The 111146-nt window shown below is 63.1% G+C and carries 112 protein-coding genes, 4 tRNA genes and 3 pseudogenes (1 of these 119 running past the window's edge); 48 read left to right on the top strand and 71 right to left on the bottom strand.

Annotated elements, in window-relative coordinates:
• The 4 genes from FEM01_RS12770 to FEM01_RS12755 form a co-directional block, all read left to right on the top strand.
• A protein-coding gene (locus FEM01_RS12770) for an alginate O-acetyltransferase AlgF (protein ID WP_138219829.1) crosses the window boundary here: on the top strand, positions 1-438 show its 3' portion. It extends 210 nt beyond the left edge of the window; 438 of the gene's 648 nt are visible here — the last part of the coding sequence; its start codon lies beyond the left edge, outside the window; its stop codon occupies positions 436-438.
• Positions 439-473: 35 nt separating this feature from the next.
• A complete protein-coding gene (locus tag FEM01_RS12765; RefSeq protein WP_138220040.1) occupies positions 474-1928 on the top strand; it encodes a mannose-1-phosphate guanylyltransferase/mannose-6-phosphate isomerase in 1455 nt (484 codons plus the stop codon).
• A gap of 149 nt (positions 1929-2077) precedes the next feature.
• Positions 2078-2542, top strand: a complete 465-nt coding sequence (locus FEM01_RS12760; RefSeq protein ID WP_138219828.1) for a multidrug transporter — start codon at positions 2078-2080, stop codon at positions 2540-2542.
• A 118-nt stretch (positions 2543-2660) separates the two neighbouring features.
• Positions 2661-3473: an SDR family oxidoreductase gene (locus tag FEM01_RS12755; protein WP_138219826.1), complete on the top strand. Its 813-nt coding sequence runs from the start codon at positions 2661-2663 to the stop codon at positions 3471-3473.
• A 20-nt stretch (positions 3474-3493) separates the two neighbouring features.
• Here FEM01_RS12755 and FEM01_RS12750 read toward each other — a convergent pair whose 3' ends face one another.
• The 4 genes from FEM01_RS12750 to FEM01_RS12735 form a co-directional block, all read right to left on the bottom strand.
• Positions 3494-4894 (bottom strand): efflux transporter outer membrane subunit, encoded by a 1401-nt coding sequence (locus FEM01_RS12750; RefSeq protein WP_138219824.1) that lies wholly within the window; start codon positions 4892-4894, stop codon positions 3494-3496.
• A 134-nt stretch (positions 4895-5028) separates the two neighbouring features.
• The gene (locus FEM01_RS12745) at positions 5029-6090 is read right to left on the bottom strand and encodes an HlyD family secretion protein (protein WP_138219822.1); all 1062 of its coding nucleotides are present in this window, start codon (positions 6088-6090) and stop codon (positions 5029-5031) included.
• 28 nt (positions 6091-6118) lie between these two features.
• A complete protein-coding gene (locus FEM01_RS12740) occupies positions 6119-7660 on the bottom strand; it encodes an MFS transporter (RefSeq protein ID WP_138219820.1) in 1542 nt (513 codons plus the stop codon).
• A 126-nt stretch (positions 7661-7786) separates the two neighbouring features.
• A complete protein-coding gene (locus FEM01_RS12735) occupies positions 7787-8692 on the bottom strand; it encodes a LysR family transcriptional regulator (RefSeq protein WP_138219818.1) in 906 nt (301 codons plus the stop codon).
• Between the two features lie 231 nt (positions 8693-8923).
• On the opposite strand from FEM01_RS12735, the gene FEM01_RS12730 reads away from it, so the two are divergent.
• Both FEM01_RS12730 and FEM01_RS12725 read left to right on the top strand, forming a co-directional pair.
• Positions 8924-9379 (top strand): universal stress protein, encoded by a 456-nt coding sequence (locus FEM01_RS12730; protein ID WP_138219817.1) that lies wholly within the window; start codon positions 8924-8926, stop codon positions 9377-9379.
• Between the two features lie 104 nt (positions 9380-9483).
• A complete protein-coding gene (locus tag FEM01_RS12725; protein ID WP_138219816.1) occupies positions 9484-10026 on the top strand; it encodes a hypothetical protein in 543 nt (180 codons plus the stop codon).
• On the opposite strand, the gene FEM01_RS24775 is transcribed toward FEM01_RS12725, so the two are convergent.
• From FEM01_RS24775 to FEM01_RS12700, 5 genes are all read right to left on the bottom strand, one after another.
• Positions 9943-10722, bottom strand: a complete 780-nt coding sequence (locus tag FEM01_RS24775) for an RHS repeat-associated core domain-containing protein (RefSeq protein ID WP_416781439.1) — start codon at positions 10720-10722, stop codon at positions 9943-9945. The genes FEM01_RS12725 and FEM01_RS24775 overlap by 84 nt on opposite strands.
• 80 nt (positions 10723-10802) lie before the next feature.
• Positions 10803-11669: an efflux RND transporter periplasmic adaptor subunit gene (locus FEM01_RS12715; protein WP_138219812.1), complete on the bottom strand. Its 867-nt coding sequence runs from the start codon at positions 11667-11669 to the stop codon at positions 10803-10805.
• A gap of 10 nt (positions 11670-11679) precedes the next feature.
• Positions 11680-11880, bottom strand: a complete 201-nt coding sequence (locus tag FEM01_RS12710) for a DUF1656 domain-containing protein (protein WP_008097766.1) — start codon at positions 11878-11880, stop codon at positions 11680-11682.
• Positions 11870-14047: an FUSC family protein gene (locus FEM01_RS12705; protein ID WP_138219810.1), complete on the bottom strand. Its 2178-nt coding sequence runs from the start codon at positions 14045-14047 to the stop codon at positions 11870-11872. The genes FEM01_RS12710 and FEM01_RS12705 overlap by 11 nt, the downstream gene beginning before the upstream one ends.
• Positions 14044-15570, bottom strand: a complete 1527-nt coding sequence (locus FEM01_RS12700; RefSeq protein ID WP_138219808.1) for an efflux transporter outer membrane subunit — start codon at positions 15568-15570, stop codon at positions 14044-14046. The genes FEM01_RS12705 and FEM01_RS12700 overlap by 4 nt, the downstream gene beginning before the upstream one ends.
• Positions 15571-15750: 180 nt before the next feature.
• On the opposite strand from FEM01_RS12700, the gene FEM01_RS12695 reads away from it, so the two are divergent.
• The 5 genes from FEM01_RS12695 to FEM01_RS12675 all read left to right on the top strand — a co-directional run bounded on the left by FEM01_RS12695 (position 15751) and on the right by FEM01_RS12675 (position 21026).
• Positions 15751-16698, top strand: a complete 948-nt coding sequence (locus tag FEM01_RS12695; RefSeq protein WP_138219806.1) for a LysR family transcriptional regulator — start codon at positions 15751-15753, stop codon at positions 16696-16698.
• A 269-nt stretch (positions 16699-16967) separates the two neighbouring features.
• Entirely contained in the window at positions 16968-17951 is a 984-nt protein-coding gene (locus FEM01_RS12690) for a hypothetical protein (protein WP_138219804.1), read from the top strand.
• 179 nt (positions 17952-18130) lie between these two features.
• Positions 18131-18271, top strand: a complete 141-nt coding sequence (locus tag FEM01_RS12685) for a hypothetical protein (RefSeq protein ID WP_431188596.1) — start codon at positions 18131-18133, stop codon at positions 18269-18271.
• A 303-nt stretch (positions 18272-18574) separates the two neighbouring features.
• Complete coding sequence (locus FEM01_RS12680; protein ID WP_138219802.1) at positions 18575-19639, top strand: phospholipase D family protein; 1065 nt, start codon at positions 18575-18577, stop codon at positions 19637-19639.
• A 355-nt stretch (positions 19640-19994) separates the two neighbouring features.
• A complete protein-coding gene (locus FEM01_RS12675; RefSeq protein ID WP_240791750.1) occupies positions 19995-21026 on the top strand; it encodes a GNAT family N-acetyltransferase in 1032 nt (343 codons plus the stop codon).
• A 352-nt stretch (positions 21027-21378) separates the two neighbouring features.
• Here the strand turns inward: FEM01_RS12675 and FEM01_RS12670 are convergent, their stop codons facing one another.
• Positions 21379-22029, bottom strand: coding sequence for a hypothetical protein (locus FEM01_RS12670; RefSeq protein ID WP_138219798.1), 651 nt, complete (start codon positions 22027-22029; stop codon positions 21379-21381).
• Between the two features lie 395 nt (positions 22030-22424).
• Here FEM01_RS12670 and FEM01_RS12665 point away from each other — a divergent pair, with 395 nt between their 5' ends.
• Positions 22425-22754 carry a hypothetical protein gene (locus FEM01_RS12665; RefSeq protein WP_138219796.1) on the top strand — a complete coding sequence of 110 codons (330 nt, stop codon included), beginning with the start codon at positions 22425-22427 and terminating at the stop codon, positions 22752-22754.
• A 228-nt stretch (positions 22755-22982) separates the two neighbouring features.
• Positions 22983-23957 (top strand): 2-hydroxyacid dehydrogenase, encoded by a 975-nt coding sequence (locus FEM01_RS12660; protein WP_138219795.1) that lies wholly within the window; start codon positions 22983-22985, stop codon positions 23955-23957.
• Between the two features lie 21 nt (positions 23958-23978).
• Here FEM01_RS12660 and FEM01_RS12655 read toward each other — a convergent pair whose 3' ends face one another.
• From FEM01_RS12655 to FEM01_RS12640, 4 genes are all read right to left on the bottom strand, one after another.
• Positions 23979-24917 (bottom strand): glycosyltransferase family 2 protein, encoded by a 939-nt coding sequence (locus FEM01_RS12655; protein WP_138219793.1) that lies wholly within the window; start codon positions 24915-24917, stop codon positions 23979-23981.
• Complete coding sequence (locus FEM01_RS12650; protein ID WP_138219791.1) at positions 24914-25285, bottom strand: GtrA family protein; 372 nt, start codon at positions 25283-25285, stop codon at positions 24914-24916. Before FEM01_RS12650 ends, FEM01_RS12655 begins: the two co-directional genes overlap by 4 nt.
• On the bottom strand, positions 25279-26784 hold the full coding sequence (locus tag FEM01_RS12645; protein WP_138219789.1) for a glucosyltransferase domain-containing protein: 1506 nt from the start codon (positions 26782-26784) through the stop codon (positions 25279-25281). Before FEM01_RS12645 ends, FEM01_RS12650 begins: the two co-directional genes overlap by 7 nt.
• A 96-nt stretch (positions 26785-26880) precedes the next feature.
• Positions 26881-27783, bottom strand: coding sequence for a DMT family transporter (locus tag FEM01_RS12640; protein ID WP_138219787.1), 903 nt, complete (start codon positions 27781-27783; stop codon positions 26881-26883).
• Between the two features lie 199 nt (positions 27784-27982).
• On the opposite strand from FEM01_RS12640, the gene FEM01_RS12635 reads away from it, so the two are divergent.
• On the top strand, positions 27983-28861 hold the full coding sequence (locus FEM01_RS12635; protein WP_138219785.1) for a helix-turn-helix domain-containing protein: 879 nt from the start codon (positions 27983-27985) through the stop codon (positions 28859-28861).
• Between the two features lie 133 nt (positions 28862-28994).
• On the opposite strand, the gene FEM01_RS12630 is transcribed toward FEM01_RS12635, so the two are convergent.
• The 6 genes from FEM01_RS12630 to FEM01_RS12605 all read right to left on the bottom strand — a co-directional run bounded on the left by FEM01_RS12630 (position 28995) and on the right by FEM01_RS12605 (position 35258).
• Complete coding sequence (locus FEM01_RS12630) at positions 28995-31397, bottom strand: TonB-dependent siderophore receptor (RefSeq protein ID WP_138219783.1); 2403 nt, start codon at positions 31395-31397, stop codon at positions 28995-28997.
• Between the two features lie 126 nt (positions 31398-31523).
• Positions 31524-32495, bottom strand: coding sequence for a FecR family protein (locus FEM01_RS12625; protein ID WP_138219781.1), 972 nt, complete (start codon positions 32493-32495; stop codon positions 31524-31526).
• Entirely contained in the window at positions 32492-33055 is a 564-nt protein-coding gene (locus FEM01_RS12620) for an RNA polymerase sigma factor (protein WP_416781429.1), read from the bottom strand. Before FEM01_RS12620 ends, FEM01_RS12625 begins: the two co-directional genes overlap by 4 nt.
• A 3-nt stretch (positions 33056-33058) precedes the next feature.
• On the bottom strand, positions 33059-33382 hold the full coding sequence (locus FEM01_RS12615; RefSeq protein ID WP_138219779.1) for a DUF3325 domain-containing protein: 324 nt from the start codon (positions 33380-33382) through the stop codon (positions 33059-33061).
• Complete coding sequence (locus tag FEM01_RS12610; RefSeq protein ID WP_138219777.1) at positions 33382-34956, bottom strand: PepSY-associated TM helix domain-containing protein; 1575 nt, start codon at positions 34954-34956, stop codon at positions 33382-33384. The genes FEM01_RS12615 and FEM01_RS12610 overlap by 1 nt, the downstream gene beginning before the upstream one ends.
• Positions 34953-35258: a DUF3649 domain-containing protein gene (locus tag FEM01_RS12605; RefSeq protein ID WP_138219775.1), complete on the bottom strand. Its 306-nt coding sequence runs from the start codon at positions 35256-35258 to the stop codon at positions 34953-34955. Before FEM01_RS12605 ends, FEM01_RS12610 begins: the two co-directional genes overlap by 4 nt.
• A gap of 234 nt (positions 35259-35492) precedes the next feature.
• Here FEM01_RS12605 and FEM01_RS12600 point away from each other — a divergent pair, with 234 nt between their 5' ends.
• The 5 genes and pseudogenes from FEM01_RS12600 to FEM01_RS12580 all read left to right on the top strand — a co-directional run bounded on the left by FEM01_RS12600 (position 35493) and on the right by FEM01_RS12580 (position 40256).
• Positions 35493-35987 carry a sigma-70 family RNA polymerase sigma factor gene (locus FEM01_RS12600; RefSeq protein ID WP_138219773.1) on the top strand — a complete coding sequence of 165 codons (495 nt, stop codon included), beginning with the start codon at positions 35493-35495 and terminating at the stop codon, positions 35985-35987.
• On the top strand, positions 35984-36913 hold the full coding sequence (locus FEM01_RS12595) for a FecR domain-containing protein (RefSeq protein ID WP_138219771.1): 930 nt from the start codon (positions 35984-35986) through the stop codon (positions 36911-36913). Before FEM01_RS12600 ends, FEM01_RS12595 begins: the two co-directional genes overlap by 4 nt.
• Before the next feature lie 74 nt (positions 36914-36987).
• Positions 36988-39327: pseudogene (gene fecA, locus FEM01_RS12590) on the top strand (TonB-dependent Fe(3+) dicitrate receptor FecA); the annotation flags it as partial.
• Positions 39328-39498: 171 nt separating this feature from the next.
• Positions 39499-39846, top strand: coding sequence for an HPF/RaiA family ribosome-associated protein (locus tag FEM01_RS12585; RefSeq protein ID WP_138219767.1), 348 nt, complete (start codon positions 39499-39501; stop codon positions 39844-39846).
• A gap of 125 nt (positions 39847-39971) precedes the next feature.
• The gene (locus FEM01_RS12580) at positions 39972-40256 is read left to right on the top strand and encodes a DUF3509 domain-containing protein (RefSeq protein ID WP_138219765.1); all 285 of its coding nucleotides are present in this window, start codon (positions 39972-39974) and stop codon (positions 40254-40256) included.
• A gap of 19 nt (positions 40257-40275) precedes the next feature.
• On the opposite strand, the gene FEM01_RS12575 is transcribed toward FEM01_RS12580, so the two are convergent.
• Together FEM01_RS12575 and FEM01_RS12570 are read right to left on the bottom strand one after the other, a co-directional pair.
• Positions 40276-40581, bottom strand: coding sequence for a hypothetical protein (locus FEM01_RS12575; RefSeq protein ID WP_138219763.1), 306 nt, complete (start codon positions 40579-40581; stop codon positions 40276-40278).
• 110 nt (positions 40582-40691) lie between these two features.
• Positions 40692-41162 carry a phosphate-starvation-inducible protein PsiE gene (locus tag FEM01_RS12570; RefSeq protein WP_138219762.1) on the bottom strand — a complete coding sequence of 157 codons (471 nt, stop codon included), beginning with the start codon at positions 41160-41162 and terminating at the stop codon, positions 40692-40694.
• Positions 41163-41403: 241 nt separating this feature from the next.
• On the opposite strand from FEM01_RS12570, the gene FEM01_RS12565 reads away from it, so the two are divergent.
• Positions 41404-41667 carry a YebG family protein gene (locus tag FEM01_RS12565; RefSeq protein WP_138219761.1) on the top strand — a complete coding sequence of 88 codons (264 nt, stop codon included), beginning with the start codon at positions 41404-41406 and terminating at the stop codon, positions 41665-41667.
• Between the two features lie 43 nt (positions 41668-41710).
• Here FEM01_RS12565 and FEM01_RS12560 read toward each other — a convergent pair whose 3' ends face one another.
• A complete protein-coding gene (locus FEM01_RS12560; RefSeq protein WP_138219760.1) occupies positions 41711-42730 on the bottom strand; it encodes a Glu/Leu/Phe/Val dehydrogenase family protein in 1020 nt (339 codons plus the stop codon).
• Positions 42731-42853: 123 nt separating this feature from the next.
• On the opposite strand from FEM01_RS12560, the gene FEM01_RS12555 reads away from it, so the two are divergent.
• Positions 42854-43660 (top strand): SirB1 family protein, encoded by an 807-nt coding sequence (locus FEM01_RS12555; protein ID WP_138219759.1) that lies wholly within the window; start codon positions 42854-42856, stop codon positions 43658-43660.
• Here the strand turns inward: FEM01_RS12555 and maiA are convergent.
• Genes maiA through hmgA form a run of 3 tightly spaced genes read right to left on the bottom strand, consistent with a single transcriptional unit; the run spans position 43654 to position 46897 of the window.
• Complete coding sequence (maiA, locus tag FEM01_RS12550) at positions 43654-44286, bottom strand: maleylacetoacetate isomerase (protein ID WP_138219758.1); 633 nt, start codon at positions 44284-44286, stop codon at positions 43654-43656. The genes FEM01_RS12555 and maiA overlap by 7 nt on opposite strands.
• Positions 44287-44299: 13 nt before the next feature.
• Positions 44300-45592: a fumarylacetoacetase gene (fahA, locus tag FEM01_RS12545; RefSeq protein WP_138219757.1), complete on the bottom strand. Its 1293-nt coding sequence runs from the start codon at positions 45590-45592 to the stop codon at positions 44300-44302.
• 3 nt (positions 45593-45595) lie between these two features.
• Entirely contained in the window at positions 45596-46897 is a 1302-nt protein-coding gene (gene hmgA / locus FEM01_RS12540; RefSeq protein ID WP_138219756.1) for a homogentisate 1,2-dioxygenase, read from the bottom strand.
• A gap of 198 nt (positions 46898-47095) precedes the next feature.
• On the opposite strand from hmgA, the gene FEM01_RS12535 reads away from it, so the two are divergent.
• Complete coding sequence (locus tag FEM01_RS12535; RefSeq protein ID WP_138219755.1) at positions 47096-47878, top strand: IclR family transcriptional regulator; 783 nt, start codon at positions 47096-47098, stop codon at positions 47876-47878.
• A gap of 273 nt (positions 47879-48151) precedes the next feature.
• Here the strand turns inward: FEM01_RS12535 and FEM01_RS12530 are convergent, their stop codons facing one another.
• From FEM01_RS12530 to FEM01_RS12515, 4 genes are all read right to left on the bottom strand, one after another.
• On the bottom strand, positions 48152-49060 hold the full coding sequence (locus FEM01_RS12530) for an SDR family oxidoreductase (RefSeq protein WP_138219754.1): 909 nt from the start codon (positions 49058-49060) through the stop codon (positions 48152-48154).
• A gap of 117 nt (positions 49061-49177) precedes the next feature.
• Entirely contained in the window at positions 49178-50083 is a 906-nt protein-coding gene (locus FEM01_RS12525; protein WP_138219753.1) for an alpha/beta fold hydrolase, read from the bottom strand.
• A 173-nt stretch (positions 50084-50256) separates the two neighbouring features.
• The gene (locus tag FEM01_RS12520) at positions 50257-50943 is read right to left on the bottom strand and encodes an LrgB family protein (RefSeq protein ID WP_138219752.1); all 687 of its coding nucleotides are present in this window, start codon (positions 50941-50943) and stop codon (positions 50257-50259) included.
• Positions 50933-51319: a CidA/LrgA family protein gene (locus FEM01_RS12515; RefSeq protein ID WP_138219751.1), complete on the bottom strand. Its 387-nt coding sequence runs from the start codon at positions 51317-51319 to the stop codon at positions 50933-50935. Before FEM01_RS12515 ends, FEM01_RS12520 begins: the two co-directional genes overlap by 11 nt.
• A 100-nt stretch (positions 51320-51419) precedes the next feature.
• Here FEM01_RS12515 and FEM01_RS12510 point away from each other — a divergent pair, with 100 nt between their 5' ends.
• Positions 51420-52298, top strand: coding sequence for a LysR family transcriptional regulator (locus tag FEM01_RS12510; RefSeq protein ID WP_138219750.1), 879 nt, complete (start codon positions 51420-51422; stop codon positions 52296-52298).
• 49 nt (positions 52299-52347) lie between these two features.
• Here the strand turns inward: FEM01_RS12510 and FEM01_RS12505 are convergent, their stop codons facing one another.
• Positions 52348-52803 carry a flavodoxin gene (locus tag FEM01_RS12505; RefSeq protein WP_138219749.1) on the bottom strand — a complete coding sequence of 152 codons (456 nt, stop codon included), beginning with the start codon at positions 52801-52803 and terminating at the stop codon, positions 52348-52350.
• Positions 52804-53008: 205 nt separating this feature from the next.
• Here FEM01_RS12505 and FEM01_RS12500 point away from each other — a divergent pair, with 205 nt between their 5' ends.
• From FEM01_RS12500 to FEM01_RS12480, 5 genes are all read left to right on the top strand, one after another.
• Positions 53009-53626 carry a hypothetical protein gene (locus FEM01_RS12500; RefSeq protein ID WP_138219748.1) on the top strand — a complete coding sequence of 206 codons (618 nt, stop codon included), beginning with the start codon at positions 53009-53011 and terminating at the stop codon, positions 53624-53626.
• A 150-nt stretch (positions 53627-53776) separates the two neighbouring features.
• Positions 53777-54343, top strand: coding sequence for an antibiotic biosynthesis monooxygenase (locus tag FEM01_RS12495; protein ID WP_138219747.1), 567 nt, complete (start codon positions 53777-53779; stop codon positions 54341-54343).
• Between the two features lie 7 nt (positions 54344-54350).
• Positions 54351-55082: a dihydromonapterin reductase gene (gene folM / locus FEM01_RS12490; RefSeq protein WP_138219746.1), complete on the top strand. Its 732-nt coding sequence runs from the start codon at positions 54351-54353 to the stop codon at positions 55080-55082.
• Between the two features lie 10 nt (positions 55083-55092).
• Entirely contained in the window at positions 55093-55386 is a 294-nt protein-coding gene (locus FEM01_RS12485; RefSeq protein WP_138219745.1) for a DUF1244 domain-containing protein, read from the top strand.
• Entirely contained in the window at positions 55383-55724 is a 342-nt protein-coding gene (locus FEM01_RS12480) for a HopJ type III effector protein (protein ID WP_138219744.1), read from the top strand. Before FEM01_RS12485 ends, FEM01_RS12480 begins: the two co-directional genes overlap by 4 nt.
• A gap of 27 nt (positions 55725-55751) precedes the next feature.
• Here FEM01_RS12480 and FEM01_RS12475 read toward each other — a convergent pair whose 3' ends face one another.
• The 5 genes from FEM01_RS12475 to FEM01_RS12450 all read right to left on the bottom strand — a co-directional run bounded on the left by FEM01_RS12475 (position 55752) and on the right by FEM01_RS12450 (position 60991).
• Positions 55752-56660, bottom strand: a complete 909-nt coding sequence (locus FEM01_RS12475; protein ID WP_138219743.1) for an alpha/beta hydrolase family protein — start codon at positions 56658-56660, stop codon at positions 55752-55754.
• 446 nt (positions 56661-57106) lie between these two features.
• Positions 57107-58318, bottom strand: a complete 1212-nt coding sequence (gene fabV, locus FEM01_RS12465; RefSeq protein WP_205884548.1) for an enoyl-ACP reductase FabV — start codon at positions 58316-58318, stop codon at positions 57107-57109.
• A 177-nt stretch (positions 58319-58495) separates the two neighbouring features.
• Positions 58496-60172, bottom strand: coding sequence for a phosphoethanolamine transferase (locus FEM01_RS12460; protein WP_138219741.1), 1677 nt, complete (start codon positions 60170-60172; stop codon positions 58496-58498).
• A gap of 16 nt (positions 60173-60188) precedes the next feature.
• Complete coding sequence (locus FEM01_RS12455) at positions 60189-60725, bottom strand: cytochrome b/b6 domain-containing protein (RefSeq protein ID WP_138219740.1); 537 nt, start codon at positions 60723-60725, stop codon at positions 60189-60191.
• Positions 60725-60991 (bottom strand): PepSY domain-containing protein, encoded by a 267-nt coding sequence (locus FEM01_RS12450; protein ID WP_138219739.1) that lies wholly within the window; start codon positions 60989-60991, stop codon positions 60725-60727. Before FEM01_RS12450 ends, FEM01_RS12455 begins: the two co-directional genes overlap by 1 nt.
• 149 nt (positions 60992-61140) lie before the next feature.
• Between FEM01_RS12450 and FEM01_RS12445 the strand changes: the two genes are divergently transcribed.
• The 4 genes from FEM01_RS12445 (at position 61141) to FEM01_RS12430 (ending at position 65519) form a co-directional block, all read left to right on the top strand.
• Complete coding sequence (locus FEM01_RS12445) at positions 61141-61806, top strand: response regulator (RefSeq protein WP_138219738.1); 666 nt, start codon at positions 61141-61143, stop codon at positions 61804-61806.
• The gene (locus FEM01_RS12440) at positions 61803-63158 is read left to right on the top strand and encodes a sensor histidine kinase (RefSeq protein WP_138219737.1); all 1356 of its coding nucleotides are present in this window, start codon (positions 61803-61805) and stop codon (positions 63156-63158) included. Before FEM01_RS12445 ends, FEM01_RS12440 begins: the two co-directional genes overlap by 4 nt.
• Positions 63159-63283: 125 nt before the next feature.
• The gene (locus FEM01_RS12435; RefSeq protein ID WP_138219736.1) at positions 63284-64462 is read left to right on the top strand and encodes an acetyl-CoA C-acetyltransferase; all 1179 of its coding nucleotides are present in this window, start codon (positions 63284-63286) and stop codon (positions 64460-64462) included.
• A 100-nt stretch (positions 64463-64562) separates the two neighbouring features.
• Positions 64563-65519 carry an arsenic resistance protein gene (locus tag FEM01_RS12430; protein WP_138219735.1) on the top strand — a complete coding sequence of 319 codons (957 nt, stop codon included), beginning with the start codon at positions 64563-64565 and terminating at the stop codon, positions 65517-65519.
• 291 nt (positions 65520-65810) lie between these two features.
• On the opposite strand, the gene FEM01_RS12420 is transcribed toward FEM01_RS12430, so the two are convergent.
• Complete coding sequence (locus tag FEM01_RS12420; protein WP_138219734.1) at positions 65811-66386, bottom strand: histidine phosphatase family protein; 576 nt, start codon at positions 66384-66386, stop codon at positions 65811-65813.
• 12 nt (positions 66387-66398) lie between these two features.
• On the bottom strand, positions 66399-67283 hold the full coding sequence (locus tag FEM01_RS12415; protein ID WP_171030954.1) for a homocysteine S-methyltransferase family protein: 885 nt from the start codon (positions 67281-67283) through the stop codon (positions 66399-66401).
• Positions 67284-67401: 118 nt separating this feature from the next.
• On the opposite strand from FEM01_RS12415, the gene FEM01_RS12410 reads away from it, so the two are divergent.
• Positions 67402-68223 carry an ABC transporter substrate-binding protein gene (locus tag FEM01_RS12410; RefSeq protein WP_138219732.1) on the top strand — a complete coding sequence of 274 codons (822 nt, stop codon included), beginning with the start codon at positions 67402-67404 and terminating at the stop codon, positions 68221-68223.
• Complete coding sequence (locus tag FEM01_RS12405) at positions 68220-69041, top strand: amino acid ABC transporter permease (RefSeq protein ID WP_138219731.1); 822 nt, start codon at positions 68220-68222, stop codon at positions 69039-69041. The genes FEM01_RS12410 and FEM01_RS12405 overlap by 4 nt, the downstream gene beginning before the upstream one ends.
• A 43-nt stretch (positions 69042-69084) precedes the next feature.
• Here the strand turns inward: FEM01_RS12405 and FEM01_RS12400 are convergent.
• Positions 69085-70128, bottom strand: a pseudogene (locus tag FEM01_RS12400) (5-methyltetrahydropteroyltriglutamate--homocysteine S-methyltransferase); the annotation flags it as partial.
• Positions 70129-70359: 231 nt separating this feature from the next.
• Between FEM01_RS12400 and FEM01_RS12395 the strand changes: the two are divergent.
• Positions 70360-71853 (top strand): methylenetetrahydrofolate reductase C-terminal domain-containing protein, encoded by a 1494-nt coding sequence (locus FEM01_RS12395; RefSeq protein ID WP_138219729.1) that lies wholly within the window; start codon positions 70360-70362, stop codon positions 71851-71853.
• Positions 71854-71900: 47 nt separating this feature from the next.
• Here the strand turns inward: FEM01_RS12395 and FEM01_RS12390 are convergent, their stop codons facing one another.
• Both FEM01_RS12390 and FEM01_RS12385 read right to left on the bottom strand, forming a co-directional pair.
• Positions 71901-72116, bottom strand: coding sequence for a hypothetical protein (locus FEM01_RS12390; protein ID WP_138219728.1), 216 nt, complete (start codon positions 72114-72116; stop codon positions 71901-71903).
• Between the two features lie 786 nt (positions 72117-72902).
• Positions 72903-73118, bottom strand: a complete 216-nt coding sequence (locus FEM01_RS12385) for a hypothetical protein (protein WP_138219727.1) — start codon at positions 73116-73118, stop codon at positions 72903-72905.
• A 692-nt stretch (positions 73119-73810) separates the two neighbouring features.
• Between FEM01_RS12385 and FEM01_RS12380 the strand changes: the two genes are divergently transcribed.
• Both FEM01_RS12380 and FEM01_RS12375 read left to right on the top strand, forming a co-directional pair.
• Positions 73811-74284, top strand: coding sequence for an OsmC family protein (locus FEM01_RS12380; RefSeq protein ID WP_138219726.1), 474 nt, complete (start codon positions 73811-73813; stop codon positions 74282-74284).
• Positions 74285-75026: 742 nt separating this feature from the next.
• The gene (locus tag FEM01_RS12375; protein ID WP_138219725.1) at positions 75027-75335 is read left to right on the top strand and encodes a hypothetical protein; all 309 of its coding nucleotides are present in this window, start codon (positions 75027-75029) and stop codon (positions 75333-75335) included.
• Between the two features lie 258 nt (positions 75336-75593).
• On the opposite strand, the gene FEM01_RS12370 is transcribed toward FEM01_RS12375, so the two are convergent.
• The 8 genes and pseudogenes from FEM01_RS12370 to FEM01_RS12335 all read right to left on the bottom strand — a co-directional run bounded on the left by FEM01_RS12370 (position 75594) and on the right by FEM01_RS12335 (position 82105).
• Positions 75594-76493 carry a TIR domain-containing protein gene (locus FEM01_RS12370; protein WP_138219724.1) on the bottom strand — a complete coding sequence of 300 codons (900 nt, stop codon included), beginning with the start codon at positions 76491-76493 and terminating at the stop codon, positions 75594-75596.
• Positions 76490-76765, bottom strand: coding sequence for a hypothetical protein (locus FEM01_RS12365; protein WP_028614414.1), 276 nt, complete (start codon positions 76763-76765; stop codon positions 76490-76492). Before FEM01_RS12365 ends, FEM01_RS12370 begins: the two co-directional genes overlap by 4 nt.
• A gap of 171 nt (positions 76766-76936) precedes the next feature.
• Positions 76937-77839 (bottom strand): hypothetical protein, encoded by a 903-nt coding sequence (locus FEM01_RS12360; RefSeq protein ID WP_138219723.1) that lies wholly within the window; start codon positions 77837-77839, stop codon positions 76937-76939.
• 115 nt (positions 77840-77954) lie between these two features.
• The gene (locus FEM01_RS12355) at positions 77955-78788 is read right to left on the bottom strand and encodes a hypothetical protein (RefSeq protein ID WP_138219722.1); all 834 of its coding nucleotides are present in this window, start codon (positions 78786-78788) and stop codon (positions 77955-77957) included.
• 294 nt (positions 78789-79082) lie between these two features.
• Positions 79083-79172: pseudogene (locus tag FEM01_RS24385) on the bottom strand (integrase); the annotation flags it as partial.
• Positions 79173-80076: 904 nt separating this feature from the next.
• Positions 80077-81399, bottom strand: coding sequence for a tyrosine-type recombinase/integrase (locus FEM01_RS12345; RefSeq protein ID WP_171030953.1), 1323 nt, complete (start codon positions 81397-81399; stop codon positions 80077-80079).
• Between the two features lie 161 nt (positions 81400-81560).
• A tRNA-Thr gene (locus tag FEM01_RS12340) sits at positions 81561-81636 on the bottom strand.
• Positions 81637-81694: 58 nt separating this feature from the next.
• The gene (locus tag FEM01_RS12335; protein ID WP_138219720.1) at positions 81695-82105 is read right to left on the bottom strand and encodes a pilin; all 411 of its coding nucleotides are present in this window, start codon (positions 82103-82105) and stop codon (positions 81695-81697) included.
• Between the two features lie 216 nt (positions 82106-82321).
• Between FEM01_RS12335 and FEM01_RS12330 the strand changes: the two genes are divergently transcribed.
• The 4 genes from FEM01_RS12330 to yacG are packed head-to-tail and all read left to right on the top strand — an operon-like array spanning position 82322 to position 85266.
• Positions 82322-83530, top strand: a complete 1209-nt coding sequence (locus FEM01_RS12330; RefSeq protein ID WP_138219719.1) for a type II secretion system F family protein — start codon at positions 82322-82324, stop codon at positions 83528-83530.
• Between the two features lie 49 nt (positions 83531-83579).
• Complete coding sequence (locus FEM01_RS12325; protein ID WP_138219718.1) at positions 83580-84446, top strand: prepilin peptidase; 867 nt, start codon at positions 83580-83582, stop codon at positions 84444-84446.
• A complete protein-coding gene (gene coaE / locus FEM01_RS12320) occupies positions 84446-85069 on the top strand; it encodes a dephospho-CoA kinase (protein WP_138219717.1) in 624 nt (207 codons plus the stop codon). The genes FEM01_RS12325 and coaE overlap by 1 nt, the downstream gene beginning before the upstream one ends.
• On the top strand, positions 85066-85266 hold the full coding sequence (gene yacG / locus FEM01_RS12315) for a DNA gyrase inhibitor YacG (RefSeq protein ID WP_138219716.1): 201 nt from the start codon (positions 85066-85068) through the stop codon (positions 85264-85266). Before coaE ends, yacG begins: the two co-directional genes overlap by 4 nt.
• Positions 85267-85314: 48 nt before the next feature.
• Here the strand turns inward: yacG and FEM01_RS12310 are convergent, their stop codons facing one another.
• Entirely contained in the window at positions 85315-85998 is a 684-nt protein-coding gene (locus FEM01_RS12310) for an energy-coupling factor ABC transporter permease (protein ID WP_138219715.1), read from the bottom strand.
• 127 nt (positions 85999-86125) lie between these two features.
• On the opposite strand from FEM01_RS12310, the gene FEM01_RS12305 reads away from it, so the two are divergent.
• The 3 genes from FEM01_RS12305 to FEM01_RS12295 all read left to right on the top strand — a co-directional run bounded on the left by FEM01_RS12305 (position 86126) and on the right by FEM01_RS12295 (position 88440).
• Entirely contained in the window at positions 86126-86755 is a 630-nt protein-coding gene (locus FEM01_RS12305; RefSeq protein WP_138219714.1) for a DUF1780 domain-containing protein, read from the top strand.
• A gap of 131 nt (positions 86756-86886) precedes the next feature.
• Positions 86887-87060: a DUF3094 family protein gene (locus FEM01_RS12300; RefSeq protein ID WP_138219713.1), complete on the top strand. Its 174-nt coding sequence runs from the start codon at positions 86887-86889 to the stop codon at positions 87058-87060.
• A gap of 84 nt (positions 87061-87144) precedes the next feature.
• Positions 87145-88440, top strand: a complete 1296-nt coding sequence (locus FEM01_RS12295) for an NAD(P)/FAD-dependent oxidoreductase (protein ID WP_138219712.1) — start codon at positions 87145-87147, stop codon at positions 88438-88440.
• A 337-nt stretch (positions 88441-88777) separates the two neighbouring features.
• On the opposite strand, the gene FEM01_RS12290 is transcribed toward FEM01_RS12295, so the two are convergent.
• The 7 genes from FEM01_RS12290 to rluD form a co-directional block, all read right to left on the bottom strand.
• A complete protein-coding gene (locus FEM01_RS12290) occupies positions 88778-89041 on the bottom strand; it encodes a hypothetical protein (protein ID WP_240791748.1) in 264 nt (87 codons plus the stop codon).
• Positions 89042-89141: 100 nt separating this feature from the next.
• Positions 89142-89217, bottom strand: a tRNA-Lys gene (locus FEM01_RS12285).
• 6 nt (positions 89218-89223) lie between these two features.
• Positions 89224-89300 (bottom strand) — tRNA-Pro (locus tag FEM01_RS12280).
• Between the two features lie 4 nt (positions 89301-89304).
• A tRNA-Asn gene (locus FEM01_RS12275) sits at positions 89305-89380 on the bottom strand.
• Positions 89381-89787: 407 nt separating this feature from the next.
• The gene (clpB, locus tag FEM01_RS12270; RefSeq protein ID WP_138219711.1) at positions 89788-92352 is read right to left on the bottom strand and encodes an ATP-dependent chaperone ClpB; all 2565 of its coding nucleotides are present in this window, start codon (positions 92350-92352) and stop codon (positions 89788-89790) included.
• A gap of 249 nt (positions 92353-92601) precedes the next feature.
• On the bottom strand, positions 92602-93342 hold the full coding sequence (pgeF, locus tag FEM01_RS12265) for a peptidoglycan editing factor PgeF (protein ID WP_138219710.1): 741 nt from the start codon (positions 93340-93342) through the stop codon (positions 92602-92604).
• Positions 93339-94301: a 23S rRNA pseudouridine(1911/1915/1917) synthase RluD gene (gene rluD, locus FEM01_RS12260; protein ID WP_138219709.1), complete on the bottom strand. Its 963-nt coding sequence runs from the start codon at positions 94299-94301 to the stop codon at positions 93339-93341. The genes pgeF and rluD overlap by 4 nt, the downstream gene beginning before the upstream one ends.
• 149 nt (positions 94302-94450) lie before the next feature.
• On the opposite strand from rluD, the gene FEM01_RS12255 reads away from it, so the two are divergent.
• Complete coding sequence (locus tag FEM01_RS12255) at positions 94451-95470, top strand: outer membrane protein assembly factor BamD (protein ID WP_138219708.1); 1020 nt, start codon at positions 94451-94453, stop codon at positions 95468-95470.
• A 94-nt stretch (positions 95471-95564) separates the two neighbouring features.
• The gene (locus tag FEM01_RS12250) at positions 95565-95795 is read left to right on the top strand and encodes a PP0621 family protein (RefSeq protein WP_138219707.1); all 231 of its coding nucleotides are present in this window, start codon (positions 95565-95567) and stop codon (positions 95793-95795) included.
• Positions 95796-95824: 29 nt separating this feature from the next.
• On the opposite strand, the gene thiO is transcribed toward FEM01_RS12250, so the two are convergent.
• The 5 genes from thiO to FEM01_RS12225 are packed head-to-tail and all read right to left on the bottom strand — an operon-like array spanning position 95825 to position 98945.
• Complete coding sequence (gene thiO / locus FEM01_RS12245) at positions 95825-96922, bottom strand: glycine oxidase ThiO (RefSeq protein ID WP_138219706.1); 1098 nt, start codon at positions 96920-96922, stop codon at positions 95825-95827.
• Between the two features lie 53 nt (positions 96923-96975).
• Positions 96976-97374: a type IV pilin protein gene (locus FEM01_RS12240; RefSeq protein ID WP_138219705.1), complete on the bottom strand. Its 399-nt coding sequence runs from the start codon at positions 97372-97374 to the stop codon at positions 96976-96978.
• Between the two features lies 1 nt (position 97375).
• Positions 97376-97846 (bottom strand): hypothetical protein, encoded by a 471-nt coding sequence (locus FEM01_RS12235; RefSeq protein ID WP_138219704.1) that lies wholly within the window; start codon positions 97844-97846, stop codon positions 97376-97378.
• A complete protein-coding gene (locus tag FEM01_RS12230; protein ID WP_138219703.1) occupies positions 97843-98490 on the bottom strand; it encodes a PilW family protein in 648 nt (215 codons plus the stop codon). Before FEM01_RS12230 ends, FEM01_RS12235 begins: the two co-directional genes overlap by 4 nt.
• Complete coding sequence (locus FEM01_RS12225) at positions 98487-98945, bottom strand: type IV pilus modification PilV family protein (protein WP_138219702.1); 459 nt, start codon at positions 98943-98945, stop codon at positions 98487-98489. The genes FEM01_RS12230 and FEM01_RS12225 overlap by 4 nt, the downstream gene beginning before the upstream one ends.
• A gap of 94 nt (positions 98946-99039) precedes the next feature.
• Here FEM01_RS12225 and FEM01_RS12220 point away from each other — a divergent pair, with 94 nt between their 5' ends.
• Entirely contained in the window at positions 99040-99426 is a 387-nt protein-coding gene (locus FEM01_RS12220) for a GspH/FimT family protein (RefSeq protein ID WP_431188590.1), read from the top strand.
• Here FEM01_RS12220 and ispH read toward each other — a convergent pair whose 3' ends face one another.
• The 6 genes from ispH to murJ form a co-directional block, all read right to left on the bottom strand.
• A complete protein-coding gene (ispH, locus tag FEM01_RS12215; protein WP_138219700.1) occupies positions 99427-100374 on the bottom strand; it encodes a 4-hydroxy-3-methylbut-2-enyl diphosphate reductase in 948 nt (315 codons plus the stop codon). It abuts the gene before it with no gap.
• Between the two features lie 14 nt (positions 100375-100388).
• A complete protein-coding gene (gene fkpB / locus FEM01_RS12210) occupies positions 100389-100826 on the bottom strand; it encodes an FKBP-type peptidyl-prolyl cis-trans isomerase (protein WP_138219699.1) in 438 nt (145 codons plus the stop codon).
• On the bottom strand, positions 100819-101334 hold the full coding sequence (gene lspA, locus FEM01_RS12205) for a signal peptidase II (RefSeq protein ID WP_138219698.1): 516 nt from the start codon (positions 101332-101334) through the stop codon (positions 100819-100821). The genes fkpB and lspA overlap by 8 nt, the downstream gene beginning before the upstream one ends.
• On the bottom strand, positions 101327-104158 hold the full coding sequence (gene ileS / locus FEM01_RS12200) for an isoleucine--tRNA ligase (RefSeq protein ID WP_138219697.1): 2832 nt from the start codon (positions 104156-104158) through the stop codon (positions 101327-101329). The genes lspA and ileS overlap by 8 nt, the downstream gene beginning before the upstream one ends.
• The gene (ribF, locus tag FEM01_RS12195) at positions 104155-105105 is read right to left on the bottom strand and encodes a bifunctional riboflavin kinase/FAD synthetase (protein WP_138219696.1); all 951 of its coding nucleotides are present in this window, start codon (positions 105103-105105) and stop codon (positions 104155-104157) included. The genes ileS and ribF overlap by 4 nt, the downstream gene beginning before the upstream one ends.
• A gap of 118 nt (positions 105106-105223) precedes the next feature.
• A complete protein-coding gene (murJ, locus tag FEM01_RS12190; RefSeq protein WP_138219695.1) occupies positions 105224-106762 on the bottom strand; it encodes a murein biosynthesis integral membrane protein MurJ in 1539 nt (512 codons plus the stop codon).
• Positions 106763-107012: 250 nt separating this feature from the next.
• Here murJ and rpsT point away from each other — a divergent pair, with 250 nt between their 5' ends.
• Positions 107013-107291, top strand: a complete 279-nt coding sequence (rpsT, locus tag FEM01_RS12185; protein WP_003247625.1) for a 30S ribosomal protein S20 — start codon at positions 107013-107015, stop codon at positions 107289-107291.
• Positions 107292-107443: 152 nt separating this feature from the next.
• On the opposite strand, the gene FEM01_RS12180 is transcribed toward rpsT, so the two are convergent.
• Genes FEM01_RS12180 through FEM01_RS12170 form a run of 3 tightly spaced genes read right to left on the bottom strand, consistent with a single transcriptional unit; the run spans position 107444 to position 111006 of the window.
• Entirely contained in the window at positions 107444-109744 is a 2301-nt protein-coding gene (locus tag FEM01_RS12180) for a PqiB family protein (RefSeq protein WP_138219694.1), read from the bottom strand.
• Positions 109737-110360: a paraquat-inducible protein A gene (locus FEM01_RS12175; protein WP_138219693.1), complete on the bottom strand. Its 624-nt coding sequence runs from the start codon at positions 110358-110360 to the stop codon at positions 109737-109739. Before FEM01_RS12175 ends, FEM01_RS12180 begins: the two co-directional genes overlap by 8 nt.
• Positions 110347-111006 (bottom strand): paraquat-inducible protein A, encoded by a 660-nt coding sequence (locus tag FEM01_RS12170; RefSeq protein ID WP_138219692.1) that lies wholly within the window; start codon positions 111004-111006, stop codon positions 110347-110349. Before FEM01_RS12170 ends, FEM01_RS12175 begins: the two co-directional genes overlap by 14 nt.
• Positions 111007-111146 lie beyond the last annotated feature (140 nt).

Genomic DNA, 111146 nt, shown 5'->3' with positions numbered 1-111146 from the left:
AGCAGCGACTTCAGCTTCCTGCCAAGCGGTGACTACACCGCCCAGGTCGGTGGCAAGAGCGTCCCGGTGAAGCTCGCGTCCGACAAGTACTACACCCTGGTCAACAACGCAGGCTCCAATCCGCAACTGATCGAAGAGCCGCCGTTCAAGAACAAGCAGAAAGCCCTGGTGCGCGTACAGAACCTCAGCGACCAGCCGCTGACCCTCAAGACCGCCGACGGCAAGACCGAAGTGGTCAAGGCCGTGGCTGCCAAGGGCCGTGGCGAACGTGAAATCAATCCGGTCAAGGTCAACCTTGCCCTGTATGCAGGCGACAAGAAAGTCGGCGACGTCAAACCCGTCGCCCTGGAGCGCGGCGAAGCGGCCGTGCTGTATGTCACCGGTTCCGGCAACAGCCTGTCGCCGGTGTGGGTAACTCGCCCCGTGGCTAGCAACTGATCCCCCTGCCTCTTAACGACTATTGGAGAAACATGATGATCCCGGTAATTCTTTCTGGTGGTAGCGGTTCGCGTCTGTGGCCTCTGTCGCGCAAGCAGTTCCCTAAGCAGTTCCTGGCCCTGACCGGCGAGCACACTTTGTTCCAGCAGACCATCGAGCGTCTGGTATTCGAAGGCATGGACACCCCTATCGTGGTATGCAACAAGGACCACAAGTTCATCGTCCAGGAACAACTGGCGGCGTTGCAGCTCGACACCCAGTCGATCCTGATGGAGCCGTTCGGCCGCAACACGGCCCCTGCGGTGGCCATGGCCGCCATGAAACTGGTCAACGAAGGCCGTGACGAGCTGATGCTGGTACTGCCAGCCGACCACGTGATCGAGGACCAAAAGGCCCTGCAACGCGCCTTGGCCCTGGCCACTGTGGCTGCCGAGCGCGGCGAGATGGTGCTGTTCGGCGTACCGGCCACCAAGCCTGAGACCGGCTATGGCTATATCCGCTCCAGCCAGGACGCCCTGCTGCCCGAAGGCGTGGCACGGGTAGCGCAGTTCGTCGAGAAGCCCGATGAAAAACGCGCCAACGAGTTCGTGCGCGCCGGCGGTTACTTCTGGAACAGCGGCATGTTCCTGTTCCGTGCCAGCCGCTTCCTCGAAGAGCTGAAAAAGCACGACCCGGACATCTACGACACCTGCCTGCTGGCCCTGGAGCGCAGCACCGAAGAGGCCGACGTGCTGAGCATCGACGAAGCCACCTTCGCCTGCTGCCCGGACAACTCCATCGACTACGCGGTGATGGAAAAGACCCAGCGCGCCTGCGTGGTACCGCTGTCGGCCGGCTGGAGCGACGTAGGCTGCTGGTCGTCGCTGTGGGATGTGCACGAGAAAGACGACAACGGCAACGTCACCAAAGGCGATGTGGTGGTGCAGGACAGCCACAACTGCATGATCCACGGCAACGGCAAGCTGGTGTCGGTGATCGGCCTTGAGAACATCGTGGTGGTCGAGACCAAGGACGCCATGATGATCGCCCACAAGGACAAGGTCCAAGGCGTCAAGCAACTGGTCAACACACTCGATGCGCAAGGTCGCAGCGAGACCCAGAACCACCTTGAGGTGTACCGCCCGTGGGGCTCGTACGACTCGGTGGACATGGGCGGACGTTTCCAGGTCAAGCACATCACCGTCAAGCCAGGCGCGGCACTGTCGTTGCAGATGCACCACCACCGCGCCGAGCACTGGATCGTGGTCAGCGGCACGGCCGAGGTGACCTGCGACGAGAACGTGTTCCTGCTGACCGAAAACCAGTCCACCTACATCCCGATCGCCTCGGTGCACCGCCTGCGCAACCCCGGCAAGATCCCGCTGGAGATCATTGAGGTGCAGTCCGGCAGCTACCTGGGTGAAGACGACATCGAGCGCTTCGAGGATGTCTATGGCCGCACGTCCACGCCAGTCGAGCGCGGGGTATCGGTGAAGACCATCGCGCAGTAAAAGCTGCGAGCTGCAAGCTGCAAGAAAAAGCGGGGCGCCGGGGGATCGAAATGCTCGATTCACCGCCGCTGCGCTTCTTCTTGTGGCTTGAAGCTTGAAGCTTGCAGCTTCAAGATGATGGAACACCCGCCACCAAGGCATGCCCCACCATGATCATCGGCGCCCTGCTCATCCTCACCTGGCTGGTTCTGCTGCTGCGCTATCCGGCCAAGGCCGTGCCGATTTCCCTCGCGGGCGTCTGTGGCCTGGGGCTGGTGGCGTTGTACGTGGTCTGGCAGGACAACCGCGAAGCCTCGCAACTGGCACGTTTGGATATCCGCCTAAGCTATGCCCCCGACCAGTGCCCTGCAGACCGTGCGCTGCATGTACGCATGAAGAATGGCAACCAGGTCCCGCTCACCGAACTGCGCTGGCGCGTGGCGGCCTATGCCCCCGGCGACACGGCCAACCTCGCCGAGAACACCTACAATGCACCGCGCTATCGTGGTCCTGGCGAATTGCAGCCGGGCAGCGAATGGACCGACTGCCTGCCGCTGCCGCCACTGCGCGCGGGGTATCGACCGCAGACCCTGGAGTTTCGGGCTGAGCATCTGCAAGGTACATTCGCCAACTGATGTGTCGGCTGTACCGGCCTCTTCGCGGGTGAACCCGCTCCCACAGGTACTGCACGCGCCTCAACGCCGGTGTAATGGCACAGGCAACCTCAACCACAGCTGACAACAGGACACCCCCATGCCCACCGTCCTCATCACCGGTTGTTCCAGCGGCATTGGCCGCGCCCTGGCCGACGCCTTCCGCGATGCCGGATACAGCGTCTGGGCCACTGCCCGCAAACGACAGGATGTCGAGCAACTGGCGGCGGCTGGCTTCACCGCGCGGCAACTGGACGTCAACGACGCCCCCGCCCTCGCCCTGCTGGCCGATGAACTGGAGCACCTGGATATCCTCATCAACAATGCCGGCTACGGCGCCATGGGCCCGCTGCTCGACGGTGGCGTCGAGGCCATGCGCCAGCAGTTCGAAACCAACGTGTTCGCCTTGGTCGGCGTGACCCGCGCACTGTTCCCGCTGTTGCGGCGCAGTCGTGGGTTGGTGGTGAACATCGGCAGCGTGTCGGGCGTGCTGGTCACCCCGTTCGCCGGCGCCTACTGCGCCTCCAAGGCCGCCGTGCACGGGCTGAGCGACGCCCTGCGCCTGGAACTGGCGCCGTTCGGTATCCGCGTGATGGAAGTGCAACCGGGGGCGATTGCCTCGCAGTTCGCCAGCAATGCCCAGCAGCAAGCCGAGCAGGTGCTGGCTACCGACTCGCCCTGGTGGCCGCTGCGCGAGCAGATTCAAGCCCGCGCACGGGCCTCGCAGGACCGACCTACGCCCGCTGCGGCGTTCGCCCAGCAATTGCTCGCTGCTACCGGCAAGTCGCCCGTGCCGGCCTTGGTGCGTATCGGCAATGGCAGCACGGCGCTGCCGTTGCTGGCGCGCCTGCTGCCCCAGCGTTTGCTCGACTGGGTACTACGCAAGAGGTTCGGCTTGCTTCGGCCGCTCTGACCTGGCGCTCCTACACAGGCTCATCCGACTTTGTCGAACGCCTGCCAGCCGCCACCGAGCGCCTTGTATAGCCCGACCAACGCCTGCGATACCGCCGCCGAGCTGTCGATCCACTGCGCTTCGCTGGCCAGCAGCGCCGACTGCACCGTCAGCACGTTGAGAAAGTCCACCGCGCCTTCCACGTATTGGCGCTGAGCGGCCTCCAAGGCGATGCGATTCTGCCGCACCGCCTCGGCCAGGTGGTCGCGGCGCAGTTGGCTGGCGTTGTACAGGCGCAGCACATCGTCGATCTCGTGCCAGGCGCCGAGTACCACCTTGCGATAATTCAGCGCCGCTTCCTGCTGCTGCGCCTCGCGCAATTGCAGCGTGCCCTTGAGCCGTCCGCCCTCGAAAATCGGCAGCGACAGCTGCGGGCCGAAGGCGAAGCGACGCGAATCCCAAGCGCCAAAATCGGACAGTTGCAGGGCCTGGAAACCGACGCTGCCGGACAGCCGAATGCGCGGATAGAAGTCGGCCTTGGCCACGCCGATACTGGCGGTGGCCGCATGCAGACGGGCTTCGGCCTGGCGGATGTCGGGGCGGCGCTCGGCGAGTTCCGAGGGCACGCCAATGCCGAAGCGTTGCTGCGGCGCGGGCAGTTCGCCTGGCGCGCGCAACGAGTCCTGCAAGGCACGCGGCGGCTCTGCGGCGAGCAGGCTCAAGGCATTGATCAGGTCGTCGCGGCGGGCTTGCAGGGTGGGCAGGCGCGCCTCGATGGAGGCCACCTGCGCGCTGGCCTGGGCCACGTCGAGCTGGGTGGCGACGCCTTCGGCCTGGCGATCCTCGGAGAGCTTGAGGCTGTGCCGGGCCAGCTTGAGGTTGTCCTCGGTCACCTGCAAGGTGTGCTGCACGGCGCGCAGTTGGATGTAGTTGCCAGCAGTCTCCGAAAGCAGTGCCAGCAACACCGCGCGGCGGTCGTTCTCGGCCACCTCGACGCTGGCGTCGGCGGCTTCGACCTGGCGCCGCACACGGCCCCACAGGTCCAGCTCCCAGCCGGCGACCAAATCGCCCTGCCACAGGTTGTAGGCTTTTTTACCGGCGTTACCCGACGGGTCATTCAGGCCTTCGGCGCTGTTGCGTGCGCGGCTGTAGCCGGCGTTCGCATCCACCGACGGTGCTTGATCTGCCGCTAGCGTGCCGCGCAGGGCGCGGCTTTGCAGCAAGCGCGCACTGGCCATCTGCAAGTCGAGGTTACGCTCGGCGACCTGCTTGATCAGCGCACTGAGCTGGGCGTCGTGGAAACTGTCCCACCAGCGCAGCTCCAGCGGTTCGGCCAGCGGCTGGCTGACTGCGGCCTCGCCTTGAAGCGCGGCCCAGTCTTGCGGCGCATCGGTAGCCGGGCGCTGGAAATCCGGGCCGAGGGTGCAACCAGCCAGAAGCATAGCCAGCAACACCGGGGCCGCTGCGCGCCCCTTTCGCGCCCCAAGGCCGCTCGCGATCCCTTGTAGGAGCGGCCTTGTGCCGCGAAAGGGCTGCGCAGTAGCCCCATTGGCCTCGACTTTTTCATCCCGCCCACTCATCGCGCAGTCACCTCTTTGCCGGCCAGCGTATCGCCGTGGGTATCGATGGTCGCCTCCACCGACATGCCCACCCGCAGCCGTGCGAGCAGCGGCTGGCCGTCATCGAAGACGATCTTCACTGGAATGCGCTGCACCACCTTGGTGAAGTTGCCGGTGGCGTTGTCCGGCTTGACCGCCGCGAAGGTCACGCCGGTGGCCGGGGCGATGCTCTGGACATGGCCGTGGAGCGTTTCGCCCGAGAAGGTATCGACGCTGATGCTCACCGGCTGGCCCGGCTGCACATGGGTCAGCTGGGTTTCCTGGAAATTGCCGACGATGTAGGCCCGCGCCAACGGCACCACCGACAGCAGGCGCGCGCCGGGGTTGACGTAGGCGCCCACGCGCAGCGCACGCTCGCCAACCATGCCGTCCACCGGTGCGCTGATGCGCGTGTAGGACAGGTCGAGTTGAGCCTTTTCCAGCCCTGCTTCGGCACGTTTGAGCTGGCCGTCGGCACTGGCCACCTGGGCCGTGAGGATATCCACCTGCTTGCGTGTGGCCACCAGCGCTGCCTGGGTATTGGCCAGCCGCGCGCGGGCCTGATCAACCCGGCTGCGCGCCTGCTGGGCGTTCTGCACGGTGCCGGCGCCCTGCTCGGCCAGGCGGCTGTAGCGTCCCACTTCATGATCGGCGAACGCCGCCTCGGCCTGCGCCGCCTTCACCGCGGCCTCAGCCTGGGCGATCAGCGCCGCCTGGCGCTCCAGGGTGGCGCGGGCGTCCAGGCTCTGGGCCTTGGCCACCAGCAACTGCGCCTGGGCCGCATCAAGGGCTGCCTGATAGTCGCGATCATCGAGAATGGCCAGCAGTTGGCCTGCGCTGACCTGCTGGTTGTCCTCCACCAGCACGTCCTTGATAAAACCGGCCACCTTGGGCGCCACCACGGTGTAGTCGGCCGTGACGTAGGCGTCGTTGGTGCTCTGGCGCTGATCGCTGCCAAACATCCAGGGGCCGACGATGGCGGCCAGTACGGCCACGGCGAGCACCGAGCCGATGAAAAGCGTTTTGCGGTTGGGGGTCATTTGGCGTTTCTCGAATTCATCCACAGGCTCAAGCCACCGCACGCGGCGGATAGACCCGGGTAGGCACGAAGGGAATCAGGCAGATCAGGGCGACAGCGATGCACGCCATCACCAGGTAAAGGTCGGCACTGGTCAGCACCAGCGCCTGGTCGTGAAGACGCTTGGCAAGGCCCGCGGTGTTGTCGTCCACCAGCGGCGCGTTGCCCAGGCTGTCGACCAGGTGGTTGGAATGAAAATGCCGGCGCAGGGTGCCCAGGGCATCAAGCAGGCCCGTGGCAATCACCGCAGCCAGGCCTTTGACGGTGTTGAACCAGCTCGACGCGAACGGGCCCTCCTGCGGGCTCATGCCGTTGGTCGAGAGCATCAGCAACGGCAGCACCGCCATCGGCTGGCCGAATACCTGGAGCAGATAGAACGGGTAGAAGTCGCCGCGAATCCACTGCGAGGTGAGCAAGCTGCTGCCCACGCACGAGGCGGCCAGCATTGCCAGGCCGAGCGCCAGCACCCAGCGACAGTCCACCGCGCGGACGTTGCAAAGCGCGGCGGTGAGCGGCAGTGCGAGCAATTGCGGCATGGCCACCAGCAGCATCAGCGGGCTGATCTGCGCCGGGCGATAGCCCTGAATTTGCGCCAGATACGCCGACGGAATGCTGCCCACGCCCGAGAGCACGACCAGTACGCCGGCTAGGGTCACCAGGGCAAAGCTCAGGTTACGCCGGCCGAGCATGCGCAGTTGGAAAAACGGCAGCGGTTCGGACCACTCGTTGTACATGAACAGCGCCAGCAACAGCGCGCCGCCGCCCAACAGCCAGCAGATCAGCGGCGAGTCGAACCAGCCCCAGCGATCGCCCAGCGACAGGCCCAGCACGATGCAACTGATGGCCGGCAAGCCCAGCACCACGCCGCGCCAGTCGAACTGCTTGAAGCGCTCCAGGCGCAGCGGATCTTGCGGCAGACCCCAACCGACACAGGCGATGGCCACCAGCGACGGCAGGATGATCTGCCAGAACGCCCATTGCCAGCCGACGTATTCCGTCCACAGGCCCGCCAGCGGCGTACCCAGGTTGGGCCCGAAGGTGGCGGTCAGGGCGTAGCAGGCCAGGCCATAGACCTTGATACCCGGCGGCAAAAAGCGCAGCGCCACGCTCATCAGCATCGGCGGCAAGGCGCCCGAGGCGAAGCCTTGCAGCACACGCAGCAGCATCAGGCTGTGCAGGTTGGGGGCGAAGGGTTGCAGCAGGCCGAGCACGGCGAACACGCCGACGGCGGTCATGGTGAAGCGGCGCAGCGAGAAGGTGGTGGCCAGCCACGGCGCGAAGGCCATGGCCGAGACCGAGGCGGCGCTGTACACCGCCAGCAGCCAGGCGCCCTCGTCGGCACCGATGCCCATAGCGCCACGAATGTCATTCAGCGAGATCTTGGTTACCGCTTCGTTGAGCCCGGCGCACAGCACCGCCAGCAACACGCCGAACAACCCTACCACCACCTGCAGGCCGAACGCCGTCTGCGCCGGGGCCGCCGGCGCAGGGGCGGCGGCCAGTGCGGCCACGGGGGCAGTCAGGGAACTCATGGGGTAGACATCTCCAGCAACAATTTTCAGCTGGAGCAAGTCTATGAAGGTCCAATGATGACGGAAAGCGACTTATTGGAAGGTTTATGTTGCGTCAGACGCAATCGGCAAAAACTCATGCGCCGTTCAAGGCTTCGCATCGCAACAGGCTTTCAAGGTCCGGCGCAACCAGCGGTGCGCCGGGTCGTTGTCAAAGCGCGGATGCCACGCCTGCATCACCCGCACCTTTTCCAGCGGCACCGGGATTTCGAACGAGCGCAGGGGCAAACCGAACTTGTTCACGCTGCCGAGGATGTTCGCTGGCATCGGTAAGATCAGGTCCGACTCAGGCAGCGAGAACATCGCCGAATGGAAGCTCGGGGTAATCAGCGCCACGCGCCGCTGGATCCCGTGGCTGCCTAGCTCCACATCGATCGGCCCATTGGCCCGCCCGCGCCGCGACACACTGATCTGCGGATACACGGCAAAGCGCTCCGGGGTGATCACATCGTCGAAGATCGGGTGCTCGGCCCGCGCCAGCCCGACGAACCAGGTGTCGAACAGGCTCTGTACCTTGATCTCCGGCCCCAGTTCGATGCTCGAACTGACCACCAGATCGATCTGCCCGTGGCGCAGCACCAAGTCGTCATCGCCCTGATGCTCGGGCACGAAGCGCAACACCGTATTGGGCGCCTCGGCCATCATCATGTGCAGCAACCGCGCGCCGTACAGGGCAATGAACAGGTCATTGGTGCGGATGTTGAAGGCGCGGTCGAGGTTGGCCAGGTCGACCTCGTCGCCACTGCGAAACACCACCCCGGCCTGCTCCACCAGCCCGCGCACCTGATCTCGCAGCGCCAGCGCCCGAGGCGTGGGCACCAGGCCACGGCCGGCGCGCACCAGGATCGGGTCGCCCATGGCCTCGCGAATGCGCCCCAAGGTGCGGCTCATGGCTGCCGGACTCAGGTTCATGCGCTGGGCGGCGCCGACCACGCTGCCCTCGTCGAGCAGGGCATCGAGGGCGACAAGCAGGTTCATGTCCGGGAGTTGCATGGCCGTTTTCCGTGACAGCTGTAGGAAACGCGATGGTATCAGGTTGGTGGATTGCGTCAGACGCAACGACGTCGTGCGCGGTAGGCCATTTATTCCCTAGCGTAAAAGATTCGAGAATGAGGCCTGGCGCTTCGCGGGCAAGCCCGCTCCCACAGGTTACGCGCATCCCTGCGAGAGCGGGCTTGCCCGTGAGGCGGCCAGCACTGCCCCCATCTTCTCAAAGGATTGCGCATGCCCTCCCCGGTCCTGATCGCCATCGACGCCTCCCCCGCCGCCACCTGCCTGCTCGACCTCGCACGCCGCTACTGCCGCCCCGGCGAGCACAACCTGCACGTGCTGCTGGCCATCGACACGACCTTCGCCGTGCACGACCAACCCAAGGCCTACACCCTTGAGGAGTTGCAGGAGTACCCCGCCGCCTGCGACGAACAGCAACTGGCCGAACGCGCCGTCGCCACCGCCGTGCGCGCCCTGCGCGAAGCCGGCTTCGACAGCCTCGGCTGCATGGTCGGCGGGCAACCGGTGGACGCCATCGTCGCCAAGGCCCACGAGCTTGAGTGCGAACTGATCATCATGGGCCACCGGCACCTGTCACGGCTTGGCAGGCTGCTGGATCCCTCGATCAGCGCGAAAGTGATCGATCGCGTGCAGGTGCCGGTATTGGTAGGGGCAACCGCTGAGGTCTGACCTGGCAACGGTGCGGGACGTGCTTGAACTTAACGAATCTTAATCCCAGCCGTTTGCGCCAACTCACGATAATGCGAGGCGCCTGCAAACCTGGAGAGCCCACGGTGAGATTGCTCGCTACACGCCGATTGATCGCAGCAGTCTCCTGCCTGGCGCTGGCCGCACCAGGGCTCAGCCGCGCCGACTGCGCCAAGGCCTACTCGATCCCGTTCGACGTCGAACTCTATGTGCCTGAGCGCGAATCGACCATCGAACTGAGGGCATTCGAAAAGCGCAGCATCTCCATTGCGGCAGCCGAAGCACTCAACCCGAGTCGGTTTCCCAGCCCTGACGCCCCCCAGTACCGCCAAGGCGACACCCGGGCACTGGTTCGCGTGCGCGGTGAAGATATCTACATCGACCGCTCTGGCTGGATTCGCCAGGGCACCCGCTACGGCAAGGCTGCGCTGGCCGAGATCGAACGACAGCTGTCGACCCCCTGCTCCGAACCCAAAGTGCCCGCTCCCAACACGCTAGACATGGGAGCGGGCTTGCCCTGCGATGGCGCCCATGCTGCTAATTGCCTATGGCTGATCAGCCAGGTAGGACTGCCTCACGATCTTCACATTCGGAGCCAACTGCTCAATATGCATCTTCACCGACCATAACCTGTCGTAGGGTGTCTTGTAATGGCCGCTATAGTTGGTCATCACAATTTTCCCTCTCTTCATCAGGAACTCCCCGGCGGCAACAACGACCGGACTAGTCCCATGCTCCTGGGCTGCAATGGCGGAAAAGCTCGCGTGAGTGGAGTAAACATTGGCATGTTGGAAACTGCCGACAATCAGTTCACCCTTGCCGGTGATCAGCCACTTGTGGGTCATCGGGAAGGATGTGCTAAGGATCCCGTCCAGGGTCCCTGCATCCTTTACGACATAGAGCTTCGCCTGCTGCCGATCCAAGTTCCTTTCGGTGGTCGCGACCTCTTCCTTGACTCGGCCAGCCTTGGTGTTCGTCAGCGCCCCCAAGGATTCGACCCGCTTCGGCCCTCCTGTCAATTTCTGCCAGGTACGCTTAAAAGAAAACTGCCCCGACGGGTCAACCTGATTCACAGGATCGCCCATGCAGTAGGCATAGGCATTCAGGCCTCCACGCCCGAAGGGGCTCAGCCTGTCCGGACCCTGAAAGCGCATCAGCCTGACGTTGTAAACCCTGTAACCATTCCCCAGCGCGTAGTTGCCAGTGAATGCATCAGCATGAATACCATTGAATCCAAGCAGCCCCTGAGTCTCGCCATGGAAGCTGGCATAGCCATAGGGCCCATAGGCCCGCCGGTCGCGTGACCTGATTGCACCTTCGTTCATCTTTGCGCCCTCCATCGACCTTCCCCGATGAAACAACCACTATCCTCGGGGTGAGCCGGCCAGGATAGCTGGCAGAATTGTCAGTTCTCCTGAGCGCCCGGCTTGACCACCACCGTACAGGTCGTCCCCGCCGCCAGCAGGTACCCCTCCGGCACCTCATCGATATGAATCCGCACCGGCACCCGCTGCGCCAGGCGCACCCAATTGAAGGTCGGGTTCACATCGGCGACCAGTTCGCGGCTCTGCGGGTTGTCGCGGTCGTAGATGCCGCGCGCGATGCTCTCCACATGCCCGCTCAGGCGCTCGCCGCTCATCATTTGCAGCTCGGCAACATCGCCCACCTTCACATGCGGCAGCTTGGTTTCCTCGAAGAAGCCATACACCCAGAACGAATGCTCATCGACCACCGCCATCACCGCTTCGCCGGTGCGCGCGTAGTCGCCCTTGTGGATGTTCAGGTTGGTCACGTAGCCATCGACCGTGGCGACGATCTCGGTACGTTTGAGGTTCAGCTCAGCGGCAGCCAGTTCGGCCTGGGCCTGTTGATAATCGGCCAGCGCGGAACTTGCGATGTTGCTGGCGTCGTCACGGTTCTCCTTGGAGATGACCAGGTTGTCCAGGTCGGCACGGCGCTTGGCGTTGACCTTGCGCATCTCCCAAGTGGCCTTGCGCGAGGCCACCAGCGCCTTGGCCTGCTCCACCGCCAGTTGGTAATGCTCGGGGTCGATGCGGATCAGCACATCGCCCTTCTTCACCGGCTGGTTATCCTTGACCGGCACGTCCACCACATAACCCGGCACGTCGGCAGCGACGTTGATGATATCGGCGCGTACCCGGCCATCACGGGTCCAGGGCGTGGTCATGTAGTGCAGCCACAACTGGCGGCCGATCACCACGGCAGCGGTCAGCACCAACAGGGTGGCGATCAGGCTGAAAAACTTTTTCATCGAGGGGTTCTCACCAGTAGAGCGACAGCGCCAAAGCGCCGAACAGGCAAACGAACAGGCTCAGGCGCAGCAGCGCCGGGTGCCAGAAAAAACGGTAGCCATCGTGGCTGGCGATGAACCGGTCCAGCCCCCAGGCCAGGCCTAGGGCGAACAGGAACATCAACGTCATGGTGGGCATGTACACGCCATGGAAGGCGATTTCACGGGGCATCGTGCAGTCCTTTTGCCGGTGTCAGCGGCGACTGTGGATCGAGCAGGGAGGTACGGATGAAATGCAGGTAACTCTGCGCGCGGCGCAGCACCGAGGTGTCGAAATGCCGGGCGAACGGTTCGTCGGTTGCCTGCACGCGACTGATGGCATGGTCCACCGCCACCAGCGCGCGCTCGTGGTTGCTGGCGCTCGGTTGCAGGAACAAGCGCGCCAGCGCGCGGCCCATCACACGGATGGCCTGGCGCCAGGGCTGGCTCTCGGCGTAGGCTGGGTGCACCGGGGCGCGGGCCTGCTCCTTGCGCAGCTCGATGACCGCGTGGCCAATCTCCAGCACCGTGAACATCCAGCCCATCAGTTCGCTCTGCACCTTCGGCTGGCCGGCCGCCAGGCCATAGGCCTGGTGCAGCAGGTCGCGGGTGCGGCTCTCGAAAGCCGAGCCCAGCCCGCGCAGGCGCCCGCTGATGGCGAACAGCACCTGCTCACGCAGTTCCTGCTCCAGGCGACTCCACAACCAGCGGCTGTTGGGCGGCAGGATGATCGCCCCGGCAGCGGCGCAGACGAACATGCCGATGACCATGCCGATGTAGTCATTAATGAAGGTATAAGGGTCGTACAGCGTCAGGTTGTTCGGCACCGAGCCGATGGCGAAGAACACCAGCAGCCCCAGCCCGTAGCCGGCGTAGGCCGGGCGTGAGGCCAGGAAGGCACCGAGCACGAACACCGGCGCCAGGACCATGCACAGCAGCGCGAAGCCGTCGATCCACGGGAACACGAAAAAGGTCTCGAAAAACCCGATGAATGCGCCGACGGCAGTGCCGACGGCCATCTGGAACGACATGCGCTTGGGGTTGGGCGAGGCGGCCGACAGGCCCACGGTGACGCTGGCGATCAGGGTCATCATGGCGCCGCTGGGCCAGTCGCTCATCAGCCAATAGCTGCCCAGCAGCAACAGCACCGCCGAGGCGCGTACCCCCGCGGCCAACGACACCAGCCAGCTGGTCTGCGCCACATAGGGTTCGTCCCACTGTTCGCGCTCGTGCTTGTGCACCGCCAGCGAGGCATGGGTTTCGGCGTAGCTGTACATCTCGTCGACGAAGCGATACAGCAGCTCGAAGGCCGTGTGGAAGTCGAGCAGGTCGGCTTCGCTGGGCGCAGTTGCCAGGTAATCGGCACGCAGGCTACGCACCTGGGCCTGCAAGCCTTCCTTGTACGTCCCCAACTCCAGCGCCAGACGCAGCGCATCGGCGTCGGTCAGGGCGCGGCCCACGTAGGGTTCGAGCAACTCGGCAAGGGTCGCAAGGCCCGGTTCGATGGCGCCGACGATCTGCAACGGGCCGCGCGCGCGCAACCGTTCGAGCAGCCGGTGCAGGGCGTTGAAGCGGGTGGTGATGGCCATGAACTCGCTGTTCATGCGCACCAGCCGGCCAGAGCGCCGACGCATGTGTGGGTCTTCGAAGGCGGTGACACTGCGCAGGCTCTCCAAGCCCACCGCTTCGGCGACGAAGCGCACGTTGCTGCTCTCGTAGCGATCACGCTGGCTGTCGCCGCGCAGGGCTTCGACCACCACGCCGGCGAAGGTGCCGAAGCGCAGGTACAGGGCATTACGCATGGCCGCACTGGCCGACTGCGGCAAAATCGCTGCACTGACGAAGGTCGAGACCAGAATCCCCAGGCCGATCTCCAGCACCCGCCACACTGCCGCCATGAACGCCTGCTCAGGGTGTTGCAGTACCGGCAAGCCGATCATCGCCGCGGTGTAGCCGGCCAGCACGAAGCCATAGGCGCGGAAGGTCCGGTAGCGCATGGCACCGGCCGAGCACAGGCCCACCCACACCGCCAGGCTGGGCAGGAACAGCTCGGTGTTCTGCGGGAACAGCGCGATCAGCGCCACCATCATCGCCGAGCCGGCCAGGGTGCCGAGCACCCGGTAGAAGCTCTTGGCGAACACATGGCCGCTTTGCGGCTGCATGACGATGAACACGGTGATCATCGCCGTGCGCGGCTGTGGCAGCTCAAGGCGCATGGCCAACCAAAGGGTGATGAACGCGGCGGCCAGTACCTTGAAGATGTACACCCAGGTCACGCCATCGGTACGTGCCCAGGCAAAGAACCCCCGGCGCCACTCAAGACCCTGCAGCCAGCGCAGGGGCAAGCTCGATGCACTCATTTGGCGTGGCCCGGTGTGTCGAAGATGGCCAGGGCCGGCGGGGTTTTCGGCGCGGCCTGGCGCTGCGCGTCGGGCACGTCCTGGCCAGCGTCCAGGCCGCCGCCGAGGGCGGTGACCAGCTCGGCATGGGCCATCAGGCGGGCGGCCTGGACCTGCTGCTGGACCTGCTGCTGACGCAGTAGCAGGGTCTGGGCGTTGAGCACGTTGAGGTAATCGGTCAGGCCGCGCTGGAAGGCCACGCTGGCGATGTCGTAGGTCTTTTGCGCAGCCTGCACCGACTCGGCCGCCAAGTGCGCCTGCTGCTTCATCGACGCGCGGCGGATCAGTTGGTCGCCGATGTGCTTCAAGGCATCGATCACTGTCTGGTTGTAGCGCGCCACGGCCATGTCATAGCCGGCCGAGGCCGCGCCCAGTTGAGAGCGCAGGCGGCCGCCGTCGAAGATCGGCAAGCTGATCGCAGGGCCGACGTTGTAGTTGAACTTGCGCCCGGTCAGGAACTCGAGCGGGCCGCCACCGGTCGCCATGAAGCCGAGGCTGCCCACCAGGTCGACGTTGGGGAAGAAACCGGCGTGGGCGACATCGATGCCGCGCGCCTGGGCCGCCACCTGCCAGCGGCTGGCGACCACGTCCGGGCGCTGGCCGACCAGCTCGGCCGGCAGGTTCGACGGCAAGGCCAGGGGCGCGCCCAGACGCAGGCTTGGGCGTTGCAGTTTCGCGCCCTCCCCCGGCCCTTTGCCGGCGAGTGCGGCCAACTGGTTACGCGTCAAGGCGATGGCCTCGTTGAGGCTGTCGATCTGGCGATGGGTCTCGGGCAACGGCGCTTCGGCCTGGCTCACTTCCAGATGCGTGCCGATGCCGCCGTCCAAGCGACGCTTGGCGAGGGCGAGGATCTGCTCCTGTTGGGCAAGCTCGGCCTGGACGATATCGCGCTGGGCATAGTGCAGGCTCAGCTGGATGTAACTGCGCACCACGTTGTTCTCAAGCTCCAGTTGCGCCTGGCGCGCCTCGGCGACGCGCATGTGCGCCTGATCCAGGGCCTGCTCGCTGGCATTGCGCTCGCGGCCCCACAAATCGAGCGCATAACTGAAGCCGATGGCCGCGTTGTTGTCCCAGGTATTGGCACCGGAAAGCGCGCCGGGGCCATAGAACTGATCCTCGGGCCAATTGTGGCGTTTGAGGGAGGCGCTGGCGTTGGCCTGGAGTTGCTCCGCCGACTGCACCACCCCGGCCAGGGCCTTGGCTTGGCGTACGCGCGCCGCCGCCATGGCCAGGCTCGGGCTGCCCGCCAGGGCCTGGGCCATCCAGGCATCCAATTGCGGATCGGCATAGGCACGCCACCACTGCTGGGCAGGCCAATGGGCATCCCGCGCGGCCTCGTCGATGGCATCGCCTGTGGCCAATTGGTTGGCCTCAAGGGTCTTGGTTTGCGGGGCAATGCCCCAGGTTCCGATACAGCCGCTCAAGGTAAAGCTAAGGGCACAGGCACTGAGCGCTCGAAGCGCTCCGATGTTGCGACGCGGCACAGCTGCGATTTCCCGAGGAAGAGGTGGAGGGGCGCGGCCATTCTAGGGTCGGGTTCGATTGGCGATAAGCGTGGATTCCTGCGAATCTTTGTTACCAAAACAGCGATAATCCGGCTTTAGTCGGACGTGATTTTTCGTCACTTCATGTCACAATTTTGTCCTCTAAACCGAGAGTGACCCATGGACACCCTGCAAAACATGCGTGCTTTCAGTTGCGTCGCCCAGCTCGGCAGCTTCACCGCTGCCGCCGCGCAACTGGACACGACCACCGCGAACGTGTCGCGGGCGGTCTCCAACCTGGAAGCCCATCTGCAAACCCGCCTGCTCAACCGCACCACCCGGCGCATTGCGCTGACCGAGGCAGGCAAGCGCTACCTGATGCGCTGCGAACAGATCCTGACCTTCGTCGAAGAAGCCGAAGCCGAGGCCAGCGATGCCCACGCCCGCCCTGCCGGGCAGTTGAAGGTGCATTCGATGACCGGGGTGGGCCAGCATTTCGTGGTCGATGCGATCACCCGCTACCGTGAATCGCACCCGGACGTGACGTTCGACCTGACCATGGCCAACCGCGTGCCCGACCTGCTCGAAGAGGGTTACGACGTGTCCATCGTGCTGGCCACCGAGCTGCCGGACTCGGGCTTCGTTTCGCAGCGCCTGGGCATCACCTACAGCATCGTGTGCGCCTCGCCTGCTTATGTGGCGCGCCAGGGCTTCGCGTACAAGCCGGCGGATTTGCTCAAGCACGCCTGCCTGCGCATGGTCAGCCCGGTGATTCCATTGGAGAAGTGGCTGTTCGACGGGCCGGAGGGCCAGGAGATGGTCAACATCACCAGCTCGCCCTTCCAGGTGAACTCGGCCGATGCGATGAAGACGGCGATTCGCGCCGGCATGGGCGTGGGTGTGCTGCCGATCTACTCGGCCATCGACGGGCTGCGCGATGGCAGCCTAGTGCGGATCCTGCCGGAGTATCGCTTGCAGGAGCTGAACCTGTACGCGATCTACCCCTCCCGCCAGTACCTGGACGCCAAGATCAAGACCTGGGTCGAGTACCTGCGCAACTCGCTGCCGGAGATTCTTGCCGCGCACGAGGCGGACCTCAAGACCCACGAGTTGCACATCGCCAACTGACGGCAAGCGGCAAGAATGGGAAATTGCACCTGACTTGACCAAGCGTTTGTATCCCAGTTGACCAGCCATTTGCATAGGATGTGACCGGCGCACGGATACGTTTTGACCGACAGGAATCGACCCAAAGCGGCCCTTCGGGGAGGTCGGCTAACGGCCAATAGCGGTCATTCGAATTCAGCTAGCCGATTAGGGAGGGGGCTAGCCCAGTGCTTTCGTTGTGTCATCATTGCCAAACTAGGGGACACTACTAATTTACTTGGAGGAAGTTTGTGTCGAGAAACTACTGGGGTTACCGTATCGATAAACGCAATATCGAGTTTTTCCGGAAAAAACTTGATCAAGGTCGCTTGCATCAGGGGTGGGGGAAAATACCAGAACAGGATCTGACTAATCCGGACCTGAGCGGTGGAGCTAAACGCAATCTGCCAATCTATAATAAGGTGAAAAAAGGCGACATCCTACTGGTTCCAAGACTACCCAACCACCATGAGGTGGCCATCGTGGAGGCAGCGGAAGACTTCAACCTTGGCTATACCTATTTACCCGATCCGGTGCTCAAGGACTATGGGCATAGTTTCCCGGTCAGGCGGCTCAAGCAGTTTACTCGCAAAAATACTAATGTATCTGGCAAGATTCGTGCAGCACTGGGCTCTAGGTCAAGGTTCTGGAACTTGAATTCATGCGCCGATGAAATTGAAGCACTGATCGCAATAGATGACGAAGCAATGCGTTCCAGTCAGAGCTTCATCGACCGCTTTTCAGAAGCGGTCCAAGACAGTTTTGCAGATTCTTTTGATGAGCATAAATTCACCACTTTGTTATACCAAAAAGTAGTGCGCGGGTTCTCTAGCGCAGAGTGGGAGTTCGCATTGATTGAAGGGCTCAAGCGCCTGTTTCCTTCTCCTTGCAAGGTAGCGCGTCGCGGAGGTCGTGAAGAGATCCATCACGGCACTGATATTTCCATAACTATTCCGGGCTTGGCTGATTACAGTTACTTGATCGCTATCCAAGTAAAGGACTACATCGGAGAAGTATCAGAGGCCCCGCTAATTCAAATCAATAAGGCAGGCACTTACTGGGGCAACGATCCAAAGATTCGCTTGATTGATAAGGTCTTGATAGTGACCAAAGCTCATGCAGAGCAGAATCGTCACCTGATCGATAACCAAGACGGCATCACGGTCTTATTTGGTCACGATGTTCAGAACCTGCTGCTAAAAATAGGAAAGGCTTATAAAGGCTTGCAAAGCTAGGCTTCAGTTTTTCGGCTAGCGATAGTCGCTGGTGGCCCGGTCTACGTATAACAGTTTTGTCTGTCGAGGACATATCGTCTGATGATCAATTTCGGCGCTTCCCCCAATGACCTCTCGAGCCGATCAGCAACCATTCCAATTTCTGATCCACTCTTGTCCTCCCTCATGTGGAGGACTAAGTGTCCCTGATCTATCGCAGGACTAAGAACCTTGGGGCAGTCCAACTCCTTCGCGGCCACACGAAGCTTGAAAGCACCATTCGATACTTGGAAATTGAGGTCGATGACGCGCTGGAAATGGCGGAGCAGACCGAGGTCTGACCATGCATAGCGACGGTTGAGACCAGACCATCGCTTTTCGGCCAGAAGTGGCAATTAATAGTCAGCGAAACCATTCAGCTCGACACCACCCCGCGCACTAAGGCTGAGGAGTTATGGGATGTGATGCAGGCCGGCATTACCATCCGTATGATTCATTTGCAGTCAGCCTAGGCTGAGGTGGACATCAGCGCTACCGGGATGTTAAAGATCTTTCGTCCGGAGCAGCACGGCAACGACTGCTAGGTGCTAGGCTTTCCCCTCGCAGCCTTAAGAATGCTGGCGGGGTGAGTTTCCATTTTCGCCGTGCAGAATATTGCGGCGCAGGTCACGTTATTAGGGAAGGATATGGAGCGGCTTCATACCGAAAATGATCTTGAGAAATTCCTACTCAACCAACGCGGACGAAGCATTACAATCGTATCCGCCTTTGCCTCCGGTACCGCCAAACTCCTGAAATCTATAGCCACTCAGAATGACGTCGAAGTAATTGTGGGTACGATCAACGCGTTTACCTCTCCGACATTTATCGACGATGCACGAGAGCTGCTTCACCGTAGACTTTGGGTGGATTTCCGGGGTAACACTAGCACCCACTGGAAGCTCTATCTTGTCTCGCCAGATATTGTGGTTATCGGAAGTTCAAATTTCACTAACCAAGGCATTGGGATGGGCCGCGACACTTGTGTGGTGATTCAGGACTGTCATCTTTACGAGGAATATCAGCAACAATTGACACTCCTTAAAAGTGAGGGCGAGGTATTGGATGGGGGGGCTCGCGGCTTTGATGACGCCCTTGAGCGTCATCGAGAGCAACACAATCGCAACCAGGCGGCTCTACAAATAGCTCAGCAAGGAGCTCAGTCTGCTTCGCGAAGCCGTACTCGCAAAGTGCCCCCCTTCGATGAATGGGTAAAACAGGGTTTCCTTACGATCCCATTGTTTGTATGGGATGAGAACCATACCGAGGAGATAAAGGCGGAGGCAGTTCGAATCGTGAATGACCAGGAAAATGTGGCGGAGCACGCCGCGGGAAATGCAACCAAAACTGTCGATTTCCAGCGGAAACCGTATCGGGACTTCCTTACTGAGGCGAGCGACGCCTCAAAACCTTCATTTGAGCCGAATACGGTGGTACTCGCCACAAAGGCGAATGGTGCGTACATGCGCTTTATGCAGCTTGACCTTGTCGTCAGGAAGGCTGACCGCGGACTTGACTTCATGATAGAGCGCAGGAAAAGTCGATACCCTCAGCCTTTCGAGATTACTCCGGAAATAAAGGTTTCCATCGTGCGACTCATCGAAAAAGGAATGTGTAACCACTACGCTATTCCAGTCGATGCGCTTCAGGAAGAGTTGCTCATGTCTTGAGCAACGCACATGAGCGTCAGCTTTCGGTTGACTTCCGCCCGCGCTCTCTGAGCGTGAGATCAACTCTGAAAGTTGACGAGATCCGCTTTGAGTCAACTTTAGCTGGCAGCTATTGGCCGATAGCTGTCCTCCAACGAAGGGCAGCTATGGGTCGATTGCGTTTGTTCGCGAGCGGTCGCTTTCGACCCATAGCCGCCGGTGACCAATAGCACCAACTGGCTACCCCCCCTGCCAGTAATCACTCAATTACTCTTTATTGGACTGTTCCGCCTAATAGCTTCCTGACTGTCCTTTTACTCCCGCGCCCTTTGCTGCGACCATTTTTGCACTGACCCAGCCCTGCGGATTTTTTATGATGGACCTTGCTATCGGGTTTCCCGAGTTCTTCCTGCCCAGTTGCACGCTGCGGCGGATTAATCGCAATGACGCCGAGGCGATTTTTGCCGGGCTTTCTAACCCGCAGGTTGTTGCCCACTACGGCGTGTCTTACGACAGCCTCGAAGCGACGGACGAGCAGATGCGCTGGTATGACGCTCTGCTGGAAGAGCACCGGGGCATTTGGTGGGGCATTACCTTCCCGGGACGGGACGAACTGATAGGCGCTTGTGGTTTCAACGATTGGTCACACTCCGATCGTAGCTTGGATATCGGCTATTGGCTGATGCCGGAACACTGGGGCCGAGGGCTGATGCAAGACTGCCTGCCCACCATCCTCCGCTTCGCCCTGGGCACCCTCGGCGTACATCGCATTCACGCAGATGTTGAGCCGGAGAACCCCGCCAGCATTCGTTTGCTGGAGCGGGTCGGCTTCGTGTTTGAGGGAACCCTGCGGGATGTGGAATACAAGAACGGGCGCTTCCTCAGCCTGCACCAGTACAGCCTGCTGGCCTCTGACCCGGCGGGGCGAGCTCTGCTGGAGGACGACACACCGATCCTTCGCCCATCCCGCGGTTCTGATGCGCAGGCACTCAGTGCTTTGGCTCAGCGCAGCAAGGCCCATTGGGGATACCCCGAGACTTGGATGAAGGCATGGCAGGCAGCGCTGACTTTCCGCCCCGAGCAAATGACCTTCCACTACGCAGTGCTGGTCGCAGCGGGTGGCCAACTACTGGGCTTTTATGGGCTTGAGAGCGGCGAGGATGGCTGGCAGTTGGAGCATTGCTGGGTCGACCCACAGTCGATGGGAAGCGGTTACGGACGGCGCCTGGTGGGGCATGCTCTGGCTGTGGCGCGTGGACTGGGCGTGAATACGCTAGCGGTGGAATCGGACCCATCGGCACGGGGCTTCTACGAGCTGCTCGGTGCACAGCATGTGCGCGATGTACCGCGTCCAGTATGTGGCGAGCTCCGGCATCTCCCAATACTTAAGTGGGAGTTCAGTGACTAGACCTGATTGGAGAGTAACGTGCAGATCGATTGGCTGCTGGCAGTCTACTCGCCGTTTGCTGCACCTTTACAAGTCAGCCATGTATCGTTAACCGGCCTGCGCCAAGGACTGCTATGGGTCGAAAGCTGCCAGTCGTAGATGGCTGCTTTCGACCCAAAGCGGACGTAGTCAACCGTGATAAATTGCCGTTCGGCGAGCGACGCCTTCACTTATGGAGGAGCAAGCTCTTTTACCCTAACGCGGCAGCGAATGCTTCTGGCGTGGGGCTCTCCTCCCATTAACGAGCGCAAAGTGTGTTCGTGATTCGCTTACCGTGGTCTGCCCCCCTGATTTACTGAGGGGGCAGGCCCTTTCAAACATCTCTTACCTGTTTGAGCCAGTTCCAGAAAGGGTCACTGGATTCATGCGCGTTCATGCTTGCTGTGCTTGAGATGAGATCTGATGCGCGTGCTGGGACGCTGAGTCCAAGAGTACGTTCCACGTAGCCACGCAATGCCTTGGGTGGTGCTGGGTAATCATCAACAATGTATTGCTGCTCCCGCAGCTCGGTCGGTGTTCTCGTAAACTCCTCCGGCCAGCAGTGCTCGTTGTAACCGATGGCCAGTAAGCGAATCAGGTCTTCCGTATCATTGGTCAACACGCAGAGCATGTCTGATCCCGAGCCCGAGCCAAGATGGACGATTCTCTGCTGATCGTAGTCGTCCAGCCACAACCCTGCCCACGATCCATCGCCACCAGTTCTGAGGAATATTGATAGCCGCTCGTTTACTCTGGGATCTTCGCAGGCCGTCCATCGTGCAGTATCGGCGGAGTCCGGAACGTGAAAGGCGGTGATCGCGCTGTTGGTGTATTCAGGTTCGGGATGCAAGCTCATGTAGCGCCCCCCGCTCCTATAGTGACGGACGCAGCCTAGTGCTTCCAGAAACTCCATGGTCTGTCGTAATACCGGAGGTACTGGATTCCTTGCTGGGAAGGCGGCTACATATTCATCGATGAAGCTCATGTCTTTCCTGTTCATTGTCCTTGGCGAGCCCCCTAAATGACGCTGGATTGCTAAGCCCGGAATATATCGCCGTGTGCGAACAAGCGTCTACTTTTGGCCGTCTGCCGCCCGTCCTGAACGACCACCATGGGTCATTCGCTGCCATTTGCGAGGGACCGTTTTCGACCCAAACTGCCGCTCGCGAGCATCACGAAAACCTGCATTCGCTTGATGAGATGACGCATGGCAACTGTAGAAATATCAGAACTCGCTGACTGGAAGCTGCTCAGGAGCTTGAACGCGGGCTGGGCGGTTAATGAAATGAAAAATCGACAAACTTGACCAGCGCTACTGGGATTTGATGGTGGGTGAGCAGGCGCTTATCCTACACTTTGCGACTATCAGGGTATTTCAAGATGAGCGAAAATTTCACCTATGTGTGGTTGCTGCCGCTGCTGGAAAAACCGTTAGAAGAAGCTGCGCAACAGTTGCCCCATGCGGTAAAAGCCCTTTCAGAAAAATGCACACTGCCGGCCAACATAGCGTTGCAGCCATTAGTCGTTACAGCGCTGACGTCACATTCCGACTACTGGGCGGGGTTAGCGCTCAAATGGTTGGAGGATGGATTCCCTATGGATCCCGAGTTGATCACGCTTTTGACTCATGGCGCCGAGGATCGGACGCTGTCTCAATCCAGACGCCACAGGGCACGTAAGCTTGCCTGTCGACAGAGATCAAGAGACTGAGGCCCTGGCATCTCCGTGCTACTTGCAAGGCCGCTATGGGTCGACTCCTGCCGGTCAAGACGTAACCGTGCGCTGGTCACATCCGATGCAAATAGCTGGTCAAGTCGAATGCAAACAGGTGGTCAAATCAGTGCAATTAACCAGCAAGAGGGAGCAAACCGGCGCACGCCCTGCTTTTTCTTGTGGCTTGTAGCTTGTAGCTTGTAGCTTCTTCCAAGGAGTAGCCCGATGAAAAAGACCGTCCTGGCCTTCAGCCGCATCACTCCGGCCATGGCCGAACGCCTGCAGCACGACTTCAACGTGATCCTGCCCAACCCCAAACTCGGCGACATCAACGCCCAGTTCAACGAAGCTTTGCCCGAGGCCCATGGCCTGATCGGCGTGGGCCGCAAGCTTGGCCGTGCGCAACTCGAAGGCGCAGGCAAGCTCGAGGTGGTGTCCAGCGTCTCGGTCGGCTACGACAACTACGACCTGGACTACTTCAACGAGCGCGGCATCGCCCTGACCAACACTCCCGACGTGCTCACCGAAAGCACCGCCGACCTGGGCTTCTCGCTGATCATGGGCTGTGCCCGACGCACCGCCGAGCTGGACGCCTGGACCAAGGCCGGCCAGTGGCAAGCCACCGTGGGCCCGGCGCACTTCGGCAGCGACGTGCACGGCAAGACCCTGGGCATCGTCGGCCTGGGCAACATCGGCGCGGCCGTGGCCCGCCGTGGGCGCCTGGGTTTCAACATGAACATCCTGTATGCCGGCAACAGCCGCAAGGCCGCGCTCGAGCAGGAACTGGGGGCGCAGTACCGCAGCCTTGAGCAGTTGCTGGCCGAGTCCGATTTCGTCTGCATCGTGGTCCCACTGTCGGACGCCACGCGCAAGCTGATCGGCGCCCGCGAACTGAAGCTGATGAAACCCAGCGCATTCCTGATCAACATCGCCCGTGGCCCGGTGGTGGACGAGGCCGCGCTGGTCGAAGCACTGCAAGCCGGCACCATTCGCGGCGCAGGCCTGGATGTGTACGAGAAAGAGCCGCTGAGCGACTCGCCACTGTTCAAGCTGCCCAACGCCCTGACCCTGCCGCACATCGGCTCGGCCACTGCCGAAACCCGCGAGGCCATGGCCAAGCGGGCCCTGGAAAACCTACGCGCGGCGCTGCTCGGCGAGCGCCCGCGTGACTTGGTCAACCCACAGGTGTGGAAACACTGAAGGCCGCCACTGGCCAGCGCACTACCTGGGCTGGCGTCGCCGGCCCAGCACCTTGCGCACCACATAGCGAGGTCGGTGCTTGGTCTCCTGGTAGATGCGCCCGACGTACTCGCCCAGGATGCCAATGCCGATCAGCTGCACGCCGCCCAGGAACAGGATCGCGGCCATCAGCGACGGATACCCTGGCAAGTCGTTGCCGAACGCCAGCTTGTCGATCACCAAAAACGCCGCATACAGCAGCGCTAGCAACGACACGCCTGTGCCGATATAGGTCCATAAGCGCAGCGGCACGGTACTGAACGAAGTGATGCCGTCCAGTGCCAGGTTCCACAACCGCCAGAAGCCGAACTTGCTGTTGCCAGCCGTGCGTGGCGGGCGGTCGTACTCGATGATCTCGGTACGAAAACCCACCCACGACAGTACCCCCTTCATGAACAGCTGCTGCTCAGGCAACTGGCGGATCGCCGCGACCACCTTGCGGTCGAGCAAACGGAAGTCACCGACGTTCTCCTCAATATGGGTGGAGGCGATGCGGTTGTGCAGGCGGTAGTACAAGCGCGCAGTGAAGCGCTTGAACGGGGTGTCGGTGGCGCGGCTGCGGCGCTTGGCCAGCACTACGTCGGCACCGTCCTGCCAGCGCTCGACCATCTGCGCTATGAGTTCGATGGGGTCTTGCAGGTCCACATCGATGGGCACCACGGCATCGCCGTCGGCGTATTCGAGCCCGGCGAACAGCGCCGACTCCTTGCCAAAATTGCGCGAAAAGTTGATCACCGTGACCCACTCGTCACGCTGCGCCAGTGAAGCGCAAATGGCCTCGCTGTCATCATCGCTGCCATCGTTGACGAACAGGATCTCCACGGTCATGCCTTGTAAGCTGGGCTCCTCGCGCACCGCGCGATAGAACGCCTCGACGGTGGCCTGTTCGTTGAACAGCGGCACGATCAGGGTAATGTTCATGGCAGCCTCCGTTTGAACACGACAGTGTGTGAGTAGGCGTAGCCCAACACCAGGCTCAACCCCGAGAAGCTCAGCAAGGTCAGCCAGGGCGACAGCCCGGTACGGTCGGCCACTGCGCCGACGCCCAGGCTCAAGGCCCCCATGCCGAGCACGAACGCCAGGTAACGCCAGCGGTTGGGGGGCACGAGGAAGGTGTAGCGCGCATTCAGGTAGTAAGACAGGCTGGCCGCCAGCATGAACGCCAGCAAGTTGCTCGGCGCCTGGTTCAGGCCCAGCTCCAGGTGCGCCGCCAGGAACGCCAGCCAGTGGACCAGGGTGTTGGCGATACCGACCGTCGCGAACCGGGTAAACCGCTTGAAACTCACCATCCGACATCAACCCCAGCCTGCGGCACCTTCATCAGCACGTAGGCCTTGCCATGCGCCTGGTAGATCGAGAAGAACCGGCTCGAAACCACCGGTTCATCCTTCACTCCCAGCGCCTGCCACTGCTCGAACGCGAAGTCATGCGCGTGCACCACGCCAAACCGGGCGAGCAATTCAGGCTGCATCAGGTAATTGATGTTGAGCACATAACGCAACGCCGGCATGGCACGAAACGCGCCCTCGGCGGCCGGCAGCCACTGGTCGCGCGAGCGGGCTTTGCTCCCGACCACATAAATGGCCTGCGCGCTGGCCAATGCCGGCACGCGCATGAACTGTTCAGCGACAGAAGCCGCAAGCGACTGGTGCAGTTCTTTCTGCAAGACCAGTACCCGCCCATAAGCGAAGGCAAACGACAGCAGGAACAGGCAAGGCAGCGCCAACAGCCAGGTTGGGCGCGCGGGCAGCTGCACCAGCGCCCGGTGCGCCAGCACGCCGATCATGACCGCGAAGGGCCCGAACCCCATCAACATACGGGCGCCGTCATCGAACAAGGCGAACAGGAACATCAAGCCGTACACCAGCAGCCCGCACCCCACCACCGCCAGCAACAGCACGCTGATCAGCCCAACCCTGTGCCACCCTGGCAGCGCTCTGCAGGCAAGCCAATGCACGTCCCTGCCAAGGGCCAGCGCCGCCAGGCCCAACAGCGGCAGGAAAACCCAAAGGGTGCCGGGAGTCGCCAGCAGTTGCACATGGCCGGCGATCACCTCCAGCCGATGCAGCATCTCTGGCAGCCAGTGGCGATCGAACGCCAGCAAGTCCGTGCGCGGCAGACTGATCAACGGATAGGCCGTGAGGCGGTAGAGCAGCGCCCCCGCGAGCAACTGCGCCAGCCGCCAGCCCAGTAGCCGCAAGCTCTGCCCAAGGCTCGCCCCGCCCTGGATCGCACGGATCACCTCGACGCAGCACAACCCTGCGAAGACGTTGATGCTCAGTTGGTAGAAGCCCGCGGCGACTGCCACCCACACCGCGCCAACCAGCAATTGCCGCACGCTTCCGACCCGCTGGGTGACGGCCCAGATGCTGCAAGCCAGCGCAAGCGCCATGGCGGCGCCATCATATTGGTAGGACAGGTTCTGCAAGAAGAAAGGGTTGAGCCACAGCGGCAAGACCACCAGAACGCCCGCCAGTGTGGGGCGCTCGAAATAATGCTTGGCAAGGTCTGCCAGGGCGCGCGCCGCCAGCAGCGTGGCCAACAGCAAGGGCAATGGGAACAGATTGACGGCGCCAGCGCTGAAGCCAAGCCCCGAATACAGCCAGTCCGTCAGCACCCGGCCTTGCGCCGACCAGGCACTACCGGCCTGCTCGGCGCGCCACAGGTCATCCATGTACGGATAATCGGCCAGGATCAACGGCAGGACGTAAAGCCCCATCACCAGCAGGCAGACACACCAAGTCTGGCGTGGCGCAAGGGGTTTGTTGCAACGATACCAACGCAGCATGAGATCAACCTGGCAGGCCCAACACCTGGCCAAGTCTAGTCAGCCGCGCGGCATCGTCACCTCTCACTTTTACCAGTGCCAGGTGACGCAACGCCGTCAGCGGGTGAGCGCAGGCCGGCCCAAGACAGCCGCCTTGGGTTTGCGAAACACCAGCACATTGCCCGCCATCACGGCCACCAGACCGAGCAGGGCCGGTGCCGTCCACTGATAGCCTTCGGCAAACGCCGAGACGTTCAGCGCAACCAGCGGGAACAGTACCGTGCAATAGGCAGCCCGCTCCGGGCCCATGCGCCCGACCAGGGTCAGGTACGCGGTGAAGCCGATCACCGAGCCTGGGATCACCAGGTACAGCAGCGAGCCGATGTAGCGGGTGTTCCACTCCATGGCGAACGGAATCCCGCTGAGCAGGCAGTACAACGCCAGCATCGCGGCGCCGTAGGCCATGCCCCAGGCGTTGGTGGTCATCGGCTTGAGCCCGGCCTTTTGCTGCACGCTGGAGAGCATGTTACCGGCCGAGAAACACAACGTCCCGAGCAGCGCCAGCCCCAGGCCGTAGAGGGTTTCGCGGCTGGCGGCGTGGTGGCTGAGTTCGGGCCAGAACAGCAGCCCCAGCCCAAGCAGGCCCATGGCGCCGCCGCCGAGTACGTTGGCAGCAATCTTCTGGCCGAAGAAAATCCGTGCGTTCAGCGCGTTCCACAGGGTTGCGGTGGAGAACACCACGGCGATCAGGCCGGTGGCGACCCACTGGCTGGCAGTCAGAAAACACATGAAATTCACGCAGAACAGGCACAACCCCTGGGCCAGGCATACCAGATGGCCACGCCGGTTCATCGGCTGCAAGCGCCGGGTGAGCAGCAGGATGGCGAACAGGATCAGCGCCGCCAGGGCAAAGCGGTAGGCGATCGACACAGGGATGGCGACCACGCCCAGTTGCAGCTTGAGGGCGATCCAGGTGGTGCCCCAGATAAGTACGGTGAGCAGGTAGAGCGACAGGTTCATGGGGGGGCTCCTCGGGACGTTCAGAATCGGTGCCCGGCGCTTCGCGGGTAAACCCGCTCCCACAGGGGGCAGCACTCGCCAGGGCCTGCATTGTTCTTACTGGCGACGGTCACGCGCTTGCACAAACTTGCGCTTTTGCGCACCCGGCAGCTGTCACCCGGGCAACGGCGCAGTAGGATAGGCACCAGAGGACCTGCCCATGCCCGCACTCGACCACCTGCACGTTTTCAATGCCATGCACGCCTCACCCAACGCCCGGCTGGAGCTGAGCGCGCACCTGGGCGACGGGCTGGCGGCGGCGTTGTGGAACAATCGCGACGATGCGCGCGACTACCAGGCGCCCAGCCACCACACCTTGTCGTGTTATATCGCCGATGGCACCGGCACCTTCCGCCGCCAGAAACCTGCGGACAAGGGCGCCCCGGACAAGTTGTGCATCATGCCCGCGGGCCATGAATCGAATTGGGTGATCAACGGGTCGATCCGCCTCGCCCACCTGTACGTGGGCGAGGCGCAGTTCGCCTTGGGTTGCACGCGCCTGCTGGATCGCGAACCACGCGAGATGCAGTTGCACGAGGCGACCTTCATCGACGACCCGCGCCAGGCCGTGCGCTTTCGCCAGTTGATCGCCCTGGATTGGGCCGAGCCCGGCGAACGCCTGCTGGCCAGCAGCCTGGCCCACGCGATCATCGATCATGCCGTGCTGCACCAGGCCGGACTGCGTCAGGGGCTCAAGCTCAAGGGCGGGCTGGCGCCACACCAGCGCCGGCAACTGGTGGATTACCTCGAAGCCAACCTCGACCAACCGCTGACCCTCGGCGAGCTGGCGCTGCGCTGCAACCTGTCCGAGTACCACTTTGCGCGGATGTTCCGCACCAGCTTCGGCCTGCCGCCGCACCAATACCTGCTGGCGCGTCGTCTGCATAGGGCCTGCCAGCTGTTGCGCCTGGGCCAGCTACCGCTGGGGCAGGTGGCACTGCTGTGCGGGTTCGCCAGTGCCAGCCATTTCAGCAACCGTTTCCGCCAGGCGATGGGAGCGACGCCTGGGGAATACCGCGCCGCCTTCGTCGACAGCTGAACACGCGCCACCTGGAGCAGCCTCGTGCCGCGAAAGCGCCGCGCAGCGGCCCCAGGATTTCAGCCACGGCACATACCGTTGGGGCTGCCGTGCAGCCCTTTCGCGGCACAAGGCCGCGCCTACACAGGTAGCGTTAGAACTCGACGGTGCTCGACAGGCTCACCTGCCGCGCATCGCCCACCGCCACGAAGTAGCGGTTCACCGCCGAGGTGTAATACACCTTGTCGAACAGGTTCTTTACGTTCAACTGAAAGCGTACCTTGTGCGCGTCGAACTTGGTTTCATAGCTAGCGAACGCATCGGCCACGGTGTACCCCGGCAGGTCGAAATCGTTCGTGGCGTTGCCCGCGCGCGTGCCTGCATAGCGGGCTCCGGCGCCCAGGCGCAGGTTGTCGCCACCGAACAGGCTGCCGTAGTCGTAGACCGCCGACAGCGAGGCGCTGTGCTTGGCCACGTTCTGCAGACGATTGCCTTGGTAGGTGGGGTCTTCGGTCACGTGGGCGTCGGTGTAGGCATAGGCGCCGATCAGGCTCCAGCGTTCGCTGAGCTGGCCGCTCAGGTCCAGCTCCAGCCCCCGCGAACGCACCTTGCCGGCAGCACTGTAGATGATGGTGCCCGCCGAGTTGTCGCCGTCGGCCACCAGCACATTGCGCTTCTCGATATCGAACAATGCCAAGGTGCCGGTGATCGCGCCTGGCATGTCGAGCTTGGCGCCCACCTCCCAGGCCTTGCCTTGTTCCGGGGCGATGGCCGAGTCGAGGGTGAGGGTCTGGTTCATGCCGATGCTGATCGGCGCGATGGTCGAGTTGGGCTTGAACGACTCGCTGTAGCTGCCATAGAACGACAACTGCTCGTCCACCTTGTACACCAGGCCCGCATGCGGAACCCAGGCCTGATCGCTGGTATCGGTGTTGGCCTTGAACGGCCGGTCGCGCCCGGCGTACTGGTCGTACTTCTGCAAGCGCGCACCGGCGACCAGGATCCAGTGGTCATCCAGGTGCCAGGCGTCTTGCAGGAACAACGAGTCGGTCCGTAGCTTGTCGGTCTGGTCGCTGTCACTGGCACGCACATTGGTGCCTTCGACTTCCTGGCCGTACACCGGGTTCTCGTAGCTGAAGATCGAGCGTGCAGTCTGGCGGATCAGGTCGCCCCGAAACACCTTGCGGTCCTCGTGATCGACACCCATCAATAGCTCATGGCGCATGCCGGCCAGTTCCACGTTGCCGGCCAGGCTGAAGGTGGCGAACTGGTCGCGGCTCATGGCATTGTGGGTGCCGTCCATGCTCCGGCTGAGGGTGCCGGCCACCTCGTTCACGCCTGTGATCCGCACCTGGCTGGCGTCATAGGTTTCGCGGTTGAAGCTGTAGCCGAAGTGCGCTTTCCAGTCGTCGCTCAGTGTGTGGTCGACTTCCAGGCGGTACAGGTCCGAGCGCCCTTCCATGTTATTGAACGGCTCATCCAAGCGCCGGGTGGCCGGGATATGCAGTGGATGGCCGGTGGCACCAAAAGCGGTACCCCGGTCGAACGGAGAGAGGAACTCTCGGTGCTCGTAGGCCAGCACCACCTGGGTGTCCTCGCCGAGCCAGGCCAGCGACGGCGCCAGCAGCGATTCACGCTGGGTGCCGAAGTTACGCCAGTAGTCTTCGTCTTCGTGATCGACAATCAGGCGATAAGCCAAGTTGCTGTCACCCAGCGCGCCGGTACTGTCCAGGCCACCGCCGCTGCCGTTCTTGCCGCTGCCGTAGGTCGAGCCGCGCACGGTCAGGGCGTTGTATTGCTCCAGTTGCGGGCGCTTGCTGACCACGTTGATCACCCCGCCCGGGTCCTGGATGCCATACAGCAGCGAAGCCGGGCCCTTGAGCACCTCCACGCGCTCGGTACTGGCGTTCAGCGCGCGCCCCTGCACGATAGGCATACCATCGCGCATGATCGAGCCGTCACGGTTATCGCCAAAGCCGCGCTTCATCACGGTATCGGCGGTGCCGCCGAAGTTGTTGCCCTGGGTGATGCCACTGACGTTGTACAGCGCATCGTCCAGGTGACGCGGGGCTTGGTCGCGGATGACCTGGGCCGGCACCACGTTGATCGCATGGGGAATTTCCAGGGTCGGGCCTTGGCCGCGCATGATCGAGGCACTGGCCGGGGGCTGGTAGCTGTAGTCATCGAGCTGCGAGGTGACGGTAATGGCTTGCAGGCTCAGGGCGCCTTGGCTGTCGGCCTGCTCCAGGGTCAGGGTGCGGGCGTCGAGGCGGCGCCAGAGCAAACCGGAACCGCCCAGCAGCTGTTGCAGTGCCTGCTCGGCGCTGAAGGTGCCATTGAGCGCCGGGGCTTGCAGGTCTGGCAGCGCCAGGGTGTAGACCACACTTTGCCCGGTGCTGCGGCTGAAGGCGTTGAGCGCCTGGGCCAGCGGCTGGCTCGGCTGGGCGAACGCATAGGCCTGGCTCTGCTGCGCGGCGACCGCCTGGGGGGCCATGGGCAAGACAGACAGGGTGCTGAGGCCGAACCAGAGCGGGACGCAACGCGGGGTGAAGTTCATGGACGCTGACCTGTGAGAGAGACCGATATTTGCGAATGAATCGCACTTCCACTCACTACACGGATGCCGCGCGAAAGTACCTCACTGTTTTTTGAAATTTTTTTTGCAGCCCTGCCGATCCATACGTCAGCGCAATACCGTCAGCCGCCCCAGCAGCGTCTGGCGCTCGAAGCCCAGCACCTGGCCCAGCGAGTCCAGCGCCGCCAGGGGCTCGTCCACCGGGAAGCTGCCGCTGACCGTGCGCTGCGCCAGGGCGGCGTCGAGCAGCACGATGCGTCCTGGGTAGTAACGACGCAGATCCTCGACCACCTGAGCCAACGGCACCTGGTAGTAGTTCAACCACCCCTGACGCCAAGCCAGACGGCTTTCGCTGTCGACCTTGCCGATGCCACTCGCCACGCCATCGGCGTACAGCACCTGCTGGTCGGCGGTGAGTTCGCACGGCGCCGCGCCTTTCACCGGCGTGACCGCCACACGCCCGCTGCGCACGGTAACCTGGGTGCTGGGGCCTTGTTCGCGCACCTCGAACTGGGTGCCAAGCACGCGTACCTCGCCATCGTTGGCCTGGACCACGAACGGCTCGCCGGTATGCGTCACCTCGAAAAACACCGCGCCGCGCAACAGGCGCACGCGGCGCTGGCCATGCTCGAAATCCACGGCAATCGCCGTACCCGCATCCAGGGTCAACTGCGATTGATCGGCCAGGGTCACCCGGCGCGGCTGCTCACTGCTGGTGTAGTCGGCGCGCAAGTCCTGCAACCAGAACTGCGGCTGCCAACCTGCCGCCGTGCCCAAGGCCAGCACTAGGCAGGCGGCCACTGCGAAGCGCCGCCAGTGCGCCGGGCGGGCCGGACGCTGGAGCGCATCGAGGTAGCGCTGCAGGCTGGCCTGTTCTTCGACGGCCAGGCGCGCGGCGGGGGCTTCGCTCAACTGCCACAGGGCTTGAGCCTCGGCATACGCGCGTCGATGCGCCGGGTCCTGCAACAGCCAGCGCTTGAAGGCCGCCGGCTCGGCCTGGCCGACCTGTTGCTGGTTCAGGCTTAGCCAGCGCAGGGCGGCCCGGGACTGTTCGGCAGTGATCGCAGGCTCATGGCTCATCGGCGGGTACTCCCTGACTGGCGCGATGCAGAGGCGGGCTCGGCGACGCTCGCCTTGCACGCTTCGAGGGCGCGCATCATATGCTTTTCCACGGCACTCTGGGACACCTGCATGGCCTTGGCGATCTCGGCGTAGGTGCAGCCGTGGATGCGGCTGAGCAGGAAGATCTGCCGGGTGCGTTCGGGCAGGGCACGCAGCGCGGCTTCGATGCGTAGCAGGTCGTGGTCCACCTCCAGGGCCTGTTCGGGTGCCTGTCCCGTAGGCGCCTCATCGGTGTTGTGGAGGCCTTCGGCAACCCGATCGCGGCTGCCTTCGCTGCGCAAGTAATCGATGGCCAGGTTGCTGGCACTGCGCAGCAGGTAGGTGTCGAGGGCTTCGACCTTGACCTCGGGCCTGCGCCAAAAACGCAGGAACAGGTCCTGCACCAGGTCCGAGGCCGTGGCGCGACAGCCGATGCGCCGGCTGACCAGCGCTTCCATGCGCGCCCGCTGGGCCAGGAACACCTGCACGAAACGCGCCCGCCCGGCGTCGCTGTCGCTCACATCCCCCGGCTCGCTCACCGCCTACCCCCACACCGCCAGCAACGGCCCGAGCAGCAAGCTGACAGCCGCCAGCCTGAGCAACAGGCGCGGCTGATAAGGCAGGCCGAACACCCACAGGATGACGCCAGCCATCAGCACGGCGGTCCATTCCACCAATCCCGATGCCCAGCCACGCACCTGCACCGCCAGCACCAGCGACAACACCAGCAACGCCCAACCGGCCAGGCGCAGCCCATGCCGTTGAACAGCCGTGGGCTTGCGTGCGAGCAACGCGCTGAAGTGCTTTTCCATGGCCAGGCACAGGCCGACGAAACCGGCATACCCCATCAGGGCGACCCCCAGCATCAGTGCACCTCCACGCAATCAGCGCCAGCCTTGGTCGCCCGAGGTGCGCATTTGGCCACAACCTTCGCGGCGCGCAGCATCTTGCTGGCCGCCCAGGCCAGCAATAGACCGACGCCCAATGCAGTCAGGTCGAAACCGGCCATCACCCAGTCGCCCACGGCGATGGCGTGATTCAGGCCATGTGCGGTGGTGACCGCGTTGAGCAACGGCAACCCGCCGAACGCCAGCGCGCCCAGCGCCAACTGCTCGCCCCAGGCCCGCCGCCCCGGGCGCAACATCGCGTGCAGCAATGCCAGCGCCCAAACGCAGAAGAAGCTGTTGATTTCCCAGTCGGCGCGCCCCTCCAGCGTCACCGGCAACAGTCGGTTGGCCCAGAAGAACGCCGCCACGCCCAGCAGCAGGCCGCTCATGCTGGCGATGTTGAGCACCTCGACCAGGCGCAGTTCGCCGGGCATGTGCCCGCTCTTGGCGTGCTTGAGCTGGCGCTTGCCCAGCCACATCACCAGGCCCGTGCCGATCAGCGCAGTACCGGCAATGCCAAAGGCGAAGTACAGCCAGCGCAGCCAGGGGCCGGCGAAGTTGCCCATGTGCAAGCCGGCAAAGGTGAACGAGGTCATCATCGCCGCGCTCTCTGGCGCGCCCTGCTGCAACAGCGCCCCCGTGCGGCCGTCGAAGGTCCAGTTGGCGCTGCGCCGGTAGGCGACATCGTCGGCGCTGGCGCGCACCAGCGTGACCCGGGCGTTGCTGTCGCCGGGATTGTGCACCTGGATCGAGCCAATCCGCGCCCCCGGCGCCATGGCCTGCACCTTGGCGTAAAGCTCAGGCAGTGGCACCAGCGGCGCCGCCACACCGGCCATCGCGGGGGCTTGGTCACGCCCGAACAGATCGCTGAAGTAACGCTCATTGTCGCCGTAGCTGGCCAGGATGCCGGCCGGCATCACCAGGTACATGAACAGCACCAGGCTGCTGTAGCTGATCATCAGGTGAAACGGCAGCACCAGAACGCCGATGGCGTTGTGGCCGTCGAGCCAGGAGCGCTGGCCCTTGCCTGGGCGGAAAGTGAAGAACTCCTTGAAGATCTTCTTGTGGGTGATGATCCCGGTAACCAAGCCCAGCAGCATGACGAAGGCGCACAGGGTCGCCAGCCAGCGGCCCCAGGGATAGGGCATTTGCAGTTCGAAGTGAAAGCGATAGAAGAACTCGCCGCCACGGCTGTCGCGGGCCACCACTTCCTGGCCGCTGGCGGCATCCAGCTGCTTGTTGACGAACCCGCGCCGGCCACCGGCATTCGGGTCGCGCCAGCCGACACGCAGGGCCGCCTCGCGTTCGTTGGGCAGGCGGATGAACCAGTTGCGCGAATGCCCGGCGTTGTCTTGCAGGTAGCGCTGGGCCAGGCCCAGGCTGGCCACGGGATCGAGCGGGTGGGCCTGGATTTCCGGCTGGCTCCAATGGCTGATCTCTTCCTTGAAGTAGGTCAGCGTCCCGGTCAGGAAGATGGCGAACAGCAGCCAGCCGAAGAGCAGGCCGGTCCAGGTGTGCAGCCAGGCCATGGCCTGGCGGAAGCCTTCTTTCATCCGTTGTTCATCCAGTAGGCCACGGCGTTGATCGCCCCCAGCACCACACTCGGCAGCAGCACTCCCAGCCAAGCCCGCCAGGCGCTGCGGCAGGCGAAGCACCAGAGGAAGGCCAACACCCAGAACACGAACGACAGCAGCATGCCGGTCAGCGCGGCATCGACCTGGGCCATGGGTAACAGCAGCGCGCCGGCCACGCTGACCAGCGCAGCCAACAGGTAGCCGCCCAGCGAGGCAGCCAGGCAGCGCGAAGCCACCGCCAGGCGATAGCTCAGGGAAAGTCCGGCGGCGTTGCGGGTCATGGCGCAGGTCCGGGGAAAGGGGTTGCAATAGTAATGATTTGGATTCTCATAAGCAAAGTTTGGCGGATGTGCGGGAGCGGTATCGAAGCGTGGAGCGCCTCCGGCACTTGACGACCAGGGGCTGCACCCGTGGGGCCCGGCATGCGAAAGGTCGATTGCCGGAGGTCGAGCGCCTGAATATAATGCGAACAATTCTTAATTCCAGTTGCGCCAGGCGGCGCTGGAGTGGCATCGGTGTCAAGCGCCCTTTCTTCCACTGTCGAAGGCCTCTATCTGGCCCATCACACCTGGCTCACCGGCTGGCTGCGGCGGCGTCTGGACTGCCCGCAGAGCGCCGCCGATCTGGCCCAGGACACTTACGTGCGCCTGCTCCAGGCCCGCGAGGCACCGCAACTGGTCGAACCCCGCGCGTTCCTCACCACGGTGGCCAAGCGGGTGCTGTGCAATCACTTTCGCCGCCAGGCGCTCGAACGCGCCTACCTCGAGGCCCTGGCCCAAGTCCCGGAGCACCTGGCCCCGAGCGAAGAAGACAAGGCCCTGATTCTCGAAACCCTGTTCGAACTGGATCGCCTGCTCGATGGCCTGGCGCCACGGGTCAAGCGCGCCTTCCTGCTGGCCCAGATCGACGGTCTGGGCCATACCGAGATCGCGCGGGAACTGGGCATCTCGCTGGCCACGGTCAAGCGCTATCTGCACAAAGCGGCTCTACGCTGCTACTTCGCCCTATGAACACCACCTTTTCCCCTCAGATCGCCCAACAAGCCGTGCACTGGCTGATCGAATCGCAAGGCGATGACTTCGACCAGCAGCAACGCCAAGCTCTGGAGCATTGGCTACAAGCCGACAGCGAACATCAACGCGCCTGGGCCCACATCCAGCACGTCAACCAACGCCTGCACAGCGTCGCCGCGCCAGTGCTGCATGCCGCCTTGCAGGCCCCGCCCTCCCCGGCTCGACGCCAGGCGCTCAAAGCGCTGCTATTGGTGGGCATCGCCAGCGCCACCGGGCTTGGCCTGCAACCGCACAACCCGCTGCCGGGGCTGATGGCCGACTACCGCAGCCCGGTCGGCCAGCGCCGTCGCCTGAGCCTGGAAGACGGCAGCCAGTTGTATCTGAATACCCGTAGCGCTGCTGACGTGCGCTTCGATGCTAGCCAGCGCCTAGTGCGGCTGGAGGAAGGCGAACTGCTGTTGGATGCGCTCAACGATACGCGTCAACTGCACCTGCGCACGGCCGAAGGCGAACTGCGTCTGGGCAGCGGGCGGGTCAACGTGCGCCAGTTCGACGGTTTCAGCCTGGTCTCGGTGTTCAGTGGCAGTGTCAGCGTGGCCGGGCAATCGCTGTTGGCCGGCCACCAGGCGCGCTTCGCCCGCGGCAGTTGGCAGGCTATCGCCCCCCTGGACCCGAACCGCGCGGCGTGGGTGGATGGCATGCTGGTGGTCTCGCAGATGCGCCTGGGCGACTTCATCGCCGAGCTGTCGCGCTATCGCCTGGGCCAATTGGGATGCAGCGAGCGCGTTGCCGACCTGCGGATTTCCGGCTCCTACCCCCTGGACGACAGCGAACGCATCCTGGCGATGCTCGAAGTGGCGCTGCCGGTCAAAGTGCGCCGCTTCACGCGTTACTGGGTATCGGTCGACTCGGCTACCGGGTGACCTTGGGCCAGGGCCGGAATTATTTTTTCAAAAGCCTGAGCCATTTTCCAAACCTCGCGTGACAGAGAAGGCAGAACCCCTTCTCACAGGACCTTCGTCACATGCTTCTGCGCCCCAGCAGCCTCGCCTGCGCCCTGCTGTTCGTCGCCCCCTTCGCCCTGGCGGGCGAAGCCCGCGACTACCACATCGCCCCTGGCAACCTGGAACAGGCCCTCAACCAGTTCGGCCGCGAGAGTGGCGCATTGATTTCCTTCGGCTCGGCCGTGACCCAGGGCCTGAACAGCCCAGGCATCGAAGGCCAGTACGACACTGCCCAAGGCCTTGAGGCACTGCTGCGCGGCAGCGGCCTGCAAGCTCGCCAGGAAGCCGATAACGCCTACAGCCTGCAACCGATGCAGGCGTCGACGCCAGGTGCTGCCGTAGAGCTGGGCGCATCCAGCGTGGTCGGCGACTGGCTGGCCGAAGCACGCCAGGACAACGTTTTCGAGCACCCCGGCGCACGCGATGTGGTACGCCGGGAGGAGTTCGAGCGCAGCGGCGCAAGCTCGGCGCGCGAGGTGCTCAACCGCATCCCTGGGGTAAACGCCCCGGAAAACAATGGCACCGGCAGCCACGACTTGGCGCTGAACTTTGGCATCCGCGGTCTCAACCCACGCCTGGCCTCGCGCTCCACGGTGCTGATGGACGGCATCCCGGTGCCCTTCGCCCCGTATGGTCAGCCGCAGCTATCGCTAGCGCCGATCAGCCTGGGCAACATGGATGCGGTGGATGTGGTGCGTGGCGGCGGCGCGGTACGCTACGGCCCGCAGAACGTCGGCGGTATCGTCAACTTCGTGACTCGCGCCATCCCCGAGGAGGCGACGCTCAGGGCGGCGATGCAGAACCAGATCAGCCCCTCGTCCAGCCACGACGGCTTCAAGAACAGCGCCAACCTGCTGGTGGGCGGCACCAACGACAACGGCCTGGGCGGCGCGCTGCTGTACTCCGGCACCCGTGGCGGTGACTGGCGCGAACACAGCGACACGCAGATCGACGACTTGATTCTCAAGGGCAAGCTGCAACTCGACGAGGCCAACAGCCTGCACGCCATGGCCCAGTACTACGAGGGCGAGGCCGAAATGCCTGGTGGCCTGAGCCGCGCCGACTTCGACGCCGACCCGTACCAGTCGACCCGCCTCAAGGACAAGTTCTGGGGCCGCCGCACGCTGTTCAACTTCGGCTACGACTACAAACAGGATGACCGCCAGTTCAGCGTCAACAGCTTCTTCACCAAAACCCTGCGCAGCGGCTACCTCGACCAAGGCAGTTTCGTCTCGCTGTCGCCGCGCGAATACTGGGTACGCGGTATCGAAACCCGCTTCTCGCAAGGCCTGGCCCTGGGCGAGAGCTGGCACGAGTTTGGGGTGGGCTACCGCTACGTCAACGAGGCCGGCCACGAACTGCGCTACCGCGAACCCACTACCGCCAACCAACTGCCCACCACCGACAGTCGCAACGACCGCGACACCCGCGGCAGCACCGAGGCCCATGCGATCTACCTGGACGACCGCATCGATATCGGCCGCTGGACGATCACCCCAGGTATTCGCTACGAGATGATCGACACCGCGCAGAACAACGCCCTCAACGGCCAGCGCTACCAAGGCAGCTACAACACCGCGCTGCCGGCACTGAACGTGATGTACCACCTGACCGACACCTGGAACCTGTATGCCAACACCGAAGGCTCGTTCGGCAGCGTGCAGTACAGCCAGATGCCCAATCGGGTCAGCAGTGGCGAGGTGAAACCAGAAAAAGCGCGCACCTGGGAAATCGGCACGCGCTATGACAATGGCGACTTGCAGGCGGAGATCGGCGCGTTTCTCATTAATTTCGATAACCAGTACGAAAGCAACCAAACCAATGATTCGGTGATCGCGCGCGGCGAAACCCGTCATCAGGGTATCGAGACCAGCGTGCGCTACGCACTCGACGGTTTGAGCCCGGCGCTGACAGGTTTCGATGTGCACGCCAGCTACGCCTTCGTCGACGCCAGCATCCGCGAGGACGGGCCGAACAAAGGCAATCAGGTGCCATTCTCATCGCGCCACAAGGGCACACTGGGGGTCGGCTACACCGAGGGCCCGTGGCAGTTGAACCTGGACACCAGCTTCCAGAGCAGCCAGTACGCCGACAACGCCAACACCGCAGCCGAAAGCGCCGACGGCAGCACCGGGCGCATCCCTGGCTACCTGCTGGTCAGCACCCGCGCCGGCTACGACTTCGGCCCAGAGCTTTCCAACCTGAAGGTTGCGGTGGGGGTGAAAAACCTGTTCAACCGCGAGTACTACACCCGCTCGTTCGACGACAACAACAAGGGCAAGTACGTGGGTGAGCCACGTACGCTCTACGTGCAGACCTCGGTGGCGTTCTGACCGATCGTGGGGCTGCCTGGCAGCCCCACTGCCCATTACATATTTATTTTCAAATTGGACTTGAAATCCGTCTCCAGTTGCCTGACCTTAGAGTCAAGAGGCGCAGAAAGACCAACGCCCTCAGTGGCTTGGAAGCGTCTCCTGCGAGCAAGCTGAATAAGGATTGAAGTCATGCAAATCCAGGTCAACAGCAGCAACCAGATCCAGGGCAACGTCCGCTTGAACGAGTGGGTCAGCAGCATCCTGCACAGCAACCTCGAACGCTACGAGGACGACCTTACCCGCATCGAAGTCCACTTGCGCGACGACAACGGCGCCAAACCCGGCCCGCACGACAAACGCTGCCAGATGGAGGCTCGCCCCAAAGGCCACCAGCCGATTTCCGTGACCCACACCGCCACGTCGCTGGATCAGGCAGTGGACGGTGCCGCCAGCAAGCTCAACCATGCGCTAGAACATTTCTACGGCAAACTGCGCAGCAAGCGCGGTGCACTGGAGCTTAGCGACCCCGAGGCCTGAGCTTCGCCAACCCGCCCAACGCCCGGCCTTGTGCCGGGCGTTTTCGTTTTCACCGATCAACGGGGCTGAACCAACCCGGCCTGCCCCCGGTCAATCGCTGCAGTCATTCATTGCAGAGCTTGCGTATGAACAACCCTTTCGACCGCATCAGCGAAGCCTTCGCGCCCGAATACCGGGTCAACCTGAGCATCGAGCGCCTGGATGGCAGCATCATGCTGACCCTATCCGATGACAGTGGCGTGGTGGCCAAGCGTCTGATCAGTCAGGCCCAGCGCAACGATCCGGTGCGCCTGCAACGGGTCATCGACAGTATCCGCCTGGGCCTGGCCATCGAGCTAGGCCAGAACCCGCTGCAAGTGCTTGCCGCGCTGACACGCGACCCGCAGCACAGCCCACGCTTGGCGGTCTAACGGCAAACCGGCGCAGCGCTCAGCGGCGCGCCCGCAACATCTGCCCCACAAAACGCTCGACATCGGGCAAGCGTAGACCGCCTACCCGCAAGGCCGGGTCGAACGTTCCGGGTTCGTGGAACACGCCGTACAGGCCTTGATCATAGGTAGGCTCCACACCCTGATCGAGGTGATGCAGCGCCTCATCGAGCAGCGAGCGAGACATCACCACCGCTTCGTCGATCACATTGTCGATTTGATTGATGTATACCGCCTCGGGGTCGATACCCAGCGGCTGGAAGGTTTCGTTCAGATGCGCGAGGACCATTTCGGGATGGGGATACATAGTGTCTCCTGGCCGCAGCAGGGCTCACGACACCTGTCGCGATGAAACCCCGCTGCCAGCGGCCATTGAACAGCCACCCTCGCCTGCAAGTGCACTACCTATTCACCACCTCACTTGCTCTCATCGACTTGCTTGCCGTTGGCGTCCAGCACCTTGGTCGAGGGGTAGCGGTACGAGGCATAGCGCACCACCAAGATGGCGAACGCCAGCAACAGAATACCGCCACACACGTACAGAAGGCCCACGTCAGGGGCCTTGTGGTGCGAGACATCGCCGATCAGCAGGCGGGTCAGCGCGGTGATGGCCACATACAGCAGAAAGCGGATCGGCATATGGTTGGTCTTGAAGTAGATCCCCACCATCGCCCCAAGCTCCAGGTAGATGAACAGCAGCAGGATGTCATCGACACTGATCCCGCCCTTGCTCAGCATGTCGATGAAGGTCGCCACGGCCGCATAGGCAGTGATCGCGCCAATCCCGAACAACGCCAGGTAGTGGAAGGCCTCCACGCACAGATTACCCAGCGAGTCGGCCGAGCCGTGCAGGCCCTTGCGCAGTTTGTCTGCCCATTTTGTGTTCACGATGTTCGATTCCCCGATACGACAGAAGGATGATGAATGGCGTACATGACGCTTGTGCCATGCAGTTAAAGGGCCAAGCCCCCTGCCTTGGAAGATGGCCGATTGCCGCAGGACACCTGTGTGCCAGGCTGTTTTTCTGCACAGATGGCCATCATGGTGGTTGCACTGCGATGGCTTGCCCATGTACTGTATAAAAACACAGTCAAAGACCCCAACCAGCAAAAAGGCACAGAGGTGATGAATGGCCGTCGAAGTGGTGTACCGCAGCAGCCGCGACCCGGAGCGCTTGTTCATGGATAAGGCCGAAGCAGACCGTCACGACAAGATGCTCGAACTGGCCGAACGCCTGGCCGAAGTGCTGCATAAGGCCGTGCCGTCGTTGAGCGAGCAACAGGTCGAGGAAGCGGGGATCTACATGGCCAAGAACCGCGATGTGTTCGCGCGGGCGTTCAAGAGCCAGCCGGATGCACTGGCAGAACTGCTCGAAGGTGACGCGGCGCAGTGATTACCCTGGGCAGGCCAGGCCTGCCATCAAGGCAGCAGGCCGCTCACCCGTACAGCAAGCGCTCGGCTAGCATTTGCGCCACCCGTGCCGGTGAACGCTTTTCAGCCTGCGCATGCGCGAACACTTCGGTCAAACGGCTGGGGATACGCGCGAGGTGGGCGGTTATGGTGCCAAGGTCCGCGCCACGGTGGGTCAGCGCCACATAAATCAACCCACCGGCATTGATCACATAGTCCGGCGCATACAAGATGCCGCGCTTCTCCAACTGATCAGCCACCTGCAACTGAGTCAATTGATGATTCGCCGCACCGGCTACCGCCGCACAACGTAGCTGCATCACGCTCTGGCCATTGAGTACCGGTCCCACGCCGCAAGGCGCGAAAATATCGCATGGGGTACTGGTCAGCGCCTCATTGGCCACCGGTTGAGCGCCAAATTGCTCCACGGCAAGGCGCACCTTGCCAGCGTCCAGATCACTCACCAGCAGCTCGGCCCCCGCCGCATGCAGCTGTTCGGCCAGGGCATATCCCACATTGCCCAAGCCCTGGACCGCGACCCGCAAACCTTCGAGATTGTCGCTGCCCAGGCGGGCCATCGAGGTTGCGCGTATGCCGGCGAACACGCCCATTGCCGCATGCGGTGAAGGATCGCCCGAGGCCGTGGTGCTGGTGACATGCGGAGTCGATTGGGCGATGCAGTCCATGTCCTGCGTCGAGGTGCCGCTGTCCACTGCCGTGATGAAACGCCCTTGCAAGCTGTCGACGAAACGCCCGAAGGCTTCGAACAACGCGGCGCGGTTCTCGACATGCGCATTGCGCATGATCACCGCCTTGCCACCGCCCAGCGCCAACCCGGCCAACGCGGCCTTGTAGCTCATGCCCTGGGCGAGATGGATGGCATCGTTTACCGCGCTTTCATCATCGGCATACGGCAGGTAGCGGCAACCACCCAGCGCAGGTCCCAGCTGGTCACTGTGGATCGCCACTACGGCCTTCAACCCGGTCGGCGGGTCGATGAACAGGTGCAGCGACTGGGTGCGGGTACTTTGCATGAGCGCGAACATCGACGTGCTCCCCGGAAGGTGCTGCATCCAGTATAGGCACGCGCCGGTCGAGCGCGGCCTGGGCAGACCACTGGACGAAAACCTGCACTGGGGCTAAAAGTACAAGCGTGACGGAGAGTCCCCATGAACCCACGCCAAGCCTGCCTGGCCTGCCTGGATCGCGAGCCGGTCGCCCTGCTGGAAGCGGCGCTGTGCATCGCCACCGAGCATGACCGCAGCGTCGACCTCAGCGCCTGCCTCAACCAAGTGCACGCCTTGCAACGCGAGATCAGTACCCGCCTGCCCATGCTGCCGCTGAGCGAGCTGGCCCAACCATTGCTGCGCCAGCTCAATGCCTTGGGCTTCCAGCAGGACGAGTACCTGCCACTGCGCCCGCAAGCGGCATTGATGGACAAAGTGCTGCAACGCCGCCGTGGCCAACCGCTGGTGCTGGCCATCCTGGCGATGGAGTTGGCGCAACGCCTATCGATTCCACTGGAAGGGGTCAACTTCCCAGGACACTTCCTGCTGCGCGTGCCCGGCGCCGATCACTTGCTCGATCCCTGTGGCGGGCGCCGCCTATACCCTGCCGACTGCCGTGAACTGCTGGCCCGCCAGTACGGCGCAAAGATGCAGCTGAGCGCCGAGCACATGCGCAGCGCCAGCGCGCGGCAGATGCTCCAACGCCTGTCACGTAACCTGCGCCAGTTGCACAGCAGTAACGACAACGCCCTGGCCGCGCTGGTGGACGCCGAGCGGGTCATGCAGTTGGGGCCGGTGCAGGTCAGCGACTACCTGGCCCGCGCCACCCTGTACCAGCAGCTCGAATGCCCCCAGGCCGAACGTTTCGACCTGGAGCATGCGTTACTGCTCACTGACGACCCAGCGCAGCGGGTGAAACTGAGCGAGCGCCTCGGACAACTGCCGTCGGACAAGCGCTCGCTTCACTGAACCGGTGCATCCGCCTGGCGTGCAGGATGCGCTTGGGCGAAGGCCGGATGCACCTCGGCCAGGGCCACGACCCGGCGAATACGCGGGTAGTCGCTCATGTCGACGTTGAAGCGCTGAGCCGCATACACCTGCGGAATCAGATAGACATCCGCCAGCCCCGGCGCGTCGCCAAAGCAGAAGCCCTGGTCACCGATCAACTGCTCCACCGCCGCCAGTCCCAGGCCAATCCAGTGGCTGATCCACTGGTTGACCTGCCCCTCAGCATGCCCCCACTGACGCAGTTGGTTGAGCACGCTGACGTTGTGCAGTGGGTGCACGTCGCAACCGATGATCGCCGCCACACCGCGTACCTTGGCCCGTGCCTCGCTGCGGCTTGGCAGCAGCGCAGGCTGGGGATACACCTCTTCGAGGTACTCGATGATCGCCGGCGATTGCAGCAGCCGCTCACCGCTGTCCAGACGCAACGCCGGCACGCGCCCCTGGGGGTTGAACGCCACGTAGTCGGCCGCGTGCTGCTCGCCTTTGAGCAGGTTCACCGGCACTGCCTGGTAATCCAGGCCTTTGAGCGCCAGGGCGATGCGCACCCGGTACGATGAGGTGGAACGGTAATAGCCGAACAGCTCCATCGCCCTGCCCTCCTCAGTTCGCCGCGACGACCGTGCCGCGACACTCGCCAAAGCCGATGCTGGCCACCCCTTCACGCACGCAACGGGCGCGCAGGATGATCTCGTCGCCGTCTTCGAGGAACCTGCGTACCTCGCCACTGGCCAGCTCGACCGGATGCTTGCCGCCTTCGGTGATCTCCAGCAGGCTGCCGAACGAATCGGCGCTGGCACCGGACAAGGTGCCGGAACCGAACAAGTCGCCCGGCTGCAACGCGCAGCCATTGACACTGTGGTGGGCGATCAACTGCGCCACGGTCCAGTACATGTTCAAGGTATTGCTCAATCCCAGGCGGTGCGCGGGCAGTTGCTGCTCGCGCATGCGCGCGGTCAGCAGCAGCACCTCCAACTCGATGTCGAAGGCGCCGTTGGCCTGATCACGGGCATCGAGCAGGTAGGGCAACGGCTGCGGGTCCCCGTCGGGACGCGGTGGCTGGGCGCAACGGAACGGCGCCAGCGCCTCGGCAGTCACCACCCAGGGGGACAGGCTAGTGATGAAGCTCTTAGACAGAAACGGGCCGAGCGGCTGGTATTCCCACGCCTGGATATCCCGCGCCGACCAATCGTTGAGCAGGCACAGGCCAGCCAGGTGCGTGTCAGCCTCGCCAATCGGGATGGCCTGACCCATCTCATTGCCCTGGCCAATCCAGATCCCCAGTTCCAGTTCATAGTCCAGCCGCGCGCACGGGCCGAAGCTTGGCTCGCTCTGCCCGGCAGGCAAGGTCTGGCCCTTGGGACGGCGTACGTCGGTGCCTGACGGACGCAAGGTGGAAGCGCGGCCATGGTAGCCGATGGGCACGTACTTGTAGTTGGGCAACAAGGGGTTGTCCGGGCGGAACAGCTTGCCGACGTTGGTCGCGTGCTGGATGCCCACGTAGAAATCGGTGTAGTCGCCGACCTTGGCCGGCAGGTGCATGTGGCATTCGCTGGCCGGGTACAACAGCGGCGCCAGCACCTGCTGGTGCTCGCTGTCCTCGCCAAGCAACGCCAGCAGACGTTCGCGCAACGCGACGCGGGCCGGACGGCCGAGCGCGAAGAAGGCATTCAGCGCACCGCCTCGGGTGGCTTCGGCGGCGGCCTTGGCGGCACCGTCGAACAGGCCAGCGGCCAGCACGGCCTCGATATCCAGGGTGGCCTCACCAATGGCCACGCCACAACGCGGTGCCTGCCCCGGACGGCTGAAGATGCCGAGCGGCAGGTTCTGCAGCGGAAAGTCGCGGTGCCCGTTGGCGTGCGTAACCCAGCTAAGGGCAAGGGGTGTGGGGGTCATCGGTCATCTCCAGTTCGGGTTGAAGGTGCTCGGCAGGCTCGCCCAGCAACTGTCGTAATCGGCTTGCAACTGTGGGCTGTCCAAAGCCTGCTGACTCGCACGCAACACCTGGCTGGTCTCGAACATGAAGGCCATGGTGTTGTCGATCTTGTGCGGTGCGAGGTCGGCGGCGATGGCCTTGTCGCACGTTTCGGCGTCCGGGCCGTGGGCACTCATCACGCCATGCAACGAGGCGCCGCCCGGCAGGAAACCTTCGGCCTTGGCATCGTAGGCGCCCTGGATCAGGCCCATGAACTCGTTCATCAGGTTGCGGTGGAACCACGGTGGCCGGAACGTGTTCTCGGCCACCATCCAGCGCGGCGGGAAGATCACGAAATCCATGTTGGCCAGGCCATGCACACTGCTGGGTGAGGTCAACACGGTGAAAATCGACGGATCGGGATGGTCGAAGCTGACCGTGCCAAGGGTGTTGAAACGGCGCAGGTCGTACTTGTACGGCACGTTGCTGCCATGCCAGGCGACCACGTCCAAGGGCGAGTGCGACAACTCGCAAGCCCAGTGCTCGCCCAAAAACTTCTGCACCAGTTGCACAGGGCCGCTGGCCTCTTCGTAGTGGGCGACAGGGGTGAGGAAATCGCGCGGGTTGGCCAGGCCGTTGCTGCCGATCGGGCCCAGGTCTGGCAGGCGCAGCGGCGCGCCGTGGTTCTCGGCGAGGTAGCCACGCGCCTGGCTGTCGAGCAACTCCACGCGAAACTTCATGCCCCGAGGGATTACCGCAATCTCCAGCGGCTCGACCTGCAGCACCCCCAGTTCGGTCGCGATGCGCAGGCGACCGTGCTCCGGCACCAGCAGCAACTCGCCATCGGCGTTGAAGAACACCCGCTGCATCGAACGATTGGCCCGGTAGATGTACACGCTTACGCCGGCCGGCTTGTCCGCCGGGGCGTTGGCCACCATCGGCACCCAGCCTTCGATGAAGTCGGTGGGCTCGGCCGGCATGGGTTGCGGATTCCAGCGCAGGCGATTGGGGTTGGCAGGCCCCAGGGCGCCGCTCAGGGGCTGATGGGCCAGGCGCTCGAAACGCGGGTGCAGCGCCGAGGGGCGAATGCGGTACAGCCAGGTGCGTCGCAATTCGCTGCGGGCCATGGTGAATGCGGTGCCCGAGAGCAGTTCGGCGTACAGGCCGTAGGGCGCCTTTTGTGGCGAGTTCTGCCCCACCGGCAGGGCGCCGGGCAGGGCTTCGCTGGCAAATTCGTTGCCAAAGCCGCTCAGGTAGGCGAGTTCACAAGGGGTACTGCGGGTCATCGGTGCCTCCGGGCTGCGGGGAGCCTCTGCGGGCAGCTGGCTGCAAAGCCCAACCCTGTACAACCCCGAATGGGCCCAGGCTGGCAGCGCGTCTGCATTGTTTTTATCGTAATCAGATTACGAATAACGTAATTTGCTCCCACGTGGGCGTCAAGCTATAAAGGCGCCAACCCGAAATATCCCACACAGAAGTTCACCATGAGCAAAGCCAGCAGCAGCGCCGACAACGGCAAACAGAAGGTCCGCTCGGCGGAAGTCGGCACCGACATCCTCAAGGCCCTGGCCGAACTCTCGCCGTCCACTTCGCTGTCGCGTCTGGCCGAGCACGTCGACATGCCGGCCAGCAAGGTGCACCGCTACCTGCAAGCGTTGATCGCCAGCGGCTTCGCTGAACAGGATCCGGCCACCAACCATTACGGCCTGGGCCGAGAGGCGCTGCGCGTGGGCATGGCGGCGCTGGGCAGCATCGATGTGCTGAAAGTCGCCGCGCTGCCGCTGTCGGCGTTGCGCGACGCCCTCAACGAAAGCTGCTTCATCGCCGTGTGGGGTAACCAGGGCGCAACCGTGGTGAGCATCGAGCCTGCGGTGCGCGCGGTGACGGTGGTGACGCAGATTGGCTCGGTACTGCCACTGCTGAGTTCGTCCACCGGCCTGGTGTTCGCAGCGCACCTGCCGGAGCGCGAAACCGCCGAGCTGAAAGCGCGCGAGTTGGCGGCCATGGCTCAGCGTGCCGAGCACTATGCACCGCTGCTGGCCGAGATCCGCGCACGCGGCCTGCACCATGTACATGGCTTGCTGATGCCAGGGGTCGATGCCCTGTCGGCGCCGGTATTCAATGCCATGGGGCAGATTGCCGCGGTGATGACCGTGGTCGGGCCAACCTCGATCTTCCATGCCGACGCACACGGCCCGGCAGCCGAGCGCCTGCTGGCCGCAGCCCAGGCGGTCAGTTGGCGGATGGGATTTAGCGGCAACCCTTAGAAACCCTTACAAAGCATTACGCCTGTTGCGCAGCTGGAATGGCTATAGTCGCCGCCGCACTTTTACCCGAAACGTAAAGGTGAATGTCATGAGTAGGTATTTTTCCTACAGGATCAAGCGCTTATTCTGATCTCACTGGCCGGCACGAAGGGCATCTCCCCCTCGCCCTTCACGCCCGCCCAGGTTCACCGACGTTGATTTTGAAGCTCCTTGATCTAACGTCTCGATTGGCCGCTGCGTTTGCAGCGGCCTTTTTTATGCCTGTCGGCACACCTACGCATGGCGCTGTAGGTTCTCCATCATCTGCTGCAATGCCTGCACGCTGTCATCGGGGTGCACGGCGCCGTCGAAATCACCGATACGCGCCCAGTTCTGCGCCACCTGCTCCGGCGTGAAGCCTTCACGCGGATCGAACCCGACCCCCAGGCTGCGCTCCCAGCGCACCTTGCCCACCCAGCCGCCGCCGACCTCGAACAACGCGCCGCTGTCCTGGCACTGCTCGCTGCCCAGGTAGACCACCAGCGGGCTGACCAATTCGGGCTTAAGCCGCTCGAACACCTGTGCAGGAATCAAGCCCTCGGTCATGCGCGTACCGCCAGTCGGGGCAATGGCGTTGACCAAAATGCCGTTCCGGCGACCTTCGATGGCCAAGGTGCGGGTCAGCCCATAGAGGCCGAGCTTGGCCATGCTGTAGTTGGCCTGGCCGAAGTTGCCGTAGATACCCGAGGTCGAGGCGGTGAAAATCACCCGCCCCCAGTTCTGCGCACGCAGGTGTGGCCAAGCGGCATGGGTGACTTTGTAGGCGCCTTCGACATGCACCTGGTAGACCTGCTCCCAGTCGCTGTCGTCCATCTTGTGGAAGGTCTTGTCGCGCAGGATGCCAGCGTTGTTCACCAGCACATCGACACGCCCAAAGCTGTCCAGCGCCTGCTCGACGATACGCGCGCCATCGGTGACCGAGTCGTGGTTGGCCACGGCGGTGCCACCGGCCGCGCGGATCTCTTGTACCACCCGGTCGGCGGCCGATACGCTGGCGCCCTCGCCAAAGGTCGAGCCACCCAGGTCGTTGACTACCACCTGCGCGCCGTGCGCGGCGAACAGCAGCGCATGGGCCCGCCCCAGGCCACCACCGGCACCGGTGACCACCACCACTCGATCTTCAAGACGTACCGGTTCGCTCATCGACTGTGCTCCAGGCAAGGAAAGGATGCCTGGCAGTGTCCGCCAGCGACCACAAGCGGACAATCAAGCGCCACCCTGGCGAATGCCGGGTGATAACGCAGCGCGATGATCGCCGGGTCAGGACCAGGCGATTTTCTGCGGGATGTAGGCCAACGGCTGCTCGCGAAATGCCAGGTAGTGGCGCAGCACCTGCACCGGCGCCTCGGTGTGCGGGTAGTGGCCGATACCCTGCAACGCCACCGTATCCGCGCCCGGCACCGCCTGTTGGTAATGTTCGAGCATGTGCGCCCCTGACAGCGGATCGACCACGCCATTGATCAGGCGCAGCGGCACGCCATCGCGTTGCAGTGCACCGACCCAGCGCTCGCGCAGGGCAAAGCGCTCGTGCATGAAGTTGATCAGCTTGTGCATGATGCGAGAGCCGCGGTTGGCGGTGATCAGGCTCCACATGTCGTCCAGCGCACTCTCGCTGGGGTGGGTACAGGGCCCATACACCTGGCTGACATTGCGCACCAGATCGTCACGGCTGAACGAGCGCCCGACCAGCCAGCCTACGCGGCTGAGCAGCAGTTTCTGGATCAGCAACACCCGGCACAGTTCGGGAAACAGCCCACTGTTGAGGAACACGCAGCTGGCGATCTCCAGGCGCTGCTCGTGGTGCCGCGCGAGCAGTTCCTGGGCGACACTGGCGCCATAATCATGGGCCAGTAGGTGCACCGGCGCCTCGATGTTCAGGTGCGCCAGCAACGCCTGCTGCAGGTCGGCCTGCTCCAGCAGGCTGTAGTCGTGGTCTGCCGGCTTGGCCGAATCGCCAAAGCCGAGCATGTCGCAGGCCACCACGCGAAAGCGTTGGGTGAGCGGCCCCCACAGGTAGTGCCAATCCCAGCTGGCGGTGGGGAAACCGTGAAGCAATAGCAGTGGCTCTCCTTGCCCTGCTGTCCAGTATCGAATGCTCTGGCCCCGGAAGGTGAAACCCTGGCTCCGGGTGCGCCAGACGCACAGTGGAATTTCAGCCAGTGGCATCAGCGGTGTCCCGGTGTGTAAGTGTCGGAATAGGGCAAGGCTGCGTTCATTGCACGTTACCTCGGCACATGCGTGTGCTCTCTATGTCGAGGATCAGTCTAGAAGGCAATACAAAGGTATTAAGTTGCCTTGGCAGCCAGCCTAGTGACCGTGCGAGCCGGTGGCACGAACGGTCACAGCAGCTTCACCAACAGGGGCGCGGCGAACAGATTGAGCAGGCCGGTCAGGACCATGACCAGGCCGGCCACCGAGCCTTCTTCACCCCCGACTTCCCGAGCGCGGCTCACCCCGGCACCGTGGGCGCCCACGCCAAACAGCGCGCCACGGGCCAACGGGGTACGCAACGGTAGCCAGCGCAGCAGGATGCCGCCGAACAGCGCGCCGAGCACGCCTGTGACCATCACGAAGACCGCCGTCAATTCTGGCACCCCGCCCAGGTCCTGGGCTACCGGCATGGCGAACGGGGTGGTGATCGAACGCGGCAGCAGCGACACACTCACCGCCTCATCCAGTGCCAACCCATGGGCCAGCGCCCAGGAGCTGCCGATCGAAGCCACGCTGCCGGCCAGCATGCCCAGCAGCAGCGCAGGCCAGTGCCGGGCGAGCAATGCACGCTGTTGCCAGATCGGCACGGCAAAGGCCACGGTCACAGGCCCCAGCACCCCCATCAGCCAATGGGTGTTGCGCGCGTACTCGGCATACGCGGTATGCAGCGGTACGGCCACGGCCAGCAACAGCGCAGGCACCAGGATCAACGGCGACAGCAGGTAACGCCCGGTACGCCGGTACAACCAACGGCTCCCCAGGTAGGCAAGCAGGGTGAAGACAAGCCAGAACAGCGACATCGGTTCAAGGTTCATGACGCAGCCTCCAACGGCACACCGCCTCGACCGTGAGCGCGGTGACCAGCATCACCAGCAGGGTGCTCAGGGCGATCACCAGCAGGATGCGCCCGCCCTCGTTGCGCAGTAGCGTGCCGTAGTCCAGCAGGCTCATCAGCGCGGGAATGAAAAACAGCAGCATCTCGGCCATCAGCCAAGCGGCGCCCAATTGCAGGGCCGCAGGCTTGAGCACGCCGCTGGCGAACAGCATCAGCAACAGCGCCAGGCCCATCACGCCACCAGGGATTGGCCAGCCGAGCCAAGCGGCGAGCTGGCCGCCGATCAGAAACAGCGCGAGCAGCACCGCCAGCTCCAGCAGCAGGCGCAGGGTCTTGTTCAGTAATGTACGGTTCATGGGCGGGGCTTCCTCGGCAACGTCGCCATTGTAAAAGTCGCCCACCCACGCCAGAAGCGAATTGTTAGACTTGAAGCCATTCCACAATGGAATCGAAGCCATGGATTTCAAGCAACTGCGCAGCTTTATCGAAGTGGTCCATCGAGGCGGCTTCACCCAAGCGGCCAGCACCCTGCACATCAGCCAATCGGCAGTGAGCAAGCAGGTTGCCCAGCTCGAACACAGCATCGGCCAGCCGCTGCTGGAGCGCCACGGCTCGCAACTGCACCTGACCGCTGCCGGGCGCATCGTGCTGGAACGCGGTGAGCTGATGCTGCGCCAGCGCCAAGAGTTGCTGAACGAGCTTGACGACCTGGGCCAGATGGCCCGTGGCGAGCTGCGCCTGGGCCTGCCGCTGCTGGGCAGCGATGCGCTGTTCGCCGGGCTGTTCGCCGAGTACCGTCGGCGCTACCCCAACATCGCCATCCAGTTGCTCGAAGGCGGCAGTCGCATGGTCGAGCAGGCGGTGAACAGTGGCGAGTTGGAACTGGGCGGCAGCCTGACGCCCAGCGACCCGACCTTTGACTACCAACCGTTCTGCAACGAGCCGCTCGATGCCCTGTTGCCGGTCGATCACCCGCTGGCCGGCCTGCCCGAGGTGGCACTGGCACAGTTGGCCGACACGCCGTTCCTGCTTTATCAGCGCAGCTTCGTGCTCAATGACCGCTTGCTCAGCGCCTGTCAGCGCGAGGGCTTCACGCCCAAGGAAGGCGGCCGCAGCGGCCAGGCGGACTTTCTCGTCGCGCTGGTGGCAGCCGGCCAAGGGGTGGTGCTGTTGCCGGCTATCGTCGCGCGGGCACTGGAGCGCCCGGGGGTCGTGCGCTTGCCGTTGCGCGCGCCAGATGACCTGCGTTGGGACATCGCCTTCATCTGGCGCCGAGGGGCGTATCTGTCACGGGCGGCGCAGGCCTGGTTGGCCCTGTTGCAAGAAGCACGCTGAGGCGATGGCGCAGGGCAAGTCGGCGCGGCGCCTTGCCCTGCCACCGGCATCAGCCCTTGAGGGCTGCGGCGAACTCGGCCAACCAGGGTTCGGCATCGGTTTCCGGGGTGACGGTCTCGCTGGCGTCCAGGCGCAGCATCGGCAGCACTTCCCGCACGCCCAGTTCAGCGAACAGCTCACGCAGTTGCTCGCCGCCCGCGCAGTAGGTGTCGCCGTAGCTCGCATCGCCCAGGGCGATCACCGCCCCCGGCAAGCCGCGCCAGGCGGCAGGCAGGGTGTCGCGTAGCGTGCTGTACAGCGGCATCAGGCTGTCGGGTAGCTCGCCCATGCCAGTGGTCGAGGTTACCGCCAGCAGCGCTTGCGGGGCGAAACCTTCCAGGTCCTGCTGGGTAGCACGGGCCGCGTGCCAGGCGTGCAAGCCGGCGGCGTTGAGCAGCGATTCGGCATGGCGGGCGACTTCTTCGGCGGTGCCGTACACCGAACCGGAAATAATGGCGACTTTCATCGGGAGAGCATTCCGAAACTGAGTGAAAACGTAGGATACTAGCACTCAGCAGTGGCAAAAGGCCGCATTCCTCGAGCGCACCCGCGCCGAAAGCCTGCCGTCAGCGGCGCGCGCCGCACCCGACCAATGACGGGAACCAATCGCGTTCGCCGCGGTCAATCGCCGTGCCTCCATCGCCCTTTTCGATTGCCCATCGAGTTCGACCATGCAAGCAGACGCCCTTCTCTCTCAGGACGAGCTGGACTTCATCCAGGATATGCAGCACACCCCGCAGTTGAACCTGGCCGACCCAATGTCGAGCCTGTTGGTCAACGGCGACCGCCGCCTGAAAGATCTGCTCACCCGCCTGGTGGCCAACGAACACGTGACGTTGCAGGCCAACTTCAACAACCAACAAATCAGCTTCCCACTGCAATTGGTGGAAGATGAATTCCATGCCGTGCACCTGCAACTGGGCGCGCCCGATATCTACGAAGACGGCCCGATGCTGCGGCCCTGGCGCCTGTCGCTGGCGCAACCGTCGGCGCTGCTCGACGCGCATGGCCAGCCTAGCGCGCTGTGGGTGCGCGACATTTCGTTCAAAGGCGTGCGCCTGGAGCTGCGCGGTTTGTCCCAGGCGCCTTCGCGCTTCGACCTGCGCTTCGCCCCAGAAGGCATCCCGCCGATTGGCTTGAGTGGCACCCTGCGCCGACGTATCAGCAAAGACCTGGCCGCCTACGACCTGACCCCCAGCCCGGCCGAAGAGATCGAGCGCCTGCGCGACTATATCCTCCAGGCCCATCGCCAGGCCCACCCCGAGCTGCACGCGCAAGCCAACGTCTGACCCCCCACGCCGACGAACAGCTACTGCAGCGCCGCCGAATCAGCGATAATCCTTGCCCGATTCTTGCAAGCAAGCTTGCGCCGCCCACCACCCCGGGCCGCACGCCAAAGGGGCCGGCTACCCGCCAGCCCCGTCGCCAGGAGATACACGATGTCTACCCATCCCGTCACCTTGATGGTGTCGCGCCGCGCTGCCCATGGCCGCTACCAGGACCTGCTGGCCTGGCTGCACGAAGGCGAGCAGCTGGCCACCGACTTCCCCGGCTACCTCGGCTCGGGCATCCTCGCCCCTCCCGCAGGCAGCGACGAATTCCAGATCATCTTCCGCTTTACCAGCGACCAGAGCATGCACACGTGGGAGCACTCAGCCTCGCGCCGGGCTTGGCTCAAGCGCGGTGACGGCTTGTTCGAAGGCCCCAAGACGCAGCGCGTCAGCGGTATCGACGACTGGTTCGGCACCGCTACGGTGCAAAAACCGCCACGCTGGAAGCAAGCCACGGCCATCTGGCTGGCGTTCTTCCCGGTCTCGCTGTTGTTCAACCTGCTGTTCGGCCATTGGCTGGGTGCCCTCGAACTAGTGCCACGGGTGCTGCTGAGTACGCTGGCGCTGACGCCGCTCATGGTGTACCTGTTCATCCCGCTGTCGACGTGGCTGCTGGCCGGCTGGCTGAATGCCGCACCCAAGCCACGCACGGCGCAGGCCCGCAAGGCTATCTAGTTCGGGTATGCTGGGGCATCCGCAAAAACGACAGACCGCCCCGAACATGAATAGCCCAATCCTCATCACCGGAGCCAGCCAGCGTGTCGGGCTGGCTCTGGCGCTGGAACTGGCAAACGCCGGCCATACGGTGGTCAGCGCCAGCCGTCACGTTCACGCCGACGCGGCGCACCCGAACATCCGGCAATTCCGGACCGACCTGACCGTCGCCGCAGACCGCCAGGCCCTGATCGATCACCTGCACAGCCAGTACGACGGCCTGCGCGCGGTGATCCACAACGCCTCGCTGTGGCTCGACGATGGCTTGGACAACCTGCAAACCATGTTCAGCCTGCACGTCGAAGCGCCCTACCACCTCAACCTCGCCCTGGGCGAATTGTTGAACCGCGTGGACAAGGCCGACATCATCCACATCTGCGACGAGACCTCTTCGCGCGGCAGCAAGAGCCACATCGGCTACGCCGCCACCAAGGCGGCGCTACAGAACATGGTGCTGTCGTTCGCCGAAAAGTACGCGCCGAAGGTCCGGGTCAACGGTATCCTGCCTGGCCTGCTGATCCTCAAGGAAGGCGGTGACGAGCACTACCGCCGCCAGACCTTGCAAAAAGCCCTGCTGGAATTCGAACCCGGCGCCCGCCCCCTGATCGACGCCGTGCTGTTCCTGCTCGACAGTCAGTACAGCACCGGCAGCCAGGTGGTCATCAACGGTGGCCGCCACCTGAAGAACCGCATGACCTGAGAGACGCCCCATGACTCCACAACAACAGCTCGAACTCGAAGCCGCCGCGTTCCGGCGCCTGGTCGACCACCTGCAAAAGCGCACCGACGTGCAGAACATCGACCTGATGAACCTCTCCGGCTTTTGCCGCAACTGCCTGTCCAAGTGGTACAAGGCTGCCGCCGACGAGCGCCAGCTCGAGCTGAGCCTGGATGACGCCCGTGAAGCGGTGTACGGCATGCCTTACGCCGAGTGGAAAGCCCAATACCAGAAAGAAGCCAGCGCCGAGCAACAGGCGGCGTTCGAAAAAGGAAAACCTCAGTGACCGATCTGAACACCCTGCGCCGCAGCCTCGCCAGTGGCGAACACGTCTTCGCCGACACCCTGGCGTTCGTGGCCGCGCACTACAGCTACCAACCCCAGGCCTTCGACAACGGCGAAGTACACAACGCCGCCGGCCAGAACGAAGGGTCGTGCAAGACCCTGGGCCTGGCCCTGCTGGAAGGCCTGAGCGACCAGGAAGCCCTGCTGGCGTTCGGCGAGCACTACCGCAGCGTGCTGGCCACGCCCGAGGGTAGCGACCACGGCAACATTCGTGCGCTGATCAAGCATGGGCTGGCGGGCGTGAAGTTCGCCGCGCAGCCATTGACGCGTCTGGCATAAGACGGCTGGGGCCGCTTTGCGGCCCTTTCAGCTAATCACCGTACCCGGCACATCTGCCGCCAACCTCCCCTCCCGCAACCAGCCCAGCGCAATCGGCCACAAACGGTCGCGAAAGCGATCGTGGAAAAACGCGAAGTGCCCGATCTCGCTGACCGAGATATCCACAGGCGCCACGCGCAAATGCCTGCGCTGAGCCCCGTGCACATAGGCCAGCAGACGCTCGGTCGCCGCCACCGTACCGAAGGGATCGTCAGTCAGGCTAAGCGCCAGGGTTGCCGCGCGCACCTGTGAAAACGGCAAGTGCTCAAGCTGCCGCCCGCTGGGCCGGTGTTCGTAGCGCGGCGTGGGCGTGCTCCAGTCGCGCACAACGCCCGCAGGCGTGTCCTCCAGCCAGCCCAGGCGCTTGCCGGGGAAATACCCGAACACGCGGGTCAGCAACGGCATCAGCACGTGCCATTTGCCAACCAGGCGCCAACGCTGGTTCGCCGCGTAGTCGCGCCAGTAAGCGAACTGCGCCCCCACCAGCACCGCATGCTCGACCCGCGCCGCCGACGGCGCCAGCCCCAGCGCCCAGCCACCGAAGCTGTGCCCCACCACATGCACGGGCTGGCCTGGGTATTGGGCAGCGGCCAGTTGCAGCATGGCTTCGAAATCCAGCCGGCCCCAGTCGCTCCAGGACGCCTGGAAACCGCGCAACGACGCCGGACGCGACTCGCCGATGCCACGGTAGTCGTAGGTCAGCACATCGAAGCCTTGGGCGAACAGGTAGTCGGCGAAACGCGCGTAGTAACGGCAGCGCACCGAGGTGGCGGCGTTGATGATCACCAGCGGGCGCTGGGGCGCGGGGGCAGTATGGCGCCAACGGAAACCGGCGAGGCTGTAGCCGTCGGCGGCGGTGTGGCGAAAGGGGGTGGCAGGCTGGGTATGGCTGCTCATGGCGCGCTCCCTGCGGGTATGCGCCTACGCTAGCAAAATTACTCTTGGCTGTACCGGCCAGACCGGCCAATGCTGTACCTGTAGGAGATCACCCAGCCCTTTGGGCTGCGCTGTCGCGCAGAGAACTGATTTCGCAAGCGCGCCGCGTACCCTGTGGGAGCGGCGGTTCGGCGCCCCGACTTGCCCGCGAAGAAGGTGACTCGGTGTATGGCACCGGCTTCGCCGGTGTTCGCGGGCAAGCCCGCTCCCACGCCCCCTGCTAAATCAAAAAGTTATGTGTAGTTCTATGAGAGCGGCCTTGTGCCGCGAAAGGGCTGCGAAGCGGCCCCGAGATCCCTGCCATGGCGTAGATCCTGGGCCTGCTGCGCAGCCCTTTCGCGGCACAAGGCCGCTCCTACATGGCCCGCGTTGCCTGGGAGGCAGCGGGCCGGTACAGGCCTCGGGGCTTACAGCTCGATGCAGTCGAACTTCACGTCGGTGGCCACGTCTTCGTCGTAGTTGACGTCAGCGCGCTCGAAGCCGAACAGGTTGAGGAACTGCTTCTTGTAACCGGCGTAGTCGGTCAGCTCGAACAGGTTCTCGGTGGTCACCTGTGGCCACATGGCCTTGCAGGCGTCCTGTACGTCGTCACGCAGTTCCCAGTCGTCCAGGCGCAGGCGCGCCTTCTCGTCGACTTCGGCCGGGGCGCCGTCGGCGCGGTACATGCGGTCGCGGAACATGCGGTCGAGCTGGTCCTGGGTGCCTTCGTGGACGCCCTTCTCCTGCATGATCTTGAACACCATCGACAGGTACAGCGGCATCACCGGAATGGCCGAGCTGGCCTGGGTGACCACCGACTTGAGCACCGCTACGTTGGCGCCACCTTTGATTTCGCCGGCCAGTTTCCGGTCCAGGCGCAGGGCGGTTTCGTCCAGGTCCTGCTTGGCCTGACCCAGGGCGCCGTGCCAGTAGATCGGCCAGGTGATTTCAGTGCCGATGTAGCTGAAGGCCACGGTGCGGGCGCCTTCGGCCAGCACGTCGGCGCCGGCCAGGGCATCGATCCACAGCTGCCAGTCCTGACCACCCATGACGGTGACGGTGTCGGCGATTTCCTGCTCGGTGGCCGGCTCGATGCTGGCCTCGATGATGGTGTCCTTGTTGGTGTCGATGGCGGTCGACTTGTACGGCTGACCGATCGGCTTGAGCGAGGAACGGATCAGTTCACCGGTCTGCGGCAGCTTGCGCACCGGCGAGGCCAGCGAGTAGATGACCAGGTCGACCTTGCCGCCCATTTCGTTCTTGATCAGCTCGATGACCTTGGCGCGGGCTTCGTCGGAGAACGCGTCGCCGTTGATCGACTTGCTGTACAGGCCTTCAGCCTTGGCGAACTTGTCGAAAGCTGCGGCGTTGTACCAGCCGGCGGTACCGGCTTTGGTCTCGGTGCCCGGCTTTTCGAAGAACACGCCCAGGGTGTCGGCCTTGAAGCCGAACGCGGCGGTGATACGTGCAGCCAGGCCGTAGCCGCTGGAAGCACCGATCACCAGGACTTTCTTCGGACCATCTTCGCGCACGCCCAGCTTGCGGGTGGCTTCGATCTGGTCACGGACGTTGAGCTCGCAGCCCTTCGGGTGAGTCGTGGTGCAGATGAAACCGCGAACCTTGGGATGAATGATGGCCAATGTCTGTACCTCGTCAGGTTTAGGCTGAGCAAGCGCCCGCATAAGGGGCGTTTGCGTTTGATCTGGAGGGTGAGACTACCCCCGGACGTTATCCGACACATATTACGGGGTGAGGCCTGCGATGCAAAACCGCCCTGCGCTATGCGCCTGCTGGGCGGCGTACCCCAGGCGCCCGACTCAACCGCCACAGCCGGCAGGTCTCTCCCCGCCCAGCCACGCGCTCAACTGCACCGGCGCCAGGTGCACCAAGCCCGTGGCGGTCTCGCACACCGGCTGAATGAAGTTGTCACTGAACAACAGCTTGCCCTGGACGAAGTGCTCATCCTTGCGCAGGTTGGGGTTGTCGATGCGCGTGCCCAGGCGCGCCGCCAGCCACTTGCCAATTTCGTAATGGCTGACCCAGCGCTCGGCGCTCAGCGCCGCCATTGCCTGGCCCGGAGCGTCACGGCTGAGGACGATCACCGGCACGTCGCTGACCTCAGGCACCAGGTCGTTGTGGCCCCACTTGCCGTCCTCGCCCAGGCGCTGACCGTGGTCACCGGTGATCACCAGGTAGCGCTCGCCTTCGAGCCGGTCGAAACGCGCGATCACCTCCTCCAGCAGGCCGTCCAGGTAGTGGATCGAATTGTCGTAGGCATTGGCCTGCCCTTCAGGGCCTTGGTCAGGCCAAGGCGCCTGGCCCGGCTGGTGGGTGTAGTTCTGCGCGTAGGGCAAGTGCGCGGTACGCAGGTTGAGCACCACGAAATTGCGCGCGGCAAATCGCTGCTGGTCGAGGATATCCAGCAAGGCGTGGTCCTGGCGCTTGAGAAAGCGCAGCGGATGATCCTCGCGGGTAATCGACACATCCAGGTAGCGGCTGCCCAGGTGCGCCAGCAGGCGCGATTCCTGGGACGAAATCCAGTAAGTGCGCAGGCCGGCCTGACGGGCGAAGCGGAACAGGTTGACGTGACCGTCGCGCAACAGATGGTCCTGACCCGGCTCACGGATCGGGTTCAGCAGGTACGGCAGGCTCACGTCAGTCGCCACCCCGGCCGCCACGCCAGGGCGCACCAAGGCGCTGGGGTGACGGCTCAGGTACTGCGACAGGCGTGGCGTGGTCTGCCGGGCATAGCCATACACCCCCATGCGCTCGCTGCGCAGCGAATCGGCCACCACCAGCCAGACATGCCGCGCACTGCTGGGGATGGCGTTGAGCCGGTAGGCGGCGAACGGCGCTGCGGGCAACGCTGGCGGCGCACGCCAGGCCAGGCGCACGGCCCAGGCCGAGAAGGCGTTGAGGCTGTTGTGCAGCCCGCTACGGCTGGGGCCGGGGGTGAAGGAATCCAGATTGCGATACGTGGCGCGGTAGGGCTTGGCCAACAGCACCACGGCGATCAGCACCAACGCCCAGCGGCTGGCCGGCAGCACCACCCGCCCAGGCAAGTGCCAGTGCAGCCCGATCAGCAGGGTGTAGGGCAGCAACACGCTCAGGGCTGCGTGCCAGTGCATGCCCAGGCTGTGTCGGGCGGTCTGCATCACCTCGCCCGGCTCGCGCAGCAGGCTGTGGATATCGAGGGCGCTGAGCGGCTCACCGAAGAAGCTGATATTGCCCAACTGCAACAACTGCATGCCGGCGAACCCCAGCAGCACAGCCACGACCACGCCGCGCAGGTTGCACAGCCACAGGGCCAGGCAAAATGCCCACAGCCCGGCGACCCAACCGGCCTCCAACTCGGCGCGGTTGTTGCCGCCGAACAGTTGCTGGATGAAGTCGTCGGCCAGCAGCAACACGCAGCTCAGGCTGGCCAGCGCGCACAGGCGCAACCAGGCCGCGCCGCGCGCAGGGGCCGGGCGCGAGATGAGGGACAGCAACATGGGGATTTCTCGCAGGTCAGGGGTCGTCGCGGTGGCGGCGCCGGCCAGTCATCATCGACAGCGGTAGGTTCTCGCGCAGGCGCAGGCTCTCTACCACGGCTGCCAGCAGGTGCACGCCGGCCAGCGCCAGCAAGCTATTGGCCAGCAGGCTGTGCAGGTCCATCGGCCAGTCGGCGCCCCACAGGGCATCGACTTCTTCAGCCAAAAAGCCGGTCAGTCCCAGGCCTGCGATGCAGACGAGCATCAGCACCATCACCAGGGCGCCCAGGGGCGAATGGCCTAGCCGATGATAAGGCTGGTTATGCAGCAACGCCTTGCAGTGAGCCGCCAGCCGCGCAGGGGTGGGCCAGAAGTCGGACCAGCGCGCACTGCGCGGCCCGACGAAACCCCAGACCACCCGCACCAGCAGGCAGCCCACGGCGTAGTAACCCAGCCACTGGTGCCAGTCCTCGCCTTCTTCATTGATGAAGTAGTTGGCGATGAACACACCGGCGAACGACCAGTGGCACACCCGCACCAGCGGGTCCCACAGGCGTACCGTGGCGGGCTGCATCAGTCTTCGATCTCAGTCTTCACGGCCTTGCCGCTGACCGGGTCGTGGTAGATCTCGACCTTGCGGCCATCCTTGTCCAAGCCGTAGATCTCGTAGCAGTTGCCCTTCGTGACCTTGAACTTTTTGATCTCGTAGCCTTGCTCCTTGAGCTTGGCCTGGAAGGCCTGCGAGTCTTGCCAGGTGCTTTTGTCAGCCGTGGTGCACTGGGTCGCGGCGAAGGCGCCCGTGCTGCCCAGCAGCAGGGCCAAAGCGAGGAATGTACGCATAGCGATGAACTCCGATTCAAACAGGTGGACCTGCACGATGCGTGGCCAGGCTTAATGGCAGCTTAGTAGGTCATGCCTGGTTACATTTCCCTTGGCGACAGGCTGCAAACTGGCCCCATCATGGCGCCTTCGACTGGAGGCCCCGAGGCATGCGCGTACTGTTGGTGGAAGATGACAAGGCCCTGGCGCAGGGTATCCGCACGGCCCTGCGCGGCGAGGGCTACACCCTGGACTGGCTGGTCGACGGCCTGGACGCACAGCGCGCCCTGAACGACGAGAACTTCGACCTGGTACTGCTTGACCTCGGCCTGCCCCGGCGCGACGGCCTCGACCTGTTGCGAACCCTGCGCGCCAGCCCCAGGCCCGATGTGCCAGTGCTGGTCCTGACAGCCCGCGACGCCACCCAGGACCGTATCCAGGGGCTGGATGCCGGCGCCGACGATTACCTGGTGAAACCCTTCGATGTGGACGAGTTGAAGGCGCGCATCCGCGCCCTTCTGCGGCGCAGCCAGGGCCGCGCGCAACCGCTGCTGGAGCATGCCGGGGTGAGCCTGGATCCGGCGCGTTTCGAAGTGCGCCACCATGGCCAGCCGGTGGCCCTGACGCCCATGGAATTCCAATTGCTGCACCAACTGCTGGCACGCCCCGGCACGGTGCTGACCCGCGAACGGCTGGGCGAGATGCTCTACGGCTGGCACGAGAGCGGCCCCGGCAACACCCTCGAGGTGCTGGTACACAACCTGCGGCGCAAGCTGCACAGCGGGCTGATTCGCACCGTACGAGGCGTCGGCTATCTGGTCGAGGACACCCCATGAGCGCCATCCGCACGCGCATCCTGCTGCCGACCCTGCTGCTGGTGCTGGTGGGGAGCCTGGGTTTGGTGCTGAGCGTGCTGCGCGACAGCCACCGCGACATCGAGAACGTCTACGACGCCCAATTGGTGCAAGCGGCACGTGTGCTACAGGGGCTGTTCCGGGAGCTGCCCGCCACGCAGGACTGGCAGACCGTGCGCCAGGCGCTGGAGCAGGCCCTGGATCTGTCCAGCGGCGAGCTGCTCAGCCACCCCTACGAGATCAACCTGGCATTCCAGGTGTGGCGCAGCGACGGCCAGTTGCTGATGCGCTCAGCCGACGCACCACCACTGGAGACGCCGCCTGCCGCCGGTGTGCACGACTTGATGTACCAGGGCCAGGACTGGTGCGGCGTGCTGCTCGAAGACCGCCAGCGCGGCCTGCTGATTTGGGTGGGCGAGCGCGACGATCTGCGCCAGGACCTGATCCAGCGCATCGCCGAGCAGGCCTTGACCCCAGCGCTGGTGGGCATCCCGCTGCTGGCGCTGGCCATCTGGCTGCTGCTGGGATGGGGCCTGCGGCCCCTGCGGCGCCTGGCCCGGCACCTGCGCGCACGGCCGGTGGACAGCCTGGAGCCGCTGGCCTGCAGCGACCTGCCAGCGGAACTGGCGCCCATGGCCCAGGCCCTGAACCATCAATTGCTGCAATTGACCCGCCTGCTGGAGCGCGAGCGGCGTTTCATCGCCGATGCCGCGCATGAGCTGCGCACACCGCTGGCGGTACTGGCGATCCACGCCGGCAATGCGCGCCACGCCGCCAGCGATGCCGAGCGCGACGAAGCGCTGGGGTTTCTCGAACAGGGCGTGGCGCGCGCCACCCGTCTGGCCAGCCAGTTGCTGACCATGGCCCGCTTGGAGCCCCAGGCCCTGACCCGCCAACGCGTATGCCTGGATGCCCTGGCCCGCGAGGAACTGGCGCAACTGACGCCGCTGGCGCTGCGCCGCGAGGTCGAGCTGGTGTTGGACGCGCCCGGCCCCTGCCCGCTGGATGCCGACCCCACAGCCGTGACCGTGATGCTGCAAAACCTGGTGGGCAATGCCTTGCAGTTCAGCCCGGCCGGCAGCGAGGTGAGCGTGGTGCTGCGCCGCCACGCGCAGTGGTTACACGTGCAGGTGCTGGACCAAGGTCCCGGGGTCGAAGCCGAACGCCTGGCGCGCCTGAGCGATCGTTTCTACAGCGCCAACAACCCACAGGGCGCCGGGCTGGGGCTGGCGATCGTGGCGCTGGTGGTGGAGCAACTGGGCGGTGGGCTGGAATGCTTCAACCGCCGTGAAGGGGGCTTTGGCGTGCAGGTTCGCCTGCCGACCCGTGGCTGAGCGCGGCCCGTCCACAGGCCGGGATTGATTTGCAAATCCGATCAATCGCAAAGAAAAACAAACTTCTCAAATGAGCGCGGCACAGCGATGCTGTGCCGATCACGCTCGTATCCCGGAGAACAACCATGCACGAAGTCGTCATCGTCGCCGCCACCCGCACCGCCATCGGCAGCTTCCAAGGGGCCCTGGCCAACGTGTCGGCGGTAGACCTGGGCGCTGCGGTCATACGCCAACTGCTGGCCCAGACCCAACTGGACCCCGCCCAGGTTGACGAGGTGATCCTCGGCCAGGTGCTGACCGCCGGTGCCGGCCAGAACCCCGCGCGCCAGGCCGCCGTGAAGGCTGGCCTGCCGTTCGCAGTACCCGCACTGACCCTGAACAAGGTTTGCGGTTCGGGCCTCAAGGCCCTGCACCTGGCGGCCCAGGCGATTCGCTGCGGTGACGCCGAGGTGGTGATTGCTGGCGGCCAGGAGAACATGAGCCTGGCCCCCTACGTGATGCCCTCGGCGCGCAGCGGCCAGCGCATGGGCCACGGCCAGTTGGTCGACAGCATGATCAGCGATGGCCTGTGGGACGCGTTCAACGACTACCACATGGGCATCACCGCCGAAAACCTGGTAGACCAGTACCAGCTCACCCGCGAGCAGCAGGACGCCTTCGCCGCCGAGTCGCAACGCAAGGCGCTGGCGGCCATCGAGGGCGGGCGATTCAAAGCCGAGATCACCCCGATTCACATTGCGCAGAAAAAAGGCCAGACGCTGGTGTTCGACACCGACGAACAGCCACGCCCCGGCACCACCACAGAGTCCCTCGGCAAGCTGCGCGCCGCCTTCAAGCAAGACGGCAGCGTCACCGCTGGCAACGCTTCCAGCCTCAACGATGGCGCCGCCGCCGTGCTGCTGATGAGCGCCAGCAAGGCCAAGGCCCTGGGCCTGCCGGTACTGGCGAAGATCGCCGCCTACGCCAGCGCCGGGGTGGACCCGGCGATCATGGGCATCGGCCCGGTCTCGGCGACCCAGCGTTGCCTGGCCAAGGCGGGCTGGCAACTCGACGAGCTGGACCTGATCGAAGCCAACGAAGCCTTCGCCGCCCAGGCCCTGGCCGTGGGCAAGGCACTGCAATGGGATCCGAGCAAGGTCAACGTCAACGGCGGCGCGATTGCCCTGGGGCATCCGATTGGCGCGTCGGGCTGCCGGGTACTGGTGACCTTGCTGCACGAGATGATTCAGCGTGACGCGAAAAAAGGCCTGGCGACGCTGTGCATCGGTGGCGGTCAAGGGGTGGCGTTGGCAATCGAGCGCTGACCACTGCGGCCCTGTCGTGCGCCAACGACAGGGCCGATGCAGTGAAACGTCCAAGGTAGTACCCTGCCCGGCCTTGCCAGCTGCACTATCAGGCCTTGCCGTGGACAGAACGCAACTCGAACACCAGCAGATCCCCGTGTACTTCGCCGCCGTGGCCCTGGCCGCCGCCGTCGGCCTGCTAGCCCCAGCGGTGGCACAACCACTGGAGCGGCTGGTGACACCGGCAATCGCGGTACTGATGTACGCGATGTTCTTGCAGATCCCCTTCCTCGACCTGCGCGCAGGGCTGGGCAATCGGCGCTTCATGGGCGCGTTGCTGCTGGCCAACTTCGTGCTGGTGCCCGTGCTGGTCTGGGCAGGCACCCGCGTGCTGGTGGAGCACCCGGCGATCCTGCTGGGCGCGCTGCTGGTGCTGCTGACGCCGTGCATCGACTACGTGGTGGTGTTCACCCATATCGGCAAAGGCGCATCGCACCTGACCCTGGCGGCGACCCCGGTGTTGCTGCTTATGCAGCTGGCCCTGCTGCCGCTGTACCTGGCATGGATGCTCGGTGACGCTGGCCAGGTCGAGCTCTCGGTGGCGCCGTTCGTGGAAGCCTTCGTGCTGCTGATCGTGCTGCCGCTGCTGTTGGCCGTCGCCAGCAGCGCCGGGGCACGGCGCTCGACATGGGTAGCGCGGTGGAACGATGCCTGGGCCTGGCTGCCGGTGCCGGCCATGGCGCTGGTGCTGATGCTGGTGATCGGTTCACAGATCGGCGTGGTCGCCAGCCGCCTGGACGCGTTGCTGCCGGTGTTGCCGGTGTATGTGGGCTTCGCGTTGCTGGCACCATGGCTCGGGCTACTGGCGGCGCGGCTATTCGGGTTATCCACAGGCGAGGCGCGGGCCGTGACCTTCAGCGCTGCCACGCGTAATTCGCTGGTGGTGCTGCCATTGGCCTTGGCGCTACCGGAGTCGGTTCGCGCGCTGGCGGCGGCGGCGGTCATTACCCAGACGCTGGTGGAGTTGGTGAGCGAGCTGGTCTACATCCGCGCGGTGCCGAGGTTGATTCGGCGCTAGGCGCTGCGCTCTCTGGGGTGGGCGTGGTGCATAAGCAGGCGACGCGGTGTTTGCGGGACAAGCCCGCTCTCATAGAACTACACATAACTTGTTGATTTAGAAGGAATCTGTGGGAGCGGGCTTGCCGGAGTGCCGGACCACCGCGAACACCGGCAAAGCCGGTGCCATACACCGAGTCGCCTGCTTCGCGGGCAAGTCGGGGCGCCGAACCGCCGCTCCCACAGGGTACGCGGAGCGCTTGCGAAATCAGTTCTCTGCGCGACAGCGCAGCCCAAAGGGCTGGGTGATCTCCTACAGGGGTGGTGTTGGATTTGGGCTTTGCTCGGCGGGTTCAGTGGCGCAGAGTTGCACGCGCCACTGGCCGTAATGGCTGAAACGCACCTGCGCCAGCGGCCTGACATCAATGCGATGAAAGCTCTCCAGCGCTGCGCCGAGGGCATGCAGCATGGCCGCGCGCATGACCATCGGGTGGGTCACCGCAATCCACTCACCCGGCACCAACGCGCTATCCATCCAATGCGCAACCCGCACGCATAACGCAGCCACGGACTCTCCACCATGGGGCGCAGCATGCGGGTCGCTCATCCAAGCCTGCAACGCCGCCTGCGGCAACTGCTTGAGCGCCAGCCCTCGCCAACGCCCCAGGTCACAATCACGCAGCCGCTCATCGACACTCGCCTGGAGCTGCAAGCCCTGGGCCGTGGCCTGGGTGCGCAGCTCCGGGGCACACAGCCCCTGCGCCCTGGTGGATAACCCAGGCAACGGCATGACCGCTTCGTGCAACGGCTCAGCGTCAAGGGCAAAACGCCCAAGCCGCTGCGCCTCGGTCATGCCATGGCAGACGAGCGTCAGCTGGATCGCTTTCACGGTCGCGGCGGCTTAGCCCAGATGCCGCTTGAGTTCGGCGATGTGCTCCGGGCCAATGCCGCAGCAACCGCCAACCAAACTCGCACCACGCTGCTGCCAGTCACGCGCCCACGACAGGTAGCCCGGTGGGTCGAGGTCTTCGCGCAGGGCATCCAAGCCATCGTTGGCGGTGGCTTCCTTGGGCTGCGGCGGGAAAGCGTTGGCGTAGGCGCCAATGGCGATATCGGCCGAGTGCTGTTCGATCACCGCGCGGGCAACCTCCACCGCGCCGCCGATCACCTCCGGTTGGCTACAGTTGAACAGCACGGCATCAACACCCAGCTCGACCACCGCGGCGATGGCCTCGGCCACCGGCTCACCGGAGCGCAGGCGCGGCGTGGCATCGACTTCTTCGTCTTGCAGGGTGAACGAGACCCAGAACGGCTTACCGTCCGCCGGCAGATGGGCGTGAATCGCACGCACCTCGGCAATCGAACTTTGCGTCTCGGCCAGCCACAGGTCGACGCTTGGCGCCAAGCCCTGCACCAGCGGCGTCACAACCTCGGTGACCCGCTCCGGCTCGAATAGATCGGGGCGATATGAGCCGAACAGCGGCGGCAACGACCCGGCAACCCGTACCGGCTGCGCGGCAGCATCGGCGGCTTTACGCGCCAGCTTGCCAGCCACATCCGCCAGTTGCCGCCCGTCGCGGGCAAAGCGCTCTTCGCCAATGTGAAACGGCACCACTGCGTAACTGTTGCTGGTAATGACCTCGGCACCGGCTGCGATAAACGCCGAATGCACGCCCACCACCGCCTCAGGCGCCTCGCTCAGGGCAAGCGCCGACCACTCGGGCTGGCGGAAAGGCGCACCGCTGCGTTGCAGCTCGCGCCCCATGCCGCCGTCTAGAATTACCATCGCTTGCTTTTCCATATAACCACTCTGAAGGGACTTATAACTAATATTTACTATCTGCAAAACAGTTATAACTATTAAATACTCTTATTCTACGTTGGCCAACTTTTCAGGTATTTAAATGCGTTTACCCTCCTTGCTGGGCGCGGGTCTGGTTGTTCTCGCCACTGCCACTCAGGCGTTTGCCGGTGCCACCCTGGAGCGCGTCGAATCGCGCAAGGAGCTGGTCAACGTGCTGATGGAAAGCTATCCGCCGTTCTCGTTCCTCAACGCGCAGAACCAGCTCGACGGCTTCGACGTCGACGTGGCCAAGGCCGTCGCGGAAAAACTCGGCGTCAAGCTACGCCTGGAAACCCCCTCGTGGGATGTGATCGCCGCCGGCCGCTGGAGCGGGCGCTACGACATCTGCATCTGCTCGATGACCCCGAGCAAGGCCCGCGCCGAGGTGTTCGACTTCCCGGTGGAATATTACGCCTCGCCTGCGGTGATCGTGGTCAACGCCGCCGACGACCGCATCCATTCGGCCAAGGACCTGGACGGGCGCAAAGTCGGCCTGACAGCCGCCTCCAGCTACGAAAGCTACCTGAACAAGAACCTGGTGATCGAAGGTGCCGAAGACACGCGCATCGACTACCCGTTCGACTTCGTGCAAATCGCCCCGTACGACACCGACAACGTCGCCTTCCAGGACCTGGGGCTAGGCGCTGGCAAGCGCCTGGACGCCATCCTCACCAACCTGGTGACCGCCCAGCCACGCCTGGACCAGGACAAACGCTTCAAGCTGGTAGGCGCGCCGCTGTACGAAGAGCCTAACTCGGTGGCCATCGAAAAAGGCGACCCCGAATGGGATGCCAAGGTGCGCCAGGTGTTCGCCGAACTCAAGGCTGACGGCACGCTGGCGAAGCTGTCGCAAAAATGGATCGGCGCCGACATCAGCAAATGAGTGCTTTCCCTCCTTCGCACAAACCCGCCGCCGCAACGGCGGGCGCGCGGCTGTTCGGCTTTCGTACCCGGCTGTACCTGACCTGGTTGGTGATGTTCACGCTGTTCGTGGCGTTCTTCCTGAGCTTTGACCTGAAGTTCGCCATCATCCTGGAGAAGTTCCCCAACCTGGCCGGCTTCAAGCTAGGCCCGAATGGCTTCTTGCAAGGCGCGGCGCTGACCTTGTTCCTGTGCCTGTGCTCGATGGTGGTGTCGGTGGCGTTCGGCTTTGCCGCCGCCCTGGCGCGGCTGTCGGGCAGCGCGGTGCTGGTGGGCATCGCCAGCTTCTATACGTCGTTCTTTCGCGGCACACCGCTGCTGATCCAGATCCTGCTGATTTACCTGGGCCTGCCGCAACTGGGGCTGGTGCCGGGGGCGATCAGCGCCGGGATCATCGCGCTGTCGCTGAACTACGGTGCGTACCTGAGCGAGATTTTCCGCGCCGGCATTCTGGGCGTCGCCCGGGGTCAGCGCGAGGCCGCCCTGGCGCTGGGCATGCGGCCTGCGCAGATCTTCTGGAGCATCACCCTGCCCCAGGCGATGCGCGTGATCATCCCGCCGACCGCCAACCAGTTCATCTCGATGCTCAAGGACTCGTCGCTGATCTCGGTGATGGGGGTGTGGGAAGTGATGTTCCTGGCCCAGTCCTATGGGCGCTCCAGCTATCGCTACCTGGAGATGCTGACCACGGCGGCGGTGATCTACTGGGTACTGTCGATTCTGCTGGAATTGGTACAGGCACGGCTTGAGCGGCATTTTGGTAAGGCTTATCAGCGGTGATCTAGGGCCGCACAGCGGCCCCAAACTCTCACACCGCCATGCGCAATTCCTGCACGATTTCAGCCTGCTTCAGTGCCTCGGCCAGCAACACCACTTCCTGGCAAGTCTGCTCCGTAAAGGCCTCATCGACCGGGCTCGCAGGCGCCACCCACAGGCGCTCGCCCAGGCGCTCATGGGCGTGGCGCAGGATGTTCAGGTTTGCTTCCAGGTCGCCGCGCTGCACAGCACTGGCGTTGACCACACCCAGCGACAGCACCTTGTAGGCCGGCAGGCGGTCAAGGATGGTCGGGTACTGCGCCGGGGCGCGGACCAGGTCGATGTGCAGGCCATCGACCGGCAGGTTGGCGGCCAGGCCCAGGTTGGCGTCGAGGCCGCCGAAGTAGGTGGCCACCAGCTTTTTCAGCGGCGCACGCTGGAGGATGTTGTAGGCCCGCTCGTAAGCATTCTTCCAGGCCTGCGGCAGCTCCAGGGCAAGAATCGGCTCGTCGATCTGCACCCACTCCACGCCCTGGCTGGCCAGGCGATTGAGGATCTGGTCGTAGAGCGGCAACAGGCGCTCGAGCAGGTCGAGCTTGTCGAACCCATCGGCCTTGGCTTTGCCCAGCCACAGGTAGGTCAGCGGGCCGATCAGCACCGGCTTGACCGCGTGGCCCAGGGCCTGGGCTTCGTCGACCTCTTCGAACAACTGCTCCCAGCTCAAGCTGAACGACTGGTCGGCGCTGAACTCAGGCACCCGGTAGCGGTGAGGGGTATCGAACCACGGCGCCGTTTCCTCGCTCAGGCTGTCGGCCAGGGCGAACAGCGTGTGCAGGGTTGGCTTGGCGCCGTCGAGGCTGCGCAGGTGCTCAGGGATCACGCCGAGGGTCAGCGAGTGGCTCAGCAACGGGTCGCTCCAGGCGAAGTCGCCGACCGCCAGCAGCTCGATACCGGCAGCCTGCTGCGTCTGCCAGTGCGCGGCGCGCAAGGCACGGCCAACGGCACGCAGCCCGGCTTCGTCCAACTCGCCGTTGCAGAACGCCTGCTGGGCTTGCTTGAGCTGATGCTCATGGCCGATAAGCGACGCGCCCAGGTTGTGTGCCAGTGCCATGGGGTGATTCCTCAATCCTGAAAATGAATGAGGGCATTTTGTGGGGTAGCCTGGCGTGAGACAAACTCATTAAATTTGAGATGAACTCAAGGTTTGTTCATGATGGTGCCCAGCCAATGCCTGGCGTGATGCCCCATGTCTTATCCAGCACAATCCCCCGCGCAATCAGACATGCGCCACACCCCCGACGCGCGCCACACTGCCACCCTGCCCCAACCCGGTAGCCCGACCATGAGTCTGCTGAAACAGGCCCTCGACGAGGGGACCTTCGCCTGCATCCTGGAGTTCGTCCCCAAGCCCTCCGCCGCGCGCTTCGCCACGCTCGAAACGCTCATGGATCGCACCCGGCTGGGCGACTGGCCGCTGACCGTGGCCATTGGCGACCGGGTCGGCAGTGCCCTGGACCTGTCGCCGCTGGACGCCTACACCAGCCTGTCCACGCCGCGGCCGGCGCTGCTGCACTTTTCTGGCAAGGACCGCGAGCGCCGCGACCTGCTGGCCCAGTTGCAACGCATGGACGCCGCCGGGCTGGACCAGTTGCTGCTGCTCACCGGCGACCGCCTGCCCGGCCACACCCCCGGTGAGCGCCCGGTGCGCTACCTCGAATCGGTGGCCGCGTTGCAGATCGTGCGCCAGGCCCGCCCGCACTGGTTGCTGGCCGCCGCGCTGAACCCGTTCAAGTACCAGGAAGCCGAAGGCGGCGCGCAGTACCTCAAGGCCGAAAAGAAACTCAGCGCCGGCGCCGACCTGCTGATCCTGCAACTGGGTTTCGACATGCACAAGCATCAGGAAGCGCTGGACTGGATGCGCCGCCAGGCCCAGCCGAAACCGCTGATCGCCTGCATCATGGCGCTGACCGAAGGCCGCGCGGCGATGCTCGACCACGTCGCCGGGGTCACCGTCACGCCCTCGATGCACGCACTGCTCAAGGCCGAAAGCAGCGTGTCGAAGGCCTACGCCAAACAACGCGCCAACCAGCGCCTGGCGCTGCAAGTGATCGGCCTGCGCCTGATGGGTTACGCCGGGGTGCACCTGTCGGGCATCCATGAGATCGAGCAGTTCGAGGCGCTGGAGCAGGCCATCAGCGAGCTGCAACCAAACTTGCGCCAACTCGACCAGTGGGCAGCAGCGTGGCAAGCCGCCTGGCAGGCGCCCAACCTCGCCCCCGTGACCTTCCACCCAACGGGCCATGCGTGGCGACTGGGGCAGCGGCAGATCGACGCCTCGCGCCGAGAAAAAGCCCGCTACCACCTGCTCTCGGCCCTGCACCATCAACTGTTCAGCCGCACCACGACGCTGAGCAAAGCGTTTGGCTGGGCCGTGACTCGCCCCCTGTGGCGCGGCCCCGCCGCAGCCAGTTGGCTGCACACGCTCGAGCGCCGGATCAAACGCCCGCTGGTTGGCTGCGACACCTGCGGCAGTTGCCGCCTGGAAGACACGCTCTACATCTGCCCGGAAACCTGCCCCAAGGGCCTGGCCAACGGCCCGTGCGGCGGCACGCGGCTGGACCGCTGCGAGTTCGGCGACCGCGAATGCGTGCACAGTGCCAAGTACCGGCTGGCAGTCGGTGTGGGCCGCACCGAGGTGCTGGCCGAGCGCTTGATCCCATGCGTGCAGGTGGAGAACCGCCAGCGCAGTTCGTGGCCGGTATGGTTTACCCCACCGCCCGCCCACGAGCACCCGGCGCACAAGGCGTGCAGCGCGCCGCCTGAAGTGTCCGGCTGAGCCGCACAGCGAGGGGCCGCCGCAAAGCGGCCCTCGCGGCATCGCGCTCAGTTGCCCTCCATCCCCTCCAACTTGCCTACCTGTTCACTGGCCAAACGGCTGATGATGCGGATCGCCTGATGGATGCCAGCGGTGTTGCGAAAGCTCAGTTGCGGGTTGTGTTCGCACTCCAGGAACTCGTCGTGCTGGACCAAGGCTTCGCCTAGTAGCTCGAGGGTGCGGACTTGGTTTTGGATGAGGGACAGGCGTTCGAGGTCAGTCATGGTTGGCCTCCTGGCTTGCGTGGACGGCAAGGGATGGCAGGAGGGGAGCGGATGCGGGGATCCTGTACAGACGTTCGGTGGTCATGCATGAGTTCCTTTCGTTGTGGAACTGCCACCGCTCGCGGCCAAGCAAGTTGGGGTGGCAGCAGTACGCGGGTTGGCCGACCGGGACGAAAGGGGCCCGGCACACCCGAAGGTGTCCCGCGCACCACCGCCATAACGCGACATCGCGGGCACAAAAAAGCGCCTGCGATGAAGACTGGGCGCTGATGCGCCTTTCGATTCCGACCGGCCAAGGTCGCGTCGCCGATGCTTCGACGACTCAGGAAATTTATCCATTCGCGCTAACGAGCGCAACCTTGGGCTGTGGGGAAAGGTTCGACGCGTTGTGTAGGAAACAGGATCAGCGATGCTTTGGTCTCGTGTCAGGCTGAGCCGACAGAGCGATGGGGGGCAGCTGCACGCAGGTTGGCGAACCGGGAACTTGGAACCCGGCAGACCCGAAGGTCTCCCGCGCACAGCCGCCATTGGGACAGCGGACGCAAAAAAGCGCCTGCAATCGTGGTCGGGGCGCCGAGGCGCCTTTTACGTTCGGGTCGCCAAACCCGGTCGCGGAATTGGCCGCGACGAGGGAAATCTATCCAGTCATGCCAGTGAGCGTAACCTTGGGCTGTGGGGGAAGGTTCGACGGGTGGTGTAGGAAAACGGGATTAGCGATGCTTTTGCCTAGTCTCAGACTGAGTCGGAAGAGCGATGGGCCGCAACGCGGCCCTCGCGGCATCGCGCTCAGTTGCCCTGCATCCCCTCCAGCTTGCCTACCTGTTCACTGGCCAAACGGCTGATGATGCGGATCGCCTGATGGATGCCAGCGGTGTTGCGAAAGCTCAGTTGCGGGTTGTGTTCGCACTCCAGGAACTCGTCGTGCTGGACCAGGGCTTCGCCTAGCAGCTCGAGGGTGCGGACCTGGTTTTGTATGAGGGACAGGCGTTCGAGGTCAGTCATGGGGGGCCTCCTGGCTTGCTTGGGCGGCCAGGGATGGCAGGAGGGGAGCGGATGCGGGGATCCTGTACAGATTTACGATAAGCATGCATGAGGTCCTTTTCGATTGAAGCACCACACCCATCGTCGCCAAACGAATAGGGTGGCAGCTGTGCGCAGGTTGGCGAACCGAGGAAAAGGAACCCGGCAGACCCGAAGGTCTCCCACACACAGCCGCCATTACACGAAACTGCGGGCACAAAAAAAGCGCCTGCAATCGTGGTCGGGGCGCCGATGCGCCTTTTACGTTCGGGTCGCCAAACCCGGTCGCGGAATTGGCCGCGACGAGGGGAAATCTATCCAGTCATGGCAGTGAGCGCAACCTTGGGATGTGGGGGAAGATTCGACGAGGGGTGTAGGAAAACGGGATTAGCGATGTTTTTTGCGTATCAGGGGGCGCAGTACGGTATGCACGATGGCCAGCAAAGCCACTCTCGACGCGACCAGCCGGACGGGCGAGATCATCGCCTGTTGGCGAGGGACGGGCAGAGCCATGGCATCAAACTCGCTGGCTGGCTCATTGCTTGCGCACAACTCGCGAATGCACCGATGCAGACAACAGACACTGTTGGGAGCCACACCGAACGTGCAAGATCACAGTGCTAACGCGTGAAGAGCGGACCATCTTCCGAGCATCTTTAAACACAGGAGTGGCGATGAAAGAACACAATTACGCTGTCACCATCAATTGGACAGGCAACACAGGTCAGGGTACTGCCGGTTATACGGCTTACCAGAGAGACTTCACCGTCGAGGCGCCAGGGAAAGCGCCTATCCTTGGTTCAGCCGACCCGGCTTTTCGCGGTAAACCCGAATGCTGGAACCCTGAAGACATGTTGCTGGCCTCGATCTCCGCCTGCCACAAGCTCTGGTATCTCCACCTGTGCGCCGTCAATAACGTGTGCGTGCTGGAATACGTCGATTATCCGGTGGGCCGAATGGTCGAAGGCGATGGCGAACGCAAAGGCCATTTCAAGGAAGCAGAGCTGAGGCCTCAAATCATCATCAGTAGCCAATCGGATAGGGATCTTGCAATGCGCTTGCATGACGATGCTCACCATGAGTGTTTCATTGCCAACTCGGTTAACTTTCCTGTTACATGTCGGGCTGTTGTCAGCTATCGGAATTAATACTTCCGAGGCTCTGGGGTTGGCATTCGCCTGGGTATCTAAATGGCTGCATATTGCCCTCAATTGCGCAGCCCCCAGGGTCCAGGGTCCAATGTATGGGACAAGACCTTGAACTGGAAGAAAACATGCGGTGGCGTGTGGCTCTCCAGTTTTAGCTTGCGGTCATGAGGAGCTGAGCTTTGTGACGTTTGCCGTGTGGGCTGCATAATGCGCTGCCATTCCAGCCAGGGGATTGGCAGCTAGGTTTTATGGTGTGGCGGGGTTTTGATTTTGGTGCGGAGACAGGAATCGTATCAACACGGAAGAGGCTGAATTCAATGGGTATTGTTCTTCAGGGTATGACTCACTATCTCTAAAATTATCCTCAGCCTATTTCCTAACTCCCTACCACTTCGAAAAAACCATGACAGGATGATGGAAGGCGCTGGAACGTTCTGCTAACCATTCGCCAAAGCCAGGCTCAGACTCTTTTGATCGATGGGAGCTATCGACCCCTACCCGTCGTTCGAGACGGGCAACAAACGGCCACAAGCGGTCGTTCCACCCGTCCACCAGGCTAGAGGCGATTCACCGCTCTAACATTATCAATTCACACAGCCCGCCGGTCAGAGACGTTTCTCGGTCAAAGCAGTCCATGACGACGCGCATAGTCAGCCAGCCTGCGGTACTCTGCACTGTGTCGCGCTGCGCTCATGGCGCCGGGCGGTATACTCAGAGCACAACCTAGGCAAGGAAGCAATTGATGGAAGATCAGCCAGTCGAGCGCCATGTCAGCGATATTCAGGTAAGTGCCTACGTCTCTGATCGAAAGCGCCTTACGAGGTTGCATCACGTATTGGGATACGCCGCGGCAATGATGGATGTTAATGGTATCGGCCGCTTAGCGAGCCGCGTTGCTGGAGTGCATGATCACAAAGGTATCCTTCAGGTGCACTGGTTTAGCGTACCTGCTGATGTTGAGAGGCACGTATTCAGGCAGGCCTGGGGTAGCCAGGTCGGAGACGGCACCGACCAGGTAGAGCACTTTAGGGATGATGTTCAACTGCCGTAAATCTAGCGGGCGTGGGGGAAGCTCAAGGCACCGGTCGAAGCAGCCTACGACCTGCTTGATATTAAAGAGGCTGTCCTGAAAGCATCCCAGGGTGAACGTACCGGTAAGATTTTACTCACCCCAAAGTACTCCTAAAACTTTCTCTTTGTGAAAATCGTCTTCTGACCTGCACGGCCGGCGGGGCAGGTAGCGCCTAGCAAGCACCGCCCACTGGCTTCATGCATGCTCTCCAGAGCTTGCTCAACCTCCCCCAGAGGTTTACGCGCGCATGACCTTGTTCCAATCGACTGGATGTCCTGCCGCCTGTAGTTCGCGCCCTAAAGCCTGCTTCCAGCCGCCAGCTTCATCCATTCGCTCCCACACTACACCGGCAAAATCACTAGGTATGTCCAGCTGGCCCCGTTTAAGAGCGCATACCCTGCTGCGCCCAAGTCGCCCGATAAAGTAGCCCAACTCTAGCAACACATTCTGCCGCGCCCGAGGCTCTAAATCGCCTCCTTTAACACGACCTTCGTCGTCAGGCGTCAACAGCACAACTGCGAAGCCGACATCCCCGTGGGCCTCAACCTTTTCGATCACCGTACGACCTTGATTGGCCTGCTCATGAAGGATGATAGCTTCGAACCCTATCTTTTCGAGAAAGCGAGCAACCGACTCGCGCGCGCCGTCGTCATGACCGTGGACAATGAATACTTTATTCGACATAGGTGACCTCAATACTGGTTCTGATCTTCCTTTTGTCTCGACGTACAACTTGTAATCCCTGATGAAGGGGATTATCAATTGCCTCGTTAGCTCTCGAATGCCAGCAATGATTTTGCTGCCCGAGTAAAAGAAGTGATGCCCAAAATCTATTGCAAAATGTGGGTCGGCTGCAAGTTTATCAACCAATAGTAGCGTTAGACCCAGCGTCTGCTGTTGATCATCGGGCCATAGGAGCGTTGCACTCCCAACCATGCTTCCCGCAGTATCTTCGCTGGTCTTTATAAAGTCATCTAAGTCCAGTCCGCTTTTTAGAGCGCTATTGATTTCTTCAAGGGCAGGGCTATTGAGGAGTGCTGAGATTCTTTTCAGGGGGCGTTCAAACGTCTGCGGAGTCGCTCCTTGCAGGTCTAATAAAGCGTTATTGAGCTGCGAGAAAAGGTCAACATACGTCATTCATCGGTCTCCAGCCTCGCGGCCGCAGCGCGGTCCAAAATTTCTGAGCGATAGCGCTCTTTCATTTCAGCTGCTAGCGGCTGGATGATCGGATTTGATCCGTGTCGACCAACAGCCTCATCAATGACGGCCTCTACCTGCTGGACTGCCTGCTCAATACTCGCAGGATCATGAGGATCGAAATTTACGGTACACAAATCACCATCGAGCCGCTGTAGCACTTCCTGCGCATCCTTGAGCTGACGTTGTAGCTTGTCGAGTCCTTTTAGCATGGTCCTGACCTCTTCCTATAGTTGCAGAACGATATCACTAATTTTGTGCATGTGGAGAGACGCCCGTGGCAGTGCCGGATCTTGATGGCAAGGCCCATGAGCTCACGCTAGAGAGCAGCATGGAGAGCCTGGCTTGGAAGACCGAAGTTAATGTCGGCTTCGGGCTGTGCCTCACTTCTGCTTGCGGTGCCACCACCTCGGTTTCTTAATGGCTTCACTGAAATCCGGCTCCCAGCCGGCCATCCACTCGGCATAGTCTGCGTCAGTGGGGATCAAGCCCTCGTTGCCTTTGGCGGTGTTGGCCTTGCGGACCAAATACTTTTCGCCGGACAGTTTTTCGTACCGGTCACGGACCTTCACGCCTTGGTTTGTCAGGCAGTCAACCAGCTTATCAGCGAAAAACAGCACATCATCGGTGTAGCGCGCTATACCTCGAACCGATGTGCCGTATTGAGTGTTGACCACACCACCTACTGGAATTTCTAGGTAGTAATCTTCGGGAGTGAACCCCGGTGGCAAGCCCCCGTGGAGGAACTTTTCTACGAGAGAGTTATAGCCTCCAATGATCCAGTTGAGATTCCCGACAGCGTCGACCAAAGCAACTAGGGATTTCACACCGTTGGGGGACAGGCGGATACTTTTTAGGACCAGCTCCTGTAGCTCCGATACAGGCGGCGCGAAGGTCTGGAGATTCATCTGGTCAATCCGCAGCGAGAATGGGGCTTTTGGGAAAGGGCCGGCCTTGTACGCTTCATACCTCCTACGGTCTGATTCGTACTTTTGCAGGAAACCCGACACGTATTGCTTTTTCATGCCGCCAGCCACGTCCGATACTGAGATGCACAGCGTGATGGCTACGTCGATGCTTCGGAACTCGGCCAACAGCTCGTCCCTTAGCTTGGCATTGCGAGCGATGCGTCCGGCCATCCAGGCACCGACACCAGCACCAATCCCGGCACTGATCAGCGCGCTCCCCCAGACACCAGCGTCAAAGCTGGGAAAGCTAGCGACCCAGGGAAACAGGGGTGCTGTAGCCGTATACACGCCGTTGATTGGTGTCCACGCATCCGCCATTGCATTCCCTCGCGGTCATCGCCCCGACCATTCGTGGCACAGGTGCGGCATGATACCGGGTTTGGCACCAAGCCGAATAAGCGCAAGTGACGGGATGAAGGGCACGGATGCCCCCTTAATCGGTGAACTCGGTGCGGCTGTTTACGACCCTGTACTTGAAACTCTCGACCCTCGGACTCTCGTCAACGTCGTCATAACGTAAAATAAGTTTGCCCTCTACGGGGCCTTGGGTTATGGGCAGATACACATTCTGGGACGCTTCGCCATCCGCGCCAATCTCTCCGAGCACAATTGAATGTGGGTCCAGGAAAGGCTCGCCAAAGCTGACTTCAACGTTCAACGCTTTGTTGCCCTTGTTACGGATTCTGATCTCGTTCATGGCCTCGCCTGCACGCCTGCCATTTCCACTACTCCCGGTGCTAACCAAAAATTTCGCGGAAATTTCCCGTTCCCTACGCTTACGCGCTTCCTCCATGGCCACGCGTTGTGCTTCTGCCTGCTCCATAGCTATCTTGGCCATGATTTCTTCCCGGATTTCGGCTTTCTTGGTATCCAGGGCCTGCATTCTCAGTTCCTCGCCCTGTTGCACGAAACCGAGGACCACCCAGAAGAACGCTACCGGCCCAAATGCACCGGCCAAGAAATCACCCACTTCGTTCAGGGGCATAGTACCTAGTGTGCCAATACGCCCCCAGATCAATGGAAAGATTACCGCAAAGTAAGCCAAGGTCAGAATGAACCCGATCAAGCCCAGATGCTTGCGCAGATCCAGGCCCTCAGGGCGTATCATTGTCGAAATATGCCTGATTGTAAGTGGGATGATCACGGCCAACAGCAAGCCACAATAGATAGCTGTCGACACAGGTAGCGGCGTCGCCACCTCCGGCGTAACGACTGGTGCAGGCGGTGTGCTCCAGAACACCCCCGATACAGGTTCCCACATCTTCACCTTCTCAATCCCTCGCGTTCGCCGCCCGATTATTCGTGGCACGGGGCAGCATATTACCGAGCAAGCGGCGTCGATGTGAATTCACCAGCCAGACGCTGTATTGATCGACTCATTTGCTGCCAACCTATTCAGCTTGCTGAAGTAGAATGTCGGCGAGTTCCGAGGTGATGACGAAAGCTACAACACCGTTCGCCGACTAGGTGAGGCAGTCGACTTAGATCGTCGAGAGGAAGCTGTGGAGTCTGCTCAGTCCTTGCATGACAAGATGGCATCCGCTGGGCCACGATTGGTGAGAAACATGCTTATCAGCACTTGCGGCCCTGCGTAGCTCAATTGCCTGCCGTAGCCGAAATTACGGCCATCGCGTCTACCCACCAATGCCATGTCGGTCACCTCATCTTCCAATCTCCGATCCTCGTCCCACGTCATCCCGCCAAGAATGTTGAGTGTTATCAGGGATCAAGGCCCCTGCGACCTGTGGGAGTTTCCTCTAACGCGGGACTGGCGGCTCCTTACGACCGGGAGCAAGGGCATCTCATGATCTGGCCCCCTGAGCACCGTTGCCGGTGGGCGGGTGGAGGCTGCATTGGCTGACGAGACCAGTGCCTGAAGATCCTGAGCCAGGTGAACACAGCGATGCGATGACCGGGGCATGCCTGACTGTCAGTCAGGTGCAGTCCATTCCTTGGTCTGCGGCACCATCATCTACAGCGCTGTTGCTGGTGACATCGGCGGTTGTCACGCCGATTGTCACGAGTGAAGTTGCCGCAAAGCCAAATGCGATGAGGGCTGCAGCAGTGTCAGGAGCGCCCGTCTCTTTCCTGGAGAAAGAGACGGGCCTAGGTTGGCGCAAGATTCGGCCAAGCGGAAAGGTTGCTGCAGGGCAGCGAAGTAGAAAGTGTTGTCTGGCGCACGAGGGCCATGATCTGAAGTAGGCATCCATCACCGGGGAGGTGACCGGGCGAGCTGCCGGACGCGAATCGCCATTTGGGGGGAGAACCACCGCAGGAGCGGCGTGACCTTGAAGGTTCGGGTCACCTGGGGGTGCTGTCAACGACAGCCTTTGCACTGTCTTTTCTACGCCCGCAATCCGAGAGGGTCAAGCGACTTGCCCGCTGGATTTTCCGATTAAAAATGGCATTGGGCGCGTACGGAACACTGTGGTTTCCAGTGGCCGATTTGGTGCTTCTGATTTTTAGGTGAGGTCCATCCAAACAGGGCGGCTTTGCAGCCCTGTTTGGATGGACCCGCATGGAAAACAGATCACCGAAATTTCAAAGCCGTGCGCTCACTCGACTGCGCCACGCCTTGCTCTTAGGCGAGAAACGTTTGCCCCGGTCTGATTCGCGAACTCATGCGGCGAAATATGCTCCTGCCGGTTCGCGTCGAGGTAGCGGCTCCACCAACTCATGATCATTCGCCGTTCCTCCAGAAACTCCGCCTTGTGGATATACGCCGCCCGAACATTGTTGCGCTCCCTGTGGCTCATCTGCCGCTCGATAGCCGTCTCTGACCACAGCCCGGATTCGACCAAGGCACTGCACGCCATGGACCGAAAGCCATGCCCGCAAATTTCAGTCTTGGTGTCGTAGCCCATGTTCCGCAAAGCGCTGTTGACCGTGTTCTCAGACATTGGCTTCCACGAGCGAGCGTCACTGGTGAACACCAAATCGAAGTACCCCGTGATCGCATGAATCTGTTCGAGCAGCGCCACCGCTTGCGGTGACAGAGGGACAAGATGGATGTCGCCCGCCATCTTCGTTCCTCTGGTCGAATACGGAACACCATCCAACGCGGGCCGCGTGTCAGGTATCTCCCATATTCCGCGCTTCAGATCGAACTCACTCCAACGTGCGAAGCGCAACTCGCTGGACCGGACAAACACATGCAGCGACAGCATGACTGTCAGCCGAGTAAGCGTGCGTCCCTTGTAGTTCTCGATGCGGTCCATCAGCTCAGGCAGACGAGACAGCGGGAGTGCAGGCCGATGCGTAACCCGTGGCGCGCTGATGAAGCCCTCAAGATCATATGCAGGGTTCACTGTGATCAGCCGCAGCCGCTTCGCCTCACGCATGATGCTTTGCAGGTAGTTTTGTACCCTCAACGCCACATCAATAGTGCCGCGTTTCTTGATCTCTTCCAGCGGCTGCATGAGGTCGAAGGTATCCAGATCAACGATGGCGCGTGCGCCGAGCAGCGGGAGTACGTGAGTCTTTAAACGACTGAGCACAGTCCGCGAATGGCCAGGCGCCCACTTCACGGACATTTCCTTATGCCAGTCCAAGGCAACGCGTTCGAATGTGTGGCCTCTGACAACCGCCTCGGCTTTGGCCTGCTGCTTGGACGCAATCGGATCAATACCTTCAGCCAGCATCCGCTTAGTTTCCAGACGTTTCTGCCGAGCATCTGCGAGACCGATGACTGGATAGTTGCCAAACGAGGTCAGCCCCTCGCGCCCATCCGGTTTCACATACCGGAGGCGCCAGCCTTTGCGGCCATTGGGGTAAACAAGGAGGTAAAGACCGTCACCGTCGAAAAGCTTGTATGGGCGGTCAGTTGGTTTGGCCGAGCGGCATGCGGTGTCGGTCAGGGGAGCAGTAGTACGAGCCATAAGGGTAAACCCCTTTATCGAATCGACTTTATCCCAAACGTTACCCCTAAATCGGCTGGTAGCTGTCGGAATCCGACGGAACGCCATAACGAAAAAACCCGCCAGAAGGCGGGTTTTACGGGGGTTCCAGAGATTTTGGTAGCCTTCGCTGGAACCTGAACTGGTGCCGGAGACAGGAATCGAACCTGCGACCTTCGCGTTACGAGTGCGCTGCTCTACCGACTGAGCTACACCGGCGTGTTGCGCAACGTACCACTGCCGTGTCCGTTACGCAAACCTCTGTTTCAATTCACTTTCACTGCGCTGTGCAGCCGCTCGGCGCGAGGTCTGGGTCCACCGTGGTCACGCATCGCCAGCCGGCCTGGGTGCGGGTCAGGGTGAGGGTCTTGCCGAGCACATTGGCCGGGGCGTCGGCCAGGGTGCAGGCGATGCTCGCCGCGCCGCTGGAAGCGGTGCCGCTGGCGGTGATGGCGCAATGGCTGGTGCTGGCTTGACCGCCCAGGCTGGCGACATCGGCGACGTCCTTGCCGTCGTTCAGGCGCAGCTCCATCGGGGTCTTGAGCGCGGTGACTTCCAACAGCGCGGCGCCGGCTTTGGCACGGGCCTGGTGGTCGGTGTACATCGGGACGGCGATGGTCGCCAGAATGCCAATGATCGCTACGACGATCATCAGTTCGATCAGGGTGATACCACGTTGCCCTTTCATGAGCGGTGTTCCTTTGCAATGCGTGAACGCCAGTCGGCGAAATGCGACGCGCCGCCGGCAGCGGCGCAGTAGGCCTGAACCGACACCTTTTGTCACCCCTGGGCGGCGGTGCGTCATCGTCGCTGGACTACTCTAGTGAGCGTCAGTAAAACGCGCCCGGGAATGGGCCCGGCAAGCTGTTACCAGGCTTGTCGCTTTAGCGAAAAGGACTCTCGCATGCCAGCTTCTACTCGTCTCTACGCCTGGGAGGGCGTCACTGCCACGGGGGTTTCTCAACACGGCCAACAGGCTGGGCGCAGCCCGGCGTTCGTGCAGGCGTGGTTGCGCCAGCAGGGGATCCGCGTCACCTCGGTGCGGCCCGCGGGCAGACCGCGCTGGCGGTGGCCACAGCGCGAGGGCAAGGTGGATGCGGCGGGGTTCAGCCGGCAATTGGCAACCTTGCTCACCGCTGGGGTGCCGCTGTTGCAAGCGTTCGAGGTGATGGCGCGCAGCAACGCGGATGCGCCAATGCGTACGCTGGTAGAGCGCTTGAGCCGGGATGTGGCGCAGGGGTTGGCGCTGGCGCAAGCCTTGCGGCGCTATGCGCACGTGTTCGATACGCTTTACTGCGACCTGGTGCGGGTGGGTGAGCAGTCCGGCACGCTCGACCGGCAACTGGAGCAGTTGGCGTCGATGCTCGAAACACGCCAGGCGCTGCGGCGTAAGGTGCGCAAGGCAATGCTCTACCCTGCCCTGCTGCTGCTGACCGGCTTGGGGGTGGCTGCGCTGCTGTTGCTGGAAGTGGTGCCACGCTTCGAAGGAATGTTCGCCAGTGCCGAGCAGGCGCTGCCGGCGTTTACCCAGTGGGTGATCGACATGTCCACAGGGCTGGGCCTGCACGCGTGGTGGCTGGCGCTGCTGGGGGTGGTGGCGGGTGTGACGGGGCGTGAGGTGTATCGGCGCTATCTGCCGGGGCGGCTGTGGATGTTGCGCCAGATACTGCGGCTACCGGTGCTGGGGCGTCTGCTCGGGCAGGCAGCCATGGCGCGCTTTGCGCGTAGCCTGGGCACGGCCTATGGCGCGGGGGTGGCGCTGCTGGATGCGCTGGAAACGGTGGCGCCGGTAAGTGGCGATGCGTTGCACGAGCAGGCGATTATCGGGCTACGCCAGCGGGTCGCGCATGGCCTAGGGCTGGAGCGGGCGATGGCGGCTGACGGGCTGTTTCCGCCGTTGCTGCGCCAGTTGGTGGCTGTTGGGGAATCCAGCGGCACCCTCGATCAGATGCTGTGCAAGGCCGCGCAGCACTACGAAGAGCAGGTCGGCGAAGCGCTGGGGCAGTTGACCACGCTGCTCGAGCCCGCCATCGTGCTGATCCTCGGGCTGCTGGTAGGTGGCCTGGTGGTGGCGATGTACTTGCCGATCTTCCAGTTGGGTAGCCTGATGTGATGGCTGGCTCGCGGCAGATCCCCACACCTTGTATGCGATGGACCTGAACATGAGTGCCTGGAGCGTTATCCTCGACCACCCGCCTTTCTTTTATTGCCTGGCCGCGTTGCTGGGGCTGCTGGTCGGCAGTTTTCTGAATGTGTTGGCGCACCGCTTGCCGGTGATGCTCGAACGCCAATGGCAGCGCGAGGCGCAGGCGATGCTGGGCTTGCCGGAAACGCCGCAGCCGCGCTACGACCTGTGCCAGCCGGCCTCGCACTGCCCGCATTGCCAGCACCGAATCCGCGCCTGGGAAAACATCCCGCTGCTCAGCTACCTGGCCTTGGGTGGGCGTTGCGCAGGGTGCAAGGGGCGGATCAGCCCACGCTATCCGCTGGTGGAGCTGGCTTGCGCGCTGCTGTCGCTGCTGGTGGCCTGGCATTTCGGGCCGGGGGTGCCGGCGCTGGCGGTACTGTTGCTGAGCTGGGGGCTGCTGGGCTTGAGCCTGATCGATGCCGACCATCAACTGTTGCCCGATGTGTTGGTGCTGCCGTTGCTGTGGCTGGGGATGGTGGTCAATGCCTTTGGCCTGCTCGTGCCGCTGGCCGATGCGCTGTGGGGCGCGGTGCTCGGGTATCTGAGCCTGTGGTCGGTGTACTGGCTGTTCCGCTTGCTCACCGGCAAAGAGGGCATGGGCTATGGCGACTTCAAGCTGCTGGCGATGCTCGGTGCCTGGGGCGGCTGGCAGATCTTGCCGCTGACGGTACTCGGCGCGTCGCTGGCCGGGGCGCTGATCGGCGTGGTGTTGCTGCGTTTGCGGCGTGCGCAGCGCGGTGCGCCGATCCCCTTTGGGCCGTATCTGGCGATTGCGGGGTGGATCGCGCTGCTCTGGGGTGATGAAATAGTCGCCTCTTACCTGCAACTGCTTGGAACCTGATGAGCACAGCGCCTTTCACCCCCTGGATTCTCGGCCTGACCGGCGGCATCGGCAGCGGCAAGAGCGCCGCCGCCGAGCGTTTCGTCGAACTCGGCGTGCACCTGGTCGATGCCGACCAGGCTGCACGCTGGGTGGTCGAACCCGGCCGCCCGGCCCTGGCGAGCATTGTCGAGCGCTTTGGCCCCACTGTGCTGCATGCCGACGGCCAGCTCGACCGCGCCGCGTTGCGCCAGCTGATCTTCGCCGATCCGGCCCAGCGCCAATGGCTGGAGCAGTTGCTGCATCCACTGATCGGTCAGGAGATTTTCAACTACCTGGCCAAGGCCGAATCGCCGTATGCGGTGTATGTGTCGCCGTTGTTGATCGAGTCGGGCCAGCACCAGAAGACCCAACGCATCCTGGTGATCGACGCCCCTACCGCGTTGCAGGTGCAGCGCACCTTGCAGCGCGACAACACCAGCCCTGAACAGGTGCAGGCGATCCTCGGGGCCCAGTTGGCCCGCGAAGAGCGGCTGCGCCATGCCGATGACGTGGTGGTCAATGACAGCGACCTGCTCGCGCTGCATGCGCAGATTGACCGCCTGCACCACTTTTACCTGACTTTGCGAGGAGGCCAGCCATGAGCCAGCCAATGACCGTTGATTGCCCAACCTGCGGGGCGCCTGTGGAATGGGGCGACAAGAGCCCGTTCCGGCCGTTTTGCTCGGACCGCTGCAAGCTGATCGACCTGGGCGCGTGGGCGGCCGAAGAGCACAAGATCGCAGGGGCGCATGAATCGGAGGATGAGCTGTATTCGGGGGACCTGGAGCCGCGCCACTGAGTCGGCCCAGGTAGCGCGATCACGGGGCGGACTTGCCCCGTGGTGTTTTCAGCGTTCCTCATCCTTCCAAGGCGCTTGCAGGTAGCGGGTGCGGTTGAACGTCTCCAGCCACTCCGGGCAGAACACCACCAGGGCGCTGATCAGCGTGCCGTTGATGAATGCCTCGGGGAACATCATCAGCCACAGGTAACCGACGAAGTCGCTCAGCCACTCCGGCAGGGCGAAGCGCTCGTCCAGCCACAGCAGCCCAAGCGCGGCGCCCAGGCACAGCAATACCGTGAGTGCGGCGGGGAAGAATCCGCAACAGAAGATGTACACGAACAGGTTACGTGGCTGCGCGCGCTCGACCAGAATCGCGCAGGCCTCGGTGACCAACACTGGCAGGCCCACGATCAACAGGCCATTGACACCAATGGCCGCGAGGTCCTGGCGGCCCAGCAGCAACAGGCCCAATTGCGCCAGAAAGCCGCCGAGCACCGCCAGCGGCCAGTCCAGCAACAGGGTGACGGCGGTCATGCCGATGAAGTGGTACGACACCCCGGTGTCGAAGTCGCGGCGCACCAGCCACAGCGCGAACAGCCCGAACACCGTGCCGAACAGCAGGTGCTGGCGGCGGCTGTCGGTGCACAGTTCTATCCAGCGCGTACGGCTGATGGCCCAGAGCAACAAGGGTACATAGCCGAGCCAGCCCAGGGTGAGGCTGGTGGCGGACAACACCTGTGCACTGATCACCGCGCATACCCCTTCGTATCTTGTGGATAAGCCTGAGTCTACACCGATTCCAGGTTTTACCTGTCTCGCCGATTCCCACGCACAAACAGCATCTTACCGTCATGATTTAGCGACTAAGCTTGAGGGCATGGATGACTCAGACTATCTGCGCCTGCTTACCATCCAGGCCGAACAAGCCAATGCGTTCCTGTCCAATGCCCGCAAATGGGAGCGCGAGCGTTGGGTCTGCCAGCGCCTGCTGCAAGGGCTGAACATTGCCTACCGCAGCGAGGACTTCACCCCCGCCGGGCAAGAGCCACCGGATGTGCTGTTTCGCGATGCCGCGTTCGAGGTGTTCTTCGTGCTCGACGAAGGGCGGCGCCTCAACGATGAGTGGCGCGAGGAGCTGCAACGTCGGCGCAGCGCGTTTTCATTGAGCCAACTGGTGCGCCGCGAGGTACGCCCCCGGCGCATCAGCGCGCACGAACTGCTCGCGCGCCTGGGCCCGACCCTGCGTAAAAAGGCGCACAACTACCGCGAACGTGGGCTCGACCTTGGGGAGCTGGACATCATCGCCTTCGCCAGCCTCAAGCGCGAAGTGCTTGACCTCAACAGCCACTTCCCGCCGCCAACCGAGTACCTGCGCCAGGGTTGGCGTTCACTGTCGCTGGTCGGGCCAACCTTCGCCCGGGTGATCTTCGCCCACCCGGACGCGCCGGACTTTCTGCGTGCCAACCTGGGGCGCAGCATCGTGTTCGATGTGGGCATCAGTCTTTGATCCACTGCCGAGTGGGTGTGCGATGGCGTACACTCGGCGCCAGCGATAGAACGCATTATCATTGGCTTCAAGCGCTTGCGTGAACGCTGTGGCGTATACGCAGTCACAAACGTCTATCTGACGAGGCCCACATGACCAGCCGTCTGAATCCAGAAGATCAGCGTCGCGTCGATGAGTATCTGAGCGCCCCCCAGCACCGTGTAGAGCGCAGGCCATTCCGGCCTTGGCTGCTCCTGCTGCTGGTGGTGGCCGTGACCATCGGTCTGGGCCTCTTGAGCCGCCTGCTGAGTGGACTGGTGCTATGAGCTGCCTTGCGCTCGCCCGCCCCTCGTGCCGGACACGGCCGGGCCTTGTGCCCACGCATTCCGTAAAACTTGTGAGATATCCCCATGACTCATCGCATCGTGATTGTCGGCGGCGGCGCCGGCGGCCTGGAACTGGCGACCCGCCTGGGTAAGACCCTGGGCAAGCGCAAGCGCGCCGAAATCACCCTGGTTGATGCCAACCTGACCCACATCTGGAAGCCGCTGCTGCATGAAGTGGCTGCCGGCTCGCTCAACTCTTCGGAAGACGAACTGAACTACGTGGCCCAGGCCAAGTGGAACCACTTCAACTTCCAGCTCGGCCGCATGAGTGGCCTGGACCGTGAGAGCAAGCAGATCCAGCTGGCGGCGACCCTCGACGAAGAAGGCCGCGAGTTGCTACCTGCGCGAACCTTGGGCTACGACAGCCTGGTGATCGCCGTGGGCAGCAACACCAACGACTTCGGTACCCTGGGCGCGGCCCAGCACTGCATTTTCCTGGACAGCCGCAAGCAGGCCGAGCGCTTCCACCAGCAGTTGCTCAACCACTACCTGCGTGCTCACGCCGGTGCGCCGCAAAGCGAGAAGATCAGCGTGGCCATCGTCGGTGCTGGCGCCACCGGCGTGGAACTGGCGGCTGAACTGCACAACGCTGCGCATGAATTGGCGGCCTACGGCCTGGACCGCATCCAGCCCAAGGACATGCACATCACCCTGATCGAGGCTGGGCCGCGCGTGCTGCCCGCGCTGCCAGAACGCATCAGCGTGCCAGTGCACAAGACCTTGGAAAAACTCGGCGTCACCGTGATGACCAATGCGGCGGTCAGCGAGGTGACTGAGGGCGGCTTGAAGACGGCCGACGGTGAAGTGATCCAGGCCAGCCTGAAAGTCTGGGCGGCGGGCATTCGTGCACCGAGCTTCCTGAAAGACATCGACGGGCTGGAAACCAACCGCATCAACCAGCTCGTGGTGCGCCCGACCCTGCAGACTACCCTGGACGACGATATCTTCGCCTTCGGCGATTGCGCCGCCTGCCCGCAGCCGGGCAGCGACCGCAACGTGCCGCCACGGGCCCAGGCCGCACACCAACAGGCTTCGACCCTGGCCAAGAGTCTCGTCGCGCGCCTTGAAGGCAAGCCACTGCTGACCTATGCGTACAAAGACTACGGCTCGCTGGTGTCGCTGTCGCGCTTCTCGGCGGTGGGCAACCTGATGGGTAACTTGATGGGCAGCGTGAAGCTGGAAGGCTGGCTGGCGCGGATGTTCTACGTGTCGCTGTACCGCATGCACCAGATGGCGCTGTACGGGTTCTTCCGCACGGCGATGCTGATGCTGGGCAGCAAGATTGGTCGCGGCACCGAGCCACGCCTGAAGTTGCACTAAGCCACGAAGAAGGTGGTGCAGCGCTGGATTCAGGCGTTGCACCATCCTGTGGTAGCGGGTTTACCGGACTCCCGCGAAGCAGACCACGCGGAGGATGGCACCGGCTGCGCCGGTGTTCGCGGCTCAAGCCGCTCCTACGGGATGGTGCAAAGCGCTGAATACAGCACTGCACCTGTGGGAGATTACCCAGCCCTTTGGGCTACGCTGTCGCGCAGAGAACTGATTTCGCAAGCGCGCCGCATACCCTGTGGGAGCGGCTTCAGCCGCGAACACCGGCTGCGCCGGTGCCACCATCGCTCAGCGCTCGACACGATACGTGCTCTGCACGAACCCACTCTCATAACTGGTCGTACGCAGGTGCCGCAACGGCACGTCCTTGGCCTGCCCGCCGAACAACGCAACCCCCTGCCCCCTCGAACGCCATGACTTTTTCGAGCGTTGCGCACCCCATCACCAGCGTATCGATACCGGCCATGAAGCCTGCATAACCGTGTTCGTCGGTGGAGGTGGTGACGCTCAGCAACCAAGCTAGGCCGCCGTCTTCGCGAGCGATGAAGCCATCCGGGCTGGTGGCGATGAATACACAGGCGGTCACTGCCATGAAGCGCTGCTCCTGCGCGGCACGCCACAGGCTAGTAGAGCAGCGGGAAAAAACGCAGACAAAAGAAAAAGGGCATCTCATTCGAGATGCCCTTTTTACATGGTGGGTCGTGTAGGATTCGAACCTACGACCAATTGGTTAAAAGCCAACTGCTCTACCAACTGAGCTAACGACCCTAAAAATGGTCGGGGTGAGGGGATTCGAACTCCTGACATCCTGCTCCCAAAGCAGGCGCGCTACCGGACTGCGCTACACCCCGAGATTGGCTCCGCGACCTGGACTCGAACCAGGGACCCAATGATTAACAGTCATTTGCTCTACCGACTGAGCTATCGCGGAACTGAACTTCGGTACAACTCTTACCACTTCGAAGCCTGTGTTAGCTTCGAACTCTTTAGCGTTGTCGCTGCTGAGGCCGGCTATTCTACATTCTTCGTTTTGCTTGTCAACCACTTTTTTTCATTCAACTTACTGATTTGTAAGTTGTTTTGCGGTCACCGATGTTGCTGGTGATTCGCTTAGTGCCTGACAGCGGGGCGAATATTAGGGGTACTCTGAATTTTGTGCAAGCATTTTTTTCAAAATTTTCAGCAGGTTATGCCAGAGGCCCGAAATACCGGAGGAGCGGCGGGGTCTGGGGCCGCTGCGCGGCCCTTTCGCGGCATAAGGCCGCTCCTACAGTGACAGCGAAAACCATTCTCGAAAGGCTGCAAAGCAGCCCCAGCAAGGTTGATTAGCGGCGGGGATCAGGCGAAGACGATCTCGTCCCCCTCCACCTTCGCGGTGATCGCAGCCCCGGGCACGAACTGGCCACCGAGGATCAACTGCGCCAGCGGGTTTTCGATCCAGCGCTGGATTGCACGCTTGAGCGGCCGCGCGCCATACACCGGGTCGTATCCGACGGCGATCAGCTTGTCCAACGCCTCCGGGCTCAAGCTCAACGACAACTCGCGCTCTGCCAGACGGCTGCGCAGGCGGCCGAGCTGGATCTCGGTGATGCCGGCGATCTGCTCGCGGCCCAGTGGCTCGAACACCACCACCTCGTCGATGCGGTTGATGAACTCTGGACGGAAGTGAGAGCCCACGGCGTCCATCACTGCCGCACGCTGCGCCTCGCGATCACCCGCCAGCTCCTGGATCTGCGCCGAGCCCAGGTTGGAGGTCATCACGATCACCGTGTTGCGAAAATCCACGGTACGCCCATGGCTGTCGGTCAGGCGGCCGTCTTCGAGCACTTGCAGCAACACGTTGAACACATCCGGGTGGGCTTTCTCCACCTCGTCCAGCAGCACCACGGAGTACGGTTTGCGCCGCACGGCTTCGGTCAGGTAACCGCCCTCTTCATAACCGACATAACCTGGCGGCGCCCCGATCAGACGCGCAACCGAGTGTTTCTCCATGAATTCGGACATGTCGATGCGCACCATGGCCTCTTCGGTGTCGAAGAGGAACTCTGCCAGCGCCTTGCACAGCTCGGTCTTACCCACACCGGTCGGGCCGAGGAAGAGGAACGAACCGCTGGGGCGATTGGGGTCGGACAGCCCGGCGCGCGAACGGCGTACGGCGTTGGCCACGGCGGTCACCGCCTCGTCCTGGCCGATCACGCGCTGGTGCAGCAGGCCTTCCATCTTCAGCAGTTTTTCGCGCTCGCCTTCGAGCATTTTCGAGACCGGGATACCGGTCCACTTGGAGACCACTTCGGCGATTTCTTCCTCGGTCACTTTGTTGCGCAGCAACTGGTTCTCGGTCTTGCCGTGCTGGTCGACCATCTGCAGGCTGCGTTCCAGGTCCGGGATGACCCCATACTGCAACTCGGCCATGCGGCTCAGGTCGCCTTTACGGCGCGCAGCTTCCAGTTCCTGGCGGGCTTGCTCGATCTTCTGCTGGATCTGTGCAGAACCTTGCACCTCGGCCTTTTCCGAGGCCCAGATTTCTTCGAGGTCGGAGTATTCCCGTTCCAGGCGCTCGATTTCTTCGGTGAGTTTCTCCAAGCGCTTCTTGGCCGCTTCGTCTTGTTCTTTCTTCAGCGCCTGGGATTCCACCTTCAGCTGAATCAGGCGACGGTCGAGACGGTCTAGCACTTCGGGCTTGGAGTCGATTTCCATGCGGATGCGGCTGGCGGCTTCGTCGATCAGGTCGATGGCCTTGTCCGGCAGTTGGCGGTCGGTGATGTAGCGATGGCTGAGCTTGGCGGCGGCAATGATCGCGCCGTCAGTGATGGCTACCTTGTGGTGCACTTCATAACGTTCTTTGAGGCCGCGCAGGATGGCGATGGTGTCTTCCTCGCTCGGCTCTTCGACCAGCACTTTCTGGAAGCGGCGCTCGAGCGCGGCGTCCTTCTCGATGAACTGGCGGTATTCGTTGAGCGTGGTGGCGCCGACGCAGTGCAGCTCACCACGCGCCAGGGCGGGCTTGAGCATGTTGCCCGCGTCCATGGCGCCCTCGCCTTTGCCGGCACCGACCATGGTGTGCAACTCGTCGATGAACAGGATGATCTGGCCTTCCTGCTTGGACAGCTCGTTGAGCAGGCCTTTGAGGCGCTCTTCGAACTCACCGCGATATTTGGCACCGGCAATCAGCGCACCCATGTCCAGCGCCAGCAGACGCTTGCCTTTGAGGCCGTCGGGCACTTCGCCGTTGATGATGCGCTGGGCCAAGCCCTCGGCGATGGCGGTCTTGCCCACGCCGGGCTCGCCAATCAGCACCGGGTTGTTCTTGGTGCGGCGTTGCAGCACCTGCACGGTACGGCGGATTTCGTCGTCACGGCCAATCACCGGGTCGAGCTTGCCTTCTTCGGCACGCTTGGTCAGGTCGACGGTGTACTTATCCAGGGCCTGGCGGGACTCTTCGGCATTGGCGTCGTTGACCGCCGCACCGCCGCGCAGGTTGTTGATGGCGTTTTCCAGGGCCTTCTTGCTCACGCCCTGGCCCAGCAGCAACTTGCCGACCTTGCTGTTCTCGTCCATGGCGGCGAGTAGCACCAGTTCGCTGGAGATGAACTGGTCGCCCTTCTGCTGGGCCAGACGGTCGGCCTGGTTGAGCAGGCGCGCCAGATCCTGGGACATGTTCACGTCGCCAGTGGGGTTCTGGATTTTCGGCAGTTGATCGAGTTCTTTGGTCAACGCCTTGCGCAGGCTGTTGATGTCGAAGCCAACCTGCATCAGCAGCGGCTTGATCGAGCCGCCCTGCTGGTCGATCAGCGCCTGCAACAGGTGCAGGGGCTCGATGGCTGGGTGGTCCATGCCCACAGCCAGGGATTGGGAGTCGGATAACGCCAGTTGCAGCTTGCTGGTCAATCGATCTATTCGCATGGGGATACCTTCCTTTAAAGGGCAGGCGGAGCGATGGACAGCACCTTGATGATGAACCTGCCTGAGATGACCAATAGATAAGGGTGATTCTGGAAGATTCAAGCGTAGCGGGGTTGACAGAGATCAGCCTGGAGGATGGGCGCTGGGGCATTCGGGGGTAAACCCGCTCCCACGGGGTATCCACTGCACGTAATAGCGGTGCAGTCCCTGTGGGAGCGGTTTACCCGCGAAGATAGAAGCGCACGCTAGCTAGCGCGTATTCAGCCAGACCAACGAGGCGAAGCGCCCACCCTGCGGGGTGCGGCGATAGGAGAAGAAGCGCGGGTCGCTGACCGTGCAAAAGCCGCCGCCATACACCGCGGTAACGCCACGCGCGGCCAGGCGGATACGCGCCAGTGCATAGATGTCGGCCATCAGCTTGCCAGGGCGCTCGCCCGGCACGAAGGCGTCGAAGGCTTCGGGGTGTTGCGCGGTGAACGCATCGCGCACTTCCATGCCGACCTCGAACGCCTGCGGACCAATCGCCGGGCCCAGCCACACCAGCACGTCATCGGCAGGTAAGGCGAGACGTTCGAGGGTCGCCTCCAGCACCCCACCGGCCAGCCCGCGCCAGCCGGCATGGGCGGCCGCCACGCGCGTGCCGGCGCGGTCGCAGAACAGCGCAGGCAGGCAATCGGCAGTCATCACGGTGCAGGCGATACCGGGCTGGTCGGTCCAGCTGGCATCGGCCTCGGCGACCAGCGCGGGGTCGGCGTCAGCGACGACCACACCATGCACCTGCTTGAGCCAGGCGGGCTTGATGGCGAACTCATCGCGCAGGCGGCGGCGATTCTCGGCGACCGCCTGCGGGTCGTCGCCCACATGATCACCGAGGTTGAAGGTTTCATAGGGCGGCAGGCTAACCCCGCCCTGGCGAGTGGTGACGCAGGCGCGGACCGTGGCCGGAGCCGGCCAATCAGGCAAGATCAGCGACGGCGCCAGGCCACTCATCCGATAAAGCTCTCGCGGTCCTGGCTGAGCAGCGACAGCAACCAGGTGAAGTCGTCCGGCAGCGGCGAAGCCCACTCCATGCGCTCACCAGTGGTTGGGTGGTCGAGTGCCAGGAAGCGCGCGTGCAGAGCCTGACGCGGGAAGTGCTTGACCGCCTCGACCATCGCCACGCTGGCGGCCGGTGGAATGCGGAAGCGTACGCCGTAGGTCTGGTCGCCTACCAGCGGGTAGCCGACATGCGCCATGTGCACACGGATCTGGTGGGTACGGCCGGTTTCCAGCTTGACCCGCACATGGGTGTGCGAACGGAAACGCTTGAGCACGCGGTAGTGGCTGACCGCAGGCTTGCCGCCTTCGGTCACCGCCATGCGCTGGCGCTCGCCACCGTGACGGCCGATCGGGGCATCGATCTTGCCTCCGGCAATCACCACGCCGACCACGATGCACTCGTAGATACGACTGACCGAGCGTTTTTGCAGCTGGTCGACCAGGTTGGTCTGCGCCTGCAGGGTCTTGGCCACCACCATCAGGCCGGTGGTGTCCTTGTCCAGACGATGCACAATGCCGGCACGCGGCACGTTGACGATGTCGGGAACATGATGCAGCAAGGCGTTGAGCAGGGTTCCGTCTGGATGGCCAGCCGCAGGGTGGACCACCAGCCCGGCGGGCTTGTTGATCACCAGGATCTGGTCGTCTTCATAGACGATGTCCAGCTCGATGTCCTGAGCCACCCATTCGCCCTGGGCTTCCTGCTCGGCCTCAAGGGCCAGGATGGAACCGCCATGGACGGTGTCGCGCGGTCGCAGCACCGCGCCATCGACGGTCAGACGGCCATCTTTGATCCACGAAGACAGGCGCGAGCGCGAGTACTCGGAGAAGAGTTGGGCGGCGACTTGGTCGAGGCGTTGGCCGCCCAGTTCGGACGGGACCTCTGCGCTAAGTTGAATGATCTCGGACATGCTCGAATCGACGGGCGTTCAGCCTTTGGTTTCGGCTGCGCGCTTGTGGTTAAATACGGCTTCTTTTGCCCCGGGGTTTGGCCGGGGGCGCTCATCATAACAGGACGGCACCGCCCAAGACAGCGGCCGTCAAAGGGACGCAAGCCGCCATGCAAGTGAAACACCTGCTGCTGATCGCCATCCTCGGGCTCACCGCTGCCTGTTCCTCGAACAAGGAAGTCATTGACGAGAACCTCAGCGAGGCCGAGCTGTACCAGCAGGCGCAGGCCGACCTGGACAGCCACAGCTACACCAGCGCCGTGAACAAGCTCAAGGCCCTGGAGTCGCGCTACCCGTTCGGTCGCTACGCCGACCAGGCCCAGCTCGAGCTGATCTACGCCAACTACAAGAACTCCGAGCCCGAGGCTGCCAAGTCGGCTGCCGAGCGCTTCATCCGCCTGCACCCGCAGCACCCGAACGTCGACTACGCCTACTACCTCAAGGGCCTGACCTCGTTCGACCAGGACCGTGGCCTGGTGGCGCGCTTCCTGCCGCTGGACATGACCAAGCGTGACCCGGGTGCAGCGCGCGACTCGTACAACGAGTTCGCCCAGCTGACCAGCCGCTTCCCGAACAGCCGCTACTCGCCGGACGCCAAGCAGCGCATGATCTACCTGCGCAACCTGCTGGCCTCCTACGAGATCCATGTGGCCAACTACTACCTGAGCCGCGAAGCCTATGTGGCCGCTGCCAACCGTGGCCGCTACGTGGTCGAGAACTTCCAGGAAACCCCATCGGTCGGCGACGGCCTGGCGGTGATGGTCGAAGCCTACCAGCGCATGCACCTGGACGAACTGGCCGCCACCAGCCTGGAAACCCTCAAGCTCAACTACCCAGAGCACCCGAGCCTGGTCGATGGCCAGTTCGTTGCCAAGGAAGACGAAAACGGCAACCGCTCCTGGCTGTCCAAGGCCACCCTGGGCCTGATCGAGACCGAAACCCCGCTGCCGCCGGGTGAAACTCGCGCCAACCAGGACGTGGTCCGTCAGTTCCAGGACGCCCGTGCCGAGATGCCACAGGACCTGCTGCCAAAAGACGAGAACGGCGACCCGATCCTGCCGGAAGGCCCGAAAGAAGCCGAGAAAGACCGCTCGTGGTTCAGCTACATGACCTTTGGTCTGTTCGACTGACACAGCCGTCAACGCGAAAGGGAGGCCTTGGGCCTCCCTTTTTTTATGCCTGCGTCCTAGACTGTCGGCTTCTGACATCGACAAGCTGGACACCATGGTTCGCCTACTCTTCTGGATCGCCCTGATCGCCGCCGTCTACTGGCTGTGGCGCAAGTTCAAGATCAGCCAGCAATCGCCCGCCGAGCCGCGCCTCGACGACCCGCTGAAGATGGTGCGTTGCGCCCATTGCGGCGTGCACCTGCCCAATGATCGTGCATTGCAGCAGGGCAAGCAGTGGTATTGCAGCCAGCAGCATCTGCAACAAGGGCCGGGGCGCCAGGGCTAAGCCGAGCGCCGCGCACCCTGCGTGGCGTGCTAGCCCAGACGCCCTGCCGGCGCATAGGGCGCCGGATCGATGATCGGCTGGCGTTCCAGCAGCAGGTCGGTAAGCAACTGGCACGAAGCCGGCGCCAGCACCAGACCATTGCGATAATGCCCGCAGTTCAGCCACAGCCCCGCATGGCCGGGCAACTCGCCAATGTAGGGAATGCCCTCCGGGGAGCCGGGTCGCAAGCCCGCCCAATGCCCGACCACTTCGGCCTCGGCCAGTGCAGGCAGCAGGTCGATGGCCGAGGCTTTCAAGCTTTCGAGCGCCTCACGGGTTGGGGTCTTGTCGTACCCGGCATGTTCCAGGGTGCTGCCGACCAAGATATGCCCATCGCGGCGCGGGATCGCGTAGCGCCCCTTGGCCAGCACCATGCTCGGCAAGAAGTCCTCGGCGCACTTGAACAAGATCATCTGACCTTTCACCGGCTCCACCGGCAGAACCAGCCCGAGCGCGTGTAACAACTCGCCGCTCCAGGCGCCAGCGCTAAGCACCACCTCGTCGGCCTTGAGTACACCGTCCTGGGTCTGCACACCGATCACGCGCTCGCCTTCCCGCTCGAAGCCGGCGATCTGGCAATGTTCGCGCAAGGTCACGTTTGGCAAGGCTTGCAAGGCCGCCTTGAGCGACTTCACTAGGCGCGGGTTGCGCACGTTGGCCACACCGGCCATGTACACCGCATGCTTGAAGCCCGGACCGAGCACCGGCACTGCGTCGTAGGCGGCCGAGATGTCCACTGCGCTAAGCGGACGCTGCTGGCGGGCAGCCCAGGCCAGGGCCTCGGCCTCGTCTTCCAAGTCCAGCCAATACAACCCGGTGGTATGCACTTCGGGGTCGATGCCGGTATCGGCATGCAGGCGCTCGCCCAACTGCGGGTAGAAATCCTGCGACCAATGCGCCAGCGCCGTGACCGCCGCGCTGTAGCGCCAGGGGTAGAGCGGCGAGACGATGCCGCCGCCAGCCCAGGACGACTCGCGACCGACCTCGCCCTGGTCACACACCACCACCTGGCCAACCTCTGCGGCCAGGTTGAACGCTGTCAGCAGGCCGATGACTCCACCGCCGACAATCACTACTTGCTTGCTCATCGCTCGATCCAACACCTGAAGTAATTCCACAGTGCACGGGCACCTTCCGACCTTCAGCTTCCCCAGCACGCGACAAAACCCTCGCTGCCGCCCGGATTGTCGCGTACACCAGCCTGGTCGAGCTGGAAATCGCCACAGGGGTCGTGCGCCATCAACGTGCCCGACAGGCGCGTAGCGAGCAGCGTGAAGCTGTCTTCGTCACGCAGGGCCTGCAAGCGGTAGTAGCGGCTGCCCACGGGTAGAGGGGTCGACAACTGCTGGCTGTCGGCATAACCGCCAACGCGGGCATGATGACGCTCCAGGCGCAGAGCCGCGTCATGCAGCACACCGACCACTTCGCTGCGCGCGGCACGGCGCAGCGCATCGTTGTAACTGGGGTAGGCAATGGCTGCCAGCATGCCGATCAGCGCCACGACAATCAATGATTCGATCAGACCAAACCCTTGCTGCACGTCAACCCTCCCGCAGGCGTTGGCGCCAGCTGACGCGAAAAGGGACTGTATCGCTGCCCAGCGCGTACACCGCTTCGAGCACCTGGCGATTGCGCGAGGCCCGACTGATGGCGGTCACACGTACCAGGGTCACTGATGTCGCCGGGGGCAGGCCAGCCGCCAGCTCGGTGTTGCCCAACGTTTGCAGCAGCACGAAACCGCTGGCGGTCGGGCGCCACGGTGCAACCGGCGCTCCGCGCGGGATCGGCGGCGGCAAACACCCACCGCACGGCGACGCAAGCGCTGCCGGCAACAACGCCAAGCCTTCGCGCAGCCCCGCCTCAGCCTGCTCGAACGCTCGCACCCCGGCCACCTGTTCGCTGACCAACCGTTGTTGGGCCTGCGCCTCGTACAGCACCTGCGCCGCCAGTAGCCCAAGCAACAGGCTCAAGCCGAGTGCCAACAGCAACGCCACCCCGCGCTGGCGCCTCATGTCTGACCTGCTGTGTTACGCAAGGCAACGCTGATCCGATGGCGCTGGGTCAACAGATAGCGTGGGTCATGCAGGGTGAGTTCAATGTCCAGGCGCTCGCCCTGCTCGACCTCGACGTGGGTCACCTGTAGCCCGCGGACCTGGTCGATCAAGGTGGCCCGCTGGCTGGCGCTGGTGAACATCAGGCCACCATTGCGCACCTCGTACAGTATCTGACGCACGGGCAAGGCGAGTACGCCCGCAGCGCCCATCTGCTGGCCAAGCTCCACCTTGGCCCAGGTCAGGCAGTCGGTAAGGACGGTCCAGTCCGCAGGACCCGGCAACCCAGACAGATCGGCTGTGACCAGCGTCAGGCTGTCGCCGGTGATCGTGATAGGCCGGGCGAACGCCTCGGCACTGCCCGCGTTGGGGAACTGCGCGGGCTCCAGGCGTAGGCAGCCGAACATGCCCGCCATGCGCACCTCCTCGGCAATGCGCTGCAACGCCAGACGCGCGTCATCGTGCATGCGAGCAGCCACGCCTTGCACCGCCCACGCCTGGTGCGCCGACAGCAGCAAACGGCTCGCCCCGGTCAGCAGCAGCACAGCCAAGGCCAGTGCCAGCAGGGTTTCGAGCAATCCCAGGCCAGTCTGTCGACACCTCATGGCAGCACCCTGCCCTGCACGTTGAGTGACGCATCGCTGCCAGACCACTGCACCTCGACTTTCATCGCATCACCGACGACGCTGACGTGCCCCTGCGCAGAGGCGCCAAACGCAGCAATGACCTGCGCGCGCCACGCGGCCTCATCGGAGTCGGTCAGCCGCCCTGCCCCTCTGACACGCTCCAGCAGGCCCTGGGCCAGGTGCAACGCCTGGCCCTCTCGCTGGGCCCTGTCGAACGCCTGCGTCCCGCGTACTTGCAACGCCGCAGCCGCCATCAGACCGAGTGCCAGTACCGTCATCGCCACCAGCACTTCCAGCAGTGCCATGCCCCCCATCTTCATCACCATCGCCACCCCTCCTGGGAACTTTCCGCGTTTGTCCGTCGAGCCAGCCCACTGGCCTTCGCCGTAGCCGGCCGCGAAGCTATAGCCAAGCACTTCCAGGGAGGAATGCACGATGAGGCAACAAGGGGTAACACTGATACAAATGATGTTCGCGCTTGGCGTTGCGGGCCTTCTCACACAACTGAGCGTAACGGCCTACAAAGCGATGAGCGATGACCTGCACCAGGCTAACGTGGCGCGCAGTTTGGCGCTGGCCCTGCGCGAGGCACGCAACCAGGCAACGCTGCGCCATCAGGCGACGCTTGTACGCCCGCTGCGCGGAGATTGGGGTCAGGGATGGCGCATTTCACTGGAGGACGGCGAGCAGTTGCTTCGGGAATACCGACCGGCACGGCCGGTGCGGATCATTGCCAGTAGCCGCCGGGTGGTGAGATTCAGTGCACGTGGGGCACCGTTGGGGGCAGGTTTTGGTGCTGTCACGTTGTTCATCTGCGAGCGCAACCCACCCTTGAGCCAGCATCGCGTGGTGCTCAGCTCAAGCGGGCGGGTAAGCCTGCGCAGCACTCAAACCAACGGCTGCGCAGGACGCTGATCAGATCAGCGAGCGTACCCGCAGTTCCTTGGGCATCGAGAACGTAATGTTTTCCTCACGCCCCTCCAGCTCTTCGGCAGCGCTCGCGCCCCAGGCCTTGAGCTGCTCGATCACGCCACGCACCAGCACTTCAGGCGCCGAGGCGCCGGCGGTGATGCCGATGCGCGCGACGCCATCGAACCAGCTGCGTTGCAGGTCTTCGGCGCCATCGATCAGGTAGGCCGGCGTGCTCATGCGCTCGGCCAACTCGCGCAGGCGGTTGGAATTGGAGCTGTTGGGGCTGCCGACCACCAGTACCACGTCGCACTCGTCAGCCAGTTGCTTAACGGCATCCTGGCGGTTCTGGGTGGCGTAGCAGATGTCGTCCTTGCGTGGCCCACCAATGTTGGGAAAGCGTGCGCGCAGGGCATCGATGACCCGACTGGTGTCATCCATCGACAGCGTAGTCTGGGTGACGAACGCCAGATGGTTAGGATCGCGCACCTGCAACGCGGCAACGTCTTTCTCGTCTTCGACGAGGTAGATGCTGCCGCCGTTGGTGACGTCGTACTGACCCATGGTGCCTTCGACTTCCGGGTGCCCGGCATGGCCGATGAGAATGCACTCACGCCCATCGCGGCTGTACTTGGCAACCTCGATGTGCACCTTGGTCACCAGCGGGCAGGTGGCGTCGAACACTTTCAGACCACGACCGGCCGCTTCCTGGCGCACGGCCTGGGAGACGCCGTGGGCGCTGAAGATGACGATGACGTCGTCCGGCACCTGGTCCAGCTCTTCGACGAAGACCGCACCGCGATTGCGTAGATCCTCGACCACGAACTTGTTGTGCACCACTTCATGACGCACGTAAATCGGCGGGCCGAAAACCTCGAGCGCACGGTTGACGATCTCGATCGCCCGGTCGACCCCCGCGCAGAAGCCGCGCGGGTTGGCGAGTTTGATTTGCATGCTTGGCTCCAGGCTCACACGGCCTTCACGTCGAGGATCTGCACCTCGAAGCTCAGGGTCTTGCCAGCCAGCGGATGGTTGAAATCGATGGTCACTTGATGATCATCGAAGGCCTTTACCACGCCTGGCAGCTCGGTGTTGGCCGCATCGTTGAAGATCACCAGCAACCCGTCGGACAGCTCCATGCCTTCGAACTGCGTACGTGGCATCACCTGCACGTTCTGTGGATTGTGCTGGCCGAAGGCGTTCTCCGGGGCCAGGCTGACGGTGCGCTTGTCGCCGGCCTTGAAGCCGAACAGCGCGGCCTCGAAACCTGGCAGCAGATTGCCGTCACCGACCTTGAACACCGCCGGCGCCTTGTCGAACGTGCTGTCGACGGTGTCGCCGTTTTCCAGGTGCAGCGCGAAGTGCAGGGTGACTTCGGTGTTCTGGCCAATACGGGTCTCAGTCATGGACAGGCTCCTCGGACTTCTTGCTCTTGAACATATCCAGCGCCAGCATCACCGCGCCTACGGTAATGGCGCTGTCGGCCAGGTTGAAGGCCGGGAAGTAATGGCGGTTCTGCCAGTGCACCAGGATGAAGTCGACCACATGGCCCAGCACGACGCGGTCGTACAGGTTGCCCAGTGCGCCGCCCAGCACCAGGGCCAACGCCACCGCCAGCCAGGTCTCGTTGCGCCCCAGGCGCTTGAGCCAGACCACCAGCACGCCGCTGACCACAATGGCGATCAAGGCGAACAGCCAGCGCTGCCAGCCGGAACTTTCGGCCAGGAAGCTGAACGCTGCCCCGGTGTTGTAGGCCAAGGTCCAGCTGAAGTAGTCGGGGATGACCACGATCTGCTGGTACAGGCTCAACTTGCCTTCGAAGTACACCTTGGTGACCTGGTCGAGGACCAGGACCACCAGGCTGAGCCAGAGCCAGGCAAGACGCCCGAAGCGCCCCGCGCCAGTGTTAGGCATAGTGGCGCACCTCACCGGAGCCGCTGATGTTGTCTGCGCAGCGAGCGCAGATTTCCGGATGCTCCGGGTGGCTGCCGACGTCGGCGCGGAAGTGCCAGCAACGGCCGCACTTGGCGTGACCGGACTTGACGATCTTCAGCTTGAGACCTTCGACTTCGGTTGTCACGGCATCCGCCGGCGCCTGGACGAACGGCACCACGCTGGCGGCCGAGGTGATCAGCACGAAGCGCAGCTCGTCGCCCAGTTTGTTCAGGTCAGCGGTCAGGCCGTCCTCGGCGAACAGGGTGACTTCGGCTTGCAGGTTACCGCCAATGACCTTGGCGGTACGCTGGTTCTCCAGCTCCTTGTTGACCGCTGCCTTGACCGCCATGACGCGGTCCCAGTACGCACGGTCCAGCTCGGTGCCTTGCGGCAGCTCGCTCAGGCCTTGGTACCAGCCATTGAGCATCACCGACTCGTTGCGCTCGCCCGGCAGGTACTGCCAGATCTCGTCGGCGGTGAATGCCAGGATCGGCGCGATCCAGCGCACCAGCGCCTCGCTGATGTGGTACAGCGCGGTCTGGCAGGAACGACGGGCGACACTGTTGGCGCCCGTGGTGTACTGGCGGTCCTTGATGATGTCGAGGTAGAAGCCACCGAGTTCCTGCACGCAGAAGTTGTGGATCTTCGAGTAGACGTTCCAGAAGCGGTATTCGCTGTAGTGCTCTTCGAGTTCACGCTGCAGCAGCAGGGTGCGGTCAACGGCCCAGCGGTCCAGCGCCAGCATGTCCTCAGGGGCCAGCAGGTCGCGCGCCGGGTCGAAGCCGGACAGGTTGGAGAGCAGGAAACGCGCGGTGTTGCGGATACGCCGGTAGGCGTCGGCGCTGCGCTGCAGGATCTGCTCGGAGACGGCCATCTCGCCGGAGTAGTCAGTGGCAGCAACCCACAGGCGCAGGATATCGGCGCCCAGGGTGTTGTTGACCTTCTCAGGCTCGATGGTGTTGCCCAGCGACTTGGACATCTTGCGGCCGCTCTCGTCCACAGTGAAACCGTGGGTCAGCAGCTCGCGGTACGGCGCGTGGCCGTCGATGGCGCAACCGGTCAGCAAGGAGGAGTGGAACCAGCCGCGATGCTGGTCGGAACCTTCCAGGTACAGGTCGGCGCGAGGGCCGGTGGCGTGGCCGATGTCGTGGGAGCCACGCAGCACGTGCCAGTGGGTGGTGCCAGAGTCGAACCACACGTCCAGGGTGTCGCTGATCTTGTCGTATTGGGCGGCTTCTTCACCCAGCAGCTCGGCGGCATCGAGCTTGAACCAGGCCTCGATACCCTCCTGCTCGACGCGCTTGGCCACTGCTTCCATCAGCTCGACAGTGCGCGGGTGCAACTCGCCGGTCTGCTTGTCGAGGAAGAAGGGAATCGGCACACCCCAGTTGCGCTGACGCGAGATACACCAGTCCGGGCGGTTGGCGATCATCGAGTGCAGGCGCGCCTGGCCCCAGGACGGCACGAACTTGGTGTCTTCGATAGCCTTGAGGGCACGCTCGCGCAGCGGCTCGCCAGTGCTTGGCTGCTTGTCCATGCCCACGAACCACTGCGCGGTGGCGCGGTAGATCAGCGGGGTCTTGTGGCGCCAGCAGTGCATGTAGCTGTGGGAGATGGTTTCGCTGTGCATCAGCGCACCGACTTCGGTCAGCTTTTCGACGATGGCCGGGTTGGCTTTCCAGATGAACTGGCCGCCAAAGAAAGGCAGCGACTCGACGTACACGCCGTTGCTTTGCACCGGAGTGAGGATGTCGTCGTTGACCATGCCATAGCGCTTGCAGCTAATGAAGTCATCTTCACCATAGGCCGGCGCGGAGTGGACCACGCCCGTGCCAGCCCCCAGCTCGACGTAGTCGGCCAGGTACAGCGGCGACAGGCGGTCGTAGAACGGATGACGGAAGTTGATCAGCTCCAGGTCCGAACCCAGCGCCGTCGCGATGATCGAGCCTTCCAGGCTGTAGCGCTTGAGACATGCCTCGACCAACTCTTCGGCCAGCACCAACAGGCGCTCACCCGTGTCGACCAGGGCGTACTTGAAGTCCGGGTTGACGTTGAGCGCCTGGTTGGCCGGGATGGTCCAGGGGGTGGTGGTCCAGATCACGATCGCCGTCGGCTTGCTCAGCGAGGCGAGACCGAAGGCTGCGGCGAGCTTGTCGTTATCCGCGACCGGGAACGCCACGTCGATGGCCAGGGATTTCTTGTCGGCGTACTCGACCTCGGCTTCGGCCAGGGCCGAACCGCAATCGAAGCACCAGTTCACAGGCTTGAGCCCTTTGAACACGAAGCCTTGCTTGACCATCTCGGCCAGGGCACGGATCTCACCGGCCTCGTTGGCGAAGTTCATGGTCTTGTAGGGGTTGCTCCAATCGCCCAACACGCCCAGACGAATGAACTCGGTCTTCTGCCCTTCGATCTGCTCGGCAGCGTACTCGCGGCACAGCTCACGGGTGCGGTCGGCGGTCAGGTGCTTGCCATGGGTGACCTCGACCTTGTGTTCGATCGGCAGTCCATGGCAGTCCCAGCCCGGCACGTAGGGGGCATCGAAGCCGGACAGGGTCTTGGAGCGGACGATCATGTCCTTGAGAATCTTGTTCAGCGCATGACCGATGTGGATCTTGCCGTTGGCATAGGGCGGGCCGTCGTGCAGGACGAACTTCGGACGATCCTTGCCAATTTCGCGCAGCTTCTGGTACAGGCCAATGCTGTCCCAGCGCTGCAGGATCTGCGGTTCGCGCTGAGGCAGGCCGGCCTTCATCGGGAAGGCGGTGTCCGGAAGGTTTAGCGTGGCTTTGTAGTCGGTCATTTCAGGCTCTTCGTTAGCGGTTGAGCGTGCCAGTGGGCACGTGCGGCGGCGATATCCGCGTCGATCGCCGACTTCAGCGCCTCCAGGGAGGCGAAACGCTGCTCTTCGCGCAGCTTGTGGTGGAACTCCACCGTCAGGCGCCGGCCGTAGAGGTCGCCGGCGAAGTCCAGAAGATGAATCTCCAGGTGAGGACGCCCGTCACCAGCAACGGTGGGGCGTACTCCGATGTTGCCGACACCCGGCCAGCGCTTGCCGTCGATCTCGATGCTGGCCAGATAGACCCCGGACAGTGGCACGCGGCGGCGCTTGAGCTGGATGTTGGCGGTGGGGGTACCGAGCTGACGGGCCAGTTTCTGGCCGTGCAGCACGCGACCGGTAATGCGGTAGGGACGCCCCAGCAAATGCTCGGCGAGTTCGAAATCAGCGCGGCCCAAGGCATTGCGCACCTCGGTGCTGCTGACCCGCAGGCCGTCCTGGATCACTGTGTTGGCGGCCTCGACGCTGAAGCCGAACTGCTTGCCGGCCTGCAACAGGTAATCAAAGTCGCCCGCACGGTCGCAGCCGAAGCGGAAGTCGTCGCCGACTTCAAGGTGGCGTACACCCAGACCATCAACCAGCACCGCCTTGACGAACTGCTCGGCACTGAGCTGGCTCAGGCGCTGGTTGAACGGCAGGCACAACACCCGATCGATCCCCTCGCCCGCCAGTAGCTCGACCTTGTCACGCAGGCGTGCCAGCCGGGCCGGCGCGCTATCGGGGGCGAAATATTCGCGCGGCTGTGGCTCGAAGACTACCACACAGGTCGCCAGCCCGAGTTCCTGACCGCGTTCACGCAGGCGTGCGAGGATCGCCTGGTGGCCACGGTGGACCCCGTCGAAGTTGCCAATGGTGGCGACACATCCCCGGTGCTCGGGGCGCAGGTTGTGAAGACCTCGAACCAGCTGCATAACGCGCTTCTTGCTCATAAAGTGGCCGATTATAACCACACCCGGGCGCTGGCGACAGGCAGCACCACCACCGGTGGGCGTGGAACGTGAAAAACCGATGCCTGACCGCTGCTACGTCTCAATGCAACGCCTTGCGGGCGAAATGCCGCGCCCGGAAACCGCACAGGTACAGGCAGCCAAAGTAAGTGACCACACCCGCCACGATCAACGCCCCCAGGCGCAGGAAGCGCTCGAGCATGCCTCCCTCGGCCCAGTCCGGCAGGTAATGCATGCCCAACAGCAGTACGCCAGACATCAGCACAACCGCCAATACCAGCTTGAGCAGGAACATCACCCAACCCGGCTGCGGTTGGAACAACTGCTGGCTGCGCAGCTTCCAGTACAGCAGGGCGGCATTCAGGCAGGCGCCCAGGCTGATCGCCAGGGCCAGGCCGGCGTGGGCTAGCGGGCCGATCAGGGCCAGGTTCAGCAACTGCGTGCAGACCAGGGTGAACACCGCGATCTTCACCGGAGTACGGATATTCTGCTGGGCATAGAAGCCCGGTGCCAGCACCTTGACCAGGATGATCGCCAACAGCCCTACCGAATAGGCGATCAGCGCACGCTGGGTCATGGCCGCGTCGAAAGCGGTGAACTTGCCGTATTGGAACAGCGCCACGGTCAACGGCTCGGCCAGGATCGCCATGGCTAGGGTGCACGGCAGCACTAGCAAGAAGCACAGCCGCAAGCCCCAGTCGAGAATCCGCGAATATTCTTCGCGGTCCTTGTTGGCGTAGGTCTTGGCCAGGGTGGGCAGCAGGATGGTGCCCAGGGCCACCCCCAGCACACCGGAAGGCAGTTCCATCAGACGGTCGGCGTAGTACATCCAAGACACCGAGCCTGCCACCAGGAACGAGGCGAAGATGGTGTTGATGATCAGCGAGATCTGGCTCACCGAAACACCGAGAATGGCCGGCAGCATCTGCTTGAGCACCCGCCAGACCCCGGTATCGCGAAGGTTCAGACGCGGTAGCACGAGCATGCCGATCTTCTTCAGTGCCGGCAGTTGGTAGAGCAGTTGCGCCAGGCCACCGGCCAGCACCCCCCAGCCCAGGGCCATGATCGGTGGATCGAAGTACGGGGTGAGCAGCACGGCGAAGGCGATCATCGCCACGTTGAGCAGCGTCGGGGTGAAGGCCGGGACAGTGAAGCGGTTCCAGGTATTGAGGATGGCCCCGACCAGGGATGACAGGGAGATCAGCAATATATAAGGAAAGGTCACCCGCAATAGCGAGGTGGTCAGCTCGTATTTTTCGGCGCTGTCGACGAAGCCCGGAGCAGTGGCCCAGACCACCCACGGCGCAGCGAGGATGCCTATGACCGTGACCAGCGCCAGGACCAACGTCAGCAGGCCACTGATATAGGCAATGAAGGTGCGGGTTGCTTGCTCGCCCTGCTGGGTCTTGTACTCGGCCAGGATCGGCACGAAGGCCTGCGAGAACGCGCCCTCGGCAAAGATCCGCCGCAGCAGGTTGGGCAGTTTGAAGGCGATGAAGAAGGCGTCGGTGGCGATGCCGGCACCGAATATCCGCGCCAGGATGGTATCGCGCACGAAGCCGAGCACCCGCGAAATCATGGTGATGGAGCTGACTGCGGCAAGGGATTTGAGCAGGTTCATCGAAAAGTTTCACGCCAAGGGCAGAGGGCGCTGCCAGTCGGCGCCCGAATGTGCGATACTCCCGCGCCTTCGCAGGGGAGCCAAAAATTCCCGAGTTTACAGATCACGCGACAGAAAGGAATCTTTCCGCCGTTTGATCCTGCCGCTCGGCGGAACCCTGCAGGTGGCCTTGACATCCGTTCGACTCATCGGCATGATTCGCGGCCTATTTTGTTTGCTATTTACCTAAAGTCTTTCGAGGAGCTCGACGGTGGCCAACACACCTTCCGCCAAGAAACGTGCAAAACAGGCTGAGAAGCGTCGCAGCCACAACGCCAGCCTGCGTTCCATGGTCCGCACCTACATCAAGAATGTAGTTAAAGCCATTGACGCAAAAGACGCCGAAAAAGCGCAAGCCGCTTACGTTCTGGCAGTGCCTGTCATCGACCGTATGGCCGATAAAGGCATCATCCACAAGAACAAAGCTGCTCGCCACAAAGGCCGTCTGAATGGCCACATCAAGGCACTGAAAGAAGCTGCAGCTGCCTAAGCGACGTTCTTGTCGAAAAAACCGACCTCAGGGTCGGTTTTTTTATGCCTGCGTTTCTTGTTGAAGCGCAACCCGCCATATCGGGTGCCGCTACCCTAGCAGCGCTGTCCACGGGTGTGCACAGCGCTGCTGGGGCGGCTACACAGAACCACTCATTTCCCGATCGGAATCTTCGGCGCCCACTGCAGCCAGGCTTCGTCCGGCTTGTCGAACAGCGCGAAGGTCTGCTGCGGGCGCGCAGGATTGCCCATTTGCTCACCCTCTGGCGTAGCAAAGGCGATACCGCCCTCGACCAGTGTTTCCAGCGACTCGGTACGCACCGAAGCCCCTTTCAACAGCCCCCAATCGAAACCAAAACCGCTGGTGTTCCAGAAGCGGCTCCCACCACGCACCAGGCCGGCGTAACGCGGCTCGATGAGGATGTGGATCAACACGCGGTCCGCGCTCTGTCCCAGCTCGAAACCGGTCACCTTGCCCACCGCCACTTCACGGTAGGTGACCGGCACGCCTGGCTTGATCGAGCCGCGCCGCGAGGCACTCAAGGTCAACGGCAAGCCGACCTCTTCGCCCTTCACCTCCGGCGCATCGGCCAAGGCGATGAAATCGCGCTGTGGGCCCTTGTCCCTGAGAGCAGGCTGCACTTCCAGATACTGGCCACCAATCACGGTGTCGAGGTTCTCCGTACGCATCAGGCCAAACGCTGGCTTGACCACCCAGAACTGCGTGCCCTGGCGCGCGATACGTTCCGCCGCTTGGGTGATGCGCGCGCGCAGCACGACCGCCTGCAGGTCTGCGGTCAGATCGACGCTTTCGACACTGCCCACGTCAATGCCACGAAAGCGAATGGGCGTGCCGGATTTCAGGCCATCGGCACGCTCCACGCGAATGGTCACCAAGGTGCCTGCGCGATTGGCCGCCTCCTGGCTTTCATGCAGGCGGAAACGTGGGATGCGCCGTTTCAGCGGCACATCCGACCTTGGCGTGTCGAAGGCAATACCGCCCGACATCAAGGTCTGCAACGACTCGCTCTTGACCTGGATGCCAGACAGCCCGCCGGTAAGGGTGATACCACTGGCATTCCAGAAGCGGGTCGAGCCATTGACCAGATTGGCGTACTCCTTCTCGATGTGCACGCCGATGAGGATGCGCTTGCTGTTGCGGGCAAATTGATAGCTCTGCACGCTACCCACCCGCACCTGGCGATACATCACCGGACTGCCCACCTCGAGCGAGCCGAGTGTATCGGCAAACAGGACCATGTGCAGACCTGGAGCCTTGAGGTCGAGCGGCGGGGCCTTCGCCCGCGCCTCGAATTCACGCTGCGGCTTGGCATTGCGCTCACCCGGACGGATAGCGATGTAGTTGCCCTTCACCAAGGCCTCCAGCCCGGTGATACCCGCCAGAGAAATGGACGGCTTGACCACCCAGAACTGCGTGCCCTCGACCAGGTAATCCTCGGCCAGCGGATCCAGGGTCAGCTCGCCGGTGGCACTGGACAGGTCGCCTTCGACCTTGAGGTCTTTGAGCGTACCGACCTGGATGCCCTTATAGAGCACCGGCGTACGCCCCTTCTGCAAGCCATCGAAGTCGTTGAACTTGACCTTGACGCGTATCCCGGCCTGCGCGGCATCGAAGTCTTCATACAAGCGGAAAGGCAAGCTAGGGTCGGTGGGAGGGCTATCCTTGCGATTCTCCGGCGTAGCGAAGGCGATGCCGCCGGCCACGATGCTGGACAGCGACTCGGTGCGCACCTTGACCCCGGAAAGGTCGGCATCGATGCTCACACCGCTGGCATTCCAGAAGCGCGTGTGCTTGCGCACCAGGCTCGCGTAGGCTGGCGCGATGAAGACCTTGATCTCCACCGTGCTCTGATCGTCGGACAAACGATAGCTCTTAACACGCCCCACCTGGATCTGCTTGTAGAACACCGGGCTATCGCGGTTCAGCGAGCCCAGGCGCTCGGCCTTGAGCGTCAGGTGCAAGCCCGGTTCGTTGTCAGAAAGCGGCGGAGCCTCCTTCAAGGCAGTGAATCGCTTGGTGGGCTCACCTTCACCGGGGTCGACGGCAATGTAGTTACCTGAGACCAAGGTTTCCAGGCCCGAGATGCCAGCCAGGCTCACACTCGGCTTCACCAGCCAGAAACGCGTCCCTTTGGTCAGGTGTGGCTCGGCATCCTTGCGCATCTCAATGGTGGCGATGACACCGCGATTTTCACCTTGGTTATCCAGGACCAGGCCGGTCACCTTGCCCACCGACATGCCTTTGAAGATGACTTCCGTCTTGTTGGCGACAATGCCCTCACCGGTCTCGAAGCGCACCTGGATCTCGATACCGGCATCCCGGTAGGCCTGCCAGGCCAGCCAGCCACCGATCATCAGGGCGATCAGTGGCAAGATCCAGATGGCCGACCAATTGGAAGCTGGGCGGGTTTTAGCCGTAGGCATGTCACTCATGGTCGTCATCCGACTCCGTGTTATCCCAGATCAGTCGGGGATCGAAAGTTAAAGCGGCAAGCATCGTCAGGATCACCACACTGGCAAAAGCGATAGCCCCCAAGTTGGCTTCGACACTGGCGATACGCCCGAAATTCACCACCGCCACCAGAATGGCAATGACGAAGATATCCAACATCGACCAGCGCCCAATGAACTCGATAAAGCGGTACATCCAGATCCGCTGCCGAGCCGATAGCGGTTGGTGGCGCTGCACGGAGTACAGCAGCAGGCCGATACCGACCAGCTTGAACGTGGGCACAAGAATACTCGCGACGAACACCACGCCTGCAATTGGCAGCATGCCATGCTTCATCAGCGTAATGACGCCGGACATGATGGTGTCTGGACTGCCCTGGCCGAGGGTGCTGACGGTCATGATTGGCAAGACGTTAGCCGGGATATAAAGCACCATCGCGGTGATCAGCAAAGCCCAGGTACGCACGATGCTGTTAGGTCGACGTTCATGCACCACCGCTCCACAGCGCGTACAGCGCTGCGAGTGGGCACCTTCCTCCCGGCGGTTGAGTTCATGACATTCGTTACAGACCAGAATGCCCGCATCAATCGCCCGCATGAACATCCTCCCCAGATAACGCCACCCAGATCTGGTGCGGTGACATCACCACCTCCAACCACACCTGCACCAGCAGCAGGCTAATAAAGCAGAACAGGCCGAGACCAATACTGAGCTGAGCCAGATCGACCAGTTTGACGATTGCTACCAGCACACCCATGAAGTACACCTCGAGCATGCCCCACTCTCGCAGGTGGTGATAGATACGGTAGATCAACAGGCCGTAGCTGCGGCCAATGTCCAGACGGATGCTTAGCAGCACAGCGAGCTGGCACAACAACTTGAGCAGGGGAATGGCCATGCTGCACAAGAACACCACCACAGCAATGCCGCGCATGTCGGAGTTGTACAAACCAAGTACGCCACTCCAGACCGTGTCATCGGAGGTCTGACCGAGCAAGTGCAGCTGCATGATGGGCAGGAAATTCGCAGGGATGTACAGCAGCAAGGCGGTCAGCACCAGGGCCAAGCTACGGCTGACGAGGTTATGCCGATGGGCATAGAGTTCGTAGCCGCAACGAGGGCAAATGGCTTTCTCGTCATTTTGCAGGCTCGTCTTGCGCATCAGCAGGTCGCATTCGTGGCAGGCGATGAGTTCGTCCAGCGGCAGCTGCGCCAGTGCTTCGGGATCGACTGGGTTAGGCATAGAGAGGTTCTGAATGAAGGCGTCGGCTCTATTCTAGTGTTCTCACTCGAAATGTGGGAGCCGGTGTAGCCGTGATCTGGATCCCGCGGTGTAGACGCCAGAAAGACAAAACCCCTACCTGCTTACGCAGATAGGGGTTT

Source organism: Pseudomonas mosselii, assembly GCF_005796105.1.
GTDB classification, from domain to species: domain Bacteria; phylum Pseudomonadota; class Gammaproteobacteria; order Pseudomonadales; family Pseudomonadaceae; genus Aquipseudomonas; species Aquipseudomonas mosselii_C.
Note: the sequence above shows the minus strand (reverse complement) of the source record. Positions and strands in the feature narration are given on the sequence as shown.

What these genes read in the sequence shown, in the direction of transcription:
- fkpB (WP_138219699.1), bottom strand. Translation starts at nt 100,826, where the DNA reads ATGACTGAGACCCGTATTGGCCAGAACACCGAAGTCACCCTGCACTTC.
- FEM01_RS12395 (WP_138219729.1), top strand. Translation starts at nt 70,360, where the DNA reads ATGAGTCTGCTGAAACAGGCCCTCGACGAGGGGACCTTCGCCTGCATC.
- clpB (WP_138219711.1), bottom strand. Translation starts at nt 92,352, where the DNA reads ATGCGAATAGATCGATTGACCAGCAAGCTGCAACTGGCGTTATCCGAC.
- FEM01_RS12610 (WP_138219777.1), bottom strand. Translation starts at nt 34,956, where the DNA reads ATGAAAGAAGGCTTCCGCCAGGCCATGGCCTGGCTGCACACCTGGACC.
- FEM01_RS12325 (WP_138219718.1), top strand. Translation starts at nt 83,580, where the DNA reads ATGAGTGCCTGGAGCGTTATCCTCGACCACCCGCCTTTCTTTTATTGC.
- lspA (WP_138219698.1), bottom strand. Translation starts at nt 101,334, where the DNA reads ATGCCTAACACTGGCGCGGGGCGCTTCGGGCGTCTTGCCTGGCTCTGG.
- fahA (WP_138219757.1), bottom strand. Translation starts at nt 45,592, where the DNA reads ATGACCCCCACACCCCTTGCCCTTAGCTGGGTTACGCACGCCAACGGG.
- FEM01_RS12525 (WP_138219753.1), bottom strand. Translation starts at nt 50,083, where the DNA reads ATGCCACTGGCTGAAATTCCACTGTGCGTCTGGCGCACCCGGAGCCAG.
- FEM01_RS12670 (WP_138219798.1), bottom strand. Translation starts at nt 22,029, where the DNA reads ATGAGCTTCATCGATGAATATGTAGCCGCCTTCCCAGCAAGGAATCCA.
- FEM01_RS12220 (WP_431188590.1), top strand. Translation starts at nt 99,040, where the DNA reads ATGAGCGATGACCTGCACCAGGCTAACGTGGCGCGCAGTTTGGCGCTG.
- FEM01_RS12380 (WP_138219726.1), top strand. Translation starts at nt 73,811, where the DNA reads ATGAAAGAACACAATTACGCTGTCACCATCAATTGGACAGGCAACACA.
- FEM01_RS12665 (WP_138219796.1), top strand. Translation starts at nt 22,425, where the DNA reads ATGAGCGAAAATTTCACCTATGTGTGGTTGCTGCCGCTGCTGGAAAAA.
- hmgA (WP_138219756.1), bottom strand. Translation starts at nt 46,897, where the DNA reads ATGACCCGCAGTACCCCTTGTGAACTCGCCTACCTGAGCGGCTTTGGC.
- FEM01_RS12405 (WP_138219731.1), top strand. Translation starts at nt 68,220, where the DNA reads ATGAGTGCTTTCCCTCCTTCGCACAAACCCGCCGCCGCAACGGCGGGC.
- thiO (WP_138219706.1), bottom strand. Translation starts at nt 96,922, where the DNA reads ATGAGCAAGCAAGTAGTGATTGTCGGCGGTGGAGTCATCGGCCTGCTG.
- FEM01_RS12460 (WP_138219741.1), bottom strand. Translation starts at nt 60,172, where the DNA reads ATGTTGCTGTCCCTCATCTCGCGCCCGGCCCCTGCGCGCGGCGCGGCC.
- FEM01_RS12745 (WP_138219822.1), bottom strand. Translation starts at nt 6,090, where the DNA reads ATGACCCCCAACCGCAAAACGCTTTTCATCGGCTCGGTGCTCGCCGTG.
- ribF (WP_138219696.1), bottom strand. Translation starts at nt 105,105, where the DNA reads ATGCAGCTGGTTCGAGGTCTTCACAACCTGCGCCCCGAGCACCGGGGA.
- FEM01_RS12435 (WP_138219736.1), top strand. Translation starts at nt 63,284, where the DNA reads ATGCACGAAGTCGTCATCGTCGCCGCCACCCGCACCGCCATCGGCAGC.
- FEM01_RS12455 (WP_138219740.1), bottom strand. Translation starts at nt 60,725, where the DNA reads ATGCAGCCCGCCACGGTACGCCTGTGGGACCCGCTGGTGCGGGTGTGC.
- FEM01_RS12520 (WP_138219752.1), bottom strand. Translation starts at nt 50,943, where the DNA reads ATGAACCTTGAACCGATGTCGCTGTTCTGGCTTGTCTTCACCCTGCTT.
- FEM01_RS12415 (WP_171030954.1), bottom strand. Translation starts at nt 67,283, where the DNA reads ATGGTAATTCTAGACGGCGGCATGGGGCGCGAGCTGCAACGCAGCGGT.
- FEM01_RS12295 (WP_138219712.1), top strand. Translation starts at nt 87,145, where the DNA reads ATGACTCATCGCATCGTGATTGTCGGCGGCGGCGCCGGCGGCCTGGAA.
- FEM01_RS12565 (WP_138219761.1), top strand. Translation starts at nt 41,404, where the DNA reads ATGGCCGTCGAAGTGGTGTACCGCAGCAGCCGCGACCCGGAGCGCTTG.
- FEM01_RS12755 (WP_138219826.1), top strand. Translation starts at nt 2,661, where the DNA reads ATGCCCACCGTCCTCATCACCGGTTGTTCCAGCGGCATTGGCCGCGCC.
- FEM01_RS12475 (WP_138219743.1), bottom strand. Translation starts at nt 56,660, where the DNA reads ATGAGCAGCCATACCCAGCCTGCCACCCCCTTTCGCCACACCGCCGCC.
- FEM01_RS24775 (WP_416781439.1), bottom strand. Translation starts at nt 10,722, where the DNA reads ATGAACGAAGGTGCAATCAGGTCACGCGACCGGCGGGCCTATGGGCCC.
- folM (WP_138219746.1), top strand. Translation starts at nt 54,351, where the DNA reads ATGCTGGGGCATCCGCAAAAACGACAGACCGCCCCGAACATGAATAGC.
- yacG (WP_138219716.1), top strand. Translation starts at nt 85,066, where the DNA reads ATGAGCCAGCCAATGACCGTTGATTGCCCAACCTGCGGGGCGCCTGTG.
- FEM01_RS12760 (WP_138219828.1), top strand. Translation starts at nt 2,078, where the DNA reads ATGATCATCGGCGCCCTGCTCATCCTCACCTGGCTGGTTCTGCTGCTG.
- FEM01_RS12305 (WP_138219714.1), top strand. Translation starts at nt 86,126, where the DNA reads ATGGATGACTCAGACTATCTGCGCCTGCTTACCATCCAGGCCGAACAA.
- FEM01_RS12735 (WP_138219818.1), bottom strand. Translation starts at nt 8,692, where the DNA reads ATGCAACTCCCGGACATGAACCTGCTTGTCGCCCTCGATGCCCTGCTC.
- FEM01_RS12640 (WP_138219787.1), bottom strand. Translation starts at nt 27,783, where the DNA reads ATGAACCTGTCGCTCTACCTGCTCACCGTACTTATCTGGGGCACCACC.
- maiA (WP_138219758.1), bottom strand. Translation starts at nt 44,286, where the DNA reads ATGGAGCTGTTCGGCTATTACCGTTCCACCTCATCGTACCGGGTGCGC.
- FEM01_RS12660 (WP_138219795.1), top strand. Translation starts at nt 22,983, where the DNA reads ATGAAAAAGACCGTCCTGGCCTTCAGCCGCATCACTCCGGCCATGGCC.
- FEM01_RS12765 (WP_138220040.1), top strand. Translation starts at nt 474, where the DNA reads ATGATCCCGGTAATTCTTTCTGGTGGTAGCGGTTCGCGTCTGTGGCCT.
- FEM01_RS12625 (WP_138219781.1), bottom strand. Translation starts at nt 32,495, where the DNA reads ATGAGCCATGAGCCTGCGATCACTGCCGAACAGTCCCGGGCCGCCCTG.
- FEM01_RS12385 (WP_138219727.1), bottom strand. Translation starts at nt 73,118, where the DNA reads ATGACTGACCTCGAACGCCTGTCCCTCATACAAAACCAGGTCCGCACC.
- FEM01_RS12450 (WP_138219739.1), bottom strand. Translation starts at nt 60,991, where the DNA reads ATGCGTACATTCCTCGCTTTGGCCCTGCTGCTGGGCAGCACGGGCGCC.
- FEM01_RS12255 (WP_138219708.1), top strand. Translation starts at nt 94,451, where the DNA reads ATGCAAGTGAAACACCTGCTGCTGATCGCCATCCTCGGGCTCACCGCT.
- FEM01_RS12575 (WP_138219763.1), bottom strand. Translation starts at nt 40,581, where the DNA reads ATGTATCCCCATCCCGAAATGGTCCTCGCGCATCTGAACGAAACCTTC.
- FEM01_RS12675 (WP_240791750.1), top strand. Translation starts at nt 19,995, where the DNA reads ATGGACCTTGCTATCGGGTTTCCCGAGTTCTTCCTGCCCAGTTGCACG.
- FEM01_RS12650 (WP_138219791.1), bottom strand. Translation starts at nt 25,285, where the DNA reads ATGGTGAGTTTCAAGCGGTTTACCCGGTTCGCGACGGTCGGTATCGCC.
- FEM01_RS12180 (WP_138219694.1), bottom strand. Translation starts at nt 109,744, where the DNA reads ATGAGTGACATGCCTACGGCTAAAACCCGCCCAGCTTCCAATTGGTCG.
- FEM01_RS12645 (WP_138219789.1), bottom strand. Translation starts at nt 26,784, where the DNA reads ATGCTGCGTTGGTATCGTTGCAACAAACCCCTTGCGCCACGCCAGACT.
- FEM01_RS12175 (WP_138219693.1), bottom strand. Translation starts at nt 110,360, where the DNA reads ATGCGGGCGATTGATGCGGGCATTCTGGTCTGTAACGAATGTCATGAA.
- FEM01_RS12370 (WP_138219724.1), bottom strand. Translation starts at nt 76,493, where the DNA reads ATGACGTATGTTGACCTTTTCTCGCAGCTCAATAACGCTTTATTAGAC.
- pgeF (WP_138219710.1), bottom strand. Translation starts at nt 93,342, where the DNA reads ATGAGTGGCCTGGCGCCGTCGCTGATCTTGCCTGATTGGCCGGCTCCG.
- FEM01_RS12345 (WP_171030953.1), bottom strand. Translation starts at nt 81,399, where the DNA reads ATGGCTCGTACTACTGCTCCCCTGACCGACACCGCATGCCGCTCGGCC.
- murJ (WP_138219695.1), bottom strand. Translation starts at nt 106,762, where the DNA reads ATGAACCTGCTCAAATCCCTTGCCGCAGTCAGCTCCATCACCATGATT.
- ileS (WP_138219697.1), bottom strand. Translation starts at nt 104,158, where the DNA reads ATGACCGACTACAAAGCCACGCTAAACCTTCCGGACACCGCCTTCCCG.
- FEM01_RS12655 (WP_138219793.1), bottom strand. Translation starts at nt 24,917, where the DNA reads ATGAACATTACCCTGATCGTGCCGCTGTTCAACGAACAGGCCACCGTC.
- FEM01_RS12695 (WP_138219806.1), top strand. Translation starts at nt 15,751, where the DNA reads ATGGACACCCTGCAAAACATGCGTGCTTTCAGTTGCGTCGCCCAGCTC.
- FEM01_RS12500 (WP_138219748.1), top strand. Translation starts at nt 53,009, where the DNA reads ATGCAAGCAGACGCCCTTCTCTCTCAGGACGAGCTGGACTTCATCCAG.
- FEM01_RS12750 (WP_138219824.1), bottom strand. Translation starts at nt 4,894, where the DNA reads ATGCTTCTGGCTGGTTGCACCCTCGGCCCGGATTTCCAGCGCCCGGCT.
- FEM01_RS12710 (WP_008097766.1), bottom strand. Translation starts at nt 11,880, where the DNA reads ATGCCCCGTGAAATCGCCTTCCATGGCGTGTACATGCCCACCATGACG.
- FEM01_RS12635 (WP_138219785.1), top strand. Translation starts at nt 27,983, where the DNA reads ATGCCCGCACTCGACCACCTGCACGTTTTCAATGCCATGCACGCCTCA.
- FEM01_RS12375 (WP_138219725.1), top strand. Translation starts at nt 75,027, where the DNA reads ATGGAAGATCAGCCAGTCGAGCGCCATGTCAGCGATATTCAGGTAAGT.
- FEM01_RS12505 (WP_138219749.1), bottom strand. Translation starts at nt 52,803, where the DNA reads ATGAAAGTCGCCATTATTTCCGGTTCGGTGTACGGCACCGCCGAAGAA.
- FEM01_RS12535 (WP_138219755.1), top strand. Translation starts at nt 47,096, where the DNA reads ATGAGCAAAGCCAGCAGCAGCGCCGACAACGGCAAACAGAAGGTCCGC.
- FEM01_RS12250 (WP_138219707.1), top strand. Translation starts at nt 95,565, where the DNA reads ATGGTTCGCCTACTCTTCTGGATCGCCCTGATCGCCGCCGTCTACTGG.
- FEM01_RS12585 (WP_138219767.1), top strand. Translation starts at nt 39,499, where the DNA reads ATGCAAATCCAGGTCAACAGCAGCAACCAGATCCAGGGCAACGTCCGC.
- FEM01_RS12335 (WP_138219720.1), bottom strand. Translation starts at nt 82,105, where the DNA reads ATGAAAGGGCAACGTGGTATCACCCTGATCGAACTGATGATCGTCGTA.
- FEM01_RS12290 (WP_240791748.1), bottom strand. Translation starts at nt 89,041, where the DNA reads ATGGCAGTGACCGCCTGTGTATTCATCGCCACCAGCCCGGATGGCTTC.
- FEM01_RS12595 (WP_138219771.1), top strand. Translation starts at nt 35,984, where the DNA reads ATGAACACCACCTTTTCCCCTCAGATCGCCCAACAAGCCGTGCACTGG.
- FEM01_RS12560 (WP_138219760.1), bottom strand. Translation starts at nt 42,730, where the DNA reads ATGTTCGCGCTCATGCAAAGTACCCGCACCCAGTCGCTGCACCTGTTC.
- FEM01_RS12390 (WP_138219728.1), bottom strand. Translation starts at nt 72,116, where the DNA reads ATGACTGACCTCGAACGCCTGTCCCTCATCCAAAACCAAGTCCGCACC.
- FEM01_RS12445 (WP_138219738.1), top strand. Translation starts at nt 61,141, where the DNA reads ATGCGCGTACTGTTGGTGGAAGATGACAAGGCCCTGGCGCAGGGTATC.
- FEM01_RS12515 (WP_138219751.1), bottom strand. Translation starts at nt 51,319, where the DNA reads ATGAACCGTACATTACTGAACAAGACCCTGCGCCTGCTGCTGGAGCTG.
- FEM01_RS12440 (WP_138219737.1), top strand. Translation starts at nt 61,803, where the DNA reads ATGAGCGCCATCCGCACGCGCATCCTGCTGCCGACCCTGCTGCTGGTG.
- FEM01_RS12330 (WP_138219719.1), top strand. Translation starts at nt 82,322, where the DNA reads ATGCCAGCTTCTACTCGTCTCTACGCCTGGGAGGGCGTCACTGCCACG.
- FEM01_RS12530 (WP_138219754.1), bottom strand. Translation starts at nt 49,060, where the DNA reads ATGAGCGAACCGGTACGTCTTGAAGATCGAGTGGTGGTGGTCACCGGT.
- FEM01_RS12360 (WP_138219723.1), bottom strand. Translation starts at nt 77,839, where the DNA reads ATGGCGGATGCGTGGACACCAATCAACGGCGTGTATACGGCTACAGCA.
- FEM01_RS12740 (WP_138219820.1), bottom strand. Translation starts at nt 7,660, where the DNA reads ATGAGTTCCCTGACTGCCCCCGTGGCCGCACTGGCCGCCGCCCCTGCG.
- FEM01_RS12300 (WP_138219713.1), top strand. Translation starts at nt 86,887, where the DNA reads ATGACCAGCCGTCTGAATCCAGAAGATCAGCGTCGCGTCGATGAGTAT.
- FEM01_RS12605 (WP_138219775.1), bottom strand. Translation starts at nt 35,258, where the DNA reads ATGACCCGCAACGCCGCCGGACTTTCCCTGAGCTATCGCCTGGCGGTG.
- rluD (WP_138219709.1), bottom strand. Translation starts at nt 94,301, where the DNA reads ATGTCCGAGATCATTCAACTTAGCGCAGAGGTCCCGTCCGAACTGGGC.
- FEM01_RS12485 (WP_138219745.1), top strand. Translation starts at nt 55,093, where the DNA reads ATGACTCCACAACAACAGCTCGAACTCGAAGCCGCCGCGTTCCGGCGC.
- FEM01_RS12580 (WP_138219765.1), top strand. Translation starts at nt 39,972, where the DNA reads ATGAACAACCCTTTCGACCGCATCAGCGAAGCCTTCGCGCCCGAATAC.
- FEM01_RS12230 (WP_138219703.1), bottom strand. Translation starts at nt 98,490, where the DNA reads ATGAGGTGTCGACAGACTGGCCTGGGATTGCTCGAAACCCTGCTGGCA.
- FEM01_RS12170 (WP_138219692.1), bottom strand. Translation starts at nt 111,006, where the DNA reads ATGCCTAACCCAGTCGATCCCGAAGCACTGGCGCAGCTGCCGCTGGAC.
- FEM01_RS12630 (WP_138219783.1), bottom strand. Translation starts at nt 31,397, where the DNA reads ATGAACTTCACCCCGCGTTGCGTCCCGCTCTGGTTCGGCCTCAGCACC.
- FEM01_RS12615 (WP_138219779.1), bottom strand. Translation starts at nt 33,382, where the DNA reads ATGCTGGGGGTCGCCCTGATGGGGTATGCCGGTTTCGTCGGCCTGTGC.
- FEM01_RS12410 (WP_138219732.1), top strand. Translation starts at nt 67,402, where the DNA reads ATGCGTTTACCCTCCTTGCTGGGCGCGGGTCTGGTTGTTCTCGCCACT.
- FEM01_RS12705 (WP_138219810.1), bottom strand. Translation starts at nt 14,047, where the DNA reads ATGAGTGCATCGAGCTTGCCCCTGCGCTGGCTGCAGGGTCTTGAGTGG.
- FEM01_RS12495 (WP_138219747.1), top strand. Translation starts at nt 53,777, where the DNA reads ATGTCTACCCATCCCGTCACCTTGATGGTGTCGCGCCGCGCTGCCCAT.
- ispH (WP_138219700.1), bottom strand. Translation starts at nt 100,374, where the DNA reads ATGCAAATCAAACTCGCCAACCCGCGCGGCTTCTGCGCGGGGGTCGAC.
- FEM01_RS12555 (WP_138219759.1), top strand. Translation starts at nt 42,854, where the DNA reads ATGAACCCACGCCAAGCCTGCCTGGCCTGCCTGGATCGCGAGCCGGTC.
- coaE (WP_138219717.1), top strand. Translation starts at nt 84,446, where the DNA reads ATGAGCACAGCGCCTTTCACCCCCTGGATTCTCGGCCTGACCGGCGGC.
- FEM01_RS12235 (WP_138219704.1), bottom strand. Translation starts at nt 97,846, where the DNA reads ATGAGGCGCCAGCGCGGGGTGGCGTTGCTGTTGGCACTCGGCTTGAGC.
- FEM01_RS12730 (WP_138219817.1), top strand. Translation starts at nt 8,924, where the DNA reads ATGCCCTCCCCGGTCCTGATCGCCATCGACGCCTCCCCCGCCGCCACC.
- FEM01_RS12510 (WP_138219750.1), top strand. Translation starts at nt 51,420, where the DNA reads ATGGATTTCAAGCAACTGCGCAGCTTTATCGAAGTGGTCCATCGAGGC.
- FEM01_RS12715 (WP_138219812.1), bottom strand. Translation starts at nt 11,669, where the DNA reads ATGAAAAAGTTTTTCAGCCTGATCGCCACCCTGTTGGTGCTGACCGCT.
- FEM01_RS12365 (WP_028614414.1), bottom strand. Translation starts at nt 76,765, where the DNA reads ATGCTAAAAGGACTCGACAAGCTACAACGTCAGCTCAAGGATGCGCAG.